Annotated in this window: 88 protein-coding genes (2 of these 88 running past the window's edge); 32 read left to right on the forward strand and 56 right to left on the reverse strand. The window is 38.1% G+C overall.

The window, feature by feature from the left end; translation table 11 throughout:
* From ASU31_RS08920 to hemA, 13 genes are all read right to left on the reverse strand, one after another.
* Positions 1-219, reverse strand: partial view of a hypothetical protein gene (locus ASU31_RS08920; RefSeq protein WP_057932002.1) — the beginning only. The gene continues 939 nt to the left of window position 1, outside the view; 219 of the gene's 1,158 nt are visible here — the first part of the coding sequence; the start codon lies at positions 217-219; its stop codon lies beyond the left edge, outside the window.
* Positions 220-419: 200 nt separating this feature from the next.
* Complete coding sequence (locus tag ASU31_RS08925; RefSeq protein ID WP_057932003.1) at positions 420-980, reverse strand: CopD family protein; 561 nt, start codon at positions 978-980, stop codon at positions 420-422.
* Positions 981-1,008: 28 nt separating this feature from the next.
* Complete coding sequence (locus tag ASU31_RS08930; RefSeq protein WP_057932004.1) at positions 1,009-1,290, reverse strand: type II toxin-antitoxin system YafQ family toxin; 282 nt, start codon at positions 1,288-1,290, stop codon at positions 1,009-1,011.
* A complete protein-coding gene (locus tag ASU31_RS08935; protein ID WP_057932005.1) occupies positions 1,291-1,497 on the reverse strand; it encodes a hypothetical protein in 207 nt (68 codons plus the stop codon).
* A 57-nt stretch (positions 1,498-1,554) separates the two neighbouring features.
* Positions 1,555-2,580 (reverse strand): uroporphyrinogen decarboxylase, encoded by a 1,026-nt coding sequence (hemE, locus tag ASU31_RS08940; RefSeq protein ID WP_029275764.1) that lies wholly within the window; start codon positions 2,578-2,580, stop codon positions 1,555-1,557.
* 222 nt (positions 2,581-2,802) lie between these two features.
* Positions 2,803-3,318, reverse strand: a complete 516-nt coding sequence (locus tag ASU31_RS08945; RefSeq protein WP_057932006.1) for a hypothetical protein — start codon at positions 3,316-3,318, stop codon at positions 2,803-2,805.
* A complete protein-coding gene (locus ASU31_RS08950; protein WP_025146905.1) occupies positions 3,318-4,022 on the reverse strand; it encodes a response regulator transcription factor in 705 nt (234 codons plus the stop codon). The genes ASU31_RS08945 and ASU31_RS08950 overlap by 1 nt, the downstream gene beginning before the upstream one ends.
* Positions 4,023-4,030: 8 nt before the next feature.
* The gene (locus ASU31_RS08955) at positions 4,031-4,897 is read right to left on the reverse strand and encodes a sensor histidine kinase (RefSeq protein WP_029275766.1); all 867 of its coding nucleotides are present in this window, start codon (positions 4,895-4,897) and stop codon (positions 4,031-4,033) included.
* Positions 4,898-4,997: 100 nt separating this feature from the next.
* Positions 4,998-6,368 (reverse strand): glutamate-1-semialdehyde 2,1-aminomutase, encoded by a 1,371-nt coding sequence (gene hemL / locus ASU31_RS08960; RefSeq protein ID WP_057932007.1) that lies wholly within the window; start codon positions 6,366-6,368, stop codon positions 4,998-5,000.
* A 174-nt stretch (positions 6,369-6,542) separates the two neighbouring features.
* Positions 6,543-7,511: a porphobilinogen synthase gene (gene hemB / locus ASU31_RS08965; RefSeq protein ID WP_057932008.1), complete on the reverse strand. Its 969-nt coding sequence runs from the start codon at positions 7,509-7,511 to the stop codon at positions 6,543-6,545.
* Positions 7,512-7,571: 60 nt separating this feature from the next.
* Positions 7,572-8,060, reverse strand: coding sequence for a hypothetical protein (locus ASU31_RS08970; RefSeq protein WP_057932009.1), 489 nt, complete (start codon positions 8,058-8,060; stop codon positions 7,572-7,574).
* A gap of 92 nt (positions 8,061-8,152) precedes the next feature.
* A complete protein-coding gene (gene hemC / locus ASU31_RS08975) occupies positions 8,153-9,733 on the reverse strand; it encodes a hydroxymethylbilane synthase (RefSeq protein WP_209434978.1) in 1,581 nt (526 codons plus the stop codon).
* 431 nt (positions 9,734-10,164) lie between these two features.
* The gene (hemA, locus tag ASU31_RS08980) at positions 10,165-11,391 is read right to left on the reverse strand and encodes a glutamyl-tRNA reductase (RefSeq protein ID WP_057932011.1); all 1,227 of its coding nucleotides are present in this window, start codon (positions 11,389-11,391) and stop codon (positions 10,165-10,167) included.
* 684 nt (positions 11,392-12,075) lie between these two features.
* Between hemA and ASU31_RS08985 the strand changes: the two genes are divergently transcribed.
* The gene (locus tag ASU31_RS08985; RefSeq protein WP_057932012.1) at positions 12,076-12,900 is read left to right on the forward strand and encodes an alpha/beta hydrolase family protein; all 825 of its coding nucleotides are present in this window, start codon (positions 12,076-12,078) and stop codon (positions 12,898-12,900) included.
* Between the two features lie 123 nt (positions 12,901-13,023).
* Here the strand turns inward: ASU31_RS08985 and ASU31_RS08990 are convergent, their stop codons facing one another.
* The 6 genes from ASU31_RS08990 to ASU31_RS09015 form a co-directional block, all read right to left on the reverse strand.
* Complete coding sequence (locus ASU31_RS08990; protein ID WP_057932013.1) at positions 13,024-14,298, reverse strand: mechanosensitive ion channel family protein; 1,275 nt, start codon at positions 14,296-14,298, stop codon at positions 13,024-13,026.
* A gap of 209 nt (positions 14,299-14,507) precedes the next feature.
* Positions 14,508-16,487 carry a (E)-4-hydroxy-3-methylbut-2-enyl-diphosphate synthase gene (ispG, locus tag ASU31_RS08995; protein ID WP_057932014.1) on the reverse strand — a complete coding sequence of 660 codons (1,980 nt, stop codon included), beginning with the start codon at positions 16,485-16,487 and terminating at the stop codon, positions 14,508-14,510.
* 730 nt (positions 16,488-17,217) lie between these two features.
* The gene (locus tag ASU31_RS09000) at positions 17,218-17,829 is read right to left on the reverse strand and encodes an RDD family protein (RefSeq protein ID WP_057932015.1); all 612 of its coding nucleotides are present in this window, start codon (positions 17,827-17,829) and stop codon (positions 17,218-17,220) included.
* 103 nt (positions 17,830-17,932) lie between these two features.
* Positions 17,933-18,916 carry a LiaF transmembrane domain-containing protein gene (locus ASU31_RS09005; RefSeq protein ID WP_057932016.1) on the reverse strand — a complete coding sequence of 328 codons (984 nt, stop codon included), beginning with the start codon at positions 18,914-18,916 and terminating at the stop codon, positions 17,933-17,935.
* 5 nt (positions 18,917-18,921) lie between these two features.
* On the reverse strand, positions 18,922-19,617 hold the full coding sequence (locus ASU31_RS09010) for a PspC domain-containing protein (protein ID WP_167346169.1): 696 nt from the start codon (positions 19,615-19,617) through the stop codon (positions 18,922-18,924).
* Positions 19,618-19,636: 19 nt separating this feature from the next.
* Positions 19,637-20,326 carry an SDR family oxidoreductase gene (locus ASU31_RS09015; RefSeq protein ID WP_057932018.1) on the reverse strand — a complete coding sequence of 230 codons (690 nt, stop codon included), beginning with the start codon at positions 20,324-20,326 and terminating at the stop codon, positions 19,637-19,639.
* 147 nt (positions 20,327-20,473) lie between these two features.
* Here ASU31_RS09015 and ASU31_RS09020 point away from each other — a divergent pair, with 147 nt between their 5' ends.
* The 7 genes from ASU31_RS09020 (at position 20,474) to msrA (ending at position 25,504) form a co-directional block, all read left to right on the forward strand.
* On the forward strand, positions 20,474-21,208 hold the full coding sequence (locus tag ASU31_RS09020) for an MlaE family ABC transporter permease (protein WP_057932019.1): 735 nt from the start codon (positions 20,474-20,476) through the stop codon (positions 21,206-21,208).
* Positions 21,208-21,960: an ABC transporter ATP-binding protein gene (locus ASU31_RS09025; RefSeq protein ID WP_057932020.1), complete on the forward strand. Its 753-nt coding sequence runs from the start codon at positions 21,208-21,210 to the stop codon at positions 21,958-21,960. Before ASU31_RS09020 ends, ASU31_RS09025 begins: the two co-directional genes overlap by 1 nt.
* Positions 21,961-21,981: 21 nt before the next feature.
* On the forward strand, positions 21,982-22,227 hold the full coding sequence (gene vapB / locus ASU31_RS09030; protein WP_057932021.1) for a type II toxin-antitoxin system VapB family antitoxin: 246 nt from the start codon (positions 21,982-21,984) through the stop codon (positions 22,225-22,227).
* Positions 22,227-22,610: a type II toxin-antitoxin system VapC family toxin gene (locus ASU31_RS09035; protein ID WP_057932022.1), complete on the forward strand. Its 384-nt coding sequence runs from the start codon at positions 22,227-22,229 to the stop codon at positions 22,608-22,610. The genes vapB (ASU31_RS09030) and ASU31_RS09035 overlap by 1 nt, the downstream gene beginning before the upstream one ends.
* Positions 22,611-22,614: 4 nt before the next feature.
* A complete protein-coding gene (locus ASU31_RS09040) occupies positions 22,615-23,496 on the forward strand; it encodes an RsmD family RNA methyltransferase (RefSeq protein ID WP_057932023.1) in 882 nt (293 codons plus the stop codon).
* Between the two features lie 97 nt (positions 23,497-23,593).
* Complete coding sequence (locus ASU31_RS09045; protein WP_057932024.1) at positions 23,594-24,643, forward strand: hypothetical protein; 1,050 nt, start codon at positions 23,594-23,596, stop codon at positions 24,641-24,643.
* A gap of 318 nt (positions 24,644-24,961) precedes the next feature.
* Positions 24,962-25,504, forward strand: coding sequence for a peptide-methionine (S)-S-oxide reductase MsrA (msrA, locus tag ASU31_RS09050; protein WP_057932025.1), 543 nt, complete (start codon positions 24,962-24,964; stop codon positions 25,502-25,504).
* Here msrA and ASU31_RS09055 read toward each other — a convergent pair whose 3' ends face one another.
* From ASU31_RS09055 to ASU31_RS09080, 5 genes are all read right to left on the reverse strand, one after another.
* Positions 25,505-26,587, reverse strand: a complete 1,083-nt coding sequence (locus ASU31_RS09055) for an acyl-CoA dehydrogenase family protein (RefSeq protein ID WP_057932026.1) — start codon at positions 26,585-26,587, stop codon at positions 25,505-25,507.
* Positions 26,588-26,617: 30 nt separating this feature from the next.
* Positions 26,618-27,238, reverse strand: a complete 621-nt coding sequence (pnuC, locus tag ASU31_RS09060) for a nicotinamide riboside transporter PnuC (RefSeq protein WP_057932027.1) — start codon at positions 27,236-27,238, stop codon at positions 26,618-26,620.
* Positions 27,239-27,671: 433 nt separating this feature from the next.
* Positions 27,672-30,572 carry a DNA gyrase/topoisomerase IV subunit A gene (locus tag ASU31_RS09065; RefSeq protein ID WP_057932028.1) on the reverse strand — a complete coding sequence of 967 codons (2,901 nt, stop codon included), beginning with the start codon at positions 30,570-30,572 and terminating at the stop codon, positions 27,672-27,674.
* Between the two features lie 741 nt (positions 30,573-31,313).
* The gene (locus ASU31_RS09070; RefSeq protein ID WP_057932029.1) at positions 31,314-32,999 is read right to left on the reverse strand and encodes a PNGase F N-terminal domain-containing protein; all 1,686 of its coding nucleotides are present in this window, start codon (positions 32,997-32,999) and stop codon (positions 31,314-31,316) included.
* Between the two features lie 576 nt (positions 33,000-33,575).
* The gene (locus tag ASU31_RS09080; RefSeq protein WP_057932031.1) at positions 33,576-34,064 is read right to left on the reverse strand and encodes a cytidine deaminase; all 489 of its coding nucleotides are present in this window, start codon (positions 34,062-34,064) and stop codon (positions 33,576-33,578) included.
* A gap of 109 nt (positions 34,065-34,173) precedes the next feature.
* Between ASU31_RS09080 and ASU31_RS09085 the strand changes: the two genes are divergently transcribed.
* Genes ASU31_RS09085 through ASU31_RS09095 form a run of 3 tightly spaced genes read left to right on the forward strand, consistent with a single transcriptional unit; the run spans position 34,174 to position 42,530 of the window.
* Complete coding sequence (locus tag ASU31_RS09085; protein ID WP_245224511.1) at positions 34,174-39,201, forward strand: translocation/assembly module TamB domain-containing protein; 5,028 nt, start codon at positions 34,174-34,176, stop codon at positions 39,199-39,201.
* The gene (gene tamL / locus ASU31_RS09090; RefSeq protein ID WP_057932032.1) at positions 39,185-41,500 is read left to right on the forward strand and encodes a translocation and assembly module lipoprotein TamL; all 2,316 of its coding nucleotides are present in this window, start codon (positions 39,185-39,187) and stop codon (positions 41,498-41,500) included. The genes ASU31_RS09085 and tamL overlap by 17 nt, the downstream gene beginning before the upstream one ends.
* 7 nt (positions 41,501-41,507) lie before the next feature.
* Positions 41,508-42,530 carry a YihY/virulence factor BrkB family protein gene (locus tag ASU31_RS09095; RefSeq protein ID WP_057932033.1) on the forward strand — a complete coding sequence of 341 codons (1,023 nt, stop codon included), beginning with the start codon at positions 41,508-41,510 and terminating at the stop codon, positions 42,528-42,530.
* 280 nt (positions 42,531-42,810) lie between these two features.
* On the opposite strand, the gene ASU31_RS09100 is transcribed toward ASU31_RS09095, so the two are convergent.
* Positions 42,811-44,682 carry a DNA topoisomerase IV subunit B gene (locus ASU31_RS09100; protein ID WP_057932034.1) on the reverse strand — a complete coding sequence of 624 codons (1,872 nt, stop codon included), beginning with the start codon at positions 44,680-44,682 and terminating at the stop codon, positions 42,811-42,813.
* A 413-nt stretch (positions 44,683-45,095) separates the two neighbouring features.
* Here ASU31_RS09100 and ASU31_RS09105 point away from each other — a divergent pair, with 413 nt between their 5' ends.
* The 3 genes from ASU31_RS09105 (at position 45,096) to ASU31_RS09115 (ending at position 48,507) form a co-directional block, all read left to right on the forward strand.
* Complete coding sequence (locus ASU31_RS09105) at positions 45,096-46,433, forward strand: APC family permease (protein ID WP_057932035.1); 1,338 nt, start codon at positions 45,096-45,098, stop codon at positions 46,431-46,433.
* Positions 46,434-46,502: 69 nt separating this feature from the next.
* Positions 46,503-47,837 (forward strand): MFS transporter, encoded by a 1,335-nt coding sequence (locus tag ASU31_RS09110; protein ID WP_057932036.1) that lies wholly within the window; start codon positions 46,503-46,505, stop codon positions 47,835-47,837.
* Positions 47,838-47,883: 46 nt separating this feature from the next.
* The gene (locus tag ASU31_RS09115) at positions 47,884-48,507 is read left to right on the forward strand and encodes a hypothetical protein (RefSeq protein ID WP_057932037.1); all 624 of its coding nucleotides are present in this window, start codon (positions 47,884-47,886) and stop codon (positions 48,505-48,507) included.
* A 106-nt stretch (positions 48,508-48,613) separates the two neighbouring features.
* Here ASU31_RS09115 and ASU31_RS09120 read toward each other — a convergent pair whose 3' ends face one another.
* The 3 genes from ASU31_RS09120 to ASU31_RS27990 are packed head-to-tail and all read right to left on the reverse strand — an operon-like array spanning position 48,614 to position 53,795.
* Complete coding sequence (locus tag ASU31_RS09120) at positions 48,614-50,326, reverse strand: RagB/SusD family nutrient uptake outer membrane protein (RefSeq protein WP_157257951.1); 1,713 nt, start codon at positions 50,324-50,326, stop codon at positions 48,614-48,616.
* A gap of 15 nt (positions 50,327-50,341) precedes the next feature.
* A complete protein-coding gene (locus tag ASU31_RS09125; protein WP_083505317.1) occupies positions 50,342-53,611 on the reverse strand; it encodes a SusC/RagA family TonB-linked outer membrane protein in 3,270 nt (1,089 codons plus the stop codon).
* Between the two features lie 52 nt (positions 53,612-53,663).
* On the reverse strand, positions 53,664-53,795 hold the full coding sequence (locus tag ASU31_RS27990; protein ID WP_280739837.1) for a hypothetical protein: 132 nt from the start codon (positions 53,793-53,795) through the stop codon (positions 53,664-53,666).
* Between the two features lie 393 nt (positions 53,796-54,188).
* On the opposite strand from ASU31_RS27990, the gene ASU31_RS09130 reads away from it, so the two are divergent.
* Positions 54,189-55,490: a DEAD/DEAH box helicase gene (locus ASU31_RS09130; RefSeq protein ID WP_057932040.1), complete on the forward strand. Its 1,302-nt coding sequence runs from the start codon at positions 54,189-54,191 to the stop codon at positions 55,488-55,490.
* Between the two features lie 163 nt (positions 55,491-55,653).
* On the opposite strand, the gene leuS is transcribed toward ASU31_RS09130, so the two are convergent.
* Together leuS and ASU31_RS09140 are read right to left on the reverse strand one after the other, a co-directional pair.
* A complete protein-coding gene (gene leuS / locus ASU31_RS09135) occupies positions 55,654-58,440 on the reverse strand; it encodes a leucine--tRNA ligase (RefSeq protein WP_057932041.1) in 2,787 nt (928 codons plus the stop codon).
* Between the two features lie 311 nt (positions 58,441-58,751).
* Positions 58,752-59,180 (reverse strand): hypothetical protein, encoded by a 429-nt coding sequence (locus ASU31_RS09140; RefSeq protein ID WP_157257952.1) that lies wholly within the window; start codon positions 59,178-59,180, stop codon positions 58,752-58,754.
* A gap of 199 nt (positions 59,181-59,379) precedes the next feature.
* Between ASU31_RS09140 and ASU31_RS09145 the strand changes: the two genes are divergently transcribed.
* The 13 genes from ASU31_RS09145 to ASU31_RS09205 all read left to right on the forward strand — a co-directional run bounded on the left by ASU31_RS09145 (position 59,380) and on the right by ASU31_RS09205 (position 69,952).
* Entirely contained in the window at positions 59,380-60,258 is an 879-nt protein-coding gene (locus tag ASU31_RS09145; RefSeq protein WP_057932241.1) for a cell division protein FtsX, read from the forward strand.
* A complete protein-coding gene (locus tag ASU31_RS09150; RefSeq protein ID WP_029275801.1) occupies positions 60,258-60,485 on the forward strand; it encodes a DUF3098 domain-containing protein in 228 nt (75 codons plus the stop codon). The genes ASU31_RS09145 and ASU31_RS09150 overlap by 1 nt, the downstream gene beginning before the upstream one ends.
* 39 nt (positions 60,486-60,524) lie before the next feature.
* On the forward strand, positions 60,525-60,728 hold the full coding sequence (gene vapB / locus ASU31_RS09155) for a type II toxin-antitoxin system VapB family antitoxin (RefSeq protein ID WP_029275802.1): 204 nt from the start codon (positions 60,525-60,527) through the stop codon (positions 60,726-60,728).
* Positions 60,728-61,114 carry a type II toxin-antitoxin system VapC family toxin gene (locus ASU31_RS09160; protein ID WP_057932043.1) on the forward strand — a complete coding sequence of 129 codons (387 nt, stop codon included), beginning with the start codon at positions 60,728-60,730 and terminating at the stop codon, positions 61,112-61,114. Before vapB (ASU31_RS09155) ends, ASU31_RS09160 begins: the two co-directional genes overlap by 1 nt.
* A gap of 17 nt (positions 61,115-61,131) precedes the next feature.
* Positions 61,132-61,926, forward strand: a complete 795-nt coding sequence (locus ASU31_RS09165; RefSeq protein WP_057932044.1) for an undecaprenyl-diphosphate phosphatase — start codon at positions 61,132-61,134, stop codon at positions 61,924-61,926.
* A 26-nt stretch (positions 61,927-61,952) separates the two neighbouring features.
* Positions 61,953-62,684, forward strand: a complete 732-nt coding sequence (truB, locus tag ASU31_RS09170) for a tRNA pseudouridine(55) synthase TruB (protein ID WP_057932045.1) — start codon at positions 61,953-61,955, stop codon at positions 62,682-62,684.
* Positions 62,681-63,541, forward strand: a complete 861-nt coding sequence (locus ASU31_RS09175; RefSeq protein ID WP_057932046.1) for a YitT family protein — start codon at positions 62,681-62,683, stop codon at positions 63,539-63,541. Before truB ends, ASU31_RS09175 begins: the two co-directional genes overlap by 4 nt.
* A gap of 12 nt (positions 63,542-63,553) precedes the next feature.
* Positions 63,554-64,546, forward strand: coding sequence for a bifunctional riboflavin kinase/FAD synthetase (locus tag ASU31_RS09180; RefSeq protein WP_057932047.1), 993 nt, complete (start codon positions 63,554-63,556; stop codon positions 64,544-64,546).
* A 511-nt stretch (positions 64,547-65,057) separates the two neighbouring features.
* The gene (locus ASU31_RS09190; protein WP_057932049.1) at positions 65,058-67,271 is read left to right on the forward strand and encodes a cation:proton antiporter domain-containing protein; all 2,214 of its coding nucleotides are present in this window, start codon (positions 65,058-65,060) and stop codon (positions 67,269-67,271) included.
* A 95-nt stretch (positions 67,272-67,366) separates the two neighbouring features.
* Positions 67,367-68,401, forward strand: coding sequence for a DUF2157 domain-containing protein (locus ASU31_RS09195; protein WP_057932050.1), 1,035 nt, complete (start codon positions 67,367-67,369; stop codon positions 68,399-68,401).
* 67 nt (positions 68,402-68,468) lie between these two features.
* The gene (locus ASU31_RS27920; RefSeq protein ID WP_245224513.1) at positions 68,469-68,999 is read left to right on the forward strand and encodes a DUF1016 N-terminal domain-containing protein; all 531 of its coding nucleotides are present in this window, start codon (positions 68,469-68,471) and stop codon (positions 68,997-68,999) included.
* Between the two features lie 91 nt (positions 69,000-69,090).
* Positions 69,091-69,525 carry a PDDEXK nuclease domain-containing protein gene (locus ASU31_RS27925; protein WP_245224514.1) on the forward strand — a complete coding sequence of 145 codons (435 nt, stop codon included), beginning with the start codon at positions 69,091-69,093 and terminating at the stop codon, positions 69,523-69,525.
* A gap of 4 nt (positions 69,526-69,529) precedes the next feature.
* Positions 69,530-69,952 carry a secondary thiamine-phosphate synthase enzyme YjbQ gene (locus ASU31_RS09205; protein ID WP_057932242.1) on the forward strand — a complete coding sequence of 141 codons (423 nt, stop codon included), beginning with the start codon at positions 69,530-69,532 and terminating at the stop codon, positions 69,950-69,952.
* 6 nt (positions 69,953-69,958) lie between these two features.
* Here the strand turns inward: ASU31_RS09205 and ASU31_RS09210 are convergent, their stop codons facing one another.
* The 5 genes from ASU31_RS09210 to ASU31_RS09230 all read right to left on the reverse strand — a co-directional run bounded on the left by ASU31_RS09210 (position 69,959) and on the right by ASU31_RS09230 (position 73,774).
* Positions 69,959-70,927, reverse strand: a complete 969-nt coding sequence (locus ASU31_RS09210; protein ID WP_057932051.1) for a YihY/virulence factor BrkB family protein — start codon at positions 70,925-70,927, stop codon at positions 69,959-69,961.
* A gap of 159 nt (positions 70,928-71,086) precedes the next feature.
* A complete protein-coding gene (locus tag ASU31_RS09215; protein WP_057932052.1) occupies positions 71,087-72,406 on the reverse strand; it encodes an alpha/beta hydrolase in 1,320 nt (439 codons plus the stop codon).
* 160 nt (positions 72,407-72,566) lie between these two features.
* Positions 72,567-72,944 carry a DoxX family protein gene (locus ASU31_RS09220; protein ID WP_057932053.1) on the reverse strand — a complete coding sequence of 126 codons (378 nt, stop codon included), beginning with the start codon at positions 72,942-72,944 and terminating at the stop codon, positions 72,567-72,569.
* Positions 72,941-73,360 carry a VOC family protein gene (locus tag ASU31_RS09225; RefSeq protein ID WP_057932054.1) on the reverse strand — a complete coding sequence of 140 codons (420 nt, stop codon included), beginning with the start codon at positions 73,358-73,360 and terminating at the stop codon, positions 72,941-72,943. The genes ASU31_RS09220 and ASU31_RS09225 overlap by 4 nt, the downstream gene beginning before the upstream one ends.
* Positions 73,361-73,366: 6 nt before the next feature.
* Positions 73,367-73,774 (reverse strand): hypothetical protein, encoded by a 408-nt coding sequence (locus ASU31_RS09230; protein WP_057932055.1) that lies wholly within the window; start codon positions 73,772-73,774, stop codon positions 73,367-73,369.
* 142 nt (positions 73,775-73,916) lie between these two features.
* Here ASU31_RS09230 and ASU31_RS09235 point away from each other — a divergent pair, with 142 nt between their 5' ends.
* Positions 73,917-74,903, forward strand: coding sequence for a GlxA family transcriptional regulator (locus ASU31_RS09235; RefSeq protein WP_057932056.1), 987 nt, complete (start codon positions 73,917-73,919; stop codon positions 74,901-74,903).
* Between the two features lie 684 nt (positions 74,904-75,587).
* On the opposite strand, the gene ASU31_RS09240 is transcribed toward ASU31_RS09235, so the two are convergent.
* The 19 genes from ASU31_RS09240 to surE form a co-directional block, all read right to left on the reverse strand.
* On the reverse strand, positions 75,588-75,977 hold the full coding sequence (locus ASU31_RS09240) for a LiaF transmembrane domain-containing protein (protein WP_057932057.1): 390 nt from the start codon (positions 75,975-75,977) through the stop codon (positions 75,588-75,590).
* Between the two features lie 242 nt (positions 75,978-76,219).
* Complete coding sequence (rpiA, locus tag ASU31_RS09245; protein WP_057932058.1) at positions 76,220-76,909, reverse strand: ribose-5-phosphate isomerase RpiA; 690 nt, start codon at positions 76,907-76,909, stop codon at positions 76,220-76,222.
* A gap of 489 nt (positions 76,910-77,398) precedes the next feature.
* Entirely contained in the window at positions 77,399-79,360 is a 1,962-nt protein-coding gene (locus ASU31_RS09255; protein ID WP_057932060.1) for a hypothetical protein, read from the reverse strand.
* A gap of 11 nt (positions 79,361-79,371) precedes the next feature.
* A complete protein-coding gene (locus ASU31_RS09260) occupies positions 79,372-80,775 on the reverse strand; it encodes a 3-keto-disaccharide hydrolase (protein ID WP_057932061.1) in 1,404 nt (467 codons plus the stop codon).
* 163 nt (positions 80,776-80,938) lie between these two features.
* Positions 80,939-83,227 (reverse strand): GH92 family glycosyl hydrolase, encoded by a 2,289-nt coding sequence (locus ASU31_RS09265; protein WP_057932062.1) that lies wholly within the window; start codon positions 83,225-83,227, stop codon positions 80,939-80,941.
* A 36-nt stretch (positions 83,228-83,263) separates the two neighbouring features.
* Positions 83,264-83,935 carry a basic secretory protein-like protein gene (locus ASU31_RS09270; protein ID WP_057932243.1) on the reverse strand — a complete coding sequence of 224 codons (672 nt, stop codon included), beginning with the start codon at positions 83,933-83,935 and terminating at the stop codon, positions 83,264-83,266.
* A 262-nt stretch (positions 83,936-84,197) separates the two neighbouring features.
* A complete protein-coding gene (locus tag ASU31_RS09275; RefSeq protein ID WP_057932063.1) occupies positions 84,198-85,178 on the reverse strand; it encodes a basic secretory protein-like protein in 981 nt (326 codons plus the stop codon).
* A gap of 80 nt (positions 85,179-85,258) precedes the next feature.
* Positions 85,259-86,230: a hypothetical protein gene (locus tag ASU31_RS09280; protein ID WP_057932064.1), complete on the reverse strand. Its 972-nt coding sequence runs from the start codon at positions 86,228-86,230 to the stop codon at positions 85,259-85,261.
* A 59-nt stretch (positions 86,231-86,289) separates the two neighbouring features.
* Positions 86,290-88,104, reverse strand: a complete 1,815-nt coding sequence (locus ASU31_RS09285) for a RagB/SusD family nutrient uptake outer membrane protein (RefSeq protein WP_057932065.1) — start codon at positions 88,102-88,104, stop codon at positions 86,290-86,292.
* Positions 88,105-88,109: 5 nt separating this feature from the next.
* Positions 88,110-91,307 (reverse strand): SusC/RagA family TonB-linked outer membrane protein, encoded by a 3,198-nt coding sequence (locus ASU31_RS09290; RefSeq protein ID WP_083505318.1) that lies wholly within the window; start codon positions 91,305-91,307, stop codon positions 88,110-88,112.
* Between the two features lie 494 nt (positions 91,308-91,801).
* Positions 91,802-92,677 (reverse strand): ROK family protein, encoded by an 876-nt coding sequence (locus ASU31_RS09295; protein WP_057932066.1) that lies wholly within the window; start codon positions 92,675-92,677, stop codon positions 91,802-91,804.
* 69 nt (positions 92,678-92,746) lie between these two features.
* On the reverse strand, positions 92,747-95,014 hold the full coding sequence (locus ASU31_RS09300) for a GH92 family glycosyl hydrolase (protein WP_057932067.1): 2,268 nt from the start codon (positions 95,012-95,014) through the stop codon (positions 92,747-92,749).
* Positions 95,015-95,122: 108 nt separating this feature from the next.
* The gene (locus ASU31_RS09305; RefSeq protein WP_057932068.1) at positions 95,123-97,567 is read right to left on the reverse strand and encodes a glutaminase family protein; all 2,445 of its coding nucleotides are present in this window, start codon (positions 97,565-97,567) and stop codon (positions 95,123-95,125) included.
* Between the two features lie 427 nt (positions 97,568-97,994).
* Entirely contained in the window at positions 97,995-99,650 is a 1,656-nt protein-coding gene (locus ASU31_RS09310) for a RagB/SusD family nutrient uptake outer membrane protein (RefSeq protein WP_057932069.1), read from the reverse strand.
* Between the two features lie 11 nt (positions 99,651-99,661).
* Positions 99,662-102,700, reverse strand: a complete 3,039-nt coding sequence (locus ASU31_RS09315) for a SusC/RagA family TonB-linked outer membrane protein (protein WP_083505319.1) — start codon at positions 102,698-102,700, stop codon at positions 99,662-99,664.
* Positions 102,701-103,042: 342 nt separating this feature from the next.
* Positions 103,043-104,047 carry a LacI family DNA-binding transcriptional regulator gene (locus ASU31_RS09320; protein WP_057932070.1) on the reverse strand — a complete coding sequence of 335 codons (1,005 nt, stop codon included), beginning with the start codon at positions 104,045-104,047 and terminating at the stop codon, positions 103,043-103,045.
* Positions 104,048-104,302: 255 nt separating this feature from the next.
* Positions 104,303-105,406: a lipid-A-disaccharide synthase gene (gene lpxB, locus ASU31_RS09325; RefSeq protein WP_057932071.1), complete on the reverse strand. Its 1,104-nt coding sequence runs from the start codon at positions 105,404-105,406 to the stop codon at positions 104,303-104,305.
* A gap of 219 nt (positions 105,407-105,625) precedes the next feature.
* A complete protein-coding gene (locus ASU31_RS09330) occupies positions 105,626-105,886 on the reverse strand; it encodes a stationary phase survival protein SurE (protein WP_245224516.1) in 261 nt (86 codons plus the stop codon).
* Between the two features lie 24 nt (positions 105,887-105,910).
* On the reverse strand, positions 105,911-106,756 hold the full coding sequence (surE, locus tag ASU31_RS09335) for a 5'/3'-nucleotidase SurE (RefSeq protein ID WP_057932073.1): 846 nt from the start codon (positions 106,754-106,756) through the stop codon (positions 105,911-105,913).
* Between the two features lie 222 nt (positions 106,757-106,978).
* On the opposite strand from surE, the gene ASU31_RS09340 reads away from it, so the two are divergent.
* Complete coding sequence (locus ASU31_RS09340; protein ID WP_057932074.1) at positions 106,979-109,912, forward strand: M16 family metallopeptidase; 2,934 nt, start codon at positions 106,979-106,981, stop codon at positions 109,910-109,912.
* Between the two features lie 285 nt (positions 109,913-110,197).
* Here ASU31_RS09340 and ASU31_RS09345 read toward each other — a convergent pair whose 3' ends face one another.
* Both ASU31_RS09345 and ASU31_RS09350 read right to left on the reverse strand, forming a co-directional pair.
* Positions 110,198-111,250 carry a glycoside hydrolase family 130 protein gene (locus tag ASU31_RS09345; RefSeq protein WP_057932075.1) on the reverse strand — a complete coding sequence of 351 codons (1,053 nt, stop codon included), beginning with the start codon at positions 111,248-111,250 and terminating at the stop codon, positions 110,198-110,200.
* A 64-nt stretch (positions 111,251-111,314) separates the two neighbouring features.
* A complete protein-coding gene (locus ASU31_RS09350; RefSeq protein WP_029276197.1) occupies positions 111,315-111,500 on the reverse strand; it encodes a CsbD family protein in 186 nt (61 codons plus the stop codon).
* Positions 111,501-111,701: 201 nt separating this feature from the next.
* On the opposite strand from ASU31_RS09350, the gene ASU31_RS09355 reads away from it, so the two are divergent.
* Together ASU31_RS09355 and ASU31_RS09360 are read left to right on the forward strand one after the other, a co-directional pair.
* Positions 111,702-114,710: a SusC/RagA family TonB-linked outer membrane protein gene (locus ASU31_RS09355; RefSeq protein ID WP_057932076.1), complete on the forward strand. Its 3,009-nt coding sequence runs from the start codon at positions 111,702-111,704 to the stop codon at positions 114,708-114,710.
* An 11-nt stretch (positions 114,711-114,721) separates the two neighbouring features.
* A protein-coding gene (locus ASU31_RS09360) for a RagB/SusD family nutrient uptake outer membrane protein (RefSeq protein WP_057932077.1) crosses the window boundary here: on the forward strand, positions 114,722-115,343 show its 5' end (the start). Its footprint extends 746 nt past the window's final position; 622 of the gene's 1,368 nt are visible here — the first part of the coding sequence; the start codon lies at positions 114,722-114,724; the stop codon falls past the right edge of the window.

The raw sequence follows: 115,343 nt of genomic DNA on the forward strand, positions 1-115,343 counted from the left end.
TCCATACAATGTATAACCATCGTGAAAATCGTTGGTATACTCGTAATTACGAACGTAGTTTAAATTATAAAAGTTGAAGTGAACCTCGTTGGTTAAGCTGCTATCGGGACGGATACGATTTTCGAAAGCCGATTGATCAAACTGTGCCAAAGCGAAATAAGTACTAAAAAGGAAAGATATTAAGAGTAAGGTCTTTTTCAGACCTGTAGATGTAAACATGCGCTTGAATTTTATCGCCCAAATTTAGAATAGTTTTTTATTAAATTATCAAGTACAGGGTATCAAGTATCAAGAAGTCGGTGCAAGTTTACGCAAAGGAAACAAAGTTAATATAGGTTGACCACCAAGGCACAAAGAACACAAAGTTTTCTTAACAGCTTTAATTAAAAATAACATTCTTGGTCACTTTGTGGTGAAGATTATTCACCACGCTTTTTACGATAGTTCTTGTACAGCTTAACCGCAATCATAATGGCCATGGCAATCCCCATTATGCCAATTAAACCATAAATCCAGTTAATGGCACTTTTAAGGATGACCACAAATACAATGGCAATCATAAAAATGGTAGCCAGCTCACGCCATAACCTCAACTGAAAGCTGCTTAGCTTATATTGATTGTTTTTAAGCTGTTTAACGATGTTTTGGCAGATGAAATGATAAATGAGTAAGCCAACAACAAAACCTAGCTTAACCCACATCCAATCAGCTTGAAGCAAACCTTGGTTTAAAGTCAGCATAGATACACCTGCCAAAACAGAAATGATCATGGCTGGGGTGGCGATAATTTTCCATAAAGTAGCCTCCATTTTAACAAACTGTTTCTGGAGGATACTTTTTTCAGGTTCGGGCTTATCGTTTGCCTCGGTATGATAAATAAAAAGACTTAAGATATAAAACAATCCTGCCATCCAGCTAATTACAAATACAATGTGTACTGCAAGAAAATAGTGGTAATATGGCTGTAAGGTTTCTATCATGGAATGTTTGTAGGATAAAGCCTTTTATTTAAAATAGATCAGAATGTGTTCCGACTCTCAATAGAATTATTTCCTTTTCTTCGGTTATCTCAAACCATATGATCAATAAATCGGGCTTAATATGGGCTTCCCAATTGTCCTTATAGTTTCCAACTAATTTATGCGGGCGATGCTTCTTATCAATTCCACTGACACCATCAATCTCTAATTTAAATAAAAAATCCTTAATGAGATTTATGTTCTTTGCAGAACGTTTCTTCATTAGCTTAATATCCTTATCAAATTGATTGGTAGGCTTTAGAACAAACATCTACAAGGAATTGATATACGAATTTATATCTTTAATCGGTTCGCCTATCCCAATACCCTTGTGTGCATCATCGATAGTTTTTTGCGTAACCGAATTGGGTACAGATTTACCAGCACTCTCCTTTTTAAAAGTAACACCAAGCTCCTTTAAAAGCTGTTTTACCAATTCGCTTTTTTTTTCAGGAATATTTATAATAAGTGTTTCCATATCCAAATATAACGATTTACAGCAACCGTTCAAAGTCCGCTTTAGGAGATTTAGGGATTAATACCTAAACTCTTTTACCACCTCAATTGCATACTTCACGTTATCGAAAGGAATATCTGGCATTATACCATGTCCTAAATTGAAGATAAAACCTTCAGTACCACGCATGCGCTCGAACAATTTATGGATCTGTGCCTTGATTACAGCTTTATCCGCATATAAAATATGTGGATCTAAATTTCCCTGAACGGCAATACCTGCTGGCAAAGCATTTTTAATATTCAATAAATCAGCGTTCCAGTCAACCGAAATTACATCTGGCTTAGCTTCTGCCATAATCGGAGCAAAAACCGAACTTCCTTTACAGAAAGAAATAACCGGAATATCTTTTCTATTTAAGTTAGCAATGATTTCCTGAATGTAACGGTGAGAAAACTCCTGATAATCATTCCATGATAAGGCAAGTGCCCAGCTATCAAAAATCTGAACAGCATTAACTCCAGCAGCAATCTGAAGATTCAGGTAATCTGCCGTTACTTTAGCAATTTTAGCCAAAAGTTTGTGCGCCAACTCTGGCTGATTGTGTATAAAGAGCTTGGTTAATTTAAAATCTTTAGAAGAACCTCCTTCAATTAAATAACTCATTACGGTAAATGGAGCACCTGCAAAACCGATCAATGGAATTCTGCTATCCAATCGTTGTTGAATCACTTTAATCGCATCGGCAACGTATTGCAATTCGTCCAGACAATCAACATTTAAGTTTTCGATGTCTTTAGCGGTACGTACCGGATTTGCAAACTTAGGTCCAACGCCTTGAGTGAAGCTTAAATCGCCGCCCATAGCCTCGCCAGTTACCAAAATATCACAGAATAAAATCGCGGCATCAATATCCAACAAATCAACAGGCAACATGGTCACATCTGCTGCAATTTCTGGGTTTTTACACATCTCTAAAAAAGAGTATTTGTTTTTAATTTCCCAATATTGTGGCATAAAACGACCTGCCTGACGCATCATCCATACTGGTGGGCGTTCGGTTTGTTTTGAAAATGCTGCGTCTAAAAATAAGTTATTCTTCATGATTTGTATTTGCTATTTCACTCATCGTCACCCTGACCTGTAGCGAAGCGGAAAGCTACGCAGTAAATAGTTCAAAGTCTTAATAACAAAAAGATGCTAAAATAAATTCAGCATGACGAGTGGGCTAAAAATTTAATTGCGCAAAGGTATAAATAAAAAAAAAACGAAGTACCTTTTTATCAAAAACTGGTGCTTCGTTTGTTCAAAATGACAATATTAATATTATAACTTGCTTATTTCTTTTTCAATTTTAATGATAATGTCTTTCGAGCGTTGCGTTTCGGCAAGTTCTTTGGCCAATTTCGTATAAGCTTCTGCCCTTTCTTTATCTTTCTTCCGCAAAGCGAGGTTAGCCAAATGGATCAGTACATAAGATTTCTCGTTCTTTCCTCCCACCGGAAAACGGCTTGCCAACTGAAAGTGATATTCAGCTTTATCGTAGTCTTCTTCCTTCAAAGCCATATTGCCCTGCATGAATTCGTAATAACCCCTTCGGCTTTTAGCCAGGCGCTCTGGCTTAACCACCTCAGCCAATAAGGCTTTGGTTTTACCGAATTCGTTATTCTTGAAATGTTTCGATGCCATCAAAACCGAACTATGCTTAAAATGGCTCCAAACAACAAAGGCAAACAACAGTCCTGAAACAGCGGCCAGCTGATATTGATTGTAAAATACACAAACCAATACAGCAAGCACAAAAACTGCCATTAAAGCATATCTGCCCTTATTATTGTACATTAATGACTATCAGTAAATTTATAGCCTACACCACGGATAGAGTGGAAATAAACTGGATTTTTTTGATCTGGTTCGAAATACTTACGGAAAGTTAAAATGAAGTTATCAATTGTTCTTGTTGAAGGATAAACATCATAGTTCCAAACAGTTTCTAAAATCTGCTCTCTTGAAACCGCATCGTTTTTACGCTCGATCAACAGTTTCAGCAACATCGTTTCCTTTTTGGTTAACGGTGTGATGGTACCATCATCGTGTTTTAATTCGAAAGAGTTAAAATAAATTGTTTTATCACCGATTTTGTAAGAATTCAATTCTTTTAAATCATCAGATTTTAAACTGCGTTTAACCAAAATACCAACACGAAGAATTAATTCTTCTAAGTTGAAAGGTTTAACCAAATAATCGTCAGCTCCTTTTTTCAAACCTAAAACACGGTCTTCTGAAGTGTTTTTAGCTGTTAAAAACATAATCGGAACTTCTGCATTCTCTAAACGGATTGTTTCGCAAACCTGGAAACCATCCATTTCAGGCAACATTACATCTAAAATAATTAGATTAAAGCGTTCTTCTTTAAAAATTTTAAGAGCGGTTTTGCCATCTTTAACGGCGTGAACTTTATAACCCTCAAGTTCGAGGTTTAATTTGATAGCATCTAACAAGTGATCCTCGTCTTCTACCAATAGAATTCTTAATTTTTGTGACATAATTGAGATTAACTAAATGTTACTTCAAAAATACTTCCTTGAGGCAAATTGTCTTTTACTGTAATATCTGCATCATGGTATTGTAAAACCTCTTTCACAATAAACAAGCCTAAACCTGTTCCTTTCGCTTTTCTGACATTCTCGTTACCAACGCGGTAAAACTTATCAAATATCAACATTTTTTCGGCATCTGAAATACCCGGCCCCTGATCTACCACGCTTAATTGAATATGCCCATCAACCTTGTTTAAATGCACATTTATCTCATCACACGGGTTCGAATACTTCACCGCATTCTCAATTAAATTGGTTACTACTGACGATAAGGCAAATTTGTCACCCACCACCTGCAAATTTGGCTGAATTTTAGCATTTATAATCTGCTCGCATCCACAAGAATGAACCTGTAGCCTATCCGTAATTTTATATACCAGCTCCGAGAAATTAAATTCTTCCTTCGGAAAAGTATAGGAACGGTTTTCGATCTTGGTGGCCAACAGCATATTTTCAACCAGATCATCCAAACGCTCAATATCTTTTAGCGAATTGTTAAGCAATGAAGTTTGGCGTGCTTTATCCAGATCACGTTTAACAATGGTTTGGATAGAAAGTTTTATCGCTGCCAAAGGCGATTTCAGCTCGTGTGTAATCGACATCAGAAAGTTCTGCTGCTGTTCCCTTAATTTATCTTCACGTTTTAACGATTGATGAAGAAAATAACCGCCAATACAGAGCAAAAACAAAAACACTGAACCCTCACCCATAATCATGGTCATGCGGCTTGGCTGCAAACGCACCACCAATGTTCCCCACGAAATGAGTTGAATCAGTGCGTAAAGCAATAATGCGTAAAATATAATTATAGATTTCTTCATTCGTCGATTTTTCCTTCTGGTTGATTACACAGATTGTTTTTCCCATGGTTCGTGTCTCCACGAACCATCATAAATCATTATATCGTAGCTTAAAAAAGCCTTACTTCTTAAACACTAAATCTAATGCTTCAAAAATAGCACGTTTTGCTTTCTCCAATTCAATCTTAGTATGTGCTGAAGATACGAAACCAACTTCATATCCCGATGGGCCTAAATAAATTCCTCTATTCAATAACTCGCGGTGCATAATTTTGAATTTCTCCATGCTGCTGGCATCAATATCATCAGCCGATTGGATTTTATCTTTATCGGTAAAAGCAAACCAGAAGATAGAACCAATGGTAAATACCTTAAACTTATAGTTACGTGCAGTTGCAAAACGCTGAATACTGGCTACAAATTCTTGCGCTTTGGTGTTCAAATCTTTGTAAAAGCTTGATTTGTTCAGTTCTGTTAAAGTGGCAATGCCCGCTGCCATAGCCACAGGATTTCCAGACAAAGTGCCTGCTTGGTACACACCACCGTCAGGAGAGATATGTGCCATAATTTCAGCACGGGCACCGTACATGCCAACAGGTAAACCGCCACCTATAATTTTGCCATAAGTAACAATATCAGGTGTAATGCCATAATGTGCCGCAGCCCCTTCAAAACCTACCCTGAAACCGGTAATAACTTCATCAAAAATCAGAAGGGAACCATTATCGGTACAGATTTTACGCAAGAAATGAATATATTCTTCATCTTGAATAATCAAACCATTATTTGCCGGGATACCCTCAATAATTACCGCAGCAATCTGATCTTTGAACTGAGCAAAAGCTTGTTCAATAGCTGTTTTATCATTTAGAGGTACAACGATGGTTTCTTCAGCAAAAGATTTTGGCACACCCGCAGAAGAGGTTTCACCAAAAGTAACCAAACCAGAACCGGCTTTAACCAAAAGCGAATCGCTATGACCATGGTAACAGCCTTCGAATTTTAAAATCTTATCACGACTGGTAAAACCTCTTGCCAAACGTATCGCCGACATTACCGCTTCCGTTCCTGAGCTCGTAAAACGGATTTTCTCAACAAAACGGTTGTTTTTAATAATCAGCTCAGCCAATTCATTTTCTAAAGCTGTTGGTGCACCAAAGCTCATACCGTTCTGCATTACCTCGGTAACTTTCTCGCGGATTTTAGGATTGTTATGTCCCAAAATTAACGGCCCCCAGCTACCACAGAAATCGATAAACTGATTACCATCGGCATCCCATATATAACAGCCATCACCTTTTTCGATAAAAAGTGGTGTACCGTAAACAGATTTAAAAGCCCTAACAGGTGAGTTTACCCCACCAGGGAAATACGTTTTTGATTTTTCATACAGTTCGGCAGATTTTACTCTCGAAATATCAGGTTTACTACCCGTATTTACCGGAATATCGGCTTCGTTGCCTGAAAACATTTTTTTTAATGAATCTAACATTTTTGTTAAGGTTGAAGGCTAAAAGGTAGAAGGTAGAAGGTTTTGGGTGCATAACCCATAGCCAATAAGCCATCAATCTTTTACCTCATTACGTTTGTAGGTTTTAGAACGAATTGTTAAGGATCTAGATTGTGGGTATAAACCCTCAACCATTAAGCCTTCTACCTTCCGCCTCTAAAGCCAGTTGTTATTTAAAATATCTTTAATATGGTAAGTAGTAATAATACTTGCGCCAGCACGGGAAAAGGCGTGCATGGTTTCCATTACTACTTTCTGCTCATCAATCCATCCGCGTTCAGCGGCAGCTTTTACCATTGAATATTCGCCAGATACGTTATAAACTGCAATTGGCAAGTTGGTATCTTGTTTTAACCTTTGGATAATATCCAGATAAGCTAAACCTGGTTTCACCATTAAAACATCAGCGCCTTCTTGCTCATCCAAAGCGGCTTCGCGCAAAGCCTCTAAAGGGTTTCTGAAGTCCATCTGGTAAGCTTTTCTATCACCTTTGCTTGGTGCACAGTCTGCTGCCTCTCTAAAAGGGCCATAATAGGCAGAAGCAAATTTTGTGGCATGGCTCATAATGGCCGCATTAACGAAACCGTTTTCATCCAAGAGATTACGTATGGCTTCAATCCTTCCGTCCATCATGTCAGACGGGGCAAACATATCAGCACCAGCTTCGGCATGTGTTAAAGCCATTTTAGCAATTACTTCAACTGTTTTATCGTTTTGAACATAATCGTTTTCTAATATACCACAATGGCCATGGGTAGTATAAGAACAAACGCAAACATCGGTAATTACATATAAATCATCTCCGAACTGTTTTTTTAATTCACGAACTGCAGTTGGAACCAAGGAATGATCATGATAAGCCGATTTCGCGTCTTCAGATTTTTCATCCCCCACACCAAATAGCATAATTTTGTTGAGTCCTTTTTTTATTCCAGCTTCAACATCTTTCACCAGCGTATCAACCGAATAATGGTTCACCCCTGGCATGGCATCAATAGCATGGGTAACATTACTGCCTGGCACCACAAAATAAGGGTACACAAACATATCTTTCGATAACCGTGTTTCGGCTACCATCTCTCTCACCAAAGGGTTTTTCCTTAATCTGCGCGGACGATTTAACATATTCTCTGTATCAAGTATTTAGTATCGAGCGTTAACGCGAACTATTATTTGTTGTTATCTCTATTCATATAGAGGATTTTTGGAAATTTTATAGTAGGTGTTATTTTGTAATTTAATACATATGGAAGCTTTAGACTTACATTCCTCTATATCTATCACAATAGGCTCTTTCAACTTTTGAGCAACTTTAACTATTTTCCCGCCTTCCAAAACGATTTCTTCTTGCTGAAACCCCATTCCACCTTGAACCAATTCCCCACCTATTTCTTCAGTTCTAAATCTTATATAAAGCTTTAATGTGTTACCTACTAACGAATAAATACCCTCAGCTCCTCTAATTCTACTTCTATCATCGTATGCATCGAAAGTATAGATAAATTTCCCGTTTGAAAAAAAACGATAATTAGCTAATAATGCAGAACCTACCTTGGGGTTTGAAACCTGCCAAACACCTACAATATTGGCTTTATTTATTTTTTGACTATAAGCGATATTAAGAGAACTTATCAAAAACAGAATAAATAAACTAAGTATTAATTTCTTTATCATCCCGCTCAATACTTTAAGATTGCTTCATATTCCTTATGACAATTTATCTTTTACTTTAGCTTTTGGCTTTTTTAGACTATCCACTTCCTACCTTATCTCACCTCAATCCCAAAAACAGCCTCAGCTAATCCAATTTCATCAGGCGAATAAGGCAAAGCATATTTCACGCCCATCTCATCAAATTTCTTACCGGTAGAGTTTCCAATGGCAATTACCTGTTGGCCCGGCTCCAATAAATTATCAGCGAAATACGCATCAACATTTGATGGACTGGTAAAAATCAGTACATCGGCATAACTTTGGTCTATATCATCTTCTATTACCGTTTCGTAAATCGGCAGATCGATAATTTTAGCATCAGCTGGCAATGACTTTTGAATCGATTGTAAAGAATCCTGTGCTCTTGGAAACAGTATTTGCTGACCGCCAACCAATTGCGCAAAATCTTCGGCAACCTCGGTAATATCGCCACTCTCACCAACAAAATCGGCAATATGGCCAAATTTACGCAAGGCATCTTCTGATCCTCTTCCTACCACACCAAACCTTGTTTTCTTTGGCAATACCGGTTTTAAATTGAAAAAATATTCAACACTATTGCGGCTGCTGAAGAAAACCCAATCTACGTGCCTTAAGATAAACTGATCTAAAACCGTTACTATTGGGAAGGTACGGATCAACGAACGTCCTTCTATTTCAATATTATTATTTTCTAATGCCCTACGGAAATAACTGTGCTCGCCAATTTCGCGCGAGATGAAAACCTTTGCCGGTTTCTTTCTTTCTACACTAAACTTGGCAACTATTTTTTCTGCTAAACCTTCGGTACTTTCTGCGCGTAAAAACAAACGCTCAGGAAAATGATCGGCCGTTTCGGCTTTTGAAGTCCATATTTCGAATTTTCCATTTTCTTTTTTGCAATAACAGCCTAAAGGCATGTGGCACCCTCCTTCGAAAAGGTTTAAAACCTTACGTTCTACAGTTACAGTCTCTGCCGTTTCCGGATCGTGCAATTTTTGCAATGCATCAAAAAGCTCGGTATCATTTTCCCTGATCTGAATAGCCAAAGCGCCCTGAGCAGGTGCCGGAATAAACTCAGTAGTTTCTAATTCTTCCACATGTAAATCGCTCACATCAAGATTTAAGCGCTTAACACCAGCTTTTGCAATCAGAATGGCATCGTAATCTTCATCACGAAGTTTTTCGATACGGGTGGGTACATTTCCGCGTAAATCTTCAACCTCTAAATCGGGACGTAAACCCAATAACTGGGCTTTGCGGCGATTGGATGAAGTGCCAACCATTGCGCCTTTTTTTAACGAAAGCTTTTGCGAAACATCTACACAATCTTTTAAAATCAAAAGATATTCACTTGCCTCTTCGCGTGGTGGCAAAGCGGCGATGATCAATCCTTCAGGGTGTGTAGTAGGTAAATCTTTAAGGCAATGTACAGCCAGATCAATTGTTCCACCCAAAAGCTCTTCTTCCAATTCCTTGGTAAAGAAGCCTTTGCCCTCCAGTTTATCTAATCTTAAATTCAGAATTTTATCGCCCTGAGTTTTAATGATTTTTATTTCTGCTTCTATTCCAATTGCAGCCAATTCATCTTTTATATGATTTGCTTGCCATAAAGCCAGGTCGCTACCGCGTGTTCCAATGGTTAATTTCTTCACTATAAAGGTTAAATGAGTTGCAAATTTAATTTAATTAGTGGTTTATACCATGAATTGTTTAAAAATGAGACAGTGAGGTTACAGAATAGGGAATTTAAAGGATTTCTGTGACATTATGCGATCGGTTTGTCATTCTGAGCAAAGCGAAGAATCTCTAAGCGACACGGCTCTCCCCATAAATAAAATTCAAATGTTATTTATGTTAGATGGCGTTTGAACCATATAAGGAATGTAAGTCCATTTAAGTTGATTGCATGAAAGATGCTGAAACAAGTTCAGCATGACGACAAGGGAATTGGTTTCCGGATTTATCTAGAAAAACAAAGAGTCTTCACGGCGTTCGGTATGACAAGATGAAGGAAGACAGAAAAAGAAAGAAAAATTAAACCTTAGCGCTCTTTGCGATACCCTTAGCGATCTTTGCGATAAAATTAAGATTGATTAACCAGAATTTCTTTGGCCATCACCATCGGAACGCTGATGTATTTTTTCTCCATGTAGTTCATTACACGTTCTAAAACTTCGCGTGAGGCTTCATCCATCTGACTAATTTCATCAGCAAACACGCCATTTATGGCTGTATTTTTGATTTCTTTAATCTTTCTTGGCACTTCCTGCATCGCTAATTCGATACGGCGTTGTTTTAAAACAGAGAAAAATTCGGTGATGTTGTTGCTGATAATTTCTTCGGCATGCACCAGTTCGTTATAACGTTCCTGGATATTTTTGCGTGCCACCTCTTTCAGCGATTCTACTTCGATATAATGTACTGGATTGTTATGAATTACTGCCGGGGTAACATCATTCGGAATGGCCAGATCTACAATTACCTTTTTGCCCTGATCGCCGTTTAAAAGTTTAGCGTATAAGGCTTCGTTAATAATCGCCTCGGTTGAGCCAGTACAGGTAATGATTACATCAAACCCTTCATTAAAATCTTCAAGCGCTGCTAAAGGATAAGCCTTACCGCCTAGCTCTCCTGCCAAAGATTCGGCCTTAGAAAACGTACGGTTGAAAATCGAAAAATTGGAGTATTTGTGTTTGTTGAGGTATTTTGCAATGTTCTGATTGGTTTCGCCAGCGCCAATAATCAAGATACGTGAGTTGCCACACATATTTAACTCTTTTAGCTTACGGTAGGCCAATGAAACAACAGAAACCGGATTTTTCGAAATATTGGTGTGCGTATAAACTTCTTTTGCTGTTTTAACCACACGATCCATAATCATGCGCATGTAATCGCCAGTAAAACCTGCATCGCGGCAGTTTTCGTAAGCTTTACGGATCTGGGCAAGAATTTCTTTTTCGCCAACCACCAAACTTTCTAAAGAGCACGATGTTCTGAGTAAATGGTTAAAAGCTTCTTCGTTTTCGTATACCGTAACATTATCCAGAAAACGCTCCATAAACTCAGGAGGCAGTCCCATGTCTAAAACAGTAAGGAATCTGGTTACAAATTCTTTGTCGGTTTTCTCTTTGGTAAGGAAAACAAACTCCACCCGGTTACAGGTTCCGATATAGAAAATTTCGCTAACGGGAAGTTCTGCCTGAACATTCTTCAACCTGCTATCTAAACTCTGATCACAAATAACTAATTTCCCTAAAGATTTCAGGTCGATGTGGTGATGCGTAAAAGCTATTACTTTTAAATATTCCAAGTGCTTCCGTTATTAACTATTATCGGGATACAAAAGTAACACGGTGAGGGCATGTGACTGTCATTAACCTGTAATTTACATCAATTTAGAACGGTTTTAAATAAAGGGCTTAAAGATTAATCAAATCATATTGATTTATATGAACAAACCAATTCGCATAATTTTCTCTGGATTTACGCCCTCTTCTAGGTCCTGGCTGGATGTAACCACTTTTTATCCACTGAAGTATATTACGTTATTATTCCAAAATGGTTGCCTGTACCTGGCTTTATAATTTATTTTTCCGGAATATTAGAAATTGTTTTTGGATTATATTAACCAGAAAGCTAACGGTACTATTAATTATATTGATCTTAATTGCCTGAATAAGGTTGCCTTGGTAGTTATTGTTTATGATTGGGCCACGCATTATTAATTAAAGAATATTTATTATTCAAAACAATATATGTCCTTTTTTGAAGCGCAGTTCCAGTGCGAATGGGAAAGGTTCTGTCCTGCTGTACATTCCAATCCTTTTGGATAAACCTCGCAAAACAACAATTTAACCTATCCAAAAGGGATTTCCATTTCCATCAGGGCTATTATACTCACGACTGTGGTCAATATCCTTCTATTCTAAACACAAAAAACACACAACAAAATTAGATTTCGTAGGTTTATATTTTATACCAATTCCTTTAAATTATGATTACACAAAGCAATTTTAGCCTGATCGGTTCTGACGGAAAATTAATTATCGGCGATATTACTTTCGATGAGAAAAACCCTAATACACCCATTATACTTTTTGTTCATGGCTTTAAAGGTTTTAAAGATTGGGGCGCACACAATTTAGTGGCCAGATATTTTGCCAGCAATGGTTACCGTTACATTAAATTCAATTTATCACACAGTGGTGTTCCTGTTGATGATCTAAAAGATGTGACCGATATGGATGCCTTTGCTAACAATACCGTATCGAAAGAACTTTTTGATTTAAATGCGGTACTCGATTTTATCGAAAAAGCATACGGTAAAGACACAAAGGTAAACCTGATAGGCCATAGCCGCGGCGGTGGATTATCAATCATTGAGGCTGCAAACGATTTAAGGATCAACAAACTGATAACCTGGAGTGCCATTGGCGATTTTGCAAGTCTATGGAAAAAAGAACAGGAAACTGAGTGGAAAAAGAACGGCAAAATCTTTGTGACCAATGCGCGTACCAAAGAGCAGATGCCGTTAAACGTAAGCTTATTGGAAGATCTTGAAGAAAATGCAGCAGCATTGAATATTTTAGATGCGGCAAAGCGGGTAAACACCCCCTGGTTGATTATCCATGGCGATGATGATGTAAATGTTCCTTTTGAAACCGCACAAACTTTGGCAGAAGCCAATCCGAATAGCAGATTAGTTAAAATTGAAGGCGCTAACCATGTTTACGGCGCTACGCAACCTTATACCAATGAAACTTTGCCGCCGCTGTTGTTTAAGGTTTGCGAGAAGGTTTTTATGTTTTTAGGGGAATAGTGTTCCTTAACTCATGGTCGTCACCCTGAATTTAGTTCAGGGTCTATATTGTAAATCAAATCTTAATGACCTTAACTCTTAATGGTCATTTTTTTTATTTAGTTAGTGGCACACAAAGGCGATTTAATCATCCCCTCTTCTCACAAAATTGCGCATATCGCTTCCACTAGGACTTTGAAAAATTTCGAGATCGAAATAGGGTACGGCAGCTAACAAATGGTCAAAAATATCGGCGGCCACTTCTTCAAAACGTTTTAAGCCTTTTTCTTTTGAGAATACATAAATTTCAATAGGAAGGCCGTTTTCTGTAGCCTGTAACTGGCGTACCATAAACGTTAAATCGGTATTGATATAAGGGTTACTCTCCAGGTATTTTTCTGCATAAATCCTAAAAGTACCAATATTGGTCATGTGGCGGCCATTAACCAGATTATTGGGATTCACCGTATTTTCGGCATTATACCTTTCTATAAAAGTCTGCGTTTCTTTAAGGTAATCTTTCAAAAAATCGATACTCTGTAACCTTCCGATCAGCTCCTCATCGCAGAATTTAATGCTCGAAATTTTAATATTAATGTGGCGTTTAATCCTCCTGCCCTCACTTTCTTCCATTGCCCGCCAGTTTTTAAACGACTCGCTCACAATAGCGTAACTCGGCACAATGGTTACCGTTTTATCCCAATTACGCACTTTAATGGTGGTTAAATTAATTTCGGTTACTTCACCATCTGCACCATATTTCTCTACGGTAATCCAATCGCCTACCCTAACCAGATCAATGGCACTCATTTGTACAGAAGCTACAAAACCTAAAATCGGATCTCTGAAAACCAAAATAAAAACAGCGGTAACTGCGCCAAAACCACCAAAAACATAAAGCGGCGATTCGCCAAGAATAATGGACAGGATGAGCACAAAACCAACAATATAAAATACAATTTTGGCTACCTGTTTGTAACTTCTAATGGGTTTATCGGCGTATTTCTTTGATGATTCCATGATGGATACCAAAGCATTCAGAAATGCATTTACAGCAAACATTACGGCTAAAACCATGTAGATTTTAGCAAATATTAAAGCATAAAATAACCCGTTTTTAAAATCGATAAAAAGATAAGGAACAACATTATAGATGATGTATGCGCCAAATATTAATGCAAATGCCCTGAACACCCTAAATTCGAATAAAGCTTTTTGCCAGTCTGACTTTGTTTTTGCACTTTTTACCACACCGATAAAAAGCTGTCGGGTTAAAAATATGGTGATGAACAGAAATAAAATAACACCAAGTAGCCCGATAAAAAAGTAAGAATAAATGAGTTCGCTACCAGCAAGGCCTTTGCCAGCGAGCCAGTTTCTAAGTTCGTTAAACAGGGATTGAAACTCCGGGATGTTCATTAAGGCAATTTAGGATTTATTGATCAGAAAATTAAGTGATGTTAAATAAATGAAAAGAGATCTATAATAGATTTCTCGACTGCGTTGCACTCCGCTCGAAATGACGATCTAACAGCCTCGGCCTGTGTCCTCACAGACCGAAACAAAAATGAGTTAATTTATAAAAGTGGTTTGTGGGGACACAAACCAAGGCGGATAATTTTAATTTATTAGACTTTTTCTACCCAGTTGCCGTCATCTTTGATAATATCGATCAGTTCGTCTAAGGCATAAGCGGTAGTTACATTTTTCTTTACTACTTCTTTACCACGGTATAAAGTAATTTTATCAGGCCCGGTGCCCACATAACCGTAATCGGCATCGGCCATTTCGCCTGGGCCATTAACTATACAGCCCATAATACCAATTTTTATCCCTTTCAAATGGTCGGTACGTGAACGGATCAGTTGTGTAGTTTCTTGCAGGTCGAAAAGCGTTCTACCGCAGCTTGGGCAAGAAATATATTCTGTTTTACTGATACGTGTACGTGTAGCCTGTAAAATTCCAAAACTGGTAGAATTGATCAGCGAAAGGTTTTGACCTTCTGCATCAATCCACACGCCATCTCCAAAACCATCGGTAAACAAAGCGCCGATATCGGTTGCGGCATAAAGCATTAAATGATCAGCATCTACATCCTGGTAAGTTCTCTTAATAATTACCGGAATCTGGATGTTTTTCTCCTGTAAAGCAACAAAAAATGCCCTTTGTTCAGCCATTCCATGTATTGAAGATGTTTCTAGAATTAAAACAACCGTGCTATCCAATTGTGCAATTGTTGTATCGCTAAATTGTTTTGAATCAATCTGTACGAAATTCAAAAATTCGTCTTTAACATCCACAGAACCATATTCCGTAAGCGTATATAAAGGATGACAATTGTTTTTATCGTTAAGTTTTAACCAGGTTTCGCAATTGTAAACTTGCTTTAAATTCCCGGGGAAAGAAAAAGACGGCAAATTATCACCTAAAAAGGCTAAATCGCAAGCCTGATCGGCCAAGTTATATTTATCTAAACCTGCGCTGTAATTGTAACCCACTGAGCTCAAAAAGTAAGGGTCTTTTAAGTTTTCTTTCGAAACATCGATCATTACTACCGGATGGTGATGGCCACCAATGTGCTGAACAGGGGTAGTAACACGGCGGTTGTATTCGTAAGGATTGTAAGTTAAGCGTGGGGCGTGGGGCGTAGAGCGTAGTGTAATCGCCTCGGGACTTCCGACTTCAGACTTCGGACTCCTTAAAGCATAACGATCTGCCAAAGCCTTAGCAACCGGTGCTTCAAATTCAGGATCTTCGGTTAACGAAACACGGATGGTATCGCCCAAACCATCTTCTAATAACGTTCCAATACCAACGGCAGATTTAATACGACCGTCTTCTCCATCGCCAGCTTCAGTAACACCTAAATGCAAAGGATAATTCATCCCCTCTTTCGCCATGGTTTCTACCAATAAGCGATAGGCTTGAACCATCACCTGGGTATTGCTGGCTTTCATCGAGATTACCAGATTATAGTAATTCTGGTCTTCACACATACGGATAAATTCCATTGCCGATTCGACCATGCCGCGGGGAGTATCGCCATAATGGCTCATAATCCTATCAGAAAGCGATCCGTGGTTAGTGCCAATGCGCATGGCGGTGCCATACTCTTTACAGATTTTAACTAAAGGAATAAACTTTTTGTAAATCCTGCTTAACTCCGCATTGTAAGCATCCTGTGTATATTCTAGATTCTCGAATTTCTTTTTATCTGCATAATTGCCTGGGTTAACCCTTACTTTTTCTACAATACGCGCAGCCATTTCGGCAGCATTAGGCGTAAAATGGATATCGGCAATCAGTGGCACATTATAACCTCGCAAACGTAGTTCTCTTTTAATATTGGCCAGATTTTCGGCCTCTTTAATGCTCGGTGCAGTGATACGAACATACTCGCAACCAGATTCTACCATTCGGATGGTCTGCTCTACAGTACCCAAAGTATCCATGGTATCGGTTGTCGTCATGGATTGGATCCGGATCGGATTGTGCCCACCTAAAGCAATATCACCTATGTTAACTTCTCGGGTTAAATACCTAGAATAAGCGGTTAAACTGTTGCAATATCCGCCTGCCAGATCATGTTTTGCCAATATATTTTCCATCTGATTGCAAAGATAAGGATTGTTGGAATGTTTTGATGTTGTAATGTTGTAATTAAATCGCCCCGATCCTAATGGCAAAAATTCAAAGTTTTTTTGGAAACGGAAGAGCCGTATTGCTAGGCAAATGCAGCCCTGCTTGCGGCTTTAGTCCCGATTAGAGGGAAATCGGGCGCTACCGCCTCAATCAGGTTTAATTTTTAACGGTGGGTGGGTTTGGCATCATTGCACCGGCCCAGGTTTACTAAACGGTATGGAAGCGGCATCCTTTGGCTGTCAGCCTGAGGAATAATTTATTTATAAAAATCAACATGAGTGACGTATAATTGATTTCTTTTGCCATACACCACGGTCTTGCCTCGGCTCGCCGCCGCCGAAGGGCTCTTTCTTTTTGTCATCAAAAAGAAACAAAAAATGCCGGCTGAAAATTTATTCATCTGTATTACAGTTTTCAGCTGCATTCATGAGGGCTTCGCCGTTTCCTTTTGAAGCCAATTGTGCGGCCAGAACAGTGCAGCCCGATCCCGATAGCTATCGGGATGTTAGGCCGGATTTAAGTAGAACGGGGATACCGTGCTATGGCCTAGTTGGATGGAAATGCGAAAGTAATTAAAATACAGATTAATAATAATTTGTAAAATAACGTCAATAGTAACGTAGTCGAAAGGCCAGCCAAAGATATAGCGTACAGCCCGACTAACGAGAATAGATGCATTGACTTTGCTTTTCTAACTTATATTAACCGATCCTTAATCACCAAGGTATTGGCTGCAATATCGTGCCAGCATTGGTTTTTCTTATTGAGGAAACTGTATAAATAACCAAAGAAAACAGGAATTACAGATAAGATTTTGGAAAAATTCCTCACCAGGGAAATACCAAAAGAAACCCGGCTCCCTTCTAAATCGGTTACTTTAATATTGAGGAGTTTTTTACCAATGGTAGCCTGAGTTTTAGACGCCTCGGCAATACTGCCATAAATGAGTTTAATGATAAATATGGATGGAAATGGGATTAGAAAAGCCATAATCCGCTGATCTTTACCTTCGATAAAAATATAGCTTGTTAAAATAATGATGCTATATATTCCAAAAATAACAAAATGATCAATCACCGATGCCAACAGCCTTTGATCGAAAGCCGCAAAATATTGAGGTGCAGTTTTTTGATAACTAAAACCCAAAAGCTCACGCAATTCGGGAATTGCATGAGCTTCTTTATAATCGTCCATTCCGGGTTTGCGTATAAAAGTATTCGCACTGATATTTAAATCTTTCAGTTCGGTTAAACTATACGGCCCTTGTGGCTTTCCATTAATTACAACTATATATTGATCAGGATTCATTAGATTGGATCGGGATTATGAGATTCTAGGATTGTAAGATCAGCATTTTATAAAGATTCCGTTAATGAAGTCTTAGCCTTACGCCTTCTAACCTTCAACCTCCCTAGTATCTGCTTACTTCAAAGTTACTCAATCCGCCATCTAAATTGATAAAGATTTTTTTGGTTGAGGCTTTATAGTTTGAAGTTTCGTAAACACCATCGCTCAATTTTTCAAAACCATCGAAATCTTTAGCTGATAAACCTGTTTTGGTTTTAATCCGGCAACCTGAGTTGGTAGGTACCTTAATTTTCACATCGGCCACACCAGATTTCACAATTACATCGGTTATTGGCAATAAATCTCCGAATTTAATATCCAAAGCTGCAGCCCCACCATCAAAGCGGAAGGTACGCACTTTGTAATTGGCAAAATCAAAGTTTGCCTCGCCAGCTCCCAGTTTCATTAAAATATCCCAGTTGGCTTCTTTATTCAATTTAAAGTTAACATCGTTACCACCATCACCAAAATTCCACTTGCTCTTTTTATCGTCCATTTGGAAAGTAAGTACGGTAGCGCTATCGGTAAGCAATTTCTTTAAAGAGAAGTTACCATGCCTTTTCTTTACGTCGGCATTAATCAACTCAGCTGTTTCACCATCTAGATTAAATGATATGCCACCTCCAGAAATATTTAATACTGTTTTTTTCGCATTATCTGCAGCTACGAACGGCTCAGATAAACTTAAGTGATTATACGAAGTGTCGTTATCGTTATCATCATCATCGTTGTTGTCATTGTTGTGTTCGATATTAATGTCGACGTCTTTTTTAAAGTGGCGCCCCCACCAATTGCCTCGTTCGGGAACCTGCTGGCCTTTATAAAAAAGGAACGATAAGGCCACTACTAAAACGCCAATAGAAATGATGCTACCTGTTTGCGAATTGTTTTTATTAAACAGGATATTTAAACCTGCTATAATTAAGAATACAGGCCAAAAGCTCCAAACATTGCGCCAATAAAAATTGATTACGCCAAAGTTTTCGAGTAGAAGTACACCGCCAATAAAAAGCAGGATAATACCCCAAATTAATCTATCTAGTTTCATTTTATTTATACTTGAGGGTTAGCGGATGTTGAATTATCATCTTTGTTAGCTGGTGCTGTAGGCTCATTTTCTACAATGGTTTCAGAAAAATCAGCTTCTTTTTGTTGTTCAGCCTCCTGTTGGTGCTGAAAAGCAGCCCAGTCGTTCTTTCTTTTTGATTTGGCTATAATACTTACACCTAAGGCAATAAATATCAATGGCCACATGTACCTGAATAAATTGCGGATACTAAACCAATCGGGTATAAAATCCATTTCGCGCATCAGGAAAAAACACCCTATCACTAGTAATACCAATCCGCCTATAGTGCGACCAGTATCGTTAGATTTATTGAATTTGTCGAAATTGGGCTGTGTTTCGAAAGGTGTTTTTTGTCCACCATCAACAGGTTGCGTCCAATTCTGGTTTCCCTGGTTCGCTGGTCCTGCAAAAGGATCGGCAGTCCCAAAGGGTTGTGCATTTGGGTTTTTCTTGCCAAAGTAATCGTTAAATTTAGAGAATCTTGCAGCCGGATCGTTATTAACCGGAACAATAATCCACATTACTATATAGGCAACTAAGCCACCTCCAGCCATAAATATAGCCGATAATGCAAACAATAATCTAATTATGGTAACCTCAACCTGCATGTAATCTGCAAGTCCCGAAGCTACACCGGCAATCATCTTATCGTGTTCGTTTCTAAAAAGCTTCTTTTCCATAACGTTGTTCATTTTGTGTTTAAAAATCAAGCGGAGTAATCAAAACCTCGTCTACATTTACCCCTTTATTTAAGTTTAAAATGGTAAACAAAGTTTCTGCAATATCTTCAGGCTGTACAAATTTTTCATCCGGAATTGCTGTTCCTTCCCATGATGAAGTTTTAGTAGAGCCTGGCAAAAATGCAGTTACTTTAACATTGTGAGGTGCTAACTCTTGCCGCAATACATGATTAAGACTTAACATCGCTGCTTTTGTTACACTATAACTGCCTCCATTTTTCACAGGTGCTTTACTGGCCACCGAACAGATGTTGAATATATGGCCCCGCTTGGCTGAGCGCATTTTTTTTCCAAAAAATTTACTGATGTAATAACAGGCATTTGTATTTATATGCTGCTGCTTTTCGAAGGTTTCGTCATCCTCATCGAGCATGCTGCCAGGCAAAAAGATCCCCACGTTGTTTACTAAAACAGCTACATTATCAAAATCTACAGCGGTCGAATTTAAAAAAGCATACACTTCTTCTTTAACTGAGCAATCTGCTACCTGGGTAAAAATAGCATTCCCATAAGGGGTTAATTCCTGTCGAAGCCTGTCGAGTTCATCTAAACCCCTTGCTACCAAAACTAAATCGTACCCATTTTGGGCTAATTTAGTCGCAATAGCTCTGCCAATTCCTTTAGTTGCTCCGGTTATTACAGCTTTCATTTATTTATGGTTTAATTTTTGTTAACAAAAAACCATATTTATATTCAAAACCACGAATATTTTTACAATTAGCAAAGCGCTCCAAATTTTTATTGTTTCTTTGTAGTAGTATAGAACGATCATTTAAATTAAGCAAATACATACGGAATGAATTTTACCAATTTCGGCAGATACATCCTGCTACTCAAGTCTGTATTCAGAAGGCCGGAAAAACTGAAAATATACTTAAAAGAAATCGCCAAACAAATGGATTATGTTGGTGTAGGCTCTTTAGGTTTAATTGCTATTATCTCTACTTTTATTGGTGCAGTAATGACGCTACAAATTGCTTTCCAGTTGGTTAGTGATTTTATTCCAAAAACAATTATCGGTTCTGTAAACCGCGATTCGAGTATATTAGAGTTAAGTCCAACCATTAGTGCAATTGTACTGGCAGGAAAAATCGGATCGGCCATTTCATCAGAAATCGGTTCGATGCGTGTTACCGAACAGATTGATGCTTTAGAAATTATGGGTATAAATGCACCAGGCTATCTCATCCTTCCTAAAATTATTTCAGGCATAACCATGGTACCCATGCTGGTAATTATTTCTATGTTTTTAAGTATTACCGGTGGGTACATTGGCGGTTCTATTTCAGGTGCTGTTACTCCTGCAGAATACATTCAGGGTATAACAACTGATTTTAATCCTTACACCATCACGGTTGCTTTGGTAAAGGCATTTGTATTTGGTTTCATTATTACGTCAGTTCCAGCTTACGAAGGTTTTTACGTTCGTGGTGGTGCTTTAGAAGTTTCGCAGGCCAGTACAAGAGCGGTTGTAATTAGCTGTATCTCTATTCTTGTTTGCGATTATTTAGTTACTCAACTTTTATTGTAATGATCGAAATTAAAGATATTTATAAATCTTTTTCCGGAAATGATGTACTACAAGGCATTTCTGGAAAGTTTGAAGAAGGTGTAACCAATTTAATTATCGGTGGTTCCGGATCAGGAAAAACAACGCTACTGAAATGTATGGTAGGTTTACATCAACCAGATTCGGGCTCGGTACTGTACGATGGCCGCGATTTTACACCGATGACCTACGAGCAGCGTATCGAGGTGCGTAAAGAAATCGGCATGTTGTTTCAAGGCTCCGCCCTGTTCGATAGTATGACTGTTGAAGAAAACATCATGTTTCCTTTAAATATGTTTACTGATCAAAGCAGAAAAGAAAAGCTTGAAAGAGTTGATTTTTGTTTGGAGCGGGTAAACCTTGCAGGTAAAAACAAATTATTCCCGGCAGAATTATCTGGTGGAATGAAAAAACGTGTGGGTATCGCACGTGCCATTTCTATGAACCCGAAGTATTTGTTCTGTGATGAGCCGAACTCAGGCTTAGACCCAAAAACTTCCATTGTAATTGATGAGTTGATTCAGGAAATTACCGAAGAATACAAAACCACCACTATTGTGGTAACACACGATATGAACTCGGTTATGGGTATTGGCGATTATATTTTGTTCTTACACGAAGGGAAGAAATTCTGGGAAGGCAGCAACAAAGAAATTGCACATACTGATATCCAAGAATTGAACGATTTCGTATTTGCCAGCCGCTTTATGAAGGCAGCAAAAGATAAGTTTTAAGAAAATTCTTATATTTGTAATATGACAACGGCTACAAAAAATATCATTCACAAATTGGAAACCTTACCAGAAAGCATGGTAAACGAGGTAGAAGATTTTATTGATTTTTTAAAAGCTAAACATTCGAAGAACTTTCCTAAATCAGCAAGTGAAAAAGCAAATATTGTTGAGGAGCCAAAAAGCCTATATGGCGCTGCCAAAGGCACAATTCTTTATATTTCTGATGATTTTAACGAACCATTAGATGATCTCAAGGATTATATGTAATGCGTTTTTTGCTAGATACACACATATTCCTATTCTTTATTAATGGAGATAACTCAATTTCAAAAAAGATTATAGAGATCATAAACAATCCTGTAACAGAAAAATATATAAGCATTGTAAGCATTTGGGAAATTACAATAAAGACTAATATCGGAAAGCTAAAGTTAAAAGACGATATTAACTCAATTTATGAATTACTTGATAAGTACCGAGTAAAAATTCTTCAGCCTTCTAAAGATGACTTTACTACTTATTCTACATTACCATTAATACATAAGGATCCATTTGATAGACTTATTATAGCACAGGCACTAGCAAATGATCTAACCCTGATAACTGATGATCAATACATCAAAAGCTATCCAAATTTAAAGTTATTTTAAATACATGATACAATTACTTGCCCCAACCCACTGGAAAGATTATGAACTGATTGATTGCGGGGATTTTGAAAAACTAGAACGTTTTGGAAATGTAACCCTTATCCGTCCTGAACCTCAGGCGGTGTGGAAAAAAACATATTCAGAGCAAGATTGGAAAAAAACAGCCAACATTACTTTCAGGGGCCGTTCAGCTACTTCTGGCGAATGGGTAAAGAAAAATCAATCTATTCCTGATCGTTGGCATGTAGAATATAAAAACAACGAGGTGGGCATTAAACTCCGCTTAGGCTTAACCTCTTTCAAACATGTGGGTGTATTTCCCGAGCAGGCTGTAAACTGGGATTTTATCTCCTCGTCGATTAAAAAATTTAAAACGCCACAGCCTAAAGTTTTAAATCTTTTCGCCTACACCGGTGCGGCATCGCTAATTGCGAATGCAGCTGGTGCCGAAACTACCCACGTAGATTCGATTAAACAGGTTGTTACCTGGGCAAATGAGAACCAGGAACTTTCTGGATTGAAAGATACCCGTTGGATGGTAGAGGATGCCTTAAAGTTTGTAAAAAAAGAATTAAAAAGAGGCAAAAAATACAATGGAATCATTTTAGATCCTCCTGCTTACGGTCATGGCCCTAATGGCGAAAAATGGAAACTGGAAGATCATATCCAGGAAATGATGCAGGATGTGGTACAGTTGCTGGATGAAAAAGAACACTTCTTAATCCTAAATACTTATTCATTGGGTTTTTCATCGGTAATTGTAGAAAACTTAATCCGCACCTCATTTCCATCGGTTAAAAACCTCGAAACTGGAGAACTGTTTCTACAGGCTACTTCGGGCATTAAATTGCCATTGGGTGTTTTTGGCAAATTCTGTAATGTGTAAATGTTGATTACTTTATTTTAAACTACGAGATTTCCACCCTACTTTCATCAAAACAGATCCGGAAAAAATCTAAACTTTAATTATCTATATAATATTTATGAAATTCCCTCAATTAGCAGGCACACTAATACTTGGTTTTGCCGCAATCAGCTTATTTGCCAACTGTAATTCAGACGGTAAGAGCAGTGGCGGTATCGGTAAAATCTTCTCTTCTGATTCAACTAAAAAGAAAACGGACTCAACGGTAAACGTAATGAAACCGGTTGATCCAAAGCTTTACGATTCTTTAGTAAAAAAACTGGCAAACGGAGATACTACCGGAAGATGGCCGGTAAAAAAACAACCATATCCTTTAGCGGGAGCCATTCTACCCTTTAAACGCATAGTTGTTTATTATGGAAACCTGCATTCGAAAAAAATGGGTGCGCTTGGCGAATATGCACCTAAAGAAATGTGGCAGCGTTTAAATGCTGAGGTTAAACATTGGGAAAAAGCTGATCCTTCTACCCCGGTACAACCAGGATTACACTATATTGCTGCAGTAGCAAGTGGAACACCAGGGAAAGATGGAAAATACATCAACAGAATGGGCAATAAACAGATTGATTCTGTTTTGAAAATTGCCAAAATGCAACCTAACACAATTGTATTTTTAGATCTTCAGGTAGCTTTAAGCACTATAAAAGCAGAGTTACCTCATATTGCAAAATACCTGGAACTGCCATACGTTCATTTAGGTATTGATCCAGAATTTTCAATGAAAGACGGAACATTGCCAGGCAAAAAGATCGGCACCTATGATGCTGCCGATATTAATTATGTAACCGGATATTTAGCAGATATTGTTAAAAAATACAATTTGCCTCCAAAAGTATTTGTATTGCACCGTTTTACCAAGAAGATGGTAACCAATTCACCTAATATTAAATTACGTCCTGAAGTGCAGGTTGTGATGCATATGGATGGATGGGGTGAACCTGAATTAAAAAAAGGTACCTACCGCCACTTTATACAAGGTGAACCTGTGCAGTTTACCGGCTTTAAATTGTTTTACAAAAATGATTTAAAGAAAGATCCGAAGCGTTTGATGACTCCAGAAGAGCTGTTGAAGCTTACGCCAAAACCGATATATATCCAATATCAATAAAAAGTAAAAGCCTGTAATTACGATTACAGGCTTTTTTGTTTTCATGCTATATAAGATACATTTTGTGATGTATTTATCAATTCCGTTTAGTTAAGTTTTTTAACCACAGATAAACACAGATTCATATATCTGTGTTTATCTGTGGTTAATTAAGATTACGAATCTTAAAGACATTGAAGTATATATCCTAAAGTGCTGTCTAAACAGCACCTACTTAAAACTTATAGGAATAATCGGTATCCAACCAATCTTTAATATCAAAAAAATGTCTTTTTTTGATTGATCTAAAAATTGGAATAGATTTTATATATGTAGGATATGCAAACAGCAACATTTGGCGGAGGCTGCTTTTGGTGCACCGAAGCCGTTTTTCAGACGTTAAATGGAGTAAGCCAGGTTACATCAGGCTACATGGGGGGTGAATTAAAGCATCCCACCTACATGGAAATTTGTAACGGCGATACCGGACACGCAGAAGTAATTCGAATCTCATTCGATGAAAATGTTATTTCATTCAATGAGCTTTTATTGGTATTCTTTAAAACCCATAATCCAACAACTTTAAATAGGCAGGGTAATGATGTTGGCACGCAGTACCGCTCGGTGATTTTTTACGAAAATGAAGATCAGCAGAGGCAGACGAATGAAATGATCGAAGATTTAACCCAACAACATATTTTCGATAAGCCTATTGCTACAGAAGTTTCTCCTATAGCCGAATTTTATGAAGCTGAAGATTATCATCAAAACTATTTTAGCAACAACCAGGGAAAGCCTTATTGCGCATTTGTGATACAGCCAAAACTGAATAAGTTTGCTACTGATTTTAAAGATAAAATTAAACCAGAGCTTTTGGAATAATTAAATTTCGAAAGTAAGTAAAGCATGTTGGCTTGCAGTATGAATATCTCTCCAAACCCTATTAATTTCTGATTCCTTTTTTGCAGCCTCCAAACCACAGTATGGGAATAAAGTAGCTGTGGATTTCCAACAGGCATGGGCTAATTTACGGCTGATTGAACTCACCTTAATTAAGGTATCCTCATTAATTTCGCCATCACTCATTAACTGATTCCAGGATTCGCCGAACGTATGGTAGAATTTTGTGCGAAGGTTTAACACTTCTTCTTTACAGCGGTTAAGTTCACTGTTAAAAAACAAAATTTGTGCTTCACTATATCTCCCCGAGCGAGAGTAAAAAGATTGCTCTACCAGTTTAATAAAATGGTTAGTCATTCCTAAACTATTTACTGTTAACGTGGTTTCTGCGAGTTGCAAAAAGGGATAATCAAAGCCAGAATCTGCTACTTCAATATGCTGGTTAATTTTAAAGGTCCTATTTTCGTGAACTTTCAAATCGCAAACTTCAAAAGCATGACTGCCTGTTGCAATTAAACCAAAGTAAGACCATCCGGGTAAAATATTTACTTCCTCTTTTTTAAGGATGAATGATTTTATTTCAGGTTCTCCGTTTTCGTCCAGAATGTCTTCACCATGTTCATTTTTAAGCGTACAGTTGGCTGTAAATATAGTGGCATGCAATGCGCCACTGGCATAATTCCATTTTCCATTTAACAGGTAGCCTGTTTGGGTTTTAATAGCCACCCCACCAACAGCACCACTCCCGGCAAAACAAACTTCACGATCGGCAAAAATCTCTGCAGCCAATTCTGGATTTAAAAACCCTGCAAACCAGCCTGCACCAGCACAAAGTGTAATGGTCCAGCCTAAACTCCCGTCAGCTTCAGCCAATTCTTCTTCCAATCTTAAAATTTCAGGGAGTTTTTTGTTCGGTCCGCCATAAATTTCGGGCACAAAAAGCTTAAACCAGTTTTCCTGGTAGGCTAGCTCCAAAATTTCGGGATGAAGTTTACCCATTTCTTCAGAAATTGCTGCATAAGCTTTTACTTTTTCCTGCCAGGTGGTGGTTAATGTTTCTTGCATGATTATTTTTTGCTTTGCTTAGGAAGGAAATTAAGCCAATTTGAGTCTGCTTTTGTTAATGATCTTCTTCCAGTCTAAAAATCCAAATATGGCTACAGTGAACAAAAACGTAGTTAAACAAGCCATAAGTGGAAGCTTTTTATGAAACAGCAACGGAATAGCCACAATATTCGAAATGTTCAGGAATATCCAGTTTTCTATTTTACGCTTGGCTAACAGCCACATACCTGCCCATGCTGTTGAAGATACAAAGGCATCAAAAACAGGCACATCCGAATCGGTATAATGCCTCAACACAAGGTAAAGTACACCGAAACCAATTACAGAAATTAAAACAGCAATGGTTAATTCTTTATTGCTCGACCACGAAACCTGGTTTTCTCCCTCCTGTTTTCTTTTTTTCCAGATTATCCATCCGTAAACGCTCATCACCAGATAATAAATGCTCAGCAAGGTTTCTGCATACAGCTTTACATTTAAGAGTAGAAACATCGATAACAGGATCGAAATTATTCCTGTTGGATAAAGCCAGATACTATTCTTCTTCGCCAATAAAACTTCAGATACTCCGAAACCCACAGCCAACCATTCGATTAATGAGGTGTGTAAAATCTGCTCCTGAAAAAGCTTAAACCAATCTTGAAAATTCATTTACAATAATTTGCCTTGCGGCCGGTAAAAATAATTAGATACCGTTTTCGGGGCGAAACAGTTTTGTAAATTTTAACCTCTTCCTACGGCGGCATTACCCGCATCAGGTTCATTAGAAGGTGTAGGGTTTGAGGTATAACGTGTAAGGTTAAACCCTATACCTTAAACCTTTTGGCTTAAAACCTCTAAATGGGTATAATCTCAGCAAATTGATGGCAACAGAAATTGCAGAATCAAAAAGCACCCCTTTGAGCAAGGCAAATATAGGTTTAAAAATGAAATGTTTTAATTTTTATTCGACTTTGCCGTTCTAAGCGGTTCGTCATTCCCAGAGGTCAGTTTCTGATAAAAACATTGGAATTGAGAGGACCTCTTGCGATAAATCGTCATTTCCTTTGGTTAAGCAAAGGAAATGACGATCGATTTTGGAAATTTAAAATAATCCCAATTGCCCTTTATCGTCAATATCGATATCATCCGGATTGGTGATTTCGAAATCTATCTTTTTAACAGGTTTATCTTCAGCTTTATCTTCTACTTTGGTCTCTTCCTGTTTAACAGGCTTTGGTTTTTCAGCCACTGGCTTTTCTACCACAGCGGGTTTTTCTTTTACTTCAGGTTTTTCGACCTTAACAACAGGCTCTTCCTTACGTTCGAATTTTGGTTTGGGCTGCGCTACAACAGGTTTATCTATTACCTCTTCCGGCACTTCTGGTTCTGTTACTGTTTCCTCGTTCGCAATCGACTCTTCGTTTGTAACCGCTTCATCTAGTGCCTCTTCACCATCCTCTCCCTCGTCAATTGCTGCTACCTCAACCGCTTCAATTTCTACCTCAGGCTCTTCCAATACTACTTTTTGAACATCGTGCGCTGACAGTCGATTGCCATTTGCTTTTAGTCCTTTAACATCAATCAGTTCTGCTAAGGTTAAATCCAATGTTTCCGGAATTTGGGTTTTACCCTTCAAAACGTCAACAATAATTTTTGCTGCCGGATTCGAAGTAAGGAACAACAACTTCGATTTCTGCTCCTCGCTAATGAAAATGGTTTTCCTACCATTAGCTTGCAGTTCGAATGCAAAACGTTTAATAAAATAATTCTGCGCTTTGCCTTCAAAATGGACTGCAGCAAAAATCCGCTCCGGATCAAATTTCTGAATTAAGATCAGTCCATCATCAAAGTGATTGCTGAGTTCGAAAGAACTTAATTCATAGTAACCATCTTTATGAACCTGTAAAATACGATCATCGCCATCAAATTCACCCAGGTATTTTCCACGGCCATCCACATTTAGGCGTTTTAATAAATCATCATACCAGATTTTCAGGCCCGATAAGGTAGAAACGCCTTTACTCTTCAGAATGATTTTTTTGACCGGATATTTCGAAATGATATTCCCCTGCGAACCACGGCCCTTAATGGCCACTTCTGCAAAATCCTGATCGAACTGAAGTTTGCGCAATTTAGAATGCGGTTTCAGTGCAACGTTTATTACCTCAGCTTCGCCATTCGGGTTAGCGGTAAAATATAAAACCTTCGAACCTTTCGATCCTTTGGTTAAATCGTATTCCTTATCGCGTGTTACGCCAACTACGGCAAACCTTTTAATGTAAGATGTACCGCTAGCGCCGTCTTTATAAACCATATTGTAAATGGTCCGTTCGTCGTTTTTCTTAAATACCTGTGCGTGTATGATATTTTTACCCACAAAGGTTTTTTCGGCAACTTTGGTGATGATACATTTACCATCCTCACGGAAAACAATTACCTCATCTATATCCGAACAATCGGCAACATGTATATCTTTCTTTAATCCTGATCCTGTGCCAATAAAACCATCCTCTTTATTCATGTAAAGTTTCACATTCGCAAGTGCTACTTTCGAGGCTTCTACCCGATCGAACAAACGGATTTCGGTTTTACGTTCTCTTCCCTTTCCGTATTTATCCTTCAGTTTCTGGTACCAGGCAATGGCATAATCGGTAAGGTGTTTTAAGTGATTTTTAACCACCTTAATTTCATCTTCCAGATTTTTCATCTGCTCATCTGCCTTTTTCACATCAAACCGGGTGATGCTACTCATTGGCTTATCAATCAGCTTCTTAAAATCCTCAGGTAAAATTTCGCGGTAAAGCGATGGCTTAAAAGGATCAAATAAAATGTGTAATACTTCAACTACAGTTTCAAAATTGGTTGAATTTTCATATTCAGGATTTTTGTACATCCCCTCCTGAATAAATATTTTAAGTAAAGAACTAAAGAAAATCTTCTCCTGCAACTCGTGCAAGCGGATTTCCAGTTCTCTTTTTAATAAATTTTTAGTGTGTTTTGTATTTTCAATCAGGATATCGTTTACACTCAAAAAAAGTGGCTTATCCCCTTGAATAATACAGGTATTTGGCGAGATCGACACCTCACAGGCCGTAAAGGCATACAGTGCATCAATGGTTACATCAGGCGAAATACCCGGTGCCAGGTGCACCACAATTTCTACATTGGCCGCCGTGTTATCCTCAATCTTTTTAATCTTGATTTTGCCTTTATCATTGGCCGATAAAATACTATCAATAACAGAACCCGTTGTGGTACTAAACGGAACTTCTGTAATCACCAAGGTCTTTTTATCCTTCTCAGTAATTTTCGCACGCACGCGGATTTTACCTCCACGCTGTCCTTCATTATAATTCGAGAAATCAGCCATACCGCCCGTAAAGAAATCGGGCAATATATTGGGGCGTACGCCTCTCAAGGCTTCTATCGAGGCATCCAGTAATTCGATAAAATTGTGCGGCATTACCTTGGTAGCCAAACCCACGGCAATACCCTCAGCACCCTGCGCCAATAACAAAGGGAATTTAACTGGTAACGTTATTGGCTCATTATTACGCCCGTCATAACTTAACTGCCACTCGGTAGTATCAGGATTAAATACCACTTCGTTGGCAAATTTTGATAAACGTGCCTCGATATAACGTGGTGCCGCAGCACTATCTCCAGTAACCGGATCGCCCCAGTTACCCTGCATATCAATCAATAAATCTTTTTGACCGATCTGCACCATCGCATCGCCAATAGATGCATCACCATGCGGGTGATATTTCATGGTGTTACCGATTACGTTGGCAGCCTTATTAAAACGCCCATCATCCATCTCTTTAAGCGAGTGCATAATACGCCGTTGAACAGGCTTTAGTCCATCATTAATATGCGGTACTGCCCTATCGAGAATTACATAAGACGCATAATCGAGAAACCAGTTTTCGTATAAACCGTTGATTGGGGTTATGGTATGTTTGTGCTCTTCGTTTACGTTTTGATCTAATTCTTCACTCATTTATTTAAAAAAATTGGCAGCCGTAAATATAATAAAAATGATTTCATAGAATGAAGAGAGGTTATTCACATTTCGAGATGGAAAATTTGTTAAAAAACAAGGGCAAGCTGCGTTTTGCTTAACTCTTGCCGTCATTCCCGCGCAGGCGGGAAACACGCAGTGCTCAGCGAAGCTAATCTTAATGCCTGGATATTATAAAATGATTTCTCATCCTATCGGCTGGTGTCTCACCTGCCGAAATCTAAATTTGTTTGTCTTGATTTGGAAAGCAGGGTTCGGTAGGTTTTGTTTAATGTTTCCTCCGGCTTTCCGATTCGATCTTTTTTGCACTCCTGCCCGCCGCTCATGGCAGCAAAAAGGATCTTCCCTTCAATCCGGTTTATCAAAATTGTTTTGTGCTGCTATTGAGGGCTGCAGGGTGCATAGAACCACCCCTAGACGCTATTTGAATAAGTAAAAATAAAAAACAATTACAGGGTCAGCCAAGCTCATACTCCCTTAAATGTCTTATATGGCAAGAAAAAGATCCTTCACTGCGTTTAGGATGAAAGATTTAATAGAAAAGTCATCATCTCGATCCGATAGCTATCGGATGTAGCGCGGCGAAATGGAGAGATCTATATAGACAGATTTAGCTTCGCTGAGCCTTCGGGTTCTCGACTGCGTTGCACCCGATAGCTATCGGGTCCGCTCGAAATGACGATTCGCATGAGGGTACTCATCTCCCGAAAAAATATTGCACTATTCAACTCCCAACAACACACCCGAAACATTCCATGCACTTGAGCTCGAACCTTCGGGCTTACCCATCGGGATGGTTACTTTGATGGTATGTGCACCGGCTTTTAAATCGCCTAAACTGATCCATTCGGGATTGGTAACCGTGCCTGGACACCAGTTAGAACGGCTTAAATCTGATGAAGAAAGGCCAGTTTCGAAATTTCCAGAGGCGGGATTCGATAAACGATACGAACCACAGTCCTGTCGCCATGGTGTAAAAGCGAATGTTTCTTTTTCATCCAGCCAGATGGTATTTTTTCTAGGCACAAACTCATCGCCATTTCCCCAGCCGCCGTGACCGGTGGTGATATAGCGCAATTTAGCATCTTTTAGGTCTTTTGCTAAAGTAAAAGAAACTTCCAAACCTTTATCGCTGCTAAACATGGTTGCATATTCTTGTCCAGCCATTTCCATTACATTGGTCGAGTTAAACAAAGGCAAAATCACCTCTTTGCGCTCTTTTTCCCTTCCGCCATTATGCAGTGTAATATTTAAAGAAACTTTATGGCCACCCTTATCATAGTTGCCAATAAAAACGGCTACCCAAACTTCTTTGCCATTTACCAGCGGAAATAATTCTGAAACATCCTGCCTGTAATAAACTTTTTCAGCCCAATTTTTATCCTTTAGTTTTAAAGTATTGTATTTACCCACACCAAAAGGGGTAAAAAATCGCATTAACTCTATAACGGGATTATAATTTGCCGTAGCTACCACACCCTGGTATTTTTTTCCGTTTCCGTTATCATAAACAGGCAAATCTTTAAGTGAATTTTTAAGTGCATCCATTAAACTGATCTGTTTATCGGTTGGGATGATAAATACCGATCCTGTTCTGTCGTAGGCATCACCATTCGATTGTTCGGTTAAATCGACAAAAACATTGGGATTGGACTGAAAATCAGGAAATTTAACTTTTCTCGCAATTACTGTTCCACCCGCAAAACGGAATACAGAATCGTTAGATTGTGGTTTATCTATAAAATTAATCGTTTCGTTATTGAATACATTTAAGGTCGTAAACCTGCTTTTCCAGAGTAAATCTTTATAAGTTAAGCCATCGGTCAGCTTAGTGCTAATTTTAGCTAAATCAATCGGTTTCCATTTTTTAACTTCTTCAATTTTTGTAGCGGTTACAAAACTATTGCCGTTGCGTACCTGCTCCAAAACCAAACCGAGGTTCTGGCCCAAACTGGTTGGTGCAGCTTTAATACCTGCTTCTGTAGTGTACCATAAATCTATTGTATTGGAGTTAACAACAGTGGTGGCCTTTTTACAGGTATAACCCAAAATCATCTTGGTTTCGTTGCTCAACTCAAAAGTTTGCTTGGCAATTGCAAGACTATCGGCAGTTGCAATCTGCTTATCCGTACCTAAATCGGCAACCTGAAACAAAATCTGTGCTGGTTTGGTAGCAATGCTCTGTTCATAAGGATATTTTGCTTTATGATCAAGAATAGCGGCATTACTGATTAAATTCTGATTTGTTGAAACAATTACCTCAGTTGGATTACGGTCTTCCTTGGGTTTTCCATCAGCGGAGCGGAAGTAAGTTATCTTATAAACAACATTACTTTTGAGTACGCCCTGGGCTTGCAGGTTAAAAGAAATAAAAATGGAGAAAATAAGGATGTAGAGGTGTTTCATTGTGGTTAAAAGACCAAATATAATCAATACTTATTAACTTGAGTTAGTTTAGTAATTGGGATAGTTGGAAGAAGAAACCCCTATCCCCCTATCGGCACCTTTCCCTGAAGGGAAAGGACTAAAAATAAAAATATTGCTATTACTTTTCCCCGCCATACTATCTACACATGCTATCCGGCATAGCAGATTTTCTTAGGAAAAAGCACGAAAAGCTGTGCAAACACCTTCATACTCCACAGCACAAGGCAGAATCAAGCAGGTGCGTTAGGGATGAGTGAAACGGAGAGCCTAGATACTGCCACAATTAAGATTTTCGCAGATTTTTACAAGAAAAGGTGCAAGCCTTGATTTTTGGCTACCTTTTTATCAAGAAAAAGGGAGGAGCCTCTTCGGCGGCGGTGAGCCGAGGCAAGCCCGAGCCTGGGACAAGAAATAGCAAGCGCTTTAAGGTTCCCGCCTGCGCGGGAAGGACGACCGTATTATAACCACCACCTAACCTCTTGTACACCCTCATCAAACGAATACCTGCACGCATCAATTGGCACTGCAAATTATTGATTACCAATTGAAAATTACCTATCGTTCCAACCGATCCTCTACAAAAGCAAAAGGCAGTAAACTCTTTACACTGGGCACTTTTAATACTTCTCCGTTTAAGCAGTAAAAAATCACTTCAATCGGTGTATTTTGCTTGCGCTCAAACTCTGCCATCACCTGCAAACAGCCTCCGCAAGAAGTAACGGGTTTTAAAATCTCAAAATTATCCGTTTGGGCAGTAATAGCCATACTTTCAATAACTGCGTCTGGATAGGTAGCGCCAATGGTAAAAAGGGCAACACGCTCTGCACAAAGTCCTGATGGGTAGGCTAAATTTTCCTGGTTGCTTCCTAATACCGTTTCGCCAGAGGCCAAACGGATTGCCGTACCAACCCTAAATTTAGAATAAGGAGAATATGAAGTATTTAAAGCCTTTGCTGCAAGTTCGCAAAGCGTTCTATCTGCCAATGTTAATTCTGTAATACTTTCGTATTGTTCAAAAGTTATATTTAGATTTATTGAATTCATTTGTAACTAATTAGGAAACCGCCAATATTAAATTTTTATAGCGGGCGAACAATTTAAGTTATTTTTTGTATTATTTAGTAAAACATGCCTTAAAATTAATTTTAATGGCATGCTTTTGGCATTTATCAAACACCAAACACGCTTAGTTTTGAATAAATACGTACGCAAAAGTCTAAAAATTTTATTGTGGGTAATTGCTTCCATCATCATTCTGGTTGTTGGTTTGGCGCTATCTTTAAATATTCCGGCAGTTCAGAATTTTGTTAAAAACAAAGCCATAAACTACCTTAAAAACAAAACCAAAACAGAAGTAAGTTTAGAGAGCATTAAAATTGCACTGCCAAAAGATGTTGTTTTAAATAAATTTTATATCGAAGACCGTAAAGGCGATACCTTATTATATGCCGAAAAACTTGCGGTTGATATCAGCTTATTCAAACTGTTAAAAAATACCGTCGAGATCAATAATATTGAACTAAAAAATGTACGCGCCAATGTAAGACGCATCACTCCCGATACAACATTTAATTTTTCATTTCTGGTTGATGCCTTTGCAAGCGATCAGAAAAAACCCGAAGAAAAAGTAAAAAAAGATACCACCTCTACCCTTAAATTCTCGGTCGATAAAGTTTCATTTGAAGATATAGGCATCAACTATCGTGATGACGTAGCGGGTAACGATGTAAAAGTATATTTGGGTGCGTTTAAAACCAAAATCAAAGATTTCGATTTAGCCAATCAGCACTACGTAATTAAAGAATTAAGTTTAGTGAACACTTCTTTACGTTACCTGCAGCAAAAACCACTTGTCCACCTGGTGCAGCACATTACAAACAGTGTTGATAGCAGCGAGAAAGAACAGGGCAAACTGCCATTAATAGAAGTGCAGAACTTCATTTTTAGTAAGGTAAAGGTAAATTACGACGATCAGCTATCCACTACCAAAGCTGTTGCCGATGTAAACGATCTGGGCCTGGTAAATCTGAAAGTAGATTTAACCAATAGTAAATATTCGGTTGATGATGCACATTTAAATAAATCGAATATCCTTTTTGCTTTCAAACCTGCTCCAAGCAACGATTTAAAGAAAGTTAAAGATACCGTAGTTCCCGAAAAATCGCCTTTGGGTCTGATCATCAAAAACATCAGTTTAGCGGATAACAATTTACAGTTCGACAATCTTGGGGCAAAACCTGCTATCAAAGGCATGGACTTTAATCACCTAAAAATTAACCAGCTCAATTTAGGTGCCAGTGATGTAAGTTATAGCGCCGCTGGTATAAAAGCCAATGTTAAAAATGGATCGTTAAAAGAAAAAAGCGGTTTTATGCTGGATCAATTGAGAGGCAATGCGGTGTATAACGACAAACAGATCAAACTGAGCAATTTTATTTTAAAAACGCCCAACACCTCAATTGAAAATGCTACAGAGCTAAATTTTACTTCAATGGAGGATTTAACCAAACATCCTGAACGCGTAAAACTGAATCTGGCTTTTAAAAACACCACCATCGGTTTAAAAGATGCTGGCTTTTTCAGCGATGCTGTTCCAGCAAATTATCGCAACGAAAAAATAAAACTGACTGCTGATGTTAATGGCTATCTGAATAACCTGAATATCCCAAAACTGCAGATCAGTGGGTTAAAAAATACGCAGATAGATATTAGTGGAAAAGCGAAAGGTCTACCCGATATCAAAAAAACCTATCTCGATTTAAATATTAAAAAGTTTCATCTAACCAAAGGAGATATTTTGGTGGTAGTACCCAAAAAATCTCTTCCACCTACAATCGAATTGCCAAATGTAGTTGATGCGAAAGGCAACTTTAAGGGTTCAATGACCGATTTCAACACTAACCTGAACATCAACACCGATATGGGTGGAGCGGTTTTGGTAGCAGGAATGAAAGGGCCAAAAGGCAAAGAAAGTTATAAGGCCGACATTAACTTAAACAACTTTAACGTTGGCAGGCTATTAAAAATGCAACCTAAACTGGGTAGAATTTCCGTTAAAGCAAATGTTGCAGGAACAGGGCTCGATCCTAAAAAGATTAATGCAAAGTTTAACGCAAAGGTAATTAGTGCTTATTATAACAAATATACCTACCGAAATTTAAGCCTTGCCGGAAATTACAGCAACCAGCATATCAGCATCAAGAGTAGCATGCCCGATAGCAATGCCAACTTTAATCTAGATGCTAAAGTGAATCTGGCAGGTAAATATCCTGCTGTAAAAGCCGACTTAAACTTAAAGCAGGTAAACCTGCAGGCATTAAACTTTAGTCCAACGGTATTAAGTGCAGCAGGTATAGTTAAAGTAGACCTCGCTACCGCCGATGCTGATTATTTAAATGGATCGGTTGATATTACGGGCTTACAATTGGTAAAAGACAAACAAAAAATCAACGTAGATACGATTTCCATCCGGGCTAAATCAACCGCGACAGAAAACGAGCTGACCTTAAAATCTGAAATACTATCAGCAAAAATTGATGGCAAGTACCAGCTGACTAAAGTAAGTGATGCCATCATCAATGAAATTAATAAATATTATGCTTTTGGCACTGTAACTAAAGTTCCAGATCAACGCTTAAGGTTTTTTGTACAGGTTTACGATTCTAAATTGTTAAAGGAGTTTGTACCCGAATTAACGGTATTCAAGCAATCGCAGTTTTATGGATTGATCGATACGCAAAAAGATAGCCTTCAGATTAAAGGCAATTTCCCACAGGTGGTGTATGGCGATTTTAAGGTAGATACCACCGTGTTAAACATCAATAATGACAACAATAAACTGGCTTATAGTTTAACGGTTAAAAGTCTCCAAAGCCCGGCTATTGCACTCTTTAATACAGAAGTAAGTGGCGATGCTTCAAATAATAATTTAGGCGTTAACATCTTCCTGCGCGATAGGCAACTTAAAAATAAATATGTAATTGGTGGTACTTTCCAATCGATCAATAAGGATTTCAAATTCACTTTAGATCCGCAAAAACTATTGCTCGATTATCAAAAATGGGTGGTTTCGCAAGATAATTACATCCAGTTTGGTGCATCAGGCATCTTGGTTAACCAGTTCCAGATTAGTAACAGCGGTCAATCGCTTTCCATCAATAGTAATCCTACCGAACCTAATGCGCCCTTGGCAGTAGAATTTAAAGATTTCCAGTTAGAAACCTTAACCAAATTTGCAGAAACCGATACCACTTTGGTTGGTGGCCGTTTAAATGGAACTGCAAACGTTAAAGATTTAGCCAGCACACCAAAATTCGAGGCAAATTTAACCATCGATCAGCTGCGTTATCTAAAAGATCAACTGGGCACTTTACGCCTGGCTGTAAACAACAATACCGAAAATGCTTTCGAGGTAAATGTTGCTTTAACCGGTGTACACGAGTTAAGGGTTAACGGATTTTATTATACCGCACCCGAAAGCGCTTTAGACCTTACGGTAAACATCGATAAGATTGAAATGAAGAACATCGAAAGCTTATCTGCCGGCCAGCTTAAACGTGGTACCGGCACCTTAACAGGTGCGTTAACGGTTAAAGGTGCACTAACGGCTCCGAAAATACTGGGCGATTTAACTTTCAACAATGCAGGCTTTAATGTGGCTTATGTAAATTCATATTTCCGCATGCCTAACGAAAAGATTTCATTCACAAACGAAGGCATCAGTTTTAATAATTTTACACTTCTTGATTCCTTAAATCAAAAAGCAACCATCAACGGAAAAGTTTACACCACCGATTTTAAAAACTACCGTTTCGGTTTAGATATCCGAACGAACAATTTCAGAGCAATCAATTCTACTGCAGCCGATAATGACATGATTTATGGAACGGTATTTTTAACCAGCAACATCAAAGTACGCGGAGATTTAAACCAACCCGATGTGAACATGAACATTAATGTGAACAAAGGCACAAAATTCTTCTTCGCTTTGCCTTCAAGTGATCCATCGATTATTGATCAGGAAGGTATAGTACAGTTTATTGATGCCGACGCACCACCTTTTAATGGACAGAAAGCATTGAAAGTTGATAGCATCAGTAAATCACCTATTAAAGGATTAAACCTCGTAGCGGCTGTAAAAGTAGATCCAGAAGCAGAATTGAATGTTGTTGTAGATCCATCTACTGGTGATAATTTAAAAGTTAGGGGTGATGCAGACTTAAACGTAACGATGGACCCTAGCGGGAAAATCAGCATGACCGGTCGTTATGAAATAGTTGATGGTTCATACAATTTAACGCTGGCTGTTGTAAAAAAAGAATTTAAGCTCGTTAAAGGCAGTACCATTGTCTGGACAGGTGAACCTACTTCTGCTACTGCAAATATTACGGCTTTATACGAAGTTAACGCTGCTCCTATTGATCTGTTAAACCAGCCGGATCTTTACGAGGCGAGAACAAAATTACCTTTCCAGGTTTATCTGATGATAAAAGGCGAATTATTAAAGCCAACCATTTCATTTAAACTCGATTTACCTGAAAATGAGCGTGGTGCTTTAAGTGGTCAGGTTTATACCAAATTGATTAATGTAAACCGCGATGAAAGTGAGTTGAACAAACAGGTTCTTTCTTTACTTGCCTTAAACCGGTTCATTGCCAATAACCCTTTCCAAAGTTTGGCCGGCGGTGGTGGTGTTTCTACCCTTGCCCGTTCGAGTGTAAGTAAACTGTTAACTGAACAGTTGAATAATTTAACCTCCGATTTAATTCAGGGCGTTGATCTTAACTTCGGTGTAAATTCATCTGAAGATTATTCAACAGGTTCGATGCAGCAAAAAACAGATCTGGAGGTTGGCTTATCAAAAAAACTGCTAAACGATAGGTTAACCGTTAGCGTAGGAAGCTCTTTTGCTTTAGAAGGGCCACAAGCACCAGGAGAAAAATCGACCAATATTGCTGGAAACGTAAACGTAGAATATGCACTTTCTGCCGATGGACGGTACCGTTTAAGGGCCTACCGCCGAAACCAGAACGATATGATTATACAGGGACAGATTGTTGAAACAGGCTTAGGCTTTACCCTGGTAGTAGATTATAATAAGTTTAGAGAGATTTTTCAAAAGAAAAGAATCAGAAGAATAAGAAACATTGAACAGAAAGCACAAGATGAGAAAACTAACTAGACCGCTTTTATTTTTATTGGCCTGTTTAGTTTGGGCCGCCTGCAGCAGTACCAAATCGTTAAAACCAGGACAGATTTTGTATACCGGTGCTGAAGTAAAAATCAATCCAGACTCATCAGGGAAAATTGACAATGAAAAACAGGTTAAAACCGATCTTGAAGCTAAAACAAGACCACGCCCCAATAAGTCGATTTTGGGTATAAAATATAAGCTCGGCATTTACAATCTTGCCGGCGAACCTAAAAAGCCAAAAGGCTTTAGAAACTGGTTGCGCAGACAAGGCGAACCGCCTGTGTTATTGAACGATGTAAAGCTGAAATACAACAATGATGTATTATCCAGTTACCTCATTAGCGAAGGCTATTTACAGGCAACTGTTACCGGCGATACCGTTATTAAGGAAAAAAAAGGTAAGGCCATCTATACTGCAGTTACCGGACAACGCTATAAAATCAACAAGATTAATTTCCCTCCGGATACCGGGGTGCTTACCAAGATCATCAATGCCAACAAAGACAAAACCTTGCTAAAAGTTGGCGATTATTATGACATCGATACCTACAAAAATGAACGGATCAGAATTGATAACGACTTAAAAGAAAATGGCTATTTCTATTTCAGTCCTGATTATTTAATTATGCAGGTAGATAGTACCATCGGTAAAAACCTGGTTAATGTTTCGGTTAAGGTAAAAGACATTGCGCCTGATGCAGGTTTAAAACCTTATACCATTAAAAACATTAACATCTACCCTAACTATTCCTTAAGGAGAGATAGCACATTAAGAAAACTGAAACCGTTGCAGTATAACGATTTCAATATATACGATGACCGAAACACCTTTAAACCAAGGCTTTTCGACCGCTTGGTATTCTTTCAAAAAGGCGAACCTTATAACCGTAAAGACCATAACCAATCGTTAAACCGAATGGTAAATGTGGGTGCCTTTCAAGATGTAAGGGCCGAATTTTTACCCGTTGATAGTTTCAAAAACAATCAGCTCGATTTGAATATCTATTTAACACCTTTAAAGAAAAACTCACTTACCTTTTCTGTTACCGGAACAAGTAAATCAAACAATTTCGTTGGCTCAGAGGTAAAAGTAACACAAACCACCAGAAACTTGTTTAGAAATGCAGAACAATTAGATTTGAGTGTTAGTGGTGGCTTTGAAACCCAAACTAAAGGAACCTCGCTAGGCAAAAACTCTTTATCGTTAACTGCCGAAGGAAAACTGACCTTCCCGAGGTTTATTGTTCCCTTTTACAAACCGAATAGTACCAATGCTTTCATCCCGAAAACCATTGCCTCGCTTTCTTACCAGATGCTTAACCGTGGTTCTGAATATACATTACATGCTTTTAAAGGGCAATATGGTTACAACTTTAAAGAGAATTTATACAAAGAGCATAATTTCAACCCGATATCGATAAGTTATGTTTCTACTTCTTTCCCTTCTGATAGTGTAGAACGTAAAATATATGAACAAAACCCATTGTTAAGAACCACCTTAGAAAGCCAGTTTATTATTGGCAGTAACTATAATTTCACTTATACCAACCAGATGGAAGATAGCCGGAGAAATAATACCTATTTCTTTGGAGGGTTAGAAACCGGTGGTAATGTTTGGGGGCTGTTTACCCCAAAAGATGAAAATGGCCAACGATCTATCTTTAACAGACCATTAACGCAATTTATCAGGGTAGAAGCCGATTTAAGGGATTATTATAAAATCACCAGAAACTTAATCTGGGCAAACAGGCTAAACTTAGGTTATGGTTATGCTTACGGCAACTCTACCTCACTCCCATTTGTTAAGCAGTTTTTTGCAGGCGGCAGTAACGATATCAGAGCCTTTCCGGCCAGAACTTTAGGTCCAGGTACTTATAAGGTTCCTGATGATGCTATTTTTGCCGATCAGGGTGGTGATATTAAGTTAATGCTCAACTCAGAACTGCGTTTTAAAATAGTGAGTGTACTTTATGGGGCATTGTTTGTAGATGCCGGAAATATCTGGCTGAGGAAAGAAGATCTTGGAGAACCTGGCAAACCTGAGACGGCAAGACTTGGATCTGGTTTTAAGCTAAAAAATGCTTTTAACGAGCTGGCAGTGGGTACTGGTGCAGGCTTACGGGTAGATGTAAGCATCTTCGTAGTCCGCTTAGATGTGGCCTTCCCGGTACGTAAACCTTACCTGCCGGAAGGACAGAGATGGGTATTCGATGATATCGCTTTCGGTAATAAAGACTGGCGTAAACAGAATTTAATTTTTAACATTGGGATAGGATATCCGTTTTAATTTTTCAATGAGAGTAATTCATAAGATCAAACATTTCTTTATTGCGCTTTATCATCTTTTCGTTGCTGCCGGGAAAGGTTTTATGGAAGATAGGGTAACTAAATTAAGTGCTTCGCTTGCCTATTACACCATTTTTTCACTTACGCCACTCATCATTATCATGCTATCTGCCGCTACCCTATTTTTTGGCGATAAAAGAAATGAGGAAACAAGAGGTCAGTTTTATGGGCAGGTTACCAAAATGGTTGGCAAAGAGGCGGCTACACAAATCCAAGGTTTTGTAGAACATGCAAACAAATCCGGGCAATCTACCATTGGTTTAATTATTGGGATTTGTACATTGATTATTGGTTCAACCGCTATTTTTATTGAGATACAAGATAGTATCAACATGATCTGGAAAGTAAAGGCTGTGCCCAAAAAAGGCTGGATAAAAATGCTTTCTAACAGGTTATTGTCTTTCTCTTTAATTGTTTCGATGGGCTTTCTGTTGCTTGTTTCACTAGTAGTTAACACTGTAGTAGTTGGTTTGGGTTCTAAATTGGCCAACCTGCTTTCGCAAAGTAAGATAGATGAAGTAATCCCCGTTGCAAACGATACAATGGCCATTCTAATTTATATTTTAAACAATGTAATAACCCTTGCTGCCGTTACAGCGGTATTTGCTGTTATATTTAAGGTATTACCCGATGTTATCATCCGATGGAAATCGGCCATAATCGGTGCTTTATTTACTGCTGTTCTCTTTAGTTTAGGTAAATACCTGATCGGGATTTATATCGAAAAAGGTAATCCGGGCTCAGCCTTTGGCGCAGCCAGTTCCATCATTGTGATTTTATTATGGATTTATTATACCTCGATAATACTCTACTTCGGTGCCGAGTTTACACAGGCCTATGCGGAAAAGTACGATAATGGGATCTCACCTAGTAAATATGCCGTATTTACAAAAATTACTATCGTAGAGAAAAAGGTAGATGTATTGCCACCACAACACCCTGAAGATACGGTGAATGTACCTAAAGAATAAGTCGGTCGTCATCCTGAACTTGTTTCAGGATCTTTCCAACACGTAATCGTCATTCCCGCACATGCAGAATCTTAAAGCTATAAACTATAAAACGGTTATAACCAAGAAAATCACACCTTAAAACCTTGACTTCCTTTTTATAGATAAATCTGGTTCATGGAGACATGAACCAAAGCATAACAAGATAGATGCTGAAACAAGTTCAGCAAGACGCCACGATTGATTTAACCGCAAGCATTCAAATGCGATTGTCATCCTGAGCGGAGTCGAAGGACCTTTTTTATGCTACTTCTTCAGTAATCACTTTAGGTTCTTCAGTTACCTCATCCTTCTCTACCCTTAGGTTACGGATAATGTGCTGTTGCCTATCAGGCGTATTTTTACCCATATAATATTCCAGCAAACTTTTAATCGTTTGATCTTTCAAAATAACGGGGTCTAACCTGATATCTTTCCCGATAAACAAACCAAATTCATCCGGAGAAATTTCCCCTAAACCTTTAAATCGGGTAATTTCTGGTTTATTGCCCAGTTTTTCAATGGCGTTTTTACGTTCTTCGTCACTGTAGCAATAAATCGTTTCCTTTTTATTCCGAACTCTGAAAAGCGGCGTTTGTAAAATGTAAACATGGCCTGCCTTTACCAGATCGGGAAAAAACTGAAGGAAGAAAGTCATCATCAACAAACGGATGTGCATACCATCCACATCGGCATCTGTTGCAATTACAATATTGTTATAATGAAGCCCCTCTAAACCATCTTCAATATTTAAAGCGTGTTGTAACAGGTTAAATTCTTCATTTTCGTAAACCACCTTTTTGGTAAGCTCATAACAGTTAAGCGGCTTACCTTTTAAACTAAACACCGCCTGACAGTCAACATCGCGTGATTTCGTAATCGAACCCGATGCCGAATCCCCCTCGGTAATAAACAAGGTAGTTTCATAACGTTTCTCGTGCGTGGTGTTAAAATGCACTTTACAATCGCGCAGTTTTTTATTGTGTAAAGATGCCTTTTTCGCCCTATCGTTTGCCAGTTTTTTAATCCCCGCAATATCTTTACGCTCCCTTTCTGATTGGAGAATTCTTTTCTCTAGTGCATCAGCAACCTCTTTGTTCTTATGCAGATAATCATCCAATTCTTTTTTAACAAAATCGTTGATAAAAGTAGCTACGGATGGGCCTTCCGGCCCCATGTTCTGTGAGCCCAGTTTTGTTTTGGTCTGCGATTCGAAAACTGGCTCCTGTACACGCACAGAAATTGCTGCTATAATGGATGAACGAACATCGGCCGCATCAAACTCTTTTTTGAAAAACTCCCGAACGGTTTTCACTACCGCAGCCCTAAAGGCCGCCTGGTGTGTACCACCCTGTGTGGTGTGCTGTCCGTTTACAAACGAATGGTAATCTTCGCCATATTGCTGGCCGTGAGTCATTGCAATTTCGATATCAGGCCCAATCATATGGATAATCGGGTAACGGATTTCTTCTGGCTTATTAAATTTAGAAAGCAGATCATAAAGACCTCTTTCTGAAAAATATTTCTGATTATTAAAATTTACGGTTAAGCCTGTATTTAAGAACACATAGTTCCAAACCATACTCTCTACAAAATCAGGGATATAGTGGTAGTTCCTGAAAATGGTTTCGTCAGGATAAAAAGTAATCGCAGTACCGTTGCGTTGAGTGGTATCGATAATTGGCTGCTCATTTACAATTTCTCCTTTAGAAAATTCTACTTTTTTCGTTTTTCCATCACGGTACGACTGCACCATAAAACTAGTAGAAAGTGCATTTACAGCCTTAGTACCTACCCCATTTAAACCAACAGATTTCTGGAAAGCATTGCTATCGTATTTACCACCAGTATTGATCTTGCTTACACAATCGATTACCTTGCCCAATGGAATGCCACGACCGTAATCACGTATATTTACCTTTTGTTCGGAAACAGTAATTTCGATGGTCTTTCCGGTGCCCATTACAAACTCATCGATAGAGTTATCTACAATTTCTTTTAGCAAAACGTAAATACCATCGTCCTGCGCAGAACCATCGCCAAGTTTACCAATGTACATCCCCGGACGAAGCCTGATGTGCTCTTTCCAATCTAATGAACGGATACTGTCGTCGTTATAAATTACTTCTGCCATACTGTATTTATCTGTTCTTCAATGAAAAACCCTGCATTTTTTGGTTTGCAAAGCGATGAAGAATTTGTAGAAATAACCCTGATGATTGAAATAAAAATATTTTTAAATACGTTCTTCAGAATTATTATACAATAATAGATTTATTCTGTGAGGCTCGCAAAAGAAAATTTCCACATGTAAACAGTGAGTCGTATAGGGTGATGGTTCATTGTCTTTTTGTCAATAGCCTGATAGGTCAATGGCTCATGGTCAATAGGCTTATGGGCTATCAACCATTAGCGATCAAACTATGATCCATTTTTCCACATCTGCAGAAACTGATTACACCAAATTCAATAGCCCTCATTCAATCATTCTCTCACTCAATCATTCAAATTTCCCTATCTTCAACCCAATATTCATAATTCTATTTAATGCAACAAAAGAAGCAACTTTCGCTATTCGATTTATCCATGATTGTGGTGAGTTTAGTTATTGGCATGGGCGTTTTCCGTACTCCTGTAAACGTAGCAGCTAAGGCACAAATTCCCGAACTGTTTTATTTGGCCTGGTTTATTGGTGGTTTTGTAGCCTTTTGTGGTGCGTTAACTTATGCCGAAATTGGTTCCCGCTTTCCGGTAACAGGAGGATACTATAAAATATTTTCAGCAGCCTATCACCCATCCATTGCTTTTGCCATTAACTGTATTGTGATTATTTCGAGTGCGGCATCTGTAGCAGCTATTTCGATTATTGGGGCAGAATACCTGAGTAAAATTATTTTACCTGTTGATAAACAGAATGAAACCTATCGGGTAGCCATAGCCATTACTACCATTTTGGTATTTTATTTTATTAATCTACTAGGCTTACGAGCAAGTTCTAAAACACAGAATGTATTAACGGTAATTAAAATCGGAATGATTTTAACACTCATCTGCGCTGTATTTTTCGGCGGACAAACACAAACCGTTACTCCAATTTTTAAAACAGCAACTAGTGCTTTACCAACCTGGTCTGATTATGGGAAAGCACTAGGTTTATGTTTAATTGCGGTTTCTTTTTCTTATGCAGGTTATGCGCAAACCATCAACTTTGGTGGCGAAGTTAAAGAAGCCAAAAAAGTAATTCCACGTTCAATTATTATCGGTTTAACCATTATTGTAATTCTTTATTTAGCCATCAACTATGTGTATGTAAAGGTGATCGGTTTTGAAGAATTAAAATCGGCAGAAAGCATAGCCGCTATATTGGCTTCGAAGATATTTGGCCCTGCCGGATTTAATGCACTTTCTGTAATTATCTTTTTCTCGGTAATGGGTTATGTAAACGTAAACCTGCTGAGCAACCCAAGGGCGATGTTTGCCATGGGCGAAGAAGGTGCGCTACCAAAAATATTTAGCAGGATGAACAAAAAAACAGAGGTTATTACCATTAGTTTAACGGTTTTTACATTAATTGCTGTGGTAATTATTTTTTATGCCAAAACCTTCGACAAGATTTTAAACTATACTATTTTCTTAGAAAGCATTAGTATGGCCAGTTCGGCAGCAACGATTTTCATCCTTAGAAAAAGAACGGCAAATCTTGATAAAAAAACCATCTATACTGTTCCTTTATATCCTATATTGCCTATCATATTTATTGCCGCTTATACTTTTGTTGCCTTTAGCATTTACGCTGATGATCAAAATGCGGCATTGAACGGATTATTTATTTTTGTAGGCTTTCTGGTAATCTATTTTGTGAGCAGGTGGTTTAATAAAAAATAGCAAACTGGGTATTCAAACCTCACAAGTTTTTGAAACCTGTGAGGTTTAGAAACAACTTTAAAAATTTTAATGAACAAAACACTCTCTTTAAAACAAGAAATTGCTTATGCTGCAGGTATGATTGGTTGGAGCACGATGACAAATATTATCATCGTAATGCTTCCCTTTTTCTATTTGCCCCCAAGCAACGCTGGTTTACCTCCTTTGGTACCACAACTTGTTTTATTGGGTGCGTTTAATATCCTTTCTATTATTGCCGCTTCAGGAAGATTGGTAGATGCCATTTACGATCCGTTTATTGCGTCTAAAAGCGATGCATGCACCAATAAAAACGGTCGCAGGATGCCCTTTATGAAATGGGCAATTGTTCCTGCTATGCTTTTTTGCGGACTGGTTTTCTACCCAATACAAAAGACTGAGAGCCTGCATAATGCCTGGTGGTTAACCATAACACTTTGTTTATTTTTTGTATCGGTTACTACCTATATTATTCCTTATAACGCGCTGCTGGCCGAAGTAACCAATACACCAAGGCAAAAAGTTAAGTTGTCCAGCTATCAACAGGTAGGTTTTGTAATCGGAATCATTTTATCGGCCTGTACCAACAACTTTGCCGATCTGGTTGAGGCTCATTTTCATGTAGCCAACCGCAGCGAGGCCATTCAGATTGCCATTTGGGGCTTGTGTATCTTATCCGGACTAGTGATGTTATTGCCGATTTTTTTCATCAACGAAAAAGAATTCTCGGTGGCGAAACCTACCCATGTGCCTTTATGGCCAGCAATTAAAAGCACTTTTAAAAACAGCAATTTTAAATATTACCTGATATCTGATTTCGCTTTTTATACGGCCCTGAGTATTATTTCAAGTGGTTTATTGTTTTTCTGTACCGTTTTATTGGGCCTGCCAGAATCGGAAGGTGGAAAATTTATGGCTGCCATGGTTTTTGCTTCCTTGCTATTTTACCCGCTGGTTAATTTTGGTTCGGCTAAAATCGGCAAAAAACCTTTTGTATTACTTGCCTTTGGCGTGTTGTGCTTAATCTTCGTCACCATTTTCTTTTTAGGCAAATTACCATTTGGTCCACATACACAGATTTACATTTTGGTATTATCCGCATCGTTTCCCTTAGCGGCACTTGGCATTTTACCGACGGCTATTTTGGCCGACATTGCCCAAAGAGATACCTTAGCAACAGGCGAAAACCACGAAGGCATGTTCTTCGCAGTAAAATACCTTTTTGTAAAACTCGGACAAACCTTAGGCATAGCCATTTTCGCCATGCTTACCATTTACGGCAAGGATCCAGGAAACGATTTCGGATTACGATTGAACGGAATTGTAGGTTTCGGGCTTTGTTTAATTGCCCTATTATTTTTTAGCAGGTTTAAAGAGGAGAAATAGTTTGACGTTGAGCGTTTTAAGTTGGAGTCTACACAATCTAATAAATATGAACGAATCACTTGTACAAAAAGACTTAAGGTTTAGGTACAAATCATTTTTAATTACCGAAAAAGGACTTCAGGTTAAACATAAAAGCCTGCTCCGTTCAGGAGAGTACCTGTTGGCCTACGAGAATGTTGGTACAAGAATCTATAAAGATAACAGGGGAATTTATGGACTGCTATTTTCATCAACTTTATTGGGCTTGGTATCGGTATTATTGTACTTGTTAAGAAATGATGGGGAAGGCGTTGATAGCTCGGTGTACTTCTTCTATTTCGGAATATCGATTATACTGTTGATCTTGTTTTTAATCACCTATAAACGGAATTTTTATCTGGTAAAACATGGAAATGTTGATGCTATTGAATTTTTACAAAACAAACCATCACAAGCGGAAGTCAATACCTTTATTGATGTTTTAAAAGCAACAAGAAATACATTTTTGCTCAATAAATATGGCCAGATAAATTTTGGCTTTACCCGCGAAGAAAACTATAAAAACTTAGTGTGGTTAGCCAATAATGAAGTAATCGACAATGTAGAATTTAACAATATGGTGAATAAGCTAAATCTACAAATGCAACAGCAGAATCCGCACAAAATGAACTTTGATTTTAGCTTAAATTAAAGCCAATTATCATTAAAGCCTACAACCGGTTATCTAATTAAGCAAAAATACATGAACGGAGGTAATATTAGCTACTACCATTCCGCTCATGTGTCTTATTTACAACCTAATATCCCGGACTTTGTTTTAATGCCCCTTTACTCCTATCAATCTGATCCTGAGGTAAAGGGAAATAATCATCCCTGGCTTCAATGGTAATACCTTTTAGATAATTAAAGTACCCACCTTCAAAAGAAAAATAGCTCTCAAGGGTTTGTTTGGCTATGCCCCAACGCACAAGGTCGAAAAACCGGTGGCCTTCCATTGCCAATTCCAATCTGCGTTCGAAACGCACCGCATTTCTGGCATAGGTATCATTTGGAAAGGACACATACTCACTAACCTTATAAGCTGCAGCAGGCACACCATTTATAGACCGGGGCGTTATTTTAGCTGCCCGGGCCCTAACGGCATTAACCAGTATTAAAGCTCTGCCCAAATCACCTTTTTCCACCGCACATTCTGCCGCCATTAGATAAACATCACCTAAACGGATCAGGTTCACATTTAATCCGGTTACGTTGGTATTACCAGGAGCGGTTCCGCTCGAAATCTGAGCAACATCAACGGTATTCTTAACCGCTAAAAAAGGACCGCCGTTACTGGCATCACGAATCCATGTATCGCCTGGCATTAAACCCCAATCACGATATGGAACACCGCGTCTTCCTATTGTCGATTCAATTCTTGGATCTAAAGGTAAGGTCTTATCTACAGCATAATTTGTTTTATCGGTTCCGATTAATCCATAATCAGATTTATAAGGATTGGTACGGTAGCTGCCGTCCAGTAGTGGTAAACCTACAGCACTTACCTTAAATGAGTTGGCCAAATCTATAGTTGGCTGAAAGAAACCACAACAGTTAATCGGCGCATTACCATACGGAAAGTTAAGCATATCGCCTACATTGCCATTATCACCTCCGGTGCCATCTGTTCCAACGGAATGCTGAACAGACATAATGGTTTCTGGTCCATCTTCTTTGGTGATATCAAAGTTATCTGAATACGGCATATCAATGAGAGATGGTTTTGCCAAAATTACGGCATTTAACAAATCGTAGGCTTCAGGATATTTCTTTTGATATAAAAATACCTTGCCAAGATAAGCCTGAGCAGCATATTTATCTACCCTACCTTTTTGATTTTTTGGTTTGGTTGTGCCTAAATTGGCAACGGCAAACTGAAGATCTTCTACAATATTTGGATAAATATCTTTATCATTCGGAACAAAAGTGCCGCTTGTGGCCTCTGTAATGTATGGCACCACTTTAAATATCCGCACCAGAAAGAAATAATAGTGTGCCCGAAGCAACCTGGTTTCACCCTGAATTTCCTTTGCACGGGCATCGCTAAATTTTGCGGTACCTTTTCCCGCCTGCAGGTTCGCCAAAATTTTAAGGGTATTGTTACAACGCTGTATCCCTTCAAAACACCTGTCCCAGATATTAGATAAATTGTCGTTTGTACTGGTTGGCGCATGCTGTTCTATCGCATTCATTGGTGGCTGATCGCCAATTTCGCTCCCTTTGTGCGCATTATCAGAAGCCACCTCGCCAAATAACCATTGGCTGGGTGCTGCGCCATAATTGCCATAGGTTCCATTTACATTGCCATTGAGTAAACCATAGGCCCCTACCAGCAAACCTTCCACCCCATCTTGCGTAGTAAGCTGGTCTTCTGTTAATTCGCCTTGTGGCTGAAGCGTTAAAAATTCCTTTTTGCAGGAAAACGTACTGCAAATCAATAAGGAAAGAAGGATATATTTTATATGTTTCATTTTGATATCTTTTAATTAAAATCCAACATTAATACCGATTAAAAACTGACGTGGCGAAGGATAAACGCCCTTATCAACTCCAAGTGCCGAAAAAGTATCAGCAGGCGGACCTGCACTTCCTACGGAAGAAGCAGCATCCCTGGTTTGACTAACCTCAGGATCAAGACCAGTATAATTGGTAATGGTGAAAAGGTTAGTAGCACTTACATAAACTCTTATTCTGGTAATGCCAGATTTTGGTCCAAATGCTTTAGCCGTTGGAATTGAATAACCAATTTGTATATTCTTCAACCTTAAAAAGCTACCATCCTGAACATAATAACTTGAAGAAGCCAGTTCAACATCTGATGCACCCACATAAGCAGATGGAGTAAGGCTTGAAGAATTACCCGGACTCCAGGCATTTAACAATCTTGTACTTTTAGCACCTGCAAAAGATGGAAAATCTGTAAAATAACGGGTAGCTTCAAATAAATCATTGCCTTGAACACCATATAAGAAAGTGGAAATATCAAAGTTTTTATAAGATGCATTTAAGTTTACGCCATAGGTAAAATCCGGATTTGGATTGCCAATAATGGTACGGTCCTTAGGATCAATTATGCCGTCGCCATTAATATCCTGGTAACGCAAACCGCCAACCCTTGCACCCGCATAAGATGGATTGTTTTGAATATCTGCAGCATTTTGATAGATTCCGGCAGTTTTGTAACCAAAGAAAGAGCCGAAAGGTGCACCCTCCTGCAACACACTGGTTTGCAAACTTCTGTAATTGCCATAAATCTGATTAAAAATACCAGGCGCCAACCTTACAATTTTATTGTTGTTTTTTGAAAAATTTAAACCAACATCAAATTTAAAAGGACGCTCTGCTTCTCTTCCATAGTGATAAGCAACATTAAACTCGACTCCTTTATTGCTCATATCGCCAATATTAACATAAGGCGAGCTACCTAAACCAACTACACTCGAAGGTAAAGGCAAATTATAAAGCATATCGGAGGTTTTTTTGTTGTACCAGTCTAATGATCCATCTATGGCTCCCCCTAACAAAGTAAAATCAAGACCAATGTTTAAAGCTTTTAACGATTCCCATTTTACATCGGGATTTTGATAAGCATTTTGCCATACACCAGTAGTAAGGCCATTACCACCACCAACAGCATAAGCAGAGTTAACAATAGAACTTTGGTACCTGTTGATGTATTGGTATGGAGGTATCCGCTGGTTACCGGTTTGTCCATATCCAACACGCAGTTTTAAATCGCTTATCCATTTAACACTTTTCATAAACTCCTCTTCTGATAACCTCCATGCTGCACTTGCTGCCGGATAATAACCATACTTGTTTGCAGGACCGAAGTTAGAAGAACCGTCGCGGCGGATGGTAACGCTGGCCAGATAACGATCATGATAAGAATAATCTGCTTTGGCAAACAACGAGAAAAGGGAGCCTATTGATCCATAACTTGAATTGCTGATGTTAGATGAACCCGTATTGAGGTAATAATAATCCTGACTGCCTAAAATAAAAAAGCCATTTCTTCCGGCATTTAATTGTCTTGATCGCGACCTAATAGCCTCAGTACCCACCAACACATTTACCCTATGCTTTTCATTAAATACTTTGCTGTAATTTAAGGTGTTGGTCCAGGTCCATTCGGTGTTGTATCCCTGATATTCGTTCAGGTTATTCGAATTATTACCTTCAGAAAATTCCAGGTTTGGATAACGCATTGATAAACCATTAAAGTTTTCGTAACGCAAACCGAAATTGGTTTTTAATACCAATCCCGGAATGATATCGCCCTCGGCATAAACATTTCCAAAGAAGAAATTACTCTTATTTTTATTGTCTTTTGCACGGTAAAGAAAAGCTACAGGGTTTTCAGCGTTTCCCAGCTGGCTTCCGCGGCTACCGGCAAAATTCCCGGCAATGTCGTAAACCGGAATAATGGTAGGGATCCGGTATGCCCAGCCCAAGGCGCTACCCTGATCCTGATAATCACCCGAAACATTCGGGTTTACACCCAAACCAAAGCCTTCTGAATAGCTATACTGTGCATTCTCGCCAAAGCGCACCCTTTTATTAAATGCCGAAATATTGGTGTTCGACCTAAAATTAAACCGTTTAAATCCGGTGTATTTAATGGTTCCCTTCTGATCCAGATAACCACCAGAGAAAGTGTATGTTGCATTTTCTCCACCTCCGGTAGCACTAAGCTGATAATTTTGAACAGGTGCGACTTCCGTAATTTCATCAAACCAGTTGGTACCTGCTTTATTTGCTTTTGTAATCTGATAAAAAAGATCAGGATCACGGCTATAGTTATACTTAGATGGATCTGCATCTGAGGCAGTAACATCCTGTCCAAGTTTTAAACCTGCCACTAAATATTCAGGTAATACAGGTGTTGAACCACTACCATAATTTTTCCCTGCTGCAACTGGCAGTCCCGCATTGGCATAACCATCAAATATATACTGGGCATATTGTTGAGGATTCATCATTTCAGGAAAACTGTTTTTTCTGGGAACCTGTGTGCCATAGTAAGAATCAAGCGTAATTTTTGGTGTTCCGGCTATCCCTTTTTTTGTGGTAATAATCACCACGCCATTATTTGCCCTTGAACCATAAATAGAAGCCGAAGAAGCATCTTTCAATACCTGCATGCTTTCGATATCGTTTTGGTTAAGCCATGATAATTTACCTTCAAAAGGAACCCCATCAATAACATAAAGTGGTTCGTTATTATTAATGGTACTAATTCCCCTGATTCTGATCTGTGGTGTCGAGCCTGGCGCACCATCATTTATAATCTGTACCCCCGTGGCTTTCCCCTGTAAAGCTTCTACAGCACTCGCAGCCGGCTGGGCTTTTAACAGTTCCATGCTCACTACTGCAACGGCACCGGTTAAATCTTTTTTCCGTTGAGAAGAATAACCCGTTACAATCACATCGGTTAAATTGTTATTCTCGGCCTGTAAAATAACAGTAATATTGGTTTGTTTGCCTACAGCAACTTCTTTGTTGCCGTAACCAACAAAAGAAATAACCAAAACGTCGGTAGGCTTTACACTTAAAGAGAATATTCCGTTAGCATCTGTAGTAGTACCTCCGGCGCCATTTTTAATTTTAATTGTAGCGCCAATAACAGGTAATTTGTCATCACTGGCAATAACTTTACCAGTGATTTTTGATTGGGCCATTGCGCCAAGGGCAAATAACATACCCAAACACAAGAGAAGAAAACTCCTCTTGATACAAGATAGATTTTGTTTCATAGGTTTATATTGATTAGGTGAAATAATGCGTACTCGTTCAGCTGGTATGCTTCTAGATTAATAAGCTTAACAGCATCAGTTTATTACCATCAGTTACGACGACATATTTAAGTGGCTTAGTTTGCCAGATTGCGGCATACAAGAAGAATGGACTTCTCCTTTCAATAGGTAGATTTTTTCTCATAAGTAGGTGGTTAGATAGGCTTGCTAGGTATTATTTATTTATGATTTACATAGTGACATTTTTTTAGTAAACAATGTATTAGTGTAAAAAGTACACTTCAATAAAAATAAATATACATATAAAAAATAATTATAATACAAAAAATACATTTACAAATAGACTATTAAATACTAACTAAAAGGATTAATGCATTAGGGCAATAACAGATGTGTATAATAAATGACGATTAGAGGTTACATTTATCAAATAGTAAATTCTCATACATTTTTTGTATCTTTGCCGCCGAAGCAGGAATAAGGGCTTGCCATTCTGAATGGCATATTCTCTCCGCAAGTTAGTCCTTCAACAATTGATTGTTCTAGCTTCTTCGATAAATATTACACAGAAACATACATGTTATTCAAAGAATTAAACCTCATTGAGCCAATTTTAAAGGCCCTTGAGACCGAAGGTTATACACAACCGACACCAATACAGGAGCAATCCATCCCAACGATATTAAAAGGCAAAGATTTATTAGGCTGCGCACAAACCGGTACCGGAAAAACCGCTGCCTTTGCCATCCCGATGTTGCAGTTATTGCACGAAAAACACATCAATACCAAAGCAACCAAAAACATAAAGGCTTTAATTTTAACGCCAACACGCGAGCTTGCCATCCAGATTGAAGAGAGCTTTAAGGCTTATGGCCGTCATTTAAATTTACGCCATTTAGTAATTTTTGGTGGAGTAAACCAACACTCGCAGGTAGAAGCTTTAAGAAAAGGCGTTGATATTTTAGTTGCAACACCCGGCCGTTTATTAGATTTAATGAACCAGGGTTTCATCAGCTTAAATACCATCGAATTATTCGTATTGGATGAAGCTGACCGTATGCTCGATATGGGCTTTATTCACGATGTGAAAAGAGTAGTGGCTAAATTGCCAGCAAAACGCCAGACTTTATTTTTCTCGGCAACCATGCCTGATGAAATCCAGAAGTTGGCAAATACCATTTTATCTAGTCCGACAAAAGTAGAGGTTACCCCGATTTCTTCTACCGCCGAAACAATTGTTCAGTCGGTTTATTTTGTAGACAAACCTGATAAAAAGAAATTATTGATCCACCTCCTAGAGGATAAAAAGATCGAAACTGCTTTGGTTTTTACCCGTACCAAACATGGTGCAGACCGTATTGTTAAGGATTTGGCTCATGCTGGCATTAAAGCTGCCGCCATTCATGGCAATAAATCGCAAAATGCCAGACAAAGGGCATTAACTGATTTTAAAGACAGGAAAATACGCGTTTTAGTAGCTACCGATATTGCTGCACGTGGTATTGATATTGATCAGTTATCGCACGTTTTCAATTTCGAATTGCCGAATATCCCTGAATCTTATGTACACAGAATTGGCCGTACAGGCCGTGCTGGAGCAAACGGGATTGCCATTTCTTTCTGCGATGCGGAAGAAAACGAATACTTATTGGATATCCAGAAACTGATTAAAATTACGCTTCCGGTTGTAGATGATCATCCTTATCCATTAAGCTGGGAAAGTATGCTTGCTAAAAACCAGGTTAAACGTAAACCACAAGCCCAATCTAAAGGCGGTGGCGGTGCTAAAAAAGGTGGCGATGGCAATATGAGCGGCAAACCACGCAACGCCAGCAACAACAGAAGATTTGGCGGAAACAGAAAAAGAGGCGAAAGATAAAAAAGGTAGAAGGTTTAAGGCAGGAAGGCTTAGGGTCTGAAAACCCAACCTTCCAATAACTTTCAACAAAAAACCCGATTTGCAAAATGCAAATCGGGTTTTTCTATTTTTAAAGAAAGAGCAAGGAAAACCCTCTACCCTAAACCTTCCGCCTTCTACCTCTCTACACCACTACATTAATAATCTTTCCTTTAACGAAAATGATCTTTTTAGGTGCTTTTCCATCCAAGAATTTCAGGAATTGCTCATCAGCCAATAAAATGCCTTCTACCTCTGGCTGAGCTAAAGTTAAGCTCAAATTCAGGTTCATTTTCATTTTACCGTTGATTGAAACCGGATAAGCAAACTCATCTTCTACCAAATACTCAGGCTTAAATGTTGGGAAAGCCGTATACGATAAAGTTCCTGCTTCGTTACCTAACAATACCCAAAGCTCTTCGCAGATATGGGGCGCATAAGGTGAAAGGATAATCACCATATCTTCTAAAATCTGACGGTTTTTGCATTTCAGATCGGTTAACTCGTTTACTGCGATCATGAAACTCGACACAGAAGTATTGAACGAGAAACGCTCGATGTCGTCCTGCACCTTTTTTATGATTTTATGCAGCGATTTTAACTCGGCTTTTGTAGGCACAGTATCGTTTACATGGAAAGTCCATTCTTCGTTGTGAAATAAACGCCAGAATTTACGCAAGAACTTAAATACACCTTCAATACCATTCGTATTCCAGGGTTTACTTTGCTCTAACGGGCCTAAGAACATTTCGTACATCCGCAAAGTATCAGCACCGTAACGTTCAATCAAATCATCGGGATTAACCACGTTGAATTTTGATTTCGACATTTTTTCTACTTCGACACCACAGATGTATTTCCCGCCTTCAAGAATAAATTCTGCGGTAGCATATTCTTCTCTCCATGCTTTGAACTTAGCGATATCTAAAGTATCGTTTTCAACAATGTTCACATCAACGTGCAGTGCTGAAGTTTTGTATTCTTTCCTTAATCCAGCTGATACGTAGGTATTAGTAGGCTTTCCGTTCTCATCGTTAATGCGATAAACAAAATTACTTCTACCCTGGATCATGCCCTGGTTGATCAATTTTTTGAAAGGCTCTTCTTCTTTGGTATAACCCAAATCTTTCAAAAATTTATTCCAGAAACGGCTGTACAATAAGTGACCGGTTGCATGCTCAGAGCCACCAATGTACAAATCGACGTCTTTCCAATATGCAACAGCTTCTTTTGAAGCAAAATCATTATTGTTATTGGCATCCATGTAACGGTACCAGTACCAGCTGCTTCCAGCCCAACCTGGCATGGTGCTCAATTCGTAATGTCCGCCATCTTTAGGAACCCAGTCTTCAGCCCTGGCCAAAGGTGGTTCTCCTGTTTCAGTTGGTAAATATTTATCAATTTCAGGAAGTAACAATGGTAATTCTTCTTCTTTTACCAAATAAGGCAATCCATCTTTAAAGTAAACCGGAATCGGCTCGCCCCAATACCGCTGACGACCAAAAATCGCATCACGCTGACGGAAGTTTACTTTTGCTTTCCCTACTTTCTCTTCTTCCAACCAGTTGTTCAAAAATGGAACAGCTTCTTTATAAGTCATTCCGTTTATGAAACCAGAATTAATGTATTTTCCTTCTTTTGTTGGATCTGCCTGAACATCTATATCTTTTTGTCCGTCCAAAATCTGGATAATCGGCAAATTAAAATGTGTAGCGAATAACCAATCGCGTTGATCGCCACTCGGAACGCCCATTACGGCGCCAGTTCCGTAACCTGCCAACACATAATCGGCAATCCATAACTGTACGCGCTCGCCACTTACAGGGTTAATTACATAGGTACCTGTAAAAGCACCAGACACCGTTTTGGTATCGGCCATACGGTCTAATTCTGATTTCTTTTTAGTTAAGGCGATGTAGTTTGCAATATCCTGTTTTTGTTCTGGAGTAGTTAATTCTGCAACCCACTCATGCTCCGGAGCCAAAACCAGGTAAGAAACACCAAAAATGGTATCTACTCGTGTAGTAAAAACTTCAATCTGTTTATCGTTTCCTTCTACCTGAAACTTTACGGATGCACCAACGCTTTTACCGATCCAGTTACGTTGCATTTCTTTAATCGGCTCTGGCCAATCGATGGTATCCAAACCTTGCAAAAGCCTGTCAGAATAAGCGGTAATCCGCATGCTCCATTGCATCATTTTCTTTTGCTCAACAGGAAAACCTCCGCGCTCAGAAAAACCATCTTTTACCTCATCATTCGCCAAAACGGTTCCTAAAGCCGGGCACCAGTTTACAGTACTCTCGCGAAGATAGGTTAAACGGTATTTTAATAATTCGATCTGTTTTTCCTCATCGGTAAAGGTTGCCCAATCGCTAGGCATAAATTCTTTAGTATCTTCATCACAAACTGCTTTTACATCAGCGGTGCCAGATGCATTGAATTTTTCGATCAAAGTGGTAATATCCTCTGCCCTATCGTTTTCGATGTTGTACCAAGAGTTGAACAGCTGCATGAAAATCCATTGCGTCCATTTGTAATACGATGGCTCACTCGTGCGTACTTCTCTGCTCCAATCGAAAGAAAAACCAATCTGATCTAACTGCCTACGGTAAGTTGCGATGTTTGCCTCGGTGGTAATAGCAGGATGCTGTCCGGTTTGTATGGCATATTGCTCTGCTGGTAATCCGAAAGAATCATATCCCATAGGATGCAATACGTTAAAGCCTTTAAGGCGTTTGTATCTCGAAAAAATATCTGACGCAATGTAACCAAGTGGGTGACCAACGTGAAGGCCTGCTCCTGATGGATAAGGAAACATATCTAACACATAATATTTTGGTTTATCAGAATTGCTTTCGGCTTTAAACGTTTGATGATCTGCCCAAAATTTCTGCCACTTTTGTTCTATTTCTTTGAATTGGTAATCCATTGCAAGTTTTAAATTTTTAAAGGGGCGAAAATACGGAAATTAAGGGGCTTAAAAAAGCAGATTAACGATAATATTTTGCCAGCAGAAATGCAGAATTAGAAGAGGTTAAGGGAAAAACCTCGGCGCCTTTTGTGTAGTCAGATGTTACCGTCAGACTATCGATTATTTTAAGATAAGAGAATACTTAGAATATGTGTTTTAGTGTCAGTTGGGAACAACTGACACCACAGCTTGCACCTGCACCACCACAAAAAAATGCGCCATTGATGTTAAAAACCAATGGCGCAGCAAATAATCGGGGGATTAAGATCTTATCTTGATAAAGAATATACTTTAGTAATGTTTGTTTTATCAATTTTAGCAGTGAACTCTAATTTGTTTGCAGTGATGCTGTTTATTTTACAATAATTCAATCCATCATTAATATCCATACTGAACTGATCAGAATAAATGATTACATAAGTTCCGATTGTTCTGTTACCCGATAAACTCAGCTCTACCTGATCATCGTTGTTTGATTTGTAGTCAACATAATCACTTGTTGTACCGTAGGTAACAGTTCCATTAATTTTTTTCGGGTCTTTCAATGTTTCTTCAGCAGTATAGCCAGAAGTTACAATTTTATTTAACGTCCATCTCCCTAACATCTGGGCTTTTAAAGAAGTATCATCTTTCTTGCAAGAAATAATTGTAGAGGCGATAAGTAAGAATAGGCTCAGAATAGTAATTTGTCTTTTCATAGTTAAATTTAGTTTTAAGATATCCATAATTAACGCCGTTTTCACAAAATTCGTACCGTATTTCGAAAAAAAGCAAATTTATTAAAGAATTTAATCCTCAAACTAAAAGCTAATCGCATACGTTAGTATTCATTTAGCAATCATTAATTGGTGTTTATCAGGTATAATTTATATTTTCGCAGAAACAAAAATGAAATACATGGAAGAATTCGAAGTAAGTGATGCATCTAAGAAAACCAAAACCGTTTATATCTCTACTATAATCAGTATTGCTTTGGTTTTATTAATGCTGGGGCTGCTTGGTTTGGTACTTGTACATGCCAAAAACCTGTCTAACTACGTTAAAGAAAACATCGTTTTAAACATTATTGTTGATGAAGGTGCCAAAGAAGCCGATGTTTTAGCTTTCCAGAAAGAGTTAAATGCAAATCCTGCAGTAAAACAAACTCAATATGTAAATAAAGAGCTTGCAGCAAGAAATTTAACTCAGGATTTGGGTGAGGATTTTGTTAACTTTTTAGGATACAACCCATTAACTTCTACTTTCGATGTGTATTTAAAAGCAGAATATGCGAACAATAAAAGCATCGATGCCTTAAAAGCAAATATTTCTAAAAACCCTGTAGTTAAAGAGGTGGTTTACCAAAGTTCTTTAATTGATATGGTAAACAAAAATATCAGCACCATCGGCTTAATCATTTTAGCATTTGCCGCGCTATTATTAATCATTTCTATTGCATTGATTAACAATACAATAAGACTAGCTATCTACTCACAACGCTTTTTAATTAAAAGTATGCAGCTGGTTGGTGCAACGAAAAACTTTATTCGACGTCCTTTCTTATTATATGCTGCTTTACATGGCTTGATTGCTGCATTTATTGCCATCATTATTTTATTGGCAACTTTAATTTATGCCCGCAAAGAGGTACCTGAGATTATTATTTTAAATAACTATCAGGAATTTGGCTTCGTATTTATAGGCCTTTTAATTGTGGGTATTTTTATAACAGGCATTAGTACATGGTTTGCAGTAAGCAGATATTTACGTTTAAAATCTTATCATCTTTATAGATAATGGCAGAAAAAAAAACAGGTCCGGTTGTAAAGGACGTTAAAAGCGAATTGGTTTTCACCAAAAAAAACTACCAGTTATTGTTAATCAGCATTGCAATTGTAGCAGTTGGCTTTATATTAATGATGGGTACCACTGGTGATATTTATGATTTCAGAAGAACTTTATTGGCACCGATAGTGGTGTTGGCGGGTTTTGCTTTTGGCATTTATGCAATCTTAAAAAAATAATTTCTTGTATTAGCTAAAGTGTTTTTTTAACTTTATAATATGACAACAACAAATTTGCAAATCGAAATAAATTCACTTCCCCTAAACCTTAGGCAGGAAGTTGCAGATTTTGTTGAATTCTTAAAAACAAAGCATAAAAATAAGCCGAAGTTAAAATCCCGAGAATTCGGGTATGCAAAAGGTAAAATCAAATTATCTGATGATTTTGACGAACCGTTAGAAATGTTTGCTGATTATATTTAATGGCATATCTATTAGATACTCATACCTTCTTGTGGTTTGTAGCAGGAGATAATCAGCTGCCAACTTCAATAAATAAAAAATTATCTGATATTAATCTACCTTGTTTCTTGAGCATTGCCTCTCTTTGGGAAATTGCCATCAAAAAACAAATCGGAAAACTCGATTTAAAAATTGGTTTTGATGAATTATTTCGTTTTGCAGAAAGAAACCAGATCGAAATCATTGCTATCAATGAAACCCATCTTACTACATTATTAGGTCTCGATTTTCTCAACAATGATCCTTTTGATCGAATTATTGTGTCACAAGCAATCTCTGAAGATTTAACTTTAATATCAAGAGATAAAAAATTAAAAAACTATAAAGTAAAATTACAATGGGACTAGCCCATTAATTAAAACATATGAACTATTTTGAAGCCATTATTCTGGCAATTATTGAAGGTTTAACTGAATTTTTACCTGTATCGAGCACCGGACATATGGCCATAACATCTGCCCTGATGGGAATCGGTAAAGATAACTTTGTAAAGCTTTTTGAAGTTGCTATTCAATTAGGTGCAATCTTGGCTGTAGTGGTAATTTACTGGAAAAAATTCTTCAACTTTTCTGATTGGAAGTTTTATCTGAAATTAATTATTGCTGTTATACCTGCTTTAGTTTTTGGTTTTCTATTGAATGATTTTATTGATAATACTTTGGGTAATCCTATATTTATCTCTGCCGTTTTATTAATTGGAGGTGTAATACTCCTATTGGTTGATAAGTGGTTTAAGAATGCTACAATTGATAGTGAAAAAGAAATCACAAACGCAACTGCGCTAAAGATCGGTTTTTTTCAGGTGCTTGCTATAGCTTTCCCTGGCTTAAGTAGAAGTGCAGCGACAATTTTGGGTGGAATGAGTCAAAAATTAACAAAAAGTGCGGCTGCAGAATTCTCATTCTTTTTAGCCGTGCCTACAATGTGCGCAGCAACAGGATACAAGCTTTTAAAAGGCTATCATTTGTTAAATACAGAAAACATTAAGTTGTTATTAGTGGGTAATATTGTTGCTTTTATTGTTGCTATAATCGCTATAAAATCATTTATAGGCTTTTTAACCAAACACGGATTTAAAGTTTTCGGCTGGTACCGTATTGCTTTGGGAATTATCATCTTAGCATTGTTCTTATCAGGATATCATATTGATATAAACTAATCCGTATCTTTGCGCAAAAAAGATTTGTGAGTACCGAAAATTCAAAATTTAAAGACTTCAATTTTGCTGAAGGCGAATTGCTCTTAATTAACAAACCATATAAATGGACTTCGTTTGATGTGGTGGGCAAAATCCGTAATTCTTTAAAACCGCTAAAACTAAAGGTTGGTCATGCCGGCACCTTAGATCCCCTTGCTACAGGCTTGCTAATCATCTGTACAGGCAAATTAACTAAGCAGATAGATACTTTCCAGGCTGAAGAGAAAGAATATACAGGCACTATGATTTTGGGGGCTACTACCCCATCATTCGATATGGAGACTGAGGTAGATCAAACCTTTGACATCAGTAACATTACCAAAGAAGATATATACTCAGCCTGCAAGCCTTTTATTGGCGATATAGAACAATATCCGCCTGCACACTCTGCTGTAAAGGTAAATGGCGAACGTTTATATGTAAAAGCAAGATTGGGTGAAGAGGTTGAATTACGTAAACGTTTTGTAAGTGTTCCAGAATTTGAAATCACACGGATCGAACTACCAGAGATCGATTTCAGGATTGTATGCAGTAAAGGCACTTACATCCGTTCATTAATATCCGATTTTGGTAAAACTTTAAATAGCGGGGCTTATCTTTCCAAACTTACCCGCACCCGAAGCGGAAACTTTTTGCTAAAAGATGCGTTTGAGGTATTAGAACTTGTTAATTATATTCGTAGCAAGAAAGAAGAAGCTAAAACTGAAGCAGAGGCATGAACCGCATCAAAAACAAGAACATCAGGTTTATAAAAGAAATTCTTTTAATTATTGCAGGCGTAACTTCGGCATGTTTTGGCTTAAAAAGCTTTTTAATGCCCAGCCATTTTATTGATGGCGGTGTTACGGGTATTTCTCTTTTGCTAAGCACCTTAACAGGATGGAATTTATCTTACCTTATTGCCATCATCAACATTCCATTTGTTATTTTAGGTTATAGACAGATTGGTAAAGGCTTTGCCCTTAAAACCGCTATTGCCATTGCTGCGCTCTCGCTGGCCTTAATTTTTCTTCCATTTCAGCCCATTACCCACGATAAATTGCTCATCGCATTTTTTGGCGGATTATTTTTAGGCGGTGGAATAGGGTTGGCCATGCGCGGTGGCTGTGTAATCGACGGAACAGAGGTTTTAGCGCTTTACATCAGTAAAAACAGTATTTTAACCGTTGGAAATATCATCCTGATTTTAAATATCATTATTTTCGCCTTCGCAGCTTATTTCTTAAATATCGAAACTGCGCTGTATGCCATTCTAACGTATTTATCGGCATCAAGCACCATCGATTTCATTGTAAACGGCATAGAACAATACACTGGTGTTACCATTATTTCAGAACACCAGGAAGCCATAAAGGGGTTCATCATTAACGAAATGAAACGAGGTGTAACCATTTATAAAGGCGAAGGTGGTTACGGAGAAAAGAAAGATATCGATATTATTTTCACCGTAGTTACCAAACTAGAAATGAGCAAATTACAAACCGCTATACGACAGATTGATTCGGATGCCTTTGTAATACAACAACAAATTGCCGATTTAAAGGGCGGGGTAGTAAAACGCCATGCCTTACATTAATTTTCCATTCCATTGAAAATATACAATAACCTTTCGGATTTTAAAAAATTAGATAACGCCATTGTAACCATTGGCACTTTTGATGGCGTACATTTCGGACATCAAAAAATCATTAAACAACTGGTACAAAAAGCAAAGGCCGATAACGGAGAGAGTGTAATATTAACTTTTTTCCCGCACCCTAGAATGATTATCGATCCTGAAAACCAGGATTTGAAGATGATTAATACCATTAATGAAAAAGCCGAAATTTTAAAAGGTTTAGGTGTAGATCATTTGATCATCACACCATTTACCAGAGATTTCTCTAATCAGCTGCCTGAAGATTATATAAAAAACACGTTGGTGAATAACATTGGCACCAAGCATATTATTATTGGTTACGACCACCGCTTTGGTAAAGACCGTTCTGGAAATTTAAGTGATTTAAAGGCCGCAGGTTTACATTATGGTTTTAGCGTGGAGGAAATTATGGAGCAGGATATTCATGATGTTGCAGTAAGCTCCACCAAAATCCGTCAGGCACTTTTAGCGGGCGATGTAAGCTTGGCCAATGATTATCTGGGTTATCCGTTTTCTATTTTTGGCAGGGTAATTAAAGGCGATAAAATCGGAAGAACAATAGGTTTCCCTACCGCCAATATCTTTGTCGAAGAAACTTACAAACTGATTCCGGGCGATGGGATTTATGCGGTTACAGTAGAAATGGAACCCGAAGTCCGAAGTCCGGAGTCCGATGTCCTAAACCCTAAACCCTCAACCTTAAACCTCCAACCTTACAAAGGTATGGCCTATATCGGGCAACGTCCTACCATTAACGGAATGACCAGAAACATTGAAGTAAATATTTTCGATTTTAACCAGGAAATTTATGGGCAGGACATTAAAATGAATTTCTTAAAATTCTTGCGTCATGACGTGAAATTCACCGGATTAGAAGCTTTAACTGTTCAGTTACAAAAAGACAAGGAGGCTACTTTAGCTTATTTTGAATCTATAAGTTAACAGATTTAAATCAGATTTTTCTTTCAAAAAAGCCTCATTTTCGTTATATTAGCGGCAATGAGGCTTTTTTACATCATCTTTTTTCTGTCTATCTCCATTAATTTTGCGGCCTTCGCATCGCAGGAAAAAAGAAATGATGTACCATTAAAAAACACCAAAATAAGTTTCATTTCAAGCAAAAAAAATATCAAATCCAATTCTGATTTCAATCAGGACAGTGAAAGTCTGCAAAAAGATTTCATTAACAGTCCAATTATAAAAATATCTTCCAGCGCGTTTGTACTGATTACTTTTTTGCTGTTCCTTTTTTTCAAGAACAAAACCATCAATACAAAAGTTGTAATCAAGAGATTAAAATATAATTATTGGTGCCTGTTTAAGATGCTCTACCCAAAACATGTTTTTTGGTAAGTAATTTCATTTTTAACCACAAATGTGGAGTTTTCAATAAAATGCCGAGTAATAATACTTGGAAATAAATTATTTAATCATCAATACCCATTTTTTATAGATGCATTTACCCGATTTAATTGCCGATTTAGGATTAATCCTTGCTGCTGCAGGAATAACTACCCTCATATTTAAACGAATTAAACAACCCCTGGTTTTAGGCTATATACTGGCCGGCCTGCTGGTTGGCTCACATTTAGATTTTTTTCCTTCAGTTACCGATACAAAAAGCATCAATATTTGGGGCGAAATAGGCGTAATTTTCCTTTTATTCAGCTTAGGTTTAGAATTCAGTTTTAAAAAACTGGTTAAAGTTGGCGGTTCCGCCTCCATCACGGCAATTGTTAAAGTCCTTTTTATTATTCTGGCAGGCTACTTAGTCGGTAAAGCAATGGGCTGGAAAGACATGGATAGTTTATTTCTAGGGGGGATTCTGTCCATCTCATCAACAATGATTACCATTAAGGCCTTCGAAGAACTTGGTTTAAAACATAAAAAGTTTGCAGGCCTGGTTTTCGGTGTTTTAATTGTTGAAGATCTGGTGGCCATCTTGTTACTGGTATTATTCTCTACCCTGGCAGTTAGTCAGCAATCAGCAGGTACAGAAATGCTGTATTCTATCTTAAAACTGGCTTTTTTCCTGGTACTTTGGTTCCTGGGTGGAATATTCCTGGTTCCTTCATTTCTTAAAGCAACCAAGAAATTAATGAACGATGAAACCATGCTGGTGGTATCGTTAGCCTTATGCTTGGTAATGGTATTATTGGCCGATAAGGTGGGCTTCTCTCCTGCTCTTGGTGCATTTATTATGGGTTCTATTTTAGCAGAAACCACACAGGCAGAAAGAATCGAACATTTAACTAAATCAGTAAAAGACTTATTTGCAGCGGTTTTCTTTGTTTCGGTTGGTATGCTGATTGATCCTTCTATGCTGGTTAAGTACGCTGTTCCGATTATCGTTGCTACGTTAGTGATTATTTTAGGAAAAATTATATTTACCATTTTAGGCGCGTTGTTATCCGGTCAGCCGTTAAAAACTTCGGTACAATCTGGCATGAGTTTGGCGCAAATTGGTGAGTTTTCATTCATCATTGCCTCATTAGGATTAACCCTTAAAGTAACAAGCGATTTCCTTTATCCTATTGCGGTAGCAGCAGCAGCGATCACTACATTTACTACGCCATATCTGATTAAACTATCTGAACCTTTTTACCAGTATTTGAACCGTGTTTTACCTAAAAAATGGTTAGATGGAATCGAAAGATATAGCTCCAGTACCGAAGGAATTACAACATTAAGCGATTGGAAGGTTTTATTGAGATCTTATATTTTTAATACCATTATCCACTCCGTAATTATTATTGCAATCATCTTTTTAGCCTACAGGTATGTTCAGCCTTTTATTGTGAGCAATATTTCCAATAGTTTAACTTCTATTATTATCAGCGTAGTAGTTTCCTTCATTTTAATGTCGCCATTTTTATGGGCATTATCTATCCGAAGGATCCAGCGAACAGCCTATTCCCACCTTTGGCTGAACAAAAAGTATACCCGAGGCCCGTTAATCGCAATTGAATTTTTCAGAATTGCCTTAGGTATTTTCTTTGTAGGTTTCCTAATGTATGAGTTTTTTGATACCTGGATTGCCGCTGTAATCGCATTAGTCCTGATTATCTTAGGCATGGTCATCTTCTCCAGGAAACTACAGTCTTTTTACGATAAACTGGAGAGGCGTTTCATGTTGAATTTAAATGCACGTGAGCATCAAAAACCTGATATTTTGCCCTGGGATACCCATTTAACCGAACTCACTGTTTCCCCTGAATCGGAAGTAGTTGGAAAAACACTTACCGAATTAATGATCAGGGAAAAATATGGCGTTAACATTGCTTTAATAGAGCGTGGAAGAAATAACATTCCAACACCTGGAAGAGATGAGCGGCTTTATCCAAACGATAAACTGCTATTAATTGGTGCTGATGATCAATTGGCTGCTGTTAAAGCACTTTTAGAAGTTGATGCTCCAGAAACAGCTGAAGAAAATAATTTCCCGAATAAAGAAATGACCTTGCAAAAGGTAGTTGTTCATGCCGAATCGCCGGTTTATGGATTAAGTATTAGAAATGCAGGTATCCGCGAAAAAGCACAGGCATTAATTGTTGGCATAGAAAGGGGTACCGATCGCATATTGAATCCGTCCTCTGATTTTGTATTCGACAACGGTGATGTGATTTGGATTGTAGGCAATAACAAGAAGATCAAAGAGGTTATATAGATAGTCCGGAGTCCTTAGTCCGAAGTCGGAAGTCTATTGACTGAGGACTTTTGACTAAGGACTAAAAAGCATATCTTCGTATATAACCTAACCTAATGAAAGTCGATAGAGAAAAGAGTGAGTTTCTTGATGATATGATTGAGCAATGGCAAAGTGACGGCTTAATTAATAATGAAACGGGCGATAAGCTCCGTAAAAGTTATGAAGCCAAAAACTTCGACTGGTTACGCCTGGCACAGTATGCTTTTTGGGTAGCTTTGGCTTGCGGTTTTATTGCGCTTGGGTCGCTCCTCATTGATAATTCGATCTTAAACTATTTAAAACGGGTTTACAATACACCTAATATTGTTATTGCTATTGTTTCTGGCGGATTGGCGGCATGGCTTTATATCTTAGGTTTTAAGCGGAAGAAGAAGCTGGCGCATTTAAAGTTTAGCAATGAGGCTATCGTTTTTTCTGCAATTTTACTCACGGCGAATGCTATTGCTTATTTCGGAAAGGCGATGGACAATGGATCTGGCAACTTCTCCATCCTGATTTTAATATCTGTTTTTATTTATGGTGCCTTAGGTTATATCTTCAATTCGCGTTTAATCTGGATTTTTGCTTTAATATCTCTAGGCGCCTGGTTTGGCACAGAAACAGGTTATTTAAGCCGTTGGAATTATTACTTCCTTGGCATGAATTATCCTTTGCGCTTTGTGGTTTTCGGTGCGGCATTAACTGCAGCATCGTTCATCATGAAAGCTTTCCCCAAAACACATAACTTCTTCCAGGTTACTTATATCGCAGGAATGGTTTATTTGTTTGTCTCTCTTTGGGCCTTATCAGTATTTGGCAATTTTGCCAGTTTAGAAGAATGGTACAAGGTTAGGCAGCTAAGCCTATTTTATTGGGCATCAATTTCAGGGGCTGTTTGTGTGGCAAGTACTTTATTTGGTTTAAAGTACCGTGATGACATTGCCCGCGAATTCGGCATTACTTTTCTCTTTATTAATCTCTACACACGCTATTTCGAATACTTCTGGGACAGTTGGCATAAAGCTTTGTTTTTTTCGGTACTGGCTGCGTCTTTTTGGTTAATCGGCAGAAAAGCAGAAAAGATATGGAATGTAGAGTTTTTGAAGTAATCTTAAAAACTAATTCATTTGATAAAATGCTTAATTTCATAAGATTGAATATTCTATTGTTGTAAAAATGCAAGTTGAAAAGCAAAATTTATATACTAAAGTTATTGAACTACTTAACCAAGCGAGGCAAAATGTAGCCCAAACCATTAATAATACGATGGCTACTGCTTACTTCGAAATTGGCAGAATGATCGTTGAAGAAGAGCAACAAGGAAAAGAAAAAGCAGAATATGGTAAACGAGTTTTAAAAGAACTCTCGGAAAAACTAGTTGTAGAGTTTGGCAAAGGTTTTTCTGAAACAAATTTGAGGCAAATACGCAATTTTTATTTACTCTATTCAATTCAGCAGACAGTGTCTGCTGAATTCAAAAATGAAGAAATTGCTGGTACCGCACCTCGTAAATCTATAAATCAGCAGACACTGTCTGCGCAATTCAAACTTACATGGTCTCACTACCTTAAGTTAATGAGAATAACCGATGTAAACGAACGTAATTTTTACGAAATAGAAGCAATAAAAAATAATTGGAGTTTACGCGAGTTGCAGCGCCAATACGATTCAGCATTATATACACGTTTAGCGCTAAGTAAAAAATAAAGAAGAGGTAATATCACTTGGGCAAAAGGGACAGATTATCGAAAAAAGTAAAGACTTAATAAAAGATCCTTATGTATTAGAGTTTTTAGGCTTGCACGAAAAAAGTTTTTATTCAGAAAATGACTTAGAGCAAAGGTTAATAGATAAACTTGAACATTTCTTATTAGAATTAGGTAATGGCTTTACCTTTGTAGCCCGTCAAAAAAGAATAACTTTCGAAGAAAAACACTTTAAAATAGATTTAGTCTTCTATAACCGTATTTTAAAGTGTTTTGTACTTATCGATTTAAAAATCGGAGAACTAAAACATCAAGATATTGGTCAGATGCAGATGTATGTTAACTATTTCGATAGAGAAGTAAAACTTGAGGATGAAAACAAAACCATCGGTATTATCCTTTGTCAAGACAAAAGTGAATCTGTAGTAAGATATACACTTCCAGAAAATAATGAACAAATTTTCGCCAGTAAATATTTAACGGTTTTACCTAGCGAAAAGGATTTCATTAAAATTATTGAGAATTAATTCAATGAAAATATACCAGCAAGCTTTAGCCCTTAGAGAACGAAGAAGAGGTTTCCATATCATTACCGATGAGGTTGAGGATGCCTTACCTCAAATTGACGAGATTAACATTGGCATTTGCCAGGTTTTTATACAACATACCTCTGCTTCGCTTACCATCAATGAAAATGCCGACCCTACAGTACGGGTAGATTTTGAAATGTTTTTTAACAAAACTGTTAAAGAAAATGATCCCGATTATGAACATGATTATGAAGGATCGGATGATATGCCTGCTCACTTAAAATCGGCACTTTTGGGCAGCTCTGTTACCATTCCAATTAGAAACGGCAGGTTGGCACTTGGTACCTGGCAGGGTATTTATCTTTGCGAACATCGCAACCATGGCGGGCAAAGAAGATTAATCGTTACAGCCTGGGGCGAATAAATAACTTTAAGCTTTCTTAACCTCTTTTTTAATTTCGGGATGATTATCCTGAATGGATTTACGCCCTGTTTCTATCTCAATTTCTTTCGTGGTGACCGCATAATGAGAAGGGTAAATTTCAGATCCAAAAGCAACCGCATAAGCCTTGGTAAATTCGGCACCAAAATATAAAATGATAGAAGAATAATAAGTCCATAAAAGCACAACCACTAATGAGCCCGTTGCGCCATAAGTACTACCAACATTGCTCTGCCCTATGTAAAGTGAAATGGCAAATTTACCGATCATAAATAGTAAAGCGGTAACTATTGCACCAGCAATTACATCACGCCATTTTATAATTGCATCGGGTAATACCTTAAATATTACACCAAATATTAATGAGATAACGGCTAAGGTTACGATCTGATTGAGAATGTAAAATACAACAACAGATATTTCGGCAAAGCGGGCCTGCAAACGATCGCTAAAGGCATCGAGTACAGATGTAACCGCTAATGAAACCAGCAGTACAAAACCTAAACTGATAATTACAGAAAATGATAAGAAACGGTTTTGTAATAGTTTAACCCACCCTCTTTTAGGTTTAGGTTTTAAACCCCAAATGGTATTAATAGAATCCTGGATATCGCCAAAAACGGTAGTTGCCCCAATTAATAGGGTTATGATTCCAATAATTAAAGCAATGGTGCTTTTTCCATCCAGATAAGCATTCTTGATTAACTGTTGTAAGGAAACGGCTGATTCTCTGCCTAAAAACCCTTCAAGCTGTGCATAAACCTGTCCTTCGGCTATTTCTCTCCCCAAAAATATACCGCACAAAGAAATAATAACCACGAGCAGTGGCGCCATAGAAAACACCGTATAATAGGCTAATGAGCCACTAAGTTTCGTTACTTTATGATTGTTAAATCCTGTAAACGATGCTTTTAAAATGCCCCAAATTGCTTTTAAAGTGATTTTATTCTTTGCCATAAACAAATATTTAAGATGAGATGCCCTAAACTTAAACCGCTTATTTTTTGAATTGTTTGTTAATTAATTAACGAAGACAGAGTGCAAAGAAACCAAATGCACAAAAAAAGCTCCGATTTTTGGTCGGAGCTTTTTCTTTATCGATTAGATGATTTTGTATTATTTAGCCTTAATCCAGGAGGCAATATCGTTAACTAAAGTTTCGGATACGCTTACAGCTGCCTGATATTGGGCCATTGTACCCTTTTCGGTTTGAGAACTTAACAGGTGATTTAAATCCGGGTAAAATTTAAGAACTACGTTTTTCTTTTTACTCAAAGCAGCGTTCCATAAATCAAAATCTACTTTGCCCACCTGAAAATCATTACCGCCCTGCAGTACATATATTTTAGGTTTCGAAAGACTTTTTGCTACAGCAACCTGATTGTAAGTATTTAAATCTGCCCAATATTTTGCAGGCAGCCCTAAAATTAAAGAATCAGGTTTTATGGTAGTTCCCAACTGCGAAATTCTACTTTTATCAATTTCCACATAAGCATCTGCCAGTTGTTTTTTAAAGGCAGCTGTTGTATCATTAGCCTGATCGAACATATACTTATTCTGATCAACAATAATATCTGTTAGTTTTCTTGCAGGTGTTGCGGCCAAAATAATCCCCGCTAAATCAGGTGTAATGGTTGCCATTTTAGGTGCCAGCATTCCGCCTAAACTATGGCCGAATACATAAACGGCTTTGGGATTGGCGCCAGCAACCGTTTTTGCGAGTGCGATAGCTGCAGTTGCATCATCCAATACCTCTTCTTTTACCGTAAAAGCCTTGCTAAATTCGTTCGGATAGATTAAGGTCCGTTTTACATAACGAACAGAAGCAATTCCTTTAGCGGCTAAACCTCCAGCCAGATCTTTAAAGGGTTTATTCGCACCAACTGTTTCATCCATATCGGCCGGACCAGAGCCATGTACAAAAACCACTACAGGGAAATTTTTAGCATTTTTTGGCGTGGTGATAATGGCCGCCAATTGTTTTCCTGCCGGACCAATGTATACCGACTTTTCCTGGTATAAACTGGTATCAACATAAGTCGGTTTTAGATAAGAGGCCGTCTTTCGGGATGGTGCCAGGAAGATTCCGACTATTTTCTGTTGTTTATTAAAACCTAAAATAAAGTTCTGATCACCGTTAGCAAATTTACCCTCTACCGTTACAGCGAAAAACTCGCCCTGGGCTTTACTTTGAATGGCATCTAACGATTCTGCTTTTCCATATTTTGTTCCGATATCTCCCCAAAGTTTCTTTAAACTCTCTTCTGTTAATTTCGTTTTTAAAGTATCATCAAAGAAAGCGTGGGCATCTTTAAATTTCTCTTCCTGTAACAGCTTAAAAAAGTCGTTTGCACCGTTGAAGAGCTGGATCACATTTTGAGAAAATGCTGTGGTTGTAAATAATAAAGCAATTATGAATAAAAGGCTCTTTTTCATCCGTATATTTTTGTTTTAATGGTAATGAGATTTCACGATTCATCCTTTTCTGGATCTAAAAAATCATGACGGTTTCATGTATTGTGTTTGGTTGTTTACAATACCCAAAGTTAACAATATTTGGTTCTGAAAAGCCCCTAACTAAACTAGCCGTTTAGTTTTAACTAATTTTAACATTTGATACCAGTTTCTTCCATAAAATATACGGGATAAACATAATTACCAATGCAACCAGTGGCGGAATTAAAAGCGACATACCATCGCCAACAAATACCCTGGAGGCAAAGGCGCCAATAAAATTAATGGCAAAACCTGCATAGGCCCACTCTTTAATGGTTGTAAATTTATTTTGCAAGATGGATGCCGCCCCAAGCAGTTTAGCAATGCCAACGATAATGAGCAGGTACATCGGATAACCGAGGTGTTTAAGTACTTCTTTGCCTGCTTCCTGTTGAGTAATTCCTCCAACGCCATCCATAATCATCATTAATGCAAAAATAATAGTGGCAATCCAATACCATGTTTTTAACTTCTTCATATTGATCTGTTTTTATCGTAATTAATTAACCAGTTATTTCCAAAGCGATCTGTTAAATCTCCGAAAAGTGCTCCCCAAAATGTTTCCTGTAATGGATGTGAAGCTTTCCCTCCTGCTGAAAGTTTATGGTAAAAAGACTGGGCCTCTTCTTCCGAATTACAGTTCAGCATCATGGAAATCGAATTTCCCTTAATTAATCCGCGTTCTTCTACCATATCAGTTGCCATAATTACCAAATCATCTTTAGCCAAAACAGCATGCATAATACTCCGCTTCATAATGTTGGGCATTTTATCAACAATAACCGATTCTCCAATGGTTTCGAGGGTCAGTTCTCCCCCCAAACAATCCTGATAAAAAGTCATTGCTTCACGGCAGTTGCCGTTAAAAGTGAGATATGAGTTTATACTAGCCAATTGATTTTATTTTTCGATGCCTACCATTAAGCGCACATCTGTTTCGTTAATATACATTTCAAGGCAATAGCCGTTTGGATCGATGTTGGGTTGATGGAGCAGTTTTTCGAAAGTTTTTCCTATTTGGCTAACATCTTTCATAAAATCGGGAACCAGCTCACTAATAAATGTTCCTTTTCTTATGGTAAAAGTTTCGACACCAAATTTCTCAGCTTCGCCATCTGCTATTTCTTCAACGGCAGCCTTATAAATAATCTCACGCTTTTCGTTGGGTCTGCTTATTCCAAAATACCTGCGTTGCTCAAGGGGAAACAGGGCATGAAGTTTTTGGTGCGCCGCTAAAACTCCATTTGGGAAAGATTCGGCAGTAATGCACATTACCTTAATATCCTCATTTAAAATATACTCTTCCATTGTCATTATCGGCATTACCGCTTTAAAGATTAACTGAAACGATTAACAACACAAACATACGGGCAGAAATCAACAAGCTAAATATGTAGAAACGACAATTGCGGGGGTTGTTTACGACAAATAGCCTCGTTATATTTGAATTATGAAACATGTATCTATCTTAATTCCAGAGACTGCCGTGATTGAAGCCATTGCAGATCCCCGCTATCTATTTACCGCTGTTAACGAGTTTTTACAGGCATCGGGCAAACCCCCGCTTTTTAAAGTTGAGCTTGTAGGGATGACGAAAGAGGTGAGATTGAACAACAGCCTTTTTTCTGTGCACGTTGATAAACTGCTGCATGAGGTTGAGCATACCGATCTTATATTTGTACCAGCCATTAGCGGCAATATAGGGTATGCGATGGAAGCTAACCAGGATCTACTCCCGTGGATTATAAAACAACACGCTAAAGGTGCAGAAGTAGCTTCGCTCTGTATGGGTGCTTTTTTACTGGCGGCAACCGGTTTGTTAGATGGGCGGAAATGTTCTACGCATTGGCTGTTTGCCAACCAATTTAGAGAAATGTTCCCTGAAGTAGAGCTGGTAGATGGTAGTATTATTACCGATGCGCAGGGTTTATACTCTAGCGGTGGTGCAAACTCTTACTGGAACCTACTTTTATACCTTGTTGAAAAACATACGGATAGAGATACCGCCATTTTAGCGGCAAAATACTTTGCTATTGATATCGATCGCGAGAGTCAGCTGGCTTTTATGATGTTCCAGGGGCAGAAGGGACATGAAGATGCAAAAATTAAAAAAGCGCAGGAATTTATTGATGGCAATTACCAGGAACGGATTACTGTAGATCAACTGGCCGATATGCTGGCATTGGGTAGAAGAAGTTTTGAGCGGAGATTTAAAAGCGCGACCAAAAATACAGTAATCGAATACATTCAAAGGGTTAAAATTGAGGCTGCAAAACGGAGTTTCGAGTCGAGCAGAAAAAACATAACTGAGGTAATGTTCGATGTAGGTTATACAGATACAAAATCGTTTAGGGATGTTTTCAAAAAAATTACGGGTTTAACACCTATTGAGTACCGGAACAAATACCATAAAGCCGTACCTGTTTTGCAGGTTTAACAGCATTTGTAGAAAAAAATAAAAAAAATTTAAGCTGTACACAATATATTCTATTTACAGCGTTTATGTATGTGAGAGCGTTAATTTAGATGACGGGGATACTGCCTAAGGGTGGAATCCCCGTTTCTTTTTTGTTTGTCATCCTGAGGGGTAATTTATGGTATAAAAATCGATATGAGTGATGAGTAATTGATTTCTTTTGCCATACACCACGATCTTGCCTCGGCTTGCCGCCGCCGAAGGGCTCTTTCTTTTTGGCATCAAAAAGACCAGCGTAGCTAGCTTGAATGCCGTTGAAAACATAAAAGCCCCTGAAAAAACAAAAAATGCCGGCTGAAAATTTTTCTTTTCAAGCCAGTTGCACGGCTAGAACAGTGCAGCCCGAAAAATTTGTTAGGCCGGATTTAAGTAAAACGGAGATATGGTGCTACGGCCTAGTTGGGCGGAAATACGAAATCGACATAAACCGTTCATATTTAAATAATTACAAAATAATATCAATAATAGCCTATCTTAAACAGATTTCTCCGTTCCGCTTTACTTCATCCGATAGCTATCGGATCGAAATGACGATTAAGTAGCTAAATAGTCTATCATGCATTTCTAGGCATTTTTTTTTAAAATAAAAAAAGGGGCATTGTTAAAAAATGTCCCTTTTTAAAATATATGATGGAGTTAAGAATTTTAGCTTTCCTTATCAGTAAAATCAACTGGTTTCTTTTCAAAATACTGATCGAAGTTTTGCACTTTTTTAGGTTTTAGAATTACATACAGTCCTAACCCGATTAATATTAAAGCTGTACTGATTCTTGACAGATCGAAATCAAAAATGGTTATCGCTTTAAGCGTAAATAAACCACCTATTATCGTTAAGGCTAACCAGCTACTGCCCTGGAAGTTTTTACGGTAACCCATCCACAAACCAATACCTAACATAATGGTGTGCCATTTCAATATCCAGTGTGGAACATCTATTCCTGAGTTTCTTAATAAGAACACCGAACCGATTGCTATGATTAAAACACCTAAACCAAATTGTTTATCTGCGTGATTTTTTTTGATTAAATTTTCCATGACTGTTTGTTTTTATGATTCAAATGTATCACGAATACCAATGCTGGAGAATGGCTTTTCCCTTAGTTGTGATGTTTTATCGGTGAGTGAAATAAAACTGTCGGTGAAAAAATTATAAGAATTTAAGGAAGGGAGGATTTATCGGTGAAATGTTATTAGTCCGAAGTCAGTAGTCCTGAGTCCGAAGTCGATTAATCGATGTAAACAATAAACCAATGACTAATGAACCAGTAAACCAACTATCATTCGAAAATGATTATATCCGTTTCTTCGCTCATAATTACTTTTGAAGTGATGTTAATGAATAAACCATGGGCTAATAATCCGTTAATCTGATTGAGATCAGTAGATAGTTTTTCAGGATCATCAATAAGGCCAAAATCGGCATCGATAATCAGGTTACCATTGTCGGTAATAAATGTTTTATTGTCTACAGACCTCAATACACCCTTTCCACCGAGTTCATTAATCTGATCGAATACATATTGATAGGCCAGTGGTATTACTTCAACAGGAACAGTAAAAGCGCCCAATTTTTTAACCTTTTTAGAAGCATCGGTAATGATGATGGCATTTTTACTCAGTGAAGCGATTATTTTTTCTCTAAACAGTGCTCCGCCTCCGCCTTTAATCAGATCGAGTGATTCTGTAAATTCGTCGGCTCCATCGATACTGATATCAATTTTGCTTAAAAACCCGAGATCAAGAATTTCGATGCCCAGAGATTTTGCGAGTTCTTCTGTTCGGATGGAACTTGCAGCAGCTTTTATCTTAAGCCCTTCTTTTACACGTTTACCTAATTCTTTAATGGCAAAGGTTGTGGTAGATCCCGTACCCAGGCCTACTACATCACCATCTTTAACAAATTTTACTGCCGCCAGGGCAGCCGCTAGTTTTTCTGCATCTTGTTGAGTTTTATCTATAGTAGCCATAAAGTAAAAATAGCTTTAAATGATAAACATCGCAAAAATGAAAAAAAATTTACTGCTAATGCAATAAATCGTTTTTATAGCGTTTATGTATATGAGAGCGTTAATTTAGATGATGGGGATTCTGCAATAGTGGAATCCCCATTTCTTTTTCTCATGAATTATGTCATCCTGAGCGTAGTCGAAGGATCTTTTCATTTAATAGACCCTGAAATAGGGTGACAGGCTAAGTTGTAGATTTCTCCATTTCGCTATGCTTCATCCGATAGCTATCGGATCGAAATGACGACGACCCGCAACAACTGAACTACCCTACACAAATCAATGCGAAAAAATTTCATTCACAATACAATAAATCTTATTTACATCGTTTATGTATATGAGAGCGTTAATTTAGATGATGGGGATTCTGCAATAGTGGAATCCCCATTTCTTTTATAACAAAAAAACGGCTGGTATTTCTACCAACCGTTACGTAACAATTAAACTATCTTATTTATTTAAAGAATTTATCCAGCCTGCAATTTTTAAAGCTTCCGCTTTGGTTACTTGCGGCATTGGAGGCATTTCTGTTGAGTAACCCGGCCAATTTTGTGGTTGTGGATTGTGGATCAACTGAAATATTTTCTCTGCTGAATACTTACGTTTTGCAATTTCTACGAATGGCGGGCCAATTTGTCTTTTGGTTTGATTGTGGCAGGCCAGACAAGTGTTTTTAGTTAATAAACCTTCAACTTCTTTAAAGGTAGGTGCTTTAGTTGTAGCAGTAGGTTTAGCCGGAGTAGCCGTTCCTTTTGCTTCAGGTGCTTTTCCTGTGGTGCCTTTTGGCACTGCCGTTTTCTTAGCAGGAACATTAACCGGTGCCGCCGAGTTTTTGGTACTTACTTCACTGGTAGAAAGTTTATTTCCATCGGGAATCTGGTTCAAGGTATAATAAGCTACCGGATGAACCAAAGAATAAAAACCATCTTGCGATCTTAAACCATCTAATGTTAAGGTATGGATGTAATATTGACGAAGGTTTTGTACAATAATCCTGGCTTTTAATCCATCTGCCGAAACTTTAACGCCAGAGATTTTTAATTTCTCGGTGTTTACAGGTGGCGAACCATACACCGGGTGATATTTGTAAATAAAGCTTTCTGCATCATATGAAGCTAGATCTTCTGCCGATTTACGATCAACAGGCATGGTAAACTCTACTTCAAAACCATCAGGCATTGCCCTAACAGCTTTCATTTCGAAAGGGGTTTTATTGTTGTACACCAATCTTTCTAAACCTTCGTTGGCATCACCTGCCGATCCCCAACCACGGTTGGTTTCTCCAACAAACAGTGAACCATCTGTACCCCACTCTAACCTTAATACTCCTGAACGGAAACCTTTACGGAAAAGGAAAGCAGCGCCTTGTTCCTCACCTTTCACTGTCTCCATAAAAATCCTCGAAATAATACTCATTCCCTGATCGCCAACTAAAATCTGACCAGCGAACGGCCCGAATGTGTTTGCAGGAATTTTAACAGGTTCTGCAGAAGAGATACCCAAAATACCATAAGGCAACCAAACTGATGGCAAACGTAATTCAGGGAATACTTTCTTCATTTCGAATAAGGTTTTGAATGTTTCGTTTACCCTATTCTCTGGTTTAATGTATCTTCCTTGTTCGTTTTTGGTTCTGCGTTCGTCTATTTGCGAGTAAAAGAAATCTGATTGCAGTTTAACCGGAGAGTTTGGTAAATTAGTCCATCTTAAACTGGCTGGGTGGCCCATAAAATCACCTTTATTTACTTTCCATAAACCACCTGAACCTACCCAGTCGCCCTGATTTTCGGTATAATAAAACTGTCCATCAATACTACCAATCCCCGCTGGCGAACGGAAACCCGCAGCATAAGGACTCATTTTACCATCTTCGGTAATGTTCATGGCCCAACCACGCATCGGCACACGGCTTTCTGCCCTCCACCACTCTTCATCGCCAAAGGCCACGTTTCCGGTAACCATAAAAGTACCATCGGGCATTAACTTCGGCCCAAAACTATATTCGTGATAGTGCCCACTTAAAGGCCATGCATAAATGGTTTCATATACGTCGGCTTTACCATCCTGGTCCTTATCAACCAGTTTGGTCAATTCGCCACGCTGTGCCACATATAATGCACCATTTTTATAAGCGATGCCTAAAATTTCGTGCAAACCATAAGCAAATCTGCGCCAGTAAGGCTTGGCACTCGTAGGGTTTTCTACAATATATACTTCTCCTCTACGGGTAGAAATACCTAAATCGCCATTTGGGAGGGTAATCAGACCACCAACTTCTAAAATGGGGCCTTCGGGTACGCGTACTTTATTTATCCTGAAAAAATCTTCTTCTTTCGGTGTTTCCTGTGCAAAAACTGTAGTAAAGCTAAAACTTAATGCCAGTATTGCTAATTTTTTAAATGTATTTCTCATTGTCATTCCAATTAAAACAAAATGGTATAATTTAACTTAGTTCCAATAGCTACGATAACTTCTTTCTTGCCATCAACTTCTCTGATTACTGGTTTAGCAGTTCCTTCAGCAAGTTGGATATAGTAAGATTTATCATCAATCAGGTATAAACCCTTGGCTACTTCTTCTATATCAGAACCGGTTGCCAATAGGAAATATAGATCTTTTGATGGTTTATCAACAGCAATCTCTCTCGTTAAACCTTGTCCATTTTCCATCACCTTAACGGCATCGGTAACAGTTGCTCCATTAATGATGTACTTAAACTCCGGACGGTCTTGTTTATCCATTACATACCCTTTGGTTCTGAAACCAGTACCAGCAGTATCAGCAATCCATTTAGCTTGATCGTTCGCTAATTTTGCAATGGCTAAAATTGGCTTTTTAGTAAAACGGGTAACACTGCCCAAAGCACGTGAGGTACCATTTCCACGCCCATCCCACATTGGTGTAGCATCGATAAAATCGCCATGCCATCCCTGTAATAATGTACCATTATCTAAGTCGTAGCTATAAGCAACTTTTTCAGGTCCACCTACCGAAATAGCATGTACCGAACGTACTCTTGGTGCAACATCAACAAAACTTCTGATCATATTGTTGCTTGCGGCTTCAATGTAAATTGGATCTGCCCCACCGTTTTGGTTTGGTTTTGGAATTTCTGATAGTTCGCTGATTTGGATATTTCTGAACGCTACCGAACCGTGATCACCTTGTAAACGTAAAGGTCCTTTTGCTTTTTCAGCTCCTGCAGCTCCTCTGGTTGCACCAAATAGCTCAACATTTTCGTGAATCAGTACACCATTTAGTTCTGCACTGATGATTTTAGCATTTTGCGTTTTCTTTCCTGATGCATCAAATTTTGGTGCCTGGAAGATAATTTTAATGTGCTGCCATAAACCGGGTGCTTTACTTGCATTTTGACGGGGAGCAACACCTCCAAACCCTTTTTCGGCTTCGGGTTTGCTATCGTCCCAACGTTGGTAAATACCACCATTGTTTGATGAACTTGGGTTTTTCAATCCCCATGCATCGTCTATCTGGATTTCGTAATTACCTTGAAGATAAATACCAGAATTTGTTCCTTTTGCAGTTAAATAATCTAATTCTACAGCTACATCGCCATACTCGTTCACGGTATATAAATCAGAACCCGCTTTTTTTGCTGTAGATTGATTAATCAATATCCCATCACCTTTGGTTGTTTTTAAAACATTTTCGGCGTTTAGGTCGGCCACCACATTTTGGGCGAGTGACCATGAATTTGAAGGGTTTTTAAAGGCTGAAAGATCTTTGAGATCAATACGCTGGCCAAATGCCAACAGGGTTCCGCAAAGCCAGAAAATGGCTGTAAAACCCGTCTTTGAAATGTTCATATACTTGGTTTGTTAGTTTTAGCTTAATTAGGACTAAAGATTTTCCTAAAAAATGAGGCTGTATCATAATTGTAAACTTAATCCGTCCTTCGACAGGCTCTCCGTAGGAGTCCTTTGGACAGGATGACAAATCTATATTTATGATACAGTCTCTATTGTTTTTCTATTTTTCTGTTGATAATGAATAAGGGAAATCAGTTGGGTTTGAACCTCTGGTTTTATTCGGTGTTGCTGTCATATTGAAATTTAACACCGCGCCTTTTTGCAAGCCACTGTGGCTGATCCAGTTTTTAGAATATGGTTTACCATTCATCTGTAACGACTGAACATAACGGTTGTTATCGCTATTGGCAGGTGCATTAATCACCACAGTTTTACCATTTTCTAAAGTAACAGTTATCTTTTTAAACAAAGGAGCACCCAAAACATACTGATCAACCGCAGGTGTTACCGGATAGAAGCCCATTGCTGAGAAAACGTACCAGGCAGAAGTTTGCCCGTTATCTTCGTCACCACAATATCCATCAGGCGTAGGTTTGTACATTCTGTTCATGGTTTCTCTTACCCAATATTGTGTTTTATAAGGCGCACCACCGTAGTTATATAGGTAAATCATGTGCTGAATCGGTTGGTTACCATGTGCATATTGACCCATGTTTGCAATCTGCATTTCGCGGATTTCATGAATTACACCACCATAAGCACTCTCATCAAATACCGGAGGCATCGAGAAAACTGAATCCAGTTTGGTTACAAATTTACTGTGGCCACCCATTAATCTGGCTAAACCATCAACATCCTGAAAAACAGACCAGGTATAGTGCCAGCTGTTACCTTCGGTAAATGCACCGCCCCATTTAAATGGACTGAATGGGCTTTGGAAAGTTCCATCCTGATTTTTGCCACGCATTAAACCTGAGGCCGGATCGAAAAGATTCTTGTAGTTCATGGCTCTTTTCTTATAAATATCGATCTCTGATGCTGGTTTACCTAAAGCTCTTCCTAACTGATAAATGGTAAAATCATCATACGAATACTCTAAAGTTTTAGCGGCATTTTCATTCTTTTTCACATCGAAAGGTACATAGCCCAATTCGTTGTAATATTTAACACCATCGCGGCCAACGGCTTCCATTGGCCCTTCATTGTTTGCGCCATGTTTTAAAGCCTGCCATAACGTTTCGATGTCGTAACCACGCATACCTTTGATATAAGCATCAGAAACTACCGAAGCAGAGTTGTTACCCACCATAATGTTTGCATAACCCGGACTGCTCCACTCTGGTAACCAACCACCTTCTTTATAATCGTTGATTAAGCCTTGTTGCATTTCCTTGTTAATTGAAGGATAAACCAGGTTTAAGAAAGGATATAATGCCCTAAAAGTGTCCCAGAAACCCGTTCCAGCGAACATGTATCCTGGTAAAACCTGTCCGTTGTAAGGACTCCAGTGTACGATCTGATTTTGTGCATCAATTTCATATAATTTATTTGGGAAGAACAACGTGCGGTACATTGCAGAATAGAATGTACGGGTTTGATCTATAGTACCACCTTCAACTGCAATTTTACTTAATGTTTTGTTCCAGGTTGCTCTACCTTTTGCTTTTGTGGCATCGAAACCATCGTTAGCCAATTCTCTTTTTAGGTTTAAATCAGCCTGCTCAAAACTGATAAACGAAGAGGCCACTTTTGCAATTACCTGCTCGCCTTTTTGTGTAGCGAAACCAATCACAGCGCCGGCGTGGTCTACAGTTAATTCTAAATCTTTATCGTTAAGTTTTTTATCATCCCAGGTTTTAGCCAATTTGAAATCTTTGTTGAAATAGATGACAAAGTAATTTTTGAAATTTTTAGGCAGTGGCCCACGGGCATATTTAGTGGTATAACCAATAATTTTTCTTTCTGCCGGAATAATTTTAATGTAAGAGCCTTTATTCTGTGCATCTACCACCACATAAGCGCTATCCGTTTTAGGAAAGGTAAACCTGAACTGGGCAGCTCGTTCTGTTGGCGTAATTTCGGTTGTTACATCAGCATCTGCTAAGTATACACTGTAATAATACGGCTTAGAAACCTCTGCTTTATGGCTGAACCAGCTAGCACGCTCATCATCTGTGAATTTTAATTTACCTGTAACTGGCATAAGCGCAAAAGCGCCGTAATCGTTCATCCAGGGCGAAGGCTGATGTGTTTGTTTAAAGCCACGGATTTTGTCGGCATCGTAAACATAAGCCCATCCATCGCCGTTTTTACCAGTTTGTGGTGTCCACATGTTCATTCCCCAAGGCAAACCAATTGCCGGGTAGGTGTTTCCGTTAGATAGTGATGGTTTGGATGCTGTTCCCATTAACGGGTTTATCCAATCTACCGGATCTGTAATTTTGCCTATTGTTTGCGCGAAGCTGGTTGACGCCGCAACACTCAATAAAGCGATAAATAATCTTTTCATTTGTTGTGTTTGTGTTTTTATATGCTTGTATTTATTTTAAACTCCCGAATTTTTAACGTAATCTGCCCAAAGTGCATCTAAATCTTTACCCGTTAATTTTGTCCAGATATCTTTAGTATAAGTGTGGTCTCTTAAAGAAGCATCAACTGTTTTGATTATACCTGGTTTTACATTTTTCTCCATCCAGGCAAAAAAACCTGCAGTAATGCGGTAGCTATTTTTATAACTGTGATCTGGCTTTAAAGCAGGAAGTGACCATTTAGCACCTTCATTATCTACGCCAAATTTATAGCGTGCATAATCGGCTATCCCTTCTGTTAACCAGCCCGGGCCAACGCTTCGGCCATAGTCTTGCACAATGTGCATTACCTCGTGGGTTACGACATCAATATCTTCAGGATGTTTCACCATCCAGATCGAACTAAAGGTTACTTTACCATCAGCAGTTGCCGCCACCCCTTTGTAAGCCGTATCTACAAAAAATTTCACTTCTTTTATGGTGGCTGGATTATACTCTTTTGCTAGTTTTGGGTAAACTTCGAAAAAAGTTTTGATTAACCGCTTTTTCAACTGAGGATCTAATTCCTTAAAATTGCTCTCGAACGATAAGGTATAACCACTCTTCCTTGTTATGTCTTGTGCTTTTAAATGAGCTGAAAAAGCCGTAACCAGCATTACGAAAATCGAAAAAGTAAATATTTTTTTCATCTGTTTATATTGGTATTGGTGAATGGATTTTACTTTGGTTAGCATGTTTAGTTCTGCAAAATAAATATAATATGTAAAACGATTTAGTAAATGATCAAAAATTTTACTTTAGTGATTATTATTTTTACAAAACAGCGTATCGTCGTTTCGAGCGAAGTGCACTAGGGTCGAAAAATTTTGCTGGATGGATCGCTCCCTTTCACTGCGTTTCATCCGATAGCTATCGGATCGAGATGACGACCGTTCTATGTAAATAAATTTCTTATTTTTTGCTGCTATAAGTAAGGCTTACCTTTTGCGGTTCTTTACCGTAATCTTCCCAAAGCTGGTCGACAGTTTTCCCGGTCAGGGCTGCCCAGGATTGCTCGCTGTACTGGTGTGCCCTTAATTGTTGATCTAAAGTAGCAATTAGGCCTGGTTTAACATTTTGCTCTAACCAGGCAAAAAACCTGGCGGTAATACGATAACTGTTTTTATAGCTTTGTTTTGCACTATACTCTGGCAAACTCCATTTAGAACCTACATTATCAACACCATATTTATAGCGTACATAATCGGCAATGCCTTCGGTTAGCCAAACCGGGTCTGCACTATAGCCATAACCCTGCACAATATGCATGGTTTCGTGTGTTACCACATCAATATCGGTTGGATGTGCTTTCATGTAACCGGCACTAAACAAAATTCTGTTTCCACTTGCTTCTGCCACTGCTTTATAAGCGGTATCCACTACAAATAACACATCGTGTGTAGATTTATCGTTAAATGTTTTAACTAAGGTTGGATAGATTTCGAAATAAGTAGCGATCAACTTCTTTCTTAACGCTGGATCTAAGTCCGGATCTTTGCTGATAAATGTTAATTCATAACCTTTGTGTTTTTCTTTACTGTAAGAAACCCAGTTTTTTGAGAGCGCAGAAAACAGTTCCTTTTGGATTTTCTTTTGTGATTTATTTTTAACCCACTGGCTGTTTACTTTAATTTCTCCAGCTTTGGCTTTTATTGTTGGCGTTTCTGCTGTTACCAGATCTAACACTACGCTTCTTTTGGTACGGTATCCATCTGCCTGGGCAAATTTTGGATAGACCTGAAAAAAAGCTGCCTTAAGTTTGGCATCTACTATAGCATTGGTAGCGCTGTCTTTATCGTTAATGGTAATTTTGTATTCTCTTTCTCTATTCTGAGCAAAAGTATTTGCACCTATAAAAGATATAAACGCGAGAAATAATAACTTCTTAATCATGATTTTTTGTGTGGGTTTTGAAAAGCAGAAATGATCTTGCTGTTGGCAAAATCATTTCTGTGGGTTTATTATATTGTAATTTAATAAGTAATAGCTGGAAAATCGATTTTAGCTTTGGCCAGCATTGGCGCCCAGTCTGCTCCTTTTTCGTCTTTCAATCCAAAAGCTGTTAATGCAAGTGGTGCCAAATCTACTTTCGCTGCCCCGCTCCAAAAGTGAATAAATTCACCGAAATTCATTTTTCTGGTATATTGCTGGTAGCTTTTACCTTGTACAGTGAGTTGTTGTTTAGGAAATTGTTGAGACAACAAGGTAAAGAAACCATTTAAAACCTTTGCTTTACCATAGTTTTCATAAATTGGAAGAAACCAATTCTTGAACCATTGTGTTCCTGCCTTAGGATAACTGTCGGTAACAGTCATCATTTTATTGTACCAACGTTGTGCATCAGCGGCTCTATTTAAGCCTAAATACACATCGTATTGATAAATCTCCATCCACTTACTATCATGCCAGATATCGAAAGCCGGCGATTCTTTTACCCCTTTTGATGCGCCTTCTACAATGTGGCCAATTTCGTGCGTAGATAAATCAATGTCATTATCAATGCCAGAGGTCCAGGCATCAAGGCTAATGGCGCCGCAATCGGTTACGTTTCTATAATCGTGACCTGCATCCAGATAAGTACCCGGGTGCCCCCCGCTATATTTACCTGCATGATAAATTACAAATAAGCGGCTATCATCTCCGAATTTACCATAAGTTTTTTTTGTATAGTTCCAGGCTTCGGCCATATATGTTTTTGGCCAGGCAACAGTTGGTTTAACATCGCCGTCGTAATAAACCACTACGCTGGTATCGTAATAAACACGGTTTAGCAACTGAACATGTTCAAACCAATGCTCCTTCCATGTTTTAGGTGGTGCATCTGGCGGATCTACGCTTTCTACGAACGGTGGCGCTGGCTTTACGGTTTCTACTGGTGCATTTTTACTGTTGCAAGCTAATACAGCAAATAATAAAATTGCCGATAACGATAAAATGTTTTTCATAGCGTTAGTATTAATGGGTTAAAAAAGCACCGGGTGAAACATCCGGTGCTATATGGATTTTACCAGCCTGTATTCTGAACGACTAATGGTACTTTTTGAACCTCACCGTTTGGTATAGGCCATAAATAATGTTTCTTATCAAAAACACGAGATTCAGTTGTTACCACATTGTAAAAGCCATCGGCAGCATTCTTTTGAATATTTAAACCTAAAATTACTTTATCTGTAGTTTCGGCAATTTTCCACCTCCTAGTATCAAAATAACGATGAGATTCAAAAGCAAGCTCAACCCTTCTTTCTCTTCTGATAGCATCACGCATATCAGCCGGGATAGGCAATGCATTAGCTCCAGCTCCGTATTGAGGAACACCTGCACGCTCACGGATTTTATTTAAATAGATTAAAATATCTGGATTGCCTGGATCAGATTCATTTAATGCTTCTATATAATCTAAATAGATCTCTGCAAGGCGGATAAAAATATTTGTTCTACCACCAGTACTCCAACCACTTAAAGAAAGATTTTTTCTTTGTGTATAGCCTGTTCCTGAATAATCGGTATTACTGATGCTTCCTTTACCTGCATTTCCGTTAAATTCAAAACTGGTTATCAAGCTAGAATTTGGGTTAATCCATTTTCTATTGGTATAGGTTACCCCCACATAAAAACGTGGCTCTCTCCCCACATACATGTTGCTAACCTGTCTTGCAGCATTGTCGTCAGGCGCCTGAAAGCTGGTAAATCCACCTGTTTCACTATAACCCGAAAGTGGATCATCAGTTGATCTTCCATTAGCCATGAAATACGCTCTTACCAATTGCTGAGAAACTGACAGGAATGATCCTCCTTTATCACCACCAGTTCCATTGTTATGGTTAGGTGCCATGTTATATTGTAAATTGGTGATATCGGCATTACCTTTAGCAAAGATCACCTCCGAATTCCAATCGGTTAACATTACATCTCTACAAGAAAGGAACGCAGTAAGAAAAGGAGTAGTACCTGTTTTAACATACAACGTAAAACTTGGAAAGGTTGTAATGAAAGATTTAGCCGCATCAGCTGCTCTTTTCCATTTTTCAGCACTAGCCGTTTGACTAATTAATTGTTTACCATCTTTATTCTTAAGATTTGCATAGTCTGTATTTCCGTTAAATAAGGGGCTGGCAGCTGTTAATAAAACCTGTACTTTATAGGCTTGTGCAACTGCTTTGTTAACATGACCATAATCATCGTTCGATACCGGAATAGCAGGCAAATTTGCAGTTACAGCATCAAGCTCACTTACAATATAATCTACACACTCATCGAATGAATTACGAGGCTTACTTATCGTTTCAATCGGTGCATCTGCAGCTATCGGCTCATTACCCAACAAAATTACCGGACCGTATTGACGCAACAAATAATAATAATAAATGGCTCTGATTGCTCTAGCTTCATTGTAATATCTGGAAATAAAATCAACCCCATTTAAATTACAGTCAGTACATTTACTAACGTTCGCCATAAAATTACTCGATGCCTGTATACCTCTATAATATAGCTGCCACATCGTATTTACCTGTCCTGTTGTTGCATCCCAGTTACCACTATTGAGGTTATTTGAAAAACTACTTGGCAAGGTGTAATCTGCTTCATCCGAAGCACCTGTCCAAGGGCCCGCTGTATAACCATTTGCAGGAAAACGTTGCTGCATTTCATCTGGTAAGGTAGAGTAAACGTTTGCAAGTAACTGATCTACTGTAGCTTTGGTGGCAAACGATTCGTCAAATGTTAACCTGTCGTTAGGTACCTGATCCAGGAATTTTTTGCAACCTGCATTACTTAAAACCAGCAAGGTTGCTATTGTGAATATATATATCTTCTTCATGATGATTAAAAATTAGCTGTAAAACCTAAGGTATAAGTGGTCGTTAGCGGATATTTGGTTCCATTACTAGAGGCTAATTCCGGATCCCACAGTTTAAACTTGCTGATCGTAAACACATTGTAACCAGTTGCATAAATTCTTAAACGATTGATACCAATTTTTTTGATTCCATTTTTTAGTGTGTAACCCAAATCAAGATTTTTCAATCTTAAATAACTGATATCACGTTTCCACCAGGTACTCGTTTGAAAATTGTTGTTATTTACACCATAGGATAATCTAGGATAAAAGGCATCCTGACGCGGATTATCAACCGTCCAGCGGTCTGTAGCAATAGCATGTAAATTGCCTAAGCCACCTGAAGCTGTAAATGGCTGAATGGCATCACCACTTAAAATGATATCAGCGTTATCCTGACCCTGGAAAAAAGCGCCTAAATCGAAACCTTTATACCTCAAAGAGAATCCAAATCCATACATTGTTGATGGAACGTCGCCTCTGCCAATAATAGTTCGGTCAAATGCGTCGATAATACCATCACCATTTAAATCTTTGTATTTAATATCTCCAGGGAGCAAAGTTCCAAACTGTTTAGGACTTGCATTAATTTCGGCTTGACTTGTAAATAAACCTTCAGCAATATATCCTGTACGTGCCAAAATGTTACTTCCCCTTAGTTCTTGCCAAGGATATTTGGTTGGGGCCTGATCATTTTCTACAATCTGATCTTTGTTAAAGGTATAATTCCCTCTAAAGGTAATGTCAAAATCATCACTGAATTTTGCATTGTATTCAATTGTTCCATCAATACCTTTGTTTCTGGTTTCACCTAGATTTCCTGAAGGGTTTGATACTAAACCAATATAGTTTGGCACCAAGCCTCTACCTAAGAAAATACCTGTTCTATGTTCTTTAAATAAATCGACAATAACAGATAAGTTATTATTTAAGGTTTTTATCTCAAAGCCCAAATCCTGTTTACGACTTTCAGCCCAGGTAATATCAACACCGTATGCAGTTACATTTAAACCTCCCGGTGAAATGTTTCTTGTTTGTCCGAAAGTATAGCCATTAGCAGAACCTACCTTAGTTAGGTAATAAAAACGATCGCCTTCATTGGTAACATATCCATTTGAGCTACCTCCACTTCCAACAATACCATCAGAATAACGGAATTTAACCATCTGAAAGGTGTTTTTTAGGCCTTCAAAAAATTTCTCGTTTGATAAGATCCATCCCACACCAAAAGCCGGGAAAAAACCATAGCGTTTATTTGGTGCAAAATTTTCTGATCCATTATAACCCACGTTTGCTTCTGCAAAATAACGATCGTTATATGCGTAAGTTACACGAGATGCAATACCCTGACTTCTGTAAGGAATAGCCAATGTAAAATTATCGGCAAAAGCATTTAAATTATCGTTTTGATTATAAAGAACTAAACCAGACACCGCATGTTTGCCAAATGTACGGCTATAATTAAATGCAAGTTCTGCGTACATTTTCTTGTCACCACCATTGGCTCTGGTATAACCCAAAAAGTTTTGGCCATTAAATGTTAATCCGTATTTGTACGATCCATCAGCGTTGTATGGATCGTTTGGATTGATATAATAGGTACTTTCACGCTTATTACGATTAATATTATTCGTATTATTTACATCAAAAGAGAACATACCTGTTACCGATAATCCAGGTGTAATCGCTTTTAGATCTTGCGTTAAACGCAAATTAGAGAACAACTGATTCGTGAAAGTAGTTCTGTAACCTCTTCTGGTAATATCGGCGTAGGGATTGCGCTGATCAGATTGAGCGCTAATGCCTGGGATGGAACCATTTGGATAAGAAACAGGAAAAGAAGTAGGGTTTAACTGGAAAGCCTGATTGAAAACGCCCTGAGCATTATCAACACCAGGATAATTCCCAGAGCTTAAAATCCCCTTAATACCCAAATCCATTTTGGTAGTACCTGTAATGTCCCAGTTTAAATTTGCGCTTACATTATATCTTGCAAAACTTTGGGTTGCATCATAGGTTTGGTTTTTATCTGTTTTAAATAAGCCATTTTCATCATAGTAGCCTAATGATACATAGTAACGCGCATTGTTAACACCTCCTGATAAATTTGCTGTTGCAGTACGATTTTGACCCCAGTTTTTAAAAATGGCATCCAGCCAATCAACATTAGGATAAAGTACAGGGTTTTCTCCCGATGCCGTTCTATTGATCGTTGTTTGGCTATATTGAGGCGTAAATGTTCCGGCGCTTCCACCTCTTACAAACTCTGTAAGCTTAGCTTCGTTTGCTAAGTTCATATAATCAACACCATCAATCAATTCAGGGCTTTTTGTAAATTGACTAATTCCTTGGAAATAATCGACATTAATTCGTGGTGGCCCAACCTTACCTTGTTTGGTCGTCACTAAAATTACACCGTTTGCACCTCTAATACCATAAACGGCAGTAGCGGCCGCATCTTTTAAAATCGTAAAAGATTCGATATCATATGAGCTCAACCCATCAATTGGTCTATTTGGAACGCCATCCACTACAATTAACGGACTTCTATCTCCACCAATGTTGGAAATACCACGAATCCAGATATCAGCATTCGTAGATCCGGGCTCACCGTTTCTATTTACAGCTACAACTCCCGGAAGTCGGCCTGCTAACATAGAACTGATGTTGGCTACTGGTTGTCTTAAGTCAGATGCCTTAACTGATGATTGTGCGCCAACTAAACTTTCTTTCTTTTGCGTACCGAAAGCAACAATTGCTACCTCTTGTAAATCATTTCCTGTTGGTTTTAAGTTAACAATAATGCTTGTCTGTGTACCAACAGGTATTTCTAATAGTTCGTAACCAACATAAGAGAAAATTAATACGGAGTTCTGATCAGGAACGGCAATGCTAAAAGCACCATTTACATCAGCGGAAGCCGATATTGATGTGCCTTTAACTTTTACACCAGCACCTGGAAGTGCGGCACCTGTTTCATCCTTAACTATACCTCTGATTACAATGTCTTTCTGCACGCCAGAGGCGACATTACTATTTTCTGAATATTCGTTTGAATGAAGGGTAATTGCTGAAGCAGATGCATCATAGCAGTTGCCCACCATTAATAATGCTGTGGTCATTTTAAGCGCACAGCCTTTCAATAAAAGCTTTCGCTTAATTAAATTGGTAAATTTTTTGTTCATCGTTTGAGTTTTGTTTGGTTTGTAATCCGCTGGGAACGGAATGGTATTTTTGAATAGGTGTAAATTTTTAGTTCATATTGATCTCTTTGGCTTTATGATTAGTGAATAGTTAATTTTTTAATTAAACTAAAACGTTTTAGTAATTTGTTTCAAAAAAAAGCCTCAATCATTAGATTAAAACTTTTCCTGATATATTAAAAAATGGGATGTGGCTAAAGTTAGTTTGTTAATTAGCTAAAACGTTTTATTAAACAATAATAAGAATATTATTGCAAACGAAAAATTTATTTCGATTTTTTTGAAGAAATAAACCAAAATAAAGCTAATTACACTAAAAATAAATGAGATACGCACAAAAAAGCAGACATAAAACAGTATCGCCTCGTGTTAAAGAGTAAAAAACTGCAGAATTAATTGATTAAATCACAGTTCTGCAGTTTTTTCTTAAATAATCTATTCCGAACAATGAGATTAGGGCTGTTAAAGCCTAAAGTTTAGGTCAAACTTAAATCACAACAGCTGGCCGCACCAATTAATGCAGCATGTTCTTTCAGTTCTGAGATTTTAATTTCTGTTTCAACCCCATTACCTTTAAGTGTTGCAATTAATTCAGGTGCAAAAGCACTAAACGATTGCGCAATATTACCGCCAACTATCACCATATCAATTTTATGCTGCTTAATAACCGGGATTAAAAACTGCGCCAGGTTATAACCGAATTCCATAAAAACCATGGTTGCATGATGATCGGTATCTACAATTTCTACCAGCTCTTTAACCCCTGCAACTACTTTTCCACTAAGTTGGTTAAAACGTTTTACGAACCAGCGCGTAGATAAGTAATCTTCAGCAATTCCGTCTAAAAATTCAGAGTTCCAGAGGTCAGCATCAAAGGCTTTATAATTGAGGCAAAGCGATGAACCCAGTCCGGTACCAAGCGTGAGCCCCAACACACTGGCATTTCCTTTGGCAGCGCCGGCAAAAACCTCACCTTGTAAAAAACCTGCGGCATCGTTTATAAAGTGAATATGCTCTGCCGGGATATCCAACCTTTCAGACAATTCTTCTTTTACATTGATCTGGTAAAGTGATTTAAACTTTTCCTGATCTTTAATTAATGAAATACCTTCGCTATAATTAAAAGGACCTGGCATGGCAATCCCAACATTCCGGGCACCATTTTTAATATTTTTAAAAGCCTTATTGATGATATCGCACCATGCCGATAAAATCACTTCCTTACTCTCCTGCGAATTCACAGGGCTACGTTTGATAGAATCTTTCACCAAAGTTCTTGTTTCTAAATCCACCAATGCGGCCGTAATATGCGAGCCGCCAATATCTACACCTAATGCAACAGGCTTTTCCATTCTATATATATTTCTGTTATCTATTCTTTATTAATCTGAATTAATTCGCCAAAAGTAGCAATTCAATATTTATTTACTGATTGAAAATGGCTTATCTTCTTCCAATAACCCTCTATTTAACGAAGGTTTAACATTCATCTCTAATTTTAACACCCCACCTTTTAATAAATCGTTATGGTTTATAAAATTTTTGGTATAATTTTTACCATTTAAGCTTGCCGATTTGATATAAACATTGGCAACATTATTGGCAGGCGCCTCAATGACGAATTTTTTGCCATTTTCTAAATTAATGGTCGTTTTTTTAAACATGGGGCTTCCTAAAACGTACTCCCCTGTTCCTGGTGTTACGCTGTAAAACCCTAATGCACTTAACACATACCACGAAGAGGTTTGTCCCTGGTCTTCATCTCCCGGATAACCATTTTCTGTCGCATCGTACAGTTTATGCATCACCTCCCGGGCATAAAACTGTGCTTTCCAGGGTTGGTTGGCATAATTATATAAATAAACCATATGTTGTATGGGTTGATTTCCATGAGCATATTGCCCCATGTTGGCCATCACCATTTCGGTCATTTCGTGAATCATGCCACCATACGAACCTACATTTACTTTATTGGGTTCGCTGAAAACAGAATCGAGCTTGGCGATGAAATTGTTGTTCCCTCCCATCAAATTAATTAAACCCCTGGTATCCTGAAAAACCGACCATTGCCAGTGCCATGCATTTCCTTCGGTAAAGGGACCACCCCACTCGGTTGGGTCGAAATTTGGCGACCATTTTCCTGCGTCGTTCCTTCCCCTCATAAAACGGGTAGATGGATCATAAACATTTTTATAATTGTACATGGGTTTTTCAAAAAGCTCCATATAATGCTTATCCCCTATCATTTCTGCCAAATGGTAAGCGCAATAGTCGTCGTAGGCATACTCTAGTGTTTTGGCTGTAGCTTCTCTATATTTTGGATAAGGAACGTAGCCCAATTGATTATATTCTGTTACACCATCCCTACCATTTGCCGGGCCCCATGGCCCCTTGTTCATTGCTTCGTGATAATAAGCATCCAGCGCCTTTTTCGGATCAAATGTTCTAATTCCTTTTGCCCAGGCATCGGTTAACAAAGAAATAGCGTGGTTACCAATCATACTTCCGGCTTCGCTGGGAAAAGACCATGATGGCAACCAACCACATTGTTCATAGGCATCGAGCATGGCCTGCATATAACGGCCGTGCATTTCTGGCTGCACTAGTGTGTTTAGTGGAAATTGCGCACGGAAGGTATCCCAGAAACCCGTATCGGTAAACATATACCCATCATGCACTTTACCATCATACGGGCTAAAGTAATATGGTTTTCCGGCTTCATTTATTTCATAAAACTTTCTGGAGAAAAGGCTTGCCCTAAAAAAGCAAGAATAAAAAGTTTCCATATCTGCTTTCGATCCGCCTTCTACTTCTATTTTACCCAGCGATTTATTCCACACCGCAGCAGCATGGGCTTTGGTATCTTCTAAAGTCTTATCATTGCCCAGTTCTCTTTTTAAATTGAGTTCGGCCTGTTGTAAACTGATATACGATGAAGCGGTTTTCACCTGTACTTTTGTATCAGATTCGAACTGTACAAATGCACCTTTACCCAATCCTTCAGCAGAAATAGAATCTTTTGCAATGGTATTACTTTTGTTCTCCCAGGTGCCGTAAGATTTAATCGGTTGATCGAACTGAATTACAAAATAACTTTTCCAACCTCTTTTAAAACCTTCGCCATTATTTACCCAACCCGTTATTTTATTTTCTTTAGGATAGATCTGAACACCACTTAACCTGTTGTATCCATCTAAAATTAAAAAGCTTCTTTTACCTTTTGGATAGCTGAACCTGAGGTGTGCACCACGCTCTGATGGTGAAATTTCGGTGGTAATATCATTTTCGAAGGTTACTTTATAATAGTTTGGTTTAGCAACCTCATCCTGATGGCTAAATTTAGTTTCGCGTTTATCTTCGTTTACAATCAGTTCATCAACCATCGGCATTAAAGAAAATACGGCATAATCTCTCGTCCACGAACTGCATTGGTGCGCTTGCTGAAAGCCCCTGATTTTGTCTTTAAAGTATTGATATTTCCAGCCATCACCATTTCTACCCGTTTGGGGTGTCCAGGTGTGCATGCCAAATGGCAGCGCAGTTGTTGGGTAAGTATTCCCTCGGGTGAGTTCGTGCTTAGAATTTGTACCCTGAAGGGTGTTAACGTAGTGAACCCAATCTTTCTGCTGCGCCCGTAAGTTTTGGGTAACCAGGCAGCATAAAACGGATGCGATTAATTTAAGTTTCATTTGTTTGTGTTTATTCTTTCCAGCTGATATAACCAAAACCAGACTGTATATTTTAAAAAACCGGCATTTTTTGGCGCAGTTATAGGCCTCCAAATGCTGATTATATAATTATTTAATATTCCATTTATCGGCTAACATTTTGATAAAATAACCGCCAACAACACTTCTCGCCTGAAAGCCAGTCATTTTCCCGTTGGTGGTTTCATGCCAGTCGCTCAGTGGCACTTTACTTTCTGTTTCAGTAGCAAAACGATAAATCGGGGTTACAAATTTCTGAAAATCTGCATCATTATCGGCCAAAGTAGCGGTCCACATAATCCAGTCAGACTTGGTATAAGTTCTGCGGCTATCCAATGGTAATCCGAAATCTTTTTGTTTGGTTAAATAAAAGTTAATCTCCTTTTTATAAAGCGCTTTCGGAAACAGATCGAGTTTTAAAAGTTTGTCCCAAACCAAATTATATTTCTGGCTCCAGGTATTTTTATTGTTAAAAGTTAAGGCATAATGATCGCCATCATCAGCAAGTTTCATCCAGTTTTGGGCCATTTGTAAAGCAGCTGTTCGGTATTTTGCAGCCACATCGGCCTTGCCTAACAATTGCGCCATTTGTGCATATGCACCTAGAGCTACGATGGCTTTGACCGATAAATTCGAATTTCTGGCTAAATGCCCGGCAAAATCGTCGGTACACAATTGATTGGCCGGATCGAAACCTTCTCTCAGCAGGTAGTTTGCCCATACAGACATTACTTCCCAATGTTTCGCGGCATACTTTGCATTTCCTTCTGCCCTTGCAATGGCCGCGGTTAAGATGATCATATTGCCAGCCTCTTCTACAGGCATGTCTTCGCCATAGGTTTGGCCGTTTGCTAAAGGATAAGTACCTAAATCGTGTGCAGCAAAGGGTTTCTTCCATTTTCCACTTTCTGAATAGTAGAAAATACCATTTAACATGCCTTTTAACAATTCGGGATTGTAAACTAAAAATTGTGGCGCTGAAGGATAAGTTACATCCACTGTATTGATTGAGCCATTGCTAAAATTTTCTTTCGATAAGAACAGGATATCACCATTTGGGGCATACAAAATTTTGTGCGCCGCGATAGCTTGTCTATAAGCCAGTTTACACATATCAGCATATTCTTTTCCTCCTGCTTTTTCTGCGTCGGCATATAATTGAGCATCAAAAGTGGCACAGCTGGTTTTTAGCGAAGGATATTGGGCATTGGCCTCTGCCAGCTGATCTTCAAACTGCTGACTACCCGAAAGCCTCCAAACGGGTTGCAGCTTTTCGCCAAAATATTCAACCGATTTTAGGTCATCATAACCCAACATCATATATTTATCTACCGGGGTTGAAGAAACCGAACCAAAAGGAATGATACTGCTTAGGTTTAGGTTTTTCGAATTTAAAACCTGTGTTGGTGTTGGATATCTGGAACCGACAAAACTTTTTAAGCTTTCGTTCTGCGTAGCTATAAATTGAGTCGCATTAAACCTGGCAGGAACCGCCACGTATAAATAACCCCAATCGATACGCAGATCATCTCCCCTTTTCTTTAACACTGGCTGCTCTACCGTTCCTGTTTTTAAGATAGAGAGGTTGTTTTTCGAACTCTTCCAGGCCGATACACTTTGGTTTGGTGTGTTTACCGCCAGGCTTGATGATGCCCCAAAGAAGAGATCTACACTGTGCGCCCTGGTATCAGTAGATTTTACGGTATAATTGATATAACTGATTGGCCTTGCGGTTAATTTAATATCGTTGAGTAATAGCGGAGAGGTAAAACTTACCTGAAGTTCTACACTGCCGCAGTTAAAAGTATATTTGGTCGTAGTAGCCTCGATGGACACATTGGTTTGGGTTGCGGGCGGAATTTTAACATGATCTGCATCTTCTTCTACAATCCCGGCATCTAAATGCCTGCCACCAGCCGTATTTTTGCAATGGATGGCCAACACATTTTTTCCTGTTTTTAAGATACCATCTTCAATGGGTAAGTATATATAATCAGAAACCCATCCATTCTTTTTGTAAATGACTTTACCATTTAAATAAACAATTACATTGTCATCGTGATTGAGTTTAAGGTATTTTTTTGCGGCCGATACATGGGTTAGATTGAAGGTTCTTCTGAAATACAGATCATCGCTATTCCATTTTGTTTTGGCAGAATTATCATCTCCAAAAGGAGCATCGGCTCTTTTCCAGGCGTTATCGTTGTAACTATTATTTTCCCAACCTGCTTCAGGTTTATCGAAACTGTAACTAGCCTGATATTTTGATGCATCAGCAGCTGGAAGTATTTCTGTAAAGGTTTTGCTTTCTTCGCCTAAAAACCGGTAAAACTTCCCGTCTACTTTAATAATGCCCAGTAACGATTGCTCCCTGCCTGTCCAATGTTTAGTTACCGATTGGTTAAGCCCATCGCCAAAAGACCAAATACTGAAATAAGCATCATGTGTAATTAATGGATAAGCGGGTGCTTTATCTTGAGCTTTTACAATTAAATTAAAAAAAAGACAAAGTGCTGCTAAGGAAAGTTTTCTCATAAATTAATATTTGGTTTCATTGTAGTTAATAAAACGTTTTACCAATTTATCTTCCAAATACCTTATGCCAGGGCTGAATAAGCTGCGAAAGATAATGCTGGTTTAAATTGGATTTTTGTTTGTAAAAGGCTGAACAAAGTAAAACGTTTTACTAATATCAATATTAGTAAAAAAATATACATTTTTCATCTCCCCAAATCGTAACATATAGGTTACAAAGCATTGATTTAAAAGTGGATGGAAAAACAACCACTTTCAATAACATATATATTAAAAAAGAGCATATAAGAACTCTTTTTAATTAAAAATTGAGGATATAAATTAGAACCATCATAAGTTTAATTTATAAAAATTATAGTTGTATTTATTTTACAAAAAAGCCGTATCACAATTCTTATGATACGGCTTTTTATTATGTTTTACCTAATTAATTATAACCAGGGTTTTGTGCTAAGTTTTCATTAAGTGTCCTTTGAACTTGTGGAATTGGATACAAGTTCCTAAATGTTGCAGAAGGGGTATGATCCCACCAGCTTCCAGTAGTAAACTTACCAAAACGAATTAAATCATCGCGGCGGAAACCTTCAAATACAAATTCTCTACCTCTTTCGTTCAATAACTCATCAAGTGTTAAAGTTGCAGTTGTGTATTCATTTGCAGACCAGGTTGCAGACGTAAATGCACGTTTTTTGCAATCGTTAACCAACTGAACTGCTTGAGCATTTGCTGTACCGCCATTTTTACGCATTAATGCTTCGGCTTTTGCAAAATAAACCCAAGTTAAGCGATATAAATTCCAGTCTGTACAATTATAGTTAAGATCAATCGCAACAGGCAATCCACCTACTATACCAGCAACGTTGTTTCCTAATTTATATTTATTAAAACGAACACCACTGTTTTCTTCTCCTTCACTCATGTTAGAAACTGTAGAGCCTACTTTGGCACGACGAATTTCATCAACAAAATTAATTTGTTGACCATCGTACTCATTACCACCAGAAGCAAGTGCTTGCTGCCCATTGTCAAATCTAACTTGAGGGCCTTGTAATAACCAAGTTGTTTTTCTCAAATCATCATTGTTATACTTTGTGTAGTTACCTGGAACCATTACCACTCCATTATTTCCATTTCTAGAACCACCATAGATTCTGTCTTGTTGAAAGTGGAAGAATTCACCCGTCCATGATGGCTGTGAGTTAGCTATTCTAAATTCATAAGCAATCGCAAAAATCACTTCTTTAGATAAATCATTTGTGCTTTTAAACTGATCAGTAATATTTGCATCAAGTGCCATATTTCCATTCTGTCCGCCAGCTTCATTGTTAATTAATTTATCAGCAGCAGCTATACAATCATCCCAACGAGCAGTTCCTGTCCAAACTTCAGCATTTAGGTAAAGTTCAACCAACATGGCATAAGCACCAGCTTTAGTCATTCGGCCAATCATATTTCTTGATAAGTTTGGTGCTTTATCAATATTATCTTTGATTTCTTTTTCGATAAAAGCAAAAACTTCAGCACGCGGTCTAGTCTCTGGTTTTGCAGGAGTACCCACTTTGGTTACTATCGGAATGTTTCCAAAAAGATCCATCAATTTTAGATAGTGATATGCTCTTAAAAGCTTCAATTCAGCAATATAACCGTCTTTTTCTATTTGGGTTATGCCCATTTGCTCTAGGTTACGCTTTTCTAAGTTTTCGATTGGATCGTTACAGTATCCAACACCTCCGTACATTAAAGACCAGGCGTTATTCAATGGCCCATCATCACTTAACCAGGTATGATAGTGTAAACGTTTCCATTTACCACCATCTTCTCCATGTCTTCCTTTTGTTGGCCAAGCCAACTGATCGCCAGAAAGTTCTGATGGTCTCCACCACCCATCTTGACCTGATGGTGTTGCCCAAGCATTAGCGTGAGTATATGGTCTTAAAACCGCAGATAAAACTTCGTTTTTGTTATTGTAATAATTATCAGTGATTAGCTGACTATATATCTTCTCGTCTAAGTTAGTACATGCATTAAATAATACAGGTAAAACTAAGAGTACAGATAGAATAATTTTTTTATATGTTTTCATTTTTCTTATTATTAAAATCCAAAATTAACACCGAACACAAAACTTCTGGTTGTTGGATAAGGACTTCTGGTATCAATACCTAAACTGCGTCCATTAATTTCTTGCCCCAAGCCCGTGTCTTGAATCAAATCAGGATCGTTACCTGTGTAACCAGTTAATAATGCCAGGTTTTGACCAACGGCATATACACGTAAGCTTCTGAATGCCTTATCTTTAAATTTGAATGTATAACCTAACGTTACCTCATCAACTTTTAAGAAGCTTCCGTTTTCCAGATAATAATCAGAATACATATACGTATCATTGATTTCCGCATATTTAGTAAAAGCACTGTTTAATAAGTTACCCTGTGTTCCGAATTTGTTTCCATAAGATAAAGCAACAGTATTTAATACATCAAAGTCTAATTTACTTCTTAAGAAAATTCTCAAATCAAATTGCTTGTAGGTAAAAGTATTTCCTAGTGACAAGTAATATTTAGGAATTGCATTTCCAATAACCTGCAAATCAGTTTGATCGCGGAAAGGAGACGTATTAATTTGTGCATTTGGCACCGCTTGTCCAGCACGATTAGTAAATAACCACTTACCATCTGGCGTGAAGCTGTTAAAACGTTTACCCCAGAACTCGCCAATGTTGCGACCTTCGTATGTACGGAACGCGTTACCGAGATCGCCTGCACCACCGATACTTCCAAAAGGTACCATATCTCTTCTGAATTCGTCATTTGAAAAAGTTACCAGCTTGTTATCAATTGTACTTCCTGCAAAATCAACATTCCATGAAAAGTCTTTATTCTTTATTGCTGCATAACTCAACGTTAATTCAATACCTTTTGCCGAAATTGTACCTACGTTAGTATAAATAGTACTTGCAACATATGGAGGTTGTGGAGAAGTATAAGTATAAAGTAAATCTTCAATATCACGTTTGAAAACATCTACCGAGCCACTCAATTTATTGTTGAACATGGCAAAATCCAAACCTAAGTTATATTCCTTTTTACGTTCCCATCTTAAATTTGGATTTGGATTACGTGATGGGCCATAAGTTTGTAGCCATTGGCCTCCAGGGAAAGGATAAAGATTACCTGGACTTAAGGTTACTAAAGATGCATAGTTTTCAAAGCCAGAGTTACCAGTTTCCCCGTATCCGGCTCTAATTTTTAAGAAATTAAGCCATTTGGCATTTGCCATAAATTTCTCGCGGGTAATTTCCCACGATGCAGAAATTGCCGGAAAACTTGCCCATTTATTGTTCGCTCCAAATTTTGACGATCCCTCTCTTCTTAATACAGCCTCGAAGTTAACTTTACCATCGAAGGTATAGTGCACACGACCAAATAAAGCTATTAAGGTATTATCGTTTTTATTACTGGCAATACCGATTCTATTTACTGCAACCGGCACACTGCCCAAGTTGTTTTCCCCGAAAATATCGTTTGTATAACCGCGGTTGTTTGCACTAAACTCCTCATTAACTTCGTATCGGTAAGAGTATCCGATCATGCCGGTTAAACGATGTTTATCTTTAATTGTCTTGCTGTACTCAATTGTTGGCTCAAAGTTGAAGTTTTGCTCTAATCTAGTACCTTTATAAGCATAACCACCACCTGGGGCATCTCCATTCTCTACAGAATTTTGACTTCCAAGTAAACGATATTGATTATCAACATACTGATTTCTCTGATAAGCAACAAATGCTGATGCTTTCAGATCTTTCATAATGTCAATATCGATTTTACCATCAACAGAATAAGTTTGCTGATCTCTTTTACTTGTCTCTTGTGCTAAACGAGCAATCTCATTGGTAATATTTCTGGTAAATAAATAAGAACCATTAGGATTATAATACGATTCAGTAGGATTTTTGGTTAAAACAGCTTCCCAGCCACCGCCACCTAATAAATTGGCTCTATTGATATTCGAAGCAACATTAAACATAGCAGTAACTTTATCTTTAAAGCCCTTTTGTGTTAAGCTCATTCTAAATTGATATTGTTCTCTGCTGTTTTCTCTTGCAAAACCATCTAACTTATTGTATGTAAATGATCCACGGTAGTTCGATTTATCGCTACCACCAGAAACCGATAAATTCTGATAGTTCGTTAAATTATCTTTATTAATAAGATCGTCGAAATAATTAAAGTCGCCACCGTAATCTTTAGCGGTGTATTGTCCAGCTGCAATTTTTTCTCTGAATTGAGTTGCGTTCATGAAATCAGGACGCTCATACAATGTTTCGTGTTTTGCGTAACCATTGTAACTGAACTGAGCAGTTCCTTTACGGCCTTTTTTAGTAGTAACCAAAATAACACCCGCATTAGCTCTGGTACCGTAAATTGCTGCCGCAGAACCATCTTTTAATACAGTAAAAGATTCGATATCATCTTGTTGCAGTAAATCTAAATTACCACCTGGAATTCCATCAATTACAATAAGCGGACTCGCTGTACCTGAAATTGAAGTAACACCACGAAGCTGAATAGCTACGCCGGTATTTGGGTTTGAGCTACTTCTGGTAATTTGTAAACCAGCAACTTTACCTTGTAATAAATCCAGCGCATTTCTAGCACCACTTTGTCTGAATTGACTAGTGTCTACTTTAGTGATAGCAGATGTTAACTCTCTTTGACTACGGCTACCATAACCAACAACAACAACATCATCCAGTTTAGTATCAGAAGACACCACTAATTTGATATTTAATGTGGTTTGATTAGCAATTGTGATGTTCTGCGTTATATAGCCTATATAACTGATCCTGATCACATCACCTACATTTGCTTCTATACTAAATTTTCCAGTTGCATCGGTTACAACACCTTTGCCCGAAGTTATATTCTTAATACCTACCCCTGGAATTGGCAGGCCACTATCGTCGACTACTGTTCCGGTAACATTTTTTTGCGCCTGAACCCGCCCATTGAGTATGTTCACATTCAAGAACCCCCGTGTGCCTTCCCACTCCGAATTCATTGAAAACGCCGGACTATTTAGCAACACAATTGCAGCAGACAGCCCCGTAATTTTAAGTAAATTAATTTTCATTAACGGTTTTGTTAAATTATAAATGATTAGTTATTTGTTTTCCTGGTAATATTTTATCTGTGATGGAAATGACCGGACTGGATTAGTTGCCGAACATTTCAGGTATTTTATTGATTTAAAGGTTTGATTTGATCATGACAGAAAAAACTCCGTCGAACAAAATCTATTTCTGCGGTTTAGTAAAAACTGTTAAAATTCAGTAAAGAGCTGCTGTAATTCTCATAATAAATAGATCGGCTACGCTAAAACGTTTTAGTCGATCAATGATAATTATTTTAAATTATAATAAAACGTTTTAGTAAGTAAAAAAACTATTACAATCGAGTAAGGGATGGTTTTTTTCTAGTCTCTAATAACTAAACGGGCGGGGATAATTACCTCTTCAGCAGGTAGTTTACCTTTTGATGAAAGCTGGTTTAAAATGAGTTTAATAATAGTTTCGGCTATTTCTTCCAGGGGTTGTTGGACAGCAGAAATACGAGGGGTATGGAGTTCAAATGCTTCATGATCATCATATGCGATAACTCCGAAATCATCTCCTACTTTTTTATTGATTTGTTTCAGCGCTTTTAAGCCACTAATCGCCAAATAATTGGTTGCAAATAATACTGCATCGATTTTTTTATTTTCGAAGAGTTCTTGAATCTGAGCAATTGTTTCGCCTTCTTCCTGATTAAAGTGGATCTTTAAAACCAGCTTGTCATCATATTTGATCCCATTATCTTCCAGTGCTTTTTTATAACCATCGTATCGTTCTATAATCTGTTCCACATTTATATCAGTGGTAACCAGGGCGATGTTCTTTTTACCCTGATCGATAAAACTCTGTATTGATTGGTGCGAGGCATTAAAATGATCTGCTCCTACATAGCTGGTATTAACGTCTGACAAATTTCTATCAAACAGGATAACAGGGTTTCCATCATCCAGGAGCATTTGTATATCTTCTTCTATTCCTTTTATCGGAGAAATGATATAGGCATCAACTTTCCGCGATTTGAACATGTTAATCAACTCCTTTGCTTTGTCGATGCTGTTTTCTGTACTGGAATAAATAATTTTATATCCTCTTTTATAGGCTTTATCTTCGATTAACCTTGCAATCCTGGAGAAGAATGAATTGGAGATATCTTCGATAATTAAACCGATAATATTAGAGTTACCCGTCCTTAAACTTCTTGCAATCTGATTAGGCTTATAACCGCTTTCTTCGATAATTTTTTCAACTTTCTCTATTACTGCTTCGCTTATCGATTTCTCTTTTGCTTTACCGTTAATAATGAATGAAACTGTGGTAATGGATACATTTGCTTTTACGGCTATATCTTTAATAGAAAGCGATTTCATCTGGTTGGATTTCTTTAAGTTAATCAATTCAAAGCTAAATAAAAATTGCAGCTTTTAAATTTTTGCCCATTATAAAGACGCAATTTAACATTTTTTATGTTAATCGTTTTAGAAACGCTTGTTAAAGGATGGTACAATGTAAATGTGAAAGCTTAAAACAACAAAAGGTACCATTAAAGCGTCCTTTGTATCAAAATTAATATCCTGTACAAGTAAGTAAGTTCATAATTAAGCCCCTCTATCCTGTTGCATTGTTTAGTGCAGGTAGGTAGTAATTAATCTGGCTGTTTTTGCCGAAGCACCGGGTTTTCCCATGAGTAAAAGCAGCTCGTCGTAATGTTTTAACATCTCGTTCCGGCCTGCCCCTTCCAGGATCATTTTAAGTTCTTCATTTACTTTTTGGGTGTTACAATCTTCCTGGATAAGTTCGGTTACAATCTTCTTGTTTACGATAAGATTAACCAGTGAAATAAATTTAATTTTCACCAACATTCTGGCAATGGCAATTGAAATGGTCCCGCCCTTATAAACCACCACCTGTGGCACTTTAAACAAAGCTGTTTCTAAGGTAGCTGTTCCTGAAGCTACAATTGCAGCATGGGCATGGTGCAATAAATTGTAGGTATTGTTAAAAAGAAGATGAACTTTTTTATCTCCCGTAAACTGGCGATAATAACTTTCGGTAAAGGTTGGTGCAGCTGCAATGGCAAACACGTAACCAGGATGGTTTTCGCTAATGCTTAACATCACCGGGAGTAAACGTTCTATTTCCTGCTTGCGACTACCAGGCAACAGAGCGATAATTTTTTCATCTCCTAATTGATGGTTTTCGCGAAAATTTAGATCTGGCGTAAACTGCGCAATTTCGTCTAATAAGGGATTGCCTACATAATCTACCTTCATGCCCCATTCCTTGTAGAAATCTACTTCGAAAGGCAAGATACAGAACATATGATCGACAACCTTTTTGATTTTCAACACCCGTTTTTGGTTCCATGCCCAAACCTTAGGCGAAATATAATAACATACTTTTATACCGTTTGCTTTTGCAAACTCCGCGATTTTTAAATTAAACCCCGGAAAATCGATCAGAATCAGCACATCGGGCTTCCATTGTAGAATATCATCCTTACAGGCTTTAAGATTTCTGAAAATGGTTCGTAAATTTAAAATCACCTCGGTAAAACCCATAAAAGCCATATCGGCATAATGTTTAACCAACTCGCCACCCTCGGCTTCCATTTTATCGCCCCCGAAATACCTGAACACCGCTTCGTCGTCCTCAGCTTTTAAGGCTTTCATTAAGTTGGCGCCATGTAAATCGCCTGAGGCTTCTCCGGCTACGAGGTAGTATTTCATGTTATAATTTTTATAGAAAAAACGTTATTATAAGTAAAAAAAGCGATCACTGTCAACGAAAGATTCTAGAAGTCGGCGTCATCTCGACCGTAGCAACGCGTAGTGGAGAGATCTTTGGACTATATTAAAAGATCTCTTCGCTACGGTCGAGATGACGATTCATTGTAACCTGTCATCCAGCTTTGTTTTTGGCTAAACACTAACTTCTCTTATATTCTTTCAAAAAACTTTATAAGCAAAAAACACAAAAGCGCATAAAAATGTTGCGGCCAATATGCCTCTTCCAATATTTTCTTTATTGTATTTAAAAAAATATTGCATGGTATAAGCATTTATTGCAATACCACCAATATATAACAAATCTGCTTTAGCGAGTGAAGCAACATGAGTAATGATGTACCAGGCAATAGAACAAAATATTGCTGGCACAAGCAAACCAATGCACAAACCTATCCATACAGAATTATTTAATCTTTTCAACCGATCAATCATAATGGCAAGCGCTTAACCTAGATTAATGCCATCGGGCGCTGAAACTTTAACTCCGGCACTTTTAGATTTCGTAGCATTATTACCGATAAAATCCCAGCTGTTTATTGCTTGTATCGCATGATGGGCCGTTAAATCAAACTGGACCGGAACAATAGAAATGTAATTGTTTTCCAGTGCCCAAACATCGGTATCTTCTCCTTTATCGAAATTTTCGAAAACACCGGTTAACCAATAATATGGTCGTTTGTAAGGATCAGTTCTTTCATCAAATTCTTCCATCCACTTGGCATTGGCCTGTCGGCAAACCTTAACGCCTTTTAGCTGATCGCCCTTCGGGAAATTCACGTTTAAAAGGGTTCCCTCTGGTAAACCATTCGCTAAAACCTGCTCACAGATGTTTTTAATGTATTTTTTGGTATGACTAAAATCAGCATCGGCTGCAAAATCATCTAAAGAGAAACCAATAGATGGAATTTTTTCTATTGCGCCTTCTACTGCAGCAGACATGGTACCTGAATAGAGTACATTAATCGAATTATTCAGTCCATGGTTAATTCCTGAAACGCATAAGTCAGGTTTTTTACCTTTAAAAATCTTATTTACAGCAATTTTAACACAATCAACCGGGGTTCCACTGCATTTATACATTTCTACACCTGCATAAAAATCAACCTTATCAAAACGGATCGGCTTACCTATGGTAATGGCATGTCCCATTCCGCTTTGCGGACTATCTGGTGCAACCACCACTACATTGCCCAGCTCCTGCATTACTTCCATTAAATTCTTTATGCCCGTAGCTGTAATCCCGTCGTCATTTACAACTAAAATATTTGGTTTTGTGCCCTGCTTTGTCATGCCGGTAAAAATACAGATTATAAATTCAAGGCACAATAAACCATGATTTATATGCTAAAATCATTTATTCCTAGATTTTTAGTTTTGAAATCAAAATTATTTCATTCCCTGCCAGAAAGCATATATATTTGAATAAATAACTTATTAAAAATGAAGGCTGTATTTGAGATCACGCTTAAACTAACAGGTACACACTCATTATCATAAACCAAAACCAATTCAATGAAATTCAAACTATTTACTTTGGCTTGTTTTCTAATTACAGGTGCTTTAGCAAAGGCGCAAACAACCTATCAATGGAAAACAGGAACATCTGGTGGCTTTAGCTACAGGTATGTAACCAACGATCCGACCAAAACACGTTTTTATACGCTAAAAAACGGTTTGACAGTAATTTTATCTCAGAACAATAAAGAGCCGAATATTACCTATAAAATGGCGGTAAGAGCGGGCAGTAATACCGATCCGCGTACCAATACCGGCCTGGCGCATTATTTAGAACACCTTTTATTTAAAGGAACGGATAAATTTGGAACCTTAAATTATGCCAAAGAAAAACCACTTTTAGATAAGATCGAAGCACTTTACGAAACATATAACAAAACTACCGATCCAGCTAAGCGTAAGGAAATTTATAAGGAAATTGATAAAACTTCGGGCGAAGCTTCTAATTATTCTATCGCAAACGAATACGATAAAATGATGAAATCGATCGGGAGCAACTCTACCAACGCCCACACCTCGGTAGAAGAAACCGTTTATGAAGAAGACCTTCCATCAAATGCCATTGATAAATTTTTGGCTGTGCAGGCAGAACGTTTCCGCGCGCCTGTTTTCCGTATCTTCCATACAGAATTAGAAGCTGTTTACGAAGAGAAAAACATCGGTATGGATAACGACGGCCGTAAAATGTACGAGAAAATGCTGTATGCTTTGTTCCCAACACATAACTACGGACAACAAACCACCATTGGTACCATCGAGCATTTAAAAAATCCATCCTTAATCGAAATCAGAAAATATTACAACAAATATTATGTGCCCAATAATATGGCCTTAATTATGAGTGGCGATATTAATTATGATGATTTAATCAAAAAAATCGACAAAGACTTCGCTTATATGGCACCTAAACCTTTGTCGCTTTATAACCCTGCACCAGAAAAACCGTTAACACAGGTTCAAACGGTTGATATTTATGGCCCAAGTGCCGAAAATTTATATGTTGCATACAGGGGTTTTGCCCAAAATACGCACCAAAGTTTATTGTTAGATTTAATTGGCAGCATTTTAGCAAACGGTAAAGCGGGTTTAATGGATATCAACATCAATAAACAGCAAAAAATGTTGAGGGCAAGCGCTGGTTATAACTCAATGAAAGATTATGGAATCTTCATTTTATCTGGCTCACCTAAAGCCGGACAAAGTTTAGAAGAAGCGCAAAAATTATTGTTAGAGCAGGTAGAACTGCTTAAAAAAGGCGAATTCGACGAAGGTTTGATTAAAGCAACTGTTGCGAACATCAAATTAGCGGAGTTACAGAGCTTCGATAATAACGATGTGCGTGCAGATTTCGCCATGAATGCCTTTATCCAAAACCGTGGTACGGAGTGGGATAAAACCCTGGCATCAACCGATGCAATGGTTAAAGTAACCAAAAAGGAAATTGTAGACTTTGCCAATAAATTTTTCATCAACAACTATGTTTCTATCTTAAAACATAAAGGCGAAGATAAGAGTATCATCAAAGTAGAAAAGCCAGCCATTACCGCTGTAAAAACCAATGTTAATGAGGTTTCTCCATTTACAAAAGACATCATTGCTGCTCCGGTAAAACCTATTGCTCCTAAGTTTTTAGATTATACAAAAGATCTTAATTTCGGTAAAGCAGGTATTGCCGATGTAATCTCGGTACAAAACACCGAAAACGGAATTTTCCGTTTAGGCTACCGTTTTGACATGGGCTCTTACAATTATAAATTATTGCCTTATGCTGCCCAGTATTTAGCTTTCTTAAGTACTGATAAATATTCGGCAGAAGATATCAGCAAGGCTTTTTACAACATCGCCTGTAGCTATAGCATAAACGTAGGTACCGATGTAACTACAGTTTCGATCAGCGGTTTACAAGAAAATTTTGATAAAGCTGTTGCCTTGGTAGAAGATGTACTGGCAAATTGCAAACCAAACGAAAAAGCCTTAGAAGATTTAAAAGGTCGTTTGTTAAAATCAAGAGATAATGCAAAATTAAACAAATCATCAATTCTTGGTGGTTTAATGAGTTATGCACAGTATGGTGCAGATAATCCTTTCAATTACGGATTAACTAATGATGAGATCAAAAATATGAAATCGGCAGATTTGATCTATATCTTACATAACCTTACCAATTACAAACACACCATTACTTATTATGGTCCTAAAACTTTAGCAGCATTTTCAGCTGATATTGTAAAAGCACATCCGTTGGCTAAAGAATTTACAGATGCGGCGCCAATTAAGAAATTTGTATACACCAAAACCGATTCGAACAAAGTTTACTTTGCCGATTACGATATGGTGCAGGCAGAAATCCGTTGGGTACGCAATGGAGGATTATACGATCCGGCCAACGCTGCAAAAATTGCCTTATTTAACAACTATTTTGGCGGCGGTATGGGCTCTGTAGTATTCCAAACCATCCGCGAATCTAAAGCCTTGGCTTATTCTACTTTCGCGGTATATTCTTCTCCAAATACCAAAGAAAAAGAAAATACCATTATCGCTTATGTAGGTACACAGGCAGATAAAATGAATGAGGCCGTTGCCGGTATGAATGAGTTATTAACCACTTTACCAGAGTCTGATAAATCATTTGCATTATCAAAAACCAATTCATTAAATGGCCTGGAAACCAGCCGTATCACCAAAGACGGAATTATCTATAGCTATTTGGCAGATAAAAAATTAGGCTTTGATCACGACTCAAGAGTTGATGAATACGCGAATTTAAAACCATTGACTTTTAATGATGTAAAATCATTCCACCAGACCAATCTTTCGGGCAAACCTTACAGCTATTGTATCGTGGCTTCAGAGAAAAAAATCAACATGGCTGATTTAGCAAAATTTGGTCCGGTAACTAAATTAAGCCTGGAGCAGATTTTTGGATATTAAAAAGGTAGAGGGTAGGAAGGCGGAAGGTTTAAGGTAGAACCTGATGCTTTAATATCAAAATTACCAGCGATTCCCGGAAACGGGGATCGCTTTTTGTTTAGTCCAATAGTTCATTGGCCATTGGTTCATTTGTCATTGGTTGCATAATGAGAAAAAACAATTGTGTCTTTGCGTCTTGGTGGTAAAAGCAATAATATCTTCCGTGTTAATCTGTACCTCCGTGGCAATTAAGTTCATTAGTCATTGGTTTCGTGATGTAGAAAAACAATTTTGTGTATTCGTGCCTTAGTGGTAAAAAACCAGTGCGTCCAAAATTTCTTTCACCGAAAATTTAGCCCCGCAAACAAACTCATCAGCAGCACCATAATAAATCGTTAATTCATCTCCGTTAACGATGTGGCCGTTTGTAAATACGACCTCGCCAAAAAAACCATGTAACTCATAATCTGCTGTTGGCACCATAATCGGCTCTTCGGTTCTGGCCAATACTTTAGATGGATCATTTAAATCCATTAGAAAGGCCCCTAAACAATATTGATGTTTTCCGTTTGCACCGTGATAGACTTCGAGCCACCCTTCTGCAGTTTTTATGGGTGCTGCCCCAGCGCCCACACGTGCACTATCCCAGTGGTTAGGCCTGGTTTTAATGATACACCTGTGTTTTCCCCAATGAATACCATCCGGAGATTCGGCCAGCCAGATATAATTTCCACCTAATGCTACACTACTGGGGCGGTGCAAAGCGTAAAATTTACCATTAATGCGTTCGTCAAACATGGCACAGTCTTTATTGTGCGGCGGGATAATCATACCATAACTTTGGAAGGTTTTCCAGTTTGTTGTGCTGCGCATCCCCACACCAACACCATGCCCAGAAACAGCAGTATAGGTTAAATAATAAGTATTGGCGATTAAGGATACGCGGCAATCTTCTATTCCAAACGCTTCGTCTTCACCTTCTCCCTGTAGCAAAGGATAACCTTCGGGTTCTTCAAAATGAACACCGTCAGTGCTACAAACCAATCTTAAATGAGATAGTGTGGTTAAGTAATCAATTCCTTTGTAAGTGATCACCCTCGGGTCGCCGGCATTGAGATCCGGATCGTTTTCTTCGATGGCTATAATTTCTATCCCAGCTTCGTTTAATACCGGAAACGAAATAATGCCTTCCTTTTGCTTTGGTCTTTCGGCTACACGGATCAGTAGCCAAATTTTTCCTTCAAACTTAAAAACGCCGGGATTGAGCAGACATACAATCTCCAGACCTTCCCTGCTGGGTACGAGATCTTTTGGAGATAATATTGGATTTTGAGGAAACCGCTGGGCTATATCGGCCATAAAAATATTTTTAAAGCAAACAGGCGACCAAAATTTGACCGCCTGTTCCGCTATTGAATTGATATTATAAGGAGTTTATCCATTTCACAAGTTCATCTCTTCCTTTTCCCGTTTTTTGTTGCAGTTTCCCCAACAATTCATCGTCCTGACCTTCTTCGTGTTTTAAATCATCGTCAGTTAAATCAGCATAAGCTTGTTTAACCTTTCCTTTTATTTCATTCCACTTTCCTTTTAATTCTAACTTATCCATGCTCGTATTTTTTTTGATTTAAACAATGTAATTTCTAAATCTTATAACAGTTTTCGCCACTATTTGTTTTGATTTAAGCATATTAAACCAAACAATGGGCTGATTTTGTCCTGATACACATGGTTTTTTACATATTTTTAATTACATTAAGAGTATCATTTCTATGAATGAATAAACATTATTAACTAAACTAACAATTTGATGAAAAAACTACTCTTATGTATGATTTTATCTCTCAGTGTAATTTCATTTGCTTTCGCACAAGGCAAGGTAATTAGCGGGAAAGTAACGTCGGCCTCAGGACCAATTCCAGGGGTTAGCGTATTTGTAAAAGGCTCACCATCAACCGGTACGCAGAGCGATGCCACCGGAGCTTTTAAATTAACGGTTTCGGAAGATGCCAAAACACTCGTTTTTAGCTTCATCGGTTTTAAGACCAAAGAAGTGCCCATTACAGGGCAAAGTGTTATTGTAAGCCTTGATGAGGAAAACAATACGCTATCGGATGTGGTGGTGGTGGGTTATGGAACGCAAAACAGAAGAGATGTAACGGGATCAATAGCGAAAGTAACAGCTGCTGACCTGAAAGACAAGCCCTTAACAACCATCGAAAGTGCTTTACAAGGCAAAGCACCTGGTGTATTTATCAACTCTAGCAGTGGCAAACTGGGTCAGGCTCTCCAAATCCGTGTGAGGGGTATTTCTTCTATTTCGGCAAGTAACCAACCTTTATTTGTTATTGATGGAGTTCCTATTGTAAGTGAAGCATTGGGAACCTATACAGAGGCTGATAACCCGCTTGCGGCCATTAGTCCTGATGACATAGAGTCGATGGAAGTTTTAAAAGATGCAGCATCTGCAGCGATTTATGGAGCAAGGGGATCGAACGGGGTTGTGCTGATTACCACCAAAAAAGGTAAACAAGGAAGAACCAATATCGATTTTGGATATTACGCAGGGTTTAGCGATCCAACCAAAAAAGGCGATTTTTTAAATGCTGACCAATACCGTCAATTATTAGATGCATCTTTTAAGTACAATAACTATGATGATGGAGATTATGCCAATGCTGCAGAAATGTGGAAAGATTATACAGGTACAGATGATTGGACGAGCAACAACAACACCAATTGGGTAAACGAAGCTTTTAGAAAAGGGCACACACAACAATATAGCTTAAATATTAATGGTGGTGATGCAAAAACAAGGTTTATGCTTTCGGGAAACTACAATAATAATGATGGGATTATAGTTAGCAACCGTTATGTACGTACTGGTGGCCGGTTAAGTTTAGACCATACCGTCTCGAAAATTTTAGATGTTGGAGGATCGGTCAACATCTCTAAAGTAGACAATTACCGTATTCCTACTGATAATGCCTTCTCCAATCCATTACAATTAAATGCTTTGCCACCAATTCAGCCCGTACGTGATGCATCAGGTCAATTGAATGGTTCTACTGTTTATTATAACAGTTTAATCGACTATGAAAATGGCAAAAATCTATCAACTACGTACAGAACTTTTGCCAATGCATATGCAAGCTTAAAAATCACACCAGATTTAGTTTTTAGAAGTGAATACGGTTTTGATTTCAACAATCTGGAAGAAGAACAATTTTTAGGGTCAAAAACTCAGGATGGCGGTAGTACAGGAGGCTCTTCTACAGATTACATGGCCAAATCCATAAACTTCAACACGAATAATACCCTTAACTATACCAAAACCTTTAACGAAAAACATAACCTGAATGTATTGGCCGGTTTCGCCTTTCAGGATACAAAATTCAGGTTCTCATCTGTAACGGGAACTACACTACCATCCGATAATTTCACCAAAATTGCCAGTGCAGCGATAATTTCTGCTGGTACCTCTTCAGAAACCAGACATACTTTTGTTTCGTATCTGGCCAGGGTAAATTATAAATACGAAGAGAAATACTTGTTAAGTGCTTCGATAAGAACGGATGGCTCTTCAAGGTTTGGCGTAAACAACAGATATGGAACCTTCCCTGCAGTTTCGGCAGGCTGGATTATAAACCAGGAAGAGTTTCTAAAATCGAGTAGCTGGTTAAGCTTATTAAAGCTTAGAGGAAGTTATGGTTTAACGGGTAATGCAGAAATTGGCGATTTTGCCTCTAGAAATTTATATCGCGGTGTTAATTATGCTGGTGTTGGCGGCACACGCCCAAGCCAGTTAGGCGATCCGAATTTAAGCTGGGAAAACACAACCAATTATAACATAGGTTTAGATTTTGGTTTTTTCTCAGACCGGATTTCGGGTACAGTTGAATATTATAAAAAGAAAACAACAGATTTATTATTAAATGCACCAATTGCCGCCACAAATGGTTTTTCATCCATTACAAGAAACATTGGCGATATGCAAAACAAAGGATTTGAGTTTTCTTTAAATACCAGAAATTTTGTTGGAGAATTTAAATGGTCAACTTCTTTTAATATATCTTTCAACAAGAATAAAGTATTGCGTTTAGTTGATGATCAGCCTATTTATCCTGGTGGGAGGTTTTTGGGAAGAGTATCGGTTGGAGAGCCACTGGGCTACTTTTACGGAAAAGCATATGCTGGTGTAGACCCAGCTAATGGCGACGCACTTTATTATGTTGATGCATCAAGAACAAAAACAACTAATGATTATGCTGCTGCAGAAAACCAAAAGCTAGGCGATCCAAACCCTAAATTCTTTGGTGGCTTTGGAAATCATTTCTCTTTCAAAAATTTCGATCTGGATATTCAGTCGCAATTTGTTAGCGGTAATGATATTTACAATATGGCAGGTGTTTTTCAATCAGCAAACGGCGATTATTTTGACAACCAAACCATTGATCAGTTAAATTATTGGACACCTACCAACACCAACACCCCTATACCACAACCAAGGTTTGGTGAAGGAAATGGAACAAGTCCTTCATCCAGATGGATACAGGATGGGTCTTACCTGAGGATAAAGAGTGTAACCTTTGGCTATAACATCCCTAAAGCCTTTATAAATAAGTATAAATTACAGAATGTAAGGATATACGCATCTGCACTTAACCTATTTACCATAACTGGTTATAAAGGTTACGATCCAGAAGTGAATACCCCAAGTGGTGGCTCCCTCCAGTCTGACAACATTCAGCTCGGTCATGATTTTTATACTCCACCACAAGCAAGAACAATTACTTTCGGTGTAAACATTGGCTTATAAAAACATTAGATATGAAAAATTATAAAAATATATTAGCTGCATTTCTTATTGTTCTAAGCGCATCTGGCTGTAAAAAACAATTAGAAATAGATCCTAAACAAAATATAGATGCCAGTGTGGCATTAAATAATACTGCAGATGTGCAAAACGCATTAATTGGTGCATATACTTTCTTAGCAACTGGCGATCTGTACGGGACAAACCTCGTTTTTCTACCCGATCTTTATGCCAGTGATGATTACTTAACTTGGAGAGGAAGTTTTACTACTTACCGCAACATTGCTAGCAAAGCTATTGTATCAAACAATGCTGATGTAACCAGAACATGGATAACTGCCTATAGTACAATTAATACTGCGAATATTGTACTTTCTGCATTAAATGTAGTAAGTGATGCCAATACAAAAAGTATAATAGAAGGTAAAGCTTTATTTATTAGAGGGATTATGCATTTTGAGTTGGTAAGATTATACGCACTACCTTACGATGCATCAGGTACTAACACAAATTTAGGCGTTCCTATTATTACAAAGGCAGTAAAAACCATAGATAATGTAACGAACAGTGTTGCAAGAAATACGGTTGCAGAAGTTTATACGGCTGTAGAAAATGATTTAAAATCGGCCATTACAA

Origin of the sequence: Pedobacter ginsenosidimutans (assembly GCF_001442625.1) — a bacterium.
Classification (GTDB): domain Bacteria; phylum Bacteroidota; class Bacteroidia; order Sphingobacteriales; family Sphingobacteriaceae; genus Pedobacter; species Pedobacter ginsenosidimutans.

What these genes read in the sequence shown, in the direction of transcription:
- ASU31_RS27990 (WP_280739837.1), bottom strand. Translation starts at nt 53,795, where the DNA reads ATGAGAAAAAATCTACCTATTGAAAGGAGAAGTCCATTCTTCTTGTAT.
- ASU31_RS09210 (WP_057932051.1), bottom strand. Translation starts at nt 70,927, where the DNA reads ATGGCAAAGAATAAAATCACTTTAAAAGCAATTTGGGGCATTTTAAAA.
- ASU31_RS09015 (WP_057932018.1), bottom strand. Translation starts at nt 20,326, where the DNA reads ATGAAAGCTGTAATAACCGGAGCAACTAAAGGAATTGGCAGAGCTATT.
- hemB (WP_057932008.1), bottom strand. Translation starts at nt 7,511, where the DNA reads ATGTTAAATCGTCCGCGCAGATTAAGGAAAAACCCTTTGGTGAGAGAG.
- ASU31_RS08950 (WP_025146905.1), bottom strand. Translation starts at nt 4,022, where the DNA reads ATGTCACAAAAATTAAGAATTCTATTGGTAGAAGACGAGGATCACTTG.
- ASU31_RS09230 (WP_057932055.1), bottom strand. Translation starts at nt 73,774, where the DNA reads ATGGAAGAGTATATTTTAAATGAGGATATTAAGGTAATGTGCATTACT.
- ASU31_RS09120 (WP_157257951.1), bottom strand. Translation starts at nt 50,326, where the DNA reads ATGAAACATATAAAATATATCCTTCTTTCCTTATTGATTTGCAGTACG.
- ASU31_RS08970 (WP_057932009.1), bottom strand. Translation starts at nt 8,060, where the DNA reads ATGATAAAGAAATTAATACTTAGTTTATTTATTCTGTTTTTGATAAGT.
- pnuC (WP_057932027.1), bottom strand. Translation starts at nt 27,238, where the DNA reads ATGAATTTTCAAGATTGGTTTAAGCTTTTTCAGGAGCAGATTTTACAC.
- ASU31_RS09195 (WP_057932050.1), top strand. Translation starts at nt 67,367, where the DNA reads ATGAAAGTCGATAGAGAAAAGAGTGAGTTTCTTGATGATATGATTGAG.
- ASU31_RS09355 (WP_057932076.1), top strand. Translation starts at nt 111,702, where the DNA reads ATGAAAAAACTACTCTTATGTATGATTTTATCTCTCAGTGTAATTTCA.
- ASU31_RS09055 (WP_057932026.1), bottom strand. Translation starts at nt 26,587, where the DNA reads ATGCAAGAAACATTAACCACCACCTGGCAGGAAAAAGTAAAAGCTTAT.
- hemE (WP_029275764.1), bottom strand. Translation starts at nt 2,580, where the DNA reads ATGAAGAATAACTTATTTTTAGACGCAGCATTTTCAAAACAAACCGAA.
- ASU31_RS09000 (WP_057932015.1), bottom strand. Translation starts at nt 17,829, where the DNA reads ATGAATCCTGATCAATATATAGTTGTAATTAATGGAAAGCCACAAGGG.
- ASU31_RS09345 (WP_057932075.1), bottom strand. Translation starts at nt 111,250, where the DNA reads ATGGCCGATATAGCCCAGCGGTTTCCTCAAAATCCAATATTATCTCCA.
- ASU31_RS09275 (WP_057932063.1), bottom strand. Translation starts at nt 85,178, where the DNA reads ATGATTAAGAAGTTATTATTTCTCGCGTTTATATCTTTTATAGGTGCA.
- ASU31_RS09320 (WP_057932070.1), bottom strand. Translation starts at nt 104,047, where the DNA reads ATGAAATCGCTTTCTATTAAAGATATAGCCGTAAAAGCAAATGTATCC.
- ASU31_RS09110 (WP_057932036.1), top strand. Translation starts at nt 46,503, where the DNA reads ATGAACAAAACACTCTCTTTAAAACAAGAAATTGCTTATGCTGCAGGT.
- ASU31_RS09125 (WP_083505317.1), bottom strand. Translation starts at nt 53,611, where the DNA reads ATGAAACAAAATCTATCTTGTATCAAGAGGAGTTTTCTTCTCTTGTGT.
- ASU31_RS09350 (WP_029276197.1), bottom strand. Translation starts at nt 111,500, where the DNA reads ATGGATAAGTTAGAATTAAAAGGAAAGTGGAATGAAATAAAAGGAAAG.
- ASU31_RS08935 (WP_057932005.1), bottom strand. Translation starts at nt 1,497, where the DNA reads ATGGAAACACTTATTATAAATATTCCTGAAAAAAAAAGCGAATTGGTA.
- ASU31_RS09010 (WP_167346169.1), bottom strand. Translation starts at nt 19,617, where the DNA reads ATGGAAAAGAAGCTTTTTAGAAACGAACACGATAAGATGATTGCCGGT.
- ispG (WP_057932014.1), bottom strand. Translation starts at nt 16,487, where the DNA reads ATGGAAAATATATTGGCAAAACATGATCTGGCAGGCGGATATTGCAAC.
- leuS (WP_057932041.1), bottom strand. Translation starts at nt 58,440, where the DNA reads ATGGATTACCAATTCAAAGAAATAGAACAAAAGTGGCAGAAATTTTGG.
- ASU31_RS08925 (WP_057932003.1), bottom strand. Translation starts at nt 980, where the DNA reads ATGATAGAAACCTTACAGCCATATTACCACTATTTTCTTGCAGTACAC.
- ASU31_RS09025 (WP_057932020.1), top strand. Translation starts at nt 21,208, where the DNA reads ATGATCGAAATTAAAGATATTTATAAATCTTTTTCCGGAAATGATGTA.
- ASU31_RS09300 (WP_057932067.1), bottom strand. Translation starts at nt 95,014, where the DNA reads ATGAAACTTAAATTAATCGCATCCGTTTTATGCTGCCTGGTTACCCAA.
- ASU31_RS09340 (WP_057932074.1), top strand. Translation starts at nt 106,979, where the DNA reads ATGAAATTCAAACTATTTACTTTGGCTTGTTTTCTAATTACAGGTGCT.
- ASU31_RS08930 (WP_057932004.1), bottom strand. Translation starts at nt 1,290, where the DNA reads ATGTTTGTTCTAAAGCCTACCAATCAATTTGATAAGGATATTAAGCTA.
- ASU31_RS09020 (WP_057932019.1), top strand. Translation starts at nt 20,474, where the DNA reads ATGAATTTTACCAATTTCGGCAGATACATCCTGCTACTCAAGTCTGTA.
- ASU31_RS09165 (WP_057932044.1), top strand. Translation starts at nt 61,132, where the DNA reads ATGAACTATTTTGAAGCCATTATTCTGGCAATTATTGAAGGTTTAACT.
- ASU31_RS09235 (WP_057932056.1), top strand. Translation starts at nt 73,917, where the DNA reads ATGAAACATGTATCTATCTTAATTCCAGAGACTGCCGTGATTGAAGCC.
- ASU31_RS09100 (WP_057932034.1), bottom strand. Translation starts at nt 44,682, where the DNA reads ATGGCAGAAGTAATTTATAACGACGACAGTATCCGTTCATTAGATTGG.
- ASU31_RS08945 (WP_057932006.1), bottom strand. Translation starts at nt 3,318, where the DNA reads ATGTACAATAATAAGGGCAGATATGCTTTAATGGCAGTTTTTGTGCTT.
- ASU31_RS09095 (WP_057932033.1), top strand. Translation starts at nt 41,508, where the DNA reads ATGAGAGTAATTCATAAGATCAAACATTTCTTTATTGCGCTTTATCAT.
- ASU31_RS09080 (WP_057932031.1), bottom strand. Translation starts at nt 34,064, where the DNA reads ATGAATTCAATAAATCTAAATATAACTTTTGAACAATACGAAAGTATT.
- vapB (WP_057932021.1), top strand. Translation starts at nt 21,982, where the DNA reads ATGACAACGGCTACAAAAAATATCATTCACAAATTGGAAACCTTACCA.
- ASU31_RS09285 (WP_057932065.1), bottom strand. Translation starts at nt 88,104, where the DNA reads ATGAAGAAGATATATATATTCACAATAGCAACCTTGCTGGTTTTAAGT.
- msrA (WP_057932025.1), top strand. Translation starts at nt 24,962, where the DNA reads ATGCAAACAGCAACATTTGGCGGAGGCTGCTTTTGGTGCACCGAAGCC.
- ASU31_RS09115 (WP_057932037.1), top strand. Translation starts at nt 47,884, where the DNA reads ATGAACGAATCACTTGTACAAAAAGACTTAAGGTTTAGGTACAAATCA.
- ASU31_RS09315 (WP_083505319.1), bottom strand. Translation starts at nt 102,700, where the DNA reads ATGAAAATTAATTTACTTAAAATTACGGGGCTGTCTGCTGCAATTGTG.
- lpxB (WP_057932071.1), bottom strand. Translation starts at nt 105,406, where the DNA reads ATGAAATACTACCTCGTAGCCGGAGAAGCCTCAGGCGATTTACATGGC.
- ASU31_RS09065 (WP_057932028.1), bottom strand. Translation starts at nt 30,572, where the DNA reads ATGAGTGAAGAATTAGATCAAAACGTAAACGAAGAGCACAAACATACC.
- ASU31_RS09280 (WP_057932064.1), bottom strand. Translation starts at nt 86,230, where the DNA reads ATGAAAAACATTTTATCGTTATCGGCAATTTTATTATTTGCTGTATTA.
- ASU31_RS09260 (WP_057932061.1), bottom strand. Translation starts at nt 80,775, where the DNA reads ATGAACATTTCAAAGACGGGTTTTACAGCCATTTTCTGGCTTTGCGGA.
- ASU31_RS09295 (WP_057932066.1), bottom strand. Translation starts at nt 92,677, where the DNA reads ATGGAAAAGCCTGTTGCATTAGGTGTAGATATTGGCGGCTCGCATATT.
- tamL (WP_057932032.1), top strand. Translation starts at nt 39,185, where the DNA reads ATGAGAAAACTAACTAGACCGCTTTTATTTTTATTGGCCTGTTTAGTT.
- surE (WP_057932073.1), bottom strand. Translation starts at nt 106,756, where the DNA reads ATGACAAAGCAGGGCACAAAACCAAATATTTTAGTTGTAAATGACGAC.
- ASU31_RS09305 (WP_057932068.1), bottom strand. Translation starts at nt 97,567, where the DNA reads ATGAGAAAACTTTCCTTAGCAGCACTTTGTCTTTTTTTTAATTTAATT.
- ASU31_RS09040 (WP_057932023.1), top strand. Translation starts at nt 22,615, where the DNA reads ATGATACAATTACTTGCCCCAACCCACTGGAAAGATTATGAACTGATT.
- ASU31_RS09240 (WP_057932057.1), bottom strand. Translation starts at nt 75,977, where the DNA reads ATGGAAAATTTAATCAAAAAAAATCACGCAGATAAACAATTTGGTTTA.
- ASU31_RS09190 (WP_057932049.1), top strand. Translation starts at nt 65,058, where the DNA reads ATGCATTTACCCGATTTAATTGCCGATTTAGGATTAATCCTTGCTGCT.
- ASU31_RS27920 (WP_245224513.1), top strand. Translation starts at nt 68,469, where the DNA reads ATGCAAGTTGAAAAGCAAAATTTATATACTAAAGTTATTGAACTACTT.
- ASU31_RS09070 (WP_057932029.1), bottom strand. Translation starts at nt 32,999, where the DNA reads ATGAAACACCTCTACATCCTTATTTTCTCCATTTTTATTTCTTTTAAC.
- ASU31_RS09215 (WP_057932052.1), bottom strand. Translation starts at nt 72,406, where the DNA reads ATGAAAAAGAGCCTTTTATTCATAATTGCTTTATTATTTACAACCACA.
- ASU31_RS09265 (WP_057932062.1), bottom strand. Translation starts at nt 83,227, where the DNA reads ATGAAAAGATTATTTATCGCTTTATTGAGTGTTGCGGCGTCAACCAGC.
- ASU31_RS08955 (WP_029275766.1), bottom strand. Translation starts at nt 4,897, where the DNA reads ATGAAGAAATCTATAATTATATTTTACGCATTATTGCTTTACGCACTG.
- ASU31_RS09220 (WP_057932053.1), bottom strand. Translation starts at nt 72,944, where the DNA reads ATGAAGAAGTTAAAAACATGGTATTGGATTGCCACTATTATTTTTGCA.
- ASU31_RS09035 (WP_057932022.1), top strand. Translation starts at nt 22,227, where the DNA reads ATGCGTTTTTTGCTAGATACACACATATTCCTATTCTTTATTAATGGA.
- vapB (WP_029275802.1), top strand. Translation starts at nt 60,525, where the DNA reads ATGACAACAACAAATTTGCAAATCGAAATAAATTCACTTCCCCTAAAC.
- ASU31_RS09045 (WP_057932024.1), top strand. Translation starts at nt 23,594, where the DNA reads ATGAAATTCCCTCAATTAGCAGGCACACTAATACTTGGTTTTGCCGCA.
- ASU31_RS08985 (WP_057932012.1), top strand. Translation starts at nt 12,076, where the DNA reads ATGATTACACAAAGCAATTTTAGCCTGATCGGTTCTGACGGAAAATTA.
- ASU31_RS09270 (WP_057932243.1), bottom strand. Translation starts at nt 83,935, where the DNA reads ATGAAAAAAATATTTACTTTTTCGATTTTCGTAATGCTGGTTACGGCT.
- ASU31_RS09150 (WP_029275801.1), top strand. Translation starts at nt 60,258, where the DNA reads ATGGCAGAAAAAAAAACAGGTCCGGTTGTAAAGGACGTTAAAAGCGAA.
- ASU31_RS09085 (WP_245224511.1), top strand. Translation starts at nt 34,174, where the DNA reads ATGCTTTTGGCATTTATCAAACACCAAACACGCTTAGTTTTGAATAAA.
- rpiA (WP_057932058.1), bottom strand. Translation starts at nt 76,909, where the DNA reads ATGGCTACTATAGATAAAACTCAACAAGATGCAGAAAAACTAGCGGCT.
- ASU31_RS09140 (WP_157257952.1), bottom strand. Translation starts at nt 59,180, where the DNA reads ATGAAAAGACAAATTACTATTCTGAGCCTATTCTTACTTATCGCCTCT.
- ASU31_RS08990 (WP_057932013.1), bottom strand. Translation starts at nt 14,298, where the DNA reads ATGAACATCCCGGAGTTTCAATCCCTGTTTAACGAACTTAGAAACTGG.
- ASU31_RS09175 (WP_057932046.1), top strand. Translation starts at nt 62,681, where the DNA reads ATGAACCGCATCAAAAACAAGAACATCAGGTTTATAAAAGAAATTCTT.
- ASU31_RS09130 (WP_057932040.1), top strand. Translation starts at nt 54,189, where the DNA reads ATGTTATTCAAAGAATTAAACCTCATTGAGCCAATTTTAAAGGCCCTT.
- ASU31_RS09145 (WP_057932241.1), top strand. Translation starts at nt 59,380, where the DNA reads ATGGAAGAATTCGAAGTAAGTGATGCATCTAAGAAAACCAAAACCGTT.
- ASU31_RS09005 (WP_057932016.1), bottom strand. Translation starts at nt 18,916, where the DNA reads ATGAAACTAGATAGATTAATTTGGGGTATTATCCTGCTTTTTATTGGC.
- ASU31_RS09310 (WP_057932069.1), bottom strand. Translation starts at nt 99,650, where the DNA reads ATGAAAACATATAAAAAAATTATTCTATCTGTACTCTTAGTTTTACCT.
- ASU31_RS09255 (WP_057932060.1), bottom strand. Translation starts at nt 79,360, where the DNA reads ATGAGAAATACATTTAAAAAATTAGCAATACTGGCATTAAGTTTTAGC.
- hemL (WP_057932007.1), bottom strand. Translation starts at nt 6,368, where the DNA reads ATGTTAGATTCATTAAAAAAAATGTTTTCAGGCAACGAAGCCGATATT.
- ASU31_RS09290 (WP_083505318.1), bottom strand. Translation starts at nt 91,307, where the DNA reads ATGAACAAAAAATTTACCAATTTAATTAAGCGAAAGCTTTTATTGAAA.
- ASU31_RS09105 (WP_057932035.1), top strand. Translation starts at nt 45,096, where the DNA reads ATGCAACAAAAGAAGCAACTTTCGCTATTCGATTTATCCATGATTGTG.
- ASU31_RS09160 (WP_057932043.1), top strand. Translation starts at nt 60,728, where the DNA reads ATGGCATATCTATTAGATACTCATACCTTCTTGTGGTTTGTAGCAGGA.
- ASU31_RS09205 (WP_057932242.1), top strand. Translation starts at nt 69,530, where the DNA reads ATGAAAATATACCAGCAAGCTTTAGCCCTTAGAGAACGAAGAAGAGGT.